102 protein-coding genes, 2 tRNA genes and 1 CRISPR repeat array (2 of these 105 running past the window's edge) are annotated in these 115343 nt (G+C 34.2%); of the genes, 51 read left to right on the forward strand and 53 right to left on the reverse strand.

What is annotated here, in order from left to right:
• Window positions 1–440, forward strand: the 3' portion of a protein-coding gene (gene pruA, locus CDH49_RS00715) for an L-glutamate gamma-semialdehyde dehydrogenase (protein WP_100613404.1). 1189 nt of this gene lie to the left of the window's left edge; only the last 440 of its 1629 coding nucleotides appear in the window; its start codon lies beyond the left edge, outside the window; it ends in the stop codon at window positions 438–440.
• Window positions 441–511: 71 nt separating this feature from the next.
• Here pruA and CDH49_RS00720 read toward each other — a convergent pair whose 3' ends face one another.
• The 10 genes from CDH49_RS00720 to CDH49_RS00760 all read right to left on the reverse strand — a co-directional run bounded on the left by CDH49_RS00720 (window position 512) and on the right by CDH49_RS00760 (window position 11573).
• Window positions 512–1069 (reverse strand): class I SAM-dependent methyltransferase, encoded by a 558-nt coding sequence (locus CDH49_RS00720; RefSeq protein ID WP_157805254.1) that lies wholly within the window; start codon window positions 1067–1069, stop codon window positions 512–514.
• 32 nt (window positions 1070–1101) lie between these two features.
• Complete coding sequence (locus CDH49_RS00725) at window positions 1102–2352, reverse strand: YaiO family outer membrane beta-barrel protein (protein WP_100613406.1); 1251 nt, start codon at window positions 2350–2352, stop codon at window positions 1102–1104.
• A 10-nt stretch (window positions 2353–2362) separates the two neighbouring features.
• Complete coding sequence (locus CDH49_RS00730) at window positions 2363–4777, reverse strand: LTA synthase family protein (protein ID WP_100613407.1); 2415 nt, start codon at window positions 4775–4777, stop codon at window positions 2363–2365.
• A 12-nt stretch (window positions 4778–4789) separates the two neighbouring features.
• Window positions 4790–6220 carry a glycosyltransferase family 2 protein gene (locus CDH49_RS00735; RefSeq protein ID WP_100613408.1) on the reverse strand — a complete coding sequence of 477 codons (1431 nt, stop codon included), beginning with the start codon at window positions 6218–6220 and terminating at the stop codon, window positions 4790–4792.
• Between the two features lies 1 nt (window position 6221).
• Window positions 6222–7325: a HEAT repeat domain-containing protein gene (locus CDH49_RS00740; protein WP_100613409.1), complete on the reverse strand. Its 1104-nt coding sequence runs from the start codon at window positions 7323–7325 to the stop codon at window positions 6222–6224.
• A 43-nt stretch (window positions 7326–7368) separates the two neighbouring features.
• Window positions 7369–7737 carry a response regulator transcription factor gene (locus tag CDH49_RS00745; RefSeq protein WP_100613410.1) on the reverse strand — a complete coding sequence of 123 codons (369 nt, stop codon included), beginning with the start codon at window positions 7735–7737 and terminating at the stop codon, window positions 7369–7371.
• Complete coding sequence (locus CDH49_RS00750) at window positions 7730–8098, reverse strand: Hpt domain-containing protein (protein WP_100613411.1); 369 nt, start codon at window positions 8096–8098, stop codon at window positions 7730–7732. Before CDH49_RS00750 ends, CDH49_RS00745 begins: the two co-directional genes overlap by 8 nt.
• A 634-nt stretch (window positions 8099–8732) precedes the next feature.
• On the reverse strand, window positions 8733–8876 hold the full coding sequence (locus tag CDH49_RS15605; protein ID WP_157805255.1) for a DUF5679 domain-containing protein: 144 nt from the start codon (window positions 8874–8876) through the stop codon (window positions 8733–8735).
• A 288-nt stretch (window positions 8877–9164) separates the two neighbouring features.
• Window positions 9165–10709 carry an aldehyde dehydrogenase (NADP(+)) gene (locus CDH49_RS00755; protein WP_100613412.1) on the reverse strand — a complete coding sequence of 515 codons (1545 nt, stop codon included), beginning with the start codon at window positions 10707–10709 and terminating at the stop codon, window positions 9165–9167.
• A gap of 417 nt (window positions 10710–11126) precedes the next feature.
• Window positions 11127–11573 (reverse strand): hypothetical protein, encoded by a 447-nt coding sequence (locus tag CDH49_RS00760; protein WP_100613413.1) that lies wholly within the window; start codon window positions 11571–11573, stop codon window positions 11127–11129.
• A gap of 349 nt (window positions 11574–11922) precedes the next feature.
• On the opposite strand from CDH49_RS00760, the gene cas1 reads away from it, so the two are divergent.
• Together cas1 and cas2 are read left to right on the forward strand one after the other, a co-directional pair.
• Window positions 11923–12807 (forward strand): type II CRISPR-associated endonuclease Cas1, encoded by an 885-nt coding sequence (gene cas1, locus CDH49_RS00765; protein ID WP_100613414.1) that lies wholly within the window; start codon window positions 11923–11925, stop codon window positions 12805–12807.
• Complete coding sequence (gene cas2 / locus CDH49_RS00770) at window positions 12798–13127, forward strand: CRISPR-associated endonuclease Cas2 (RefSeq protein WP_100611031.1); 330 nt, start codon at window positions 12798–12800, stop codon at window positions 13125–13127. The genes cas1 and cas2 overlap by 10 nt, the downstream gene beginning before the upstream one ends.
• Before the next feature lie 106 nt (window positions 13128–13233).
• A CRISPR array of direct repeats spans window positions 13234–15839; the repeat unit is 36 nt; unit sequence AATATCGTGTTTTCTAATCTTTAATCAAACCACAAC.
• A 110-nt stretch (window positions 15840–15949) separates the two neighbouring features.
• On the opposite strand, the gene cas9 is transcribed toward cas2, so the two are convergent.
• The 5 genes from cas9 to trxA all read right to left on the reverse strand — a co-directional run bounded on the left by cas9 (window position 15950) and on the right by trxA (window position 22356).
• The gene (cas9, locus tag CDH49_RS00775) at window positions 15950–19339 is read right to left on the reverse strand and encodes a type II CRISPR RNA-guided endonuclease Cas9 (protein ID WP_100613415.1); all 3390 of its coding nucleotides are present in this window, start codon (window positions 19337–19339) and stop codon (window positions 15950–15952) included.
• Between the two features lie 774 nt (window positions 19340–20113).
• Window positions 20114–20187, reverse strand: a tRNA-Asp gene (locus CDH49_RS00785).
• A gap of 217 nt (window positions 20188–20404) precedes the next feature.
• Window positions 20405–21334 carry a DUF58 domain-containing protein gene (locus CDH49_RS00790; protein ID WP_100614430.1) on the reverse strand — a complete coding sequence of 310 codons (930 nt, stop codon included), beginning with the start codon at window positions 21332–21334 and terminating at the stop codon, window positions 20405–20407.
• A gap of 83 nt (window positions 21335–21417) precedes the next feature.
• Window positions 21418–21960, reverse strand: a complete 543-nt coding sequence (locus CDH49_RS00795) for a ClpP family protease (protein WP_394344558.1) — start codon at window positions 21958–21960, stop codon at window positions 21418–21420.
• 78 nt (window positions 21961–22038) lie between these two features.
• Window positions 22039–22356, reverse strand: coding sequence for a thioredoxin (gene trxA, locus CDH49_RS00800; protein WP_100611039.1), 318 nt, complete (start codon window positions 22354–22356; stop codon window positions 22039–22041).
• A gap of 320 nt (window positions 22357–22676) precedes the next feature.
• Here trxA and CDH49_RS00805 point away from each other — a divergent pair, with 320 nt between their 5' ends.
• Both CDH49_RS00805 and CDH49_RS00810 read left to right on the forward strand, forming a co-directional pair.
• Window positions 22677–22910: a thioredoxin family protein gene (locus CDH49_RS00805; RefSeq protein WP_100613418.1), complete on the forward strand. Its 234-nt coding sequence runs from the start codon at window positions 22677–22679 to the stop codon at window positions 22908–22910.
• 68 nt (window positions 22911–22978) lie between these two features.
• Window positions 22979–23587: a MarR family winged helix-turn-helix transcriptional regulator gene (locus CDH49_RS00810; protein ID WP_100613419.1), complete on the forward strand. Its 609-nt coding sequence runs from the start codon at window positions 22979–22981 to the stop codon at window positions 23585–23587.
• Here CDH49_RS00810 and dnaE read toward each other — a convergent pair.
• Entirely contained in the window at window positions 23580–27968 is a 4389-nt protein-coding gene (gene dnaE / locus CDH49_RS00815; protein WP_100613420.1) for a DNA polymerase III subunit alpha, read from the reverse strand. The genes CDH49_RS00810 and dnaE overlap by 8 nt on opposite strands.
• A gap of 170 nt (window positions 27969–28138) precedes the next feature.
• Here dnaE and CDH49_RS00820 point away from each other — a divergent pair, with 170 nt between their 5' ends.
• The 6 genes from CDH49_RS00820 (at window position 28139) to CDH49_RS00845 (ending at window position 33524) form a co-directional block, all read left to right on the forward strand.
• Window positions 28139–29200: a lactonase family protein gene (locus tag CDH49_RS00820; RefSeq protein WP_100613421.1), complete on the forward strand. Its 1062-nt coding sequence runs from the start codon at window positions 28139–28141 to the stop codon at window positions 29198–29200.
• Between the two features lie 95 nt (window positions 29201–29295).
• Window positions 29296–29844 carry a 30S ribosomal protein S16 gene (locus CDH49_RS00825; RefSeq protein WP_100613422.1) on the forward strand — a complete coding sequence of 183 codons (549 nt, stop codon included), beginning with the start codon at window positions 29296–29298 and terminating at the stop codon, window positions 29842–29844.
• Window positions 29845–29996: 152 nt separating this feature from the next.
• The gene (gene rimM, locus CDH49_RS00830) at window positions 29997–30521 is read left to right on the forward strand and encodes a ribosome maturation factor RimM (RefSeq protein ID WP_100613423.1); all 525 of its coding nucleotides are present in this window, start codon (window positions 29997–29999) and stop codon (window positions 30519–30521) included.
• A gap of 53 nt (window positions 30522–30574) precedes the next feature.
• Window positions 30575–31234, forward strand: coding sequence for a tRNA1(Val) (adenine(37)-N6)-methyltransferase (locus CDH49_RS00835; protein WP_100614431.1), 660 nt, complete (start codon window positions 30575–30577; stop codon window positions 31232–31234).
• 107 nt (window positions 31235–31341) lie between these two features.
• Window positions 31342–32520: an acyl-CoA dehydrogenase family protein gene (locus tag CDH49_RS00840; protein WP_100613424.1), complete on the forward strand. Its 1179-nt coding sequence runs from the start codon at window positions 31342–31344 to the stop codon at window positions 32518–32520.
• A gap of 104 nt (window positions 32521–32624) precedes the next feature.
• The gene (locus CDH49_RS00845) at window positions 32625–33524 is read left to right on the forward strand and encodes a metallophosphoesterase family protein (RefSeq protein ID WP_100613425.1); all 900 of its coding nucleotides are present in this window, start codon (window positions 32625–32627) and stop codon (window positions 33522–33524) included.
• Here CDH49_RS00845 and CDH49_RS00850 read toward each other — a convergent pair.
• Complete coding sequence (locus tag CDH49_RS00850; RefSeq protein WP_100613426.1) at window positions 33521–33850, reverse strand: 2Fe-2S iron-sulfur cluster-binding family protein; 330 nt, start codon at window positions 33848–33850, stop codon at window positions 33521–33523. The two genes, CDH49_RS00845 and CDH49_RS00850, sit on opposite strands and share 4 nt — an antisense overlap.
• Window positions 33851–34078: 228 nt before the next feature.
• Here CDH49_RS00850 and CDH49_RS00855 point away from each other — a divergent pair, with 228 nt between their 5' ends.
• The 7 genes from CDH49_RS00855 to CDH49_RS00885 are packed head-to-tail and all read left to right on the forward strand — an operon-like array spanning window position 34079 to window position 39521.
• Window positions 34079–34507, forward strand: coding sequence for a SoxR reducing system RseC family protein (locus CDH49_RS00855; protein WP_100613427.1), 429 nt, complete (start codon window positions 34079–34081; stop codon window positions 34505–34507).
• 5 nt (window positions 34508–34512) lie between these two features.
• The gene (locus CDH49_RS00860; protein WP_100613428.1) at window positions 34513–35403 is read left to right on the forward strand and encodes a Fe-S cluster domain-containing protein; all 891 of its coding nucleotides are present in this window, start codon (window positions 34513–34515) and stop codon (window positions 35401–35403) included.
• Window positions 35396–36724, forward strand: coding sequence for an electron transport complex subunit RsxC (rsxC, locus tag CDH49_RS00865; RefSeq protein WP_100613429.1), 1329 nt, complete (start codon window positions 35396–35398; stop codon window positions 36722–36724). Before CDH49_RS00860 ends, rsxC begins: the two co-directional genes overlap by 8 nt.
• A gap of 2 nt (window positions 36725–36726) precedes the next feature.
• Window positions 36727–37737: an RnfABCDGE type electron transport complex subunit D gene (locus tag CDH49_RS00870; RefSeq protein WP_100613430.1), complete on the forward strand. Its 1011-nt coding sequence runs from the start codon at window positions 36727–36729 to the stop codon at window positions 37735–37737.
• A 2-nt stretch (window positions 37738–37739) separates the two neighbouring features.
• On the forward strand, window positions 37740–38336 hold the full coding sequence (locus CDH49_RS00875; protein WP_100613431.1) for an RnfABCDGE type electron transport complex subunit G: 597 nt from the start codon (window positions 37740–37742) through the stop codon (window positions 38334–38336).
• Window positions 38337–38340: 4 nt separating this feature from the next.
• Window positions 38341–38943, forward strand: coding sequence for an RnfABCDGE type electron transport complex subunit E (locus tag CDH49_RS00880; protein ID WP_204524795.1), 603 nt, complete (start codon window positions 38341–38343; stop codon window positions 38941–38943).
• A gap of 2 nt (window positions 38944–38945) precedes the next feature.
• Window positions 38946–39521, forward strand: coding sequence for an electron transport complex protein RnfA (locus CDH49_RS00885; protein ID WP_100613432.1), 576 nt, complete (start codon window positions 38946–38948; stop codon window positions 39519–39521).
• A gap of 7 nt (window positions 39522–39528) precedes the next feature.
• Here CDH49_RS00885 and CDH49_RS00890 read toward each other — a convergent pair whose 3' ends face one another.
• Both CDH49_RS00890 and CDH49_RS00895 read right to left on the reverse strand, forming a co-directional pair.
• Entirely contained in the window at window positions 39529–40542 is a 1014-nt protein-coding gene (locus tag CDH49_RS00890) for a 2-oxoacid:ferredoxin oxidoreductase subunit beta (RefSeq protein ID WP_100614433.1), read from the reverse strand.
• 2 nt (window positions 40543–40544) lie between these two features.
• Window positions 40545–42401: a 2-oxoacid:acceptor oxidoreductase subunit alpha gene (locus tag CDH49_RS00895; RefSeq protein WP_100613433.1), complete on the reverse strand. Its 1857-nt coding sequence runs from the start codon at window positions 42399–42401 to the stop codon at window positions 40545–40547.
• A gap of 157 nt (window positions 42402–42558) precedes the next feature.
• Between CDH49_RS00895 and CDH49_RS00900 the strand changes: the two genes are divergently transcribed.
• The 3 genes from CDH49_RS00900 (at window position 42559) to CDH49_RS00910 (ending at window position 47161) form a co-directional block, all read left to right on the forward strand.
• Window positions 42559–42909, forward strand: a complete 351-nt coding sequence (locus tag CDH49_RS00900; protein WP_100614434.1) for a 4Fe-4S dicluster domain-containing protein — start codon at window positions 42559–42561, stop codon at window positions 42907–42909.
• A gap of 241 nt (window positions 42910–43150) precedes the next feature.
• Entirely contained in the window at window positions 43151–46684 is a 3534-nt protein-coding gene (gene nifJ / locus CDH49_RS00905) for a pyruvate:ferredoxin (flavodoxin) oxidoreductase (RefSeq protein ID WP_100613434.1), read from the forward strand.
• Window positions 46685–46783: 99 nt separating this feature from the next.
• Window positions 46784–47161 carry a HEPN domain-containing protein gene (locus tag CDH49_RS00910; RefSeq protein WP_100613435.1) on the forward strand — a complete coding sequence of 126 codons (378 nt, stop codon included), beginning with the start codon at window positions 46784–46786 and terminating at the stop codon, window positions 47159–47161.
• Between the two features lie 44 nt (window positions 47162–47205).
• Here CDH49_RS00910 and CDH49_RS00915 read toward each other — a convergent pair whose 3' ends face one another.
• Window positions 47206–47448, reverse strand: a complete 243-nt coding sequence (locus tag CDH49_RS00915; RefSeq protein WP_100613436.1) for a NifU family protein — start codon at window positions 47446–47448, stop codon at window positions 47206–47208.
• 4 nt (window positions 47449–47452) lie between these two features.
• Entirely contained in the window at window positions 47453–48589 is a 1137-nt protein-coding gene (locus CDH49_RS00920) for an Mrp/NBP35 family ATP-binding protein (protein WP_100613437.1), read from the reverse strand.
• Between the two features lie 273 nt (window positions 48590–48862).
• Here CDH49_RS00920 and CDH49_RS00925 point away from each other — a divergent pair, with 273 nt between their 5' ends.
• Entirely contained in the window at window positions 48863–51742 is a 2880-nt protein-coding gene (locus CDH49_RS00925) for a DUF7619 domain-containing protein (protein WP_100613438.1), read from the forward strand.
• A gap of 1 nt (window position 51743) precedes the next feature.
• Here CDH49_RS00925 and CDH49_RS00930 read toward each other — a convergent pair whose 3' ends face one another.
• Genes CDH49_RS00930 through trmB form a run of 3 tightly spaced genes read right to left on the reverse strand, consistent with a single transcriptional unit; the run spans window position 51744 to window position 53383 of the window.
• Complete coding sequence (locus CDH49_RS00930) at window positions 51744–52073, reverse strand: MGMT family protein (RefSeq protein ID WP_100613439.1); 330 nt, start codon at window positions 52071–52073, stop codon at window positions 51744–51746.
• 2 nt (window positions 52074–52075) lie between these two features.
• On the reverse strand, window positions 52076–52705 hold the full coding sequence (locus CDH49_RS00935; protein ID WP_100613440.1) for a cation-translocating P-type ATPase: 630 nt from the start codon (window positions 52703–52705) through the stop codon (window positions 52076–52078).
• A gap of 3 nt (window positions 52706–52708) precedes the next feature.
• A complete protein-coding gene (gene trmB / locus CDH49_RS00940; protein ID WP_100613441.1) occupies window positions 52709–53383 on the reverse strand; it encodes a tRNA (guanosine(46)-N7)-methyltransferase TrmB in 675 nt (224 codons plus the stop codon).
• A gap of 199 nt (window positions 53384–53582) precedes the next feature.
• On the opposite strand from trmB, the gene CDH49_RS00945 reads away from it, so the two are divergent.
• The gene (locus tag CDH49_RS00945) at window positions 53583–54638 is read left to right on the forward strand and encodes a glycosyltransferase (RefSeq protein ID WP_100613442.1); all 1056 of its coding nucleotides are present in this window, start codon (window positions 53583–53585) and stop codon (window positions 54636–54638) included.
• On the opposite strand, the gene CDH49_RS00950 is transcribed toward CDH49_RS00945, so the two are convergent.
• Together CDH49_RS00950 and CDH49_RS00955 are read right to left on the reverse strand one after the other, a co-directional pair.
• Entirely contained in the window at window positions 54612–55655 is a 1044-nt protein-coding gene (locus tag CDH49_RS00950) for a sensor histidine kinase (RefSeq protein WP_100613443.1), read from the reverse strand. The genes CDH49_RS00945 and CDH49_RS00950 overlap by 27 nt on opposite strands.
• 3 nt (window positions 55656–55658) lie before the next feature.
• Window positions 55659–56339: a response regulator transcription factor gene (locus CDH49_RS00955; protein WP_100613444.1), complete on the reverse strand. Its 681-nt coding sequence runs from the start codon at window positions 56337–56339 to the stop codon at window positions 55659–55661.
• Between the two features lie 198 nt (window positions 56340–56537).
• Between CDH49_RS00955 and CDH49_RS00960 the strand changes: the two genes are divergently transcribed.
• The 14 genes from CDH49_RS00960 (at window position 56538) to CDH49_RS01025 (ending at window position 71661) form a co-directional block, all read left to right on the forward strand.
• On the forward strand, window positions 56538–56879 hold the full coding sequence (locus CDH49_RS00960; protein ID WP_100613445.1) for a T9SS type A sorting domain-containing protein: 342 nt from the start codon (window positions 56538–56540) through the stop codon (window positions 56877–56879).
• A gap of 233 nt (window positions 56880–57112) precedes the next feature.
• Window positions 57113–58744 (forward strand): glycoside hydrolase family 9 protein, encoded by a 1632-nt coding sequence (locus tag CDH49_RS00965; protein ID WP_100613446.1) that lies wholly within the window; start codon window positions 57113–57115, stop codon window positions 58742–58744.
• Between the two features lie 82 nt (window positions 58745–58826).
• Window positions 58827–59594: an abortive infection family protein gene (locus CDH49_RS00970; protein ID WP_100613447.1), complete on the forward strand. Its 768-nt coding sequence runs from the start codon at window positions 58827–58829 to the stop codon at window positions 59592–59594.
• Between the two features lie 237 nt (window positions 59595–59831).
• The gene (gene rplM, locus CDH49_RS00975; RefSeq protein ID WP_100611085.1) at window positions 59832–60287 is read left to right on the forward strand and encodes a 50S ribosomal protein L13; all 456 of its coding nucleotides are present in this window, start codon (window positions 59832–59834) and stop codon (window positions 60285–60287) included.
• Complete coding sequence (rpsI, locus tag CDH49_RS00980) at window positions 60287–60673, forward strand: 30S ribosomal protein S9 (protein ID WP_100613448.1); 387 nt, start codon at window positions 60287–60289, stop codon at window positions 60671–60673. The genes rplM and rpsI overlap by 1 nt, the downstream gene beginning before the upstream one ends.
• Before the next feature lie 206 nt (window positions 60674–60879).
• A complete protein-coding gene (rpsB, locus tag CDH49_RS00985; protein WP_100613449.1) occupies window positions 60880–61668 on the forward strand; it encodes a 30S ribosomal protein S2 in 789 nt (262 codons plus the stop codon).
• 85 nt (window positions 61669–61753) lie between these two features.
• On the forward strand, window positions 61754–62728 hold the full coding sequence (gene tsf, locus CDH49_RS00990) for a translation elongation factor Ts (RefSeq protein ID WP_100613450.1): 975 nt from the start codon (window positions 61754–61756) through the stop codon (window positions 62726–62728).
• A gap of 127 nt (window positions 62729–62855) precedes the next feature.
• Window positions 62856–63563, forward strand: a complete 708-nt coding sequence (pyrH, locus tag CDH49_RS00995; RefSeq protein WP_100613451.1) for a UMP kinase — start codon at window positions 62856–62858, stop codon at window positions 63561–63563.
• 48 nt (window positions 63564–63611) lie between these two features.
• On the forward strand, window positions 63612–64169 hold the full coding sequence (frr, locus tag CDH49_RS01000; RefSeq protein ID WP_100613452.1) for a ribosome recycling factor: 558 nt from the start codon (window positions 63612–63614) through the stop codon (window positions 64167–64169).
• Between the two features lie 70 nt (window positions 64170–64239).
• A complete protein-coding gene (locus CDH49_RS01005) occupies window positions 64240–65511 on the forward strand; it encodes a hypothetical protein (RefSeq protein WP_100613453.1) in 1272 nt (423 codons plus the stop codon).
• 57 nt (window positions 65512–65568) lie between these two features.
• Window positions 65569–67974 carry an efflux RND transporter permease subunit gene (locus tag CDH49_RS01010; RefSeq protein ID WP_100613454.1) on the forward strand — a complete coding sequence of 802 codons (2406 nt, stop codon included), beginning with the start codon at window positions 65569–65571 and terminating at the stop codon, window positions 67972–67974.
• A gap of 104 nt (window positions 67975–68078) precedes the next feature.
• Window positions 68079–69512: an asparagine--tRNA ligase gene (gene asnS, locus CDH49_RS01015; protein ID WP_100613455.1), complete on the forward strand. Its 1434-nt coding sequence runs from the start codon at window positions 68079–68081 to the stop codon at window positions 69510–69512.
• A gap of 83 nt (window positions 69513–69595) precedes the next feature.
• Window positions 69596–71056, forward strand: a complete 1461-nt coding sequence (rpoN, locus tag CDH49_RS01020; protein WP_100613456.1) for an RNA polymerase factor sigma-54 — start codon at window positions 69596–69598, stop codon at window positions 71054–71056.
• Between the two features lie 152 nt (window positions 71057–71208).
• Complete coding sequence (locus CDH49_RS01025) at window positions 71209–71661, forward strand: hypothetical protein (protein WP_239970535.1); 453 nt, start codon at window positions 71209–71211, stop codon at window positions 71659–71661.
• Here the strand turns inward: CDH49_RS01025 and CDH49_RS01030 are convergent.
• The 11 genes from CDH49_RS01030 to CDH49_RS01080 form a co-directional block, all read right to left on the reverse strand.
• On the reverse strand, window positions 71656–72348 hold the full coding sequence (locus CDH49_RS01030; protein WP_100613458.1) for a porin family protein: 693 nt from the start codon (window positions 72346–72348) through the stop codon (window positions 71656–71658). The two genes, CDH49_RS01025 and CDH49_RS01030, sit on opposite strands and share 6 nt — an antisense overlap.
• A gap of 134 nt (window positions 72349–72482) precedes the next feature.
• Window positions 72483–73421, reverse strand: coding sequence for a DUF3078 domain-containing protein (locus CDH49_RS01035; RefSeq protein ID WP_100614435.1), 939 nt, complete (start codon window positions 73419–73421; stop codon window positions 72483–72485).
• A gap of 79 nt (window positions 73422–73500) precedes the next feature.
• Entirely contained in the window at window positions 73501–74007 is a 507-nt protein-coding gene (locus CDH49_RS01040) for a DUF2480 family protein (RefSeq protein ID WP_100613459.1), read from the reverse strand.
• Window positions 74008–74073: 66 nt separating this feature from the next.
• On the reverse strand, window positions 74074–74400 hold the full coding sequence (locus CDH49_RS01045; RefSeq protein WP_100613460.1) for an SUF system Fe-S cluster assembly protein: 327 nt from the start codon (window positions 74398–74400) through the stop codon (window positions 74074–74076).
• Window positions 74401–74473: 73 nt separating this feature from the next.
• Complete coding sequence (locus tag CDH49_RS01050; RefSeq protein ID WP_100614436.1) at window positions 74474–74896, reverse strand: SufE family protein; 423 nt, start codon at window positions 74894–74896, stop codon at window positions 74474–74476.
• A gap of 125 nt (window positions 74897–75021) precedes the next feature.
• On the reverse strand, window positions 75022–75798 hold the full coding sequence (locus tag CDH49_RS01055; protein ID WP_100613461.1) for an META domain-containing protein: 777 nt from the start codon (window positions 75796–75798) through the stop codon (window positions 75022–75024).
• 47 nt (window positions 75799–75845) lie between these two features.
• On the reverse strand, window positions 75846–77060 hold the full coding sequence (locus CDH49_RS01060; RefSeq protein WP_100613462.1) for an aminotransferase class V-fold PLP-dependent enzyme: 1215 nt from the start codon (window positions 77058–77060) through the stop codon (window positions 75846–75848).
• Between the two features lie 3 nt (window positions 77061–77063).
• On the reverse strand, window positions 77064–78377 hold the full coding sequence (sufD, locus tag CDH49_RS01065) for a Fe-S cluster assembly protein SufD (protein WP_100613463.1): 1314 nt from the start codon (window positions 78375–78377) through the stop codon (window positions 77064–77066).
• Window positions 78378–78458: 81 nt separating this feature from the next.
• A complete protein-coding gene (gene sufC, locus CDH49_RS01070) occupies window positions 78459–79211 on the reverse strand; it encodes a Fe-S cluster assembly ATPase SufC (RefSeq protein ID WP_100613464.1) in 753 nt (250 codons plus the stop codon).
• A 64-nt stretch (window positions 79212–79275) separates the two neighbouring features.
• A complete protein-coding gene (sufB, locus tag CDH49_RS01075) occupies window positions 79276–80727 on the reverse strand; it encodes a Fe-S cluster assembly protein SufB (protein ID WP_100613465.1) in 1452 nt (483 codons plus the stop codon).
• 51 nt (window positions 80728–80778) lie between these two features.
• Complete coding sequence (locus tag CDH49_RS01080; protein WP_100613466.1) at window positions 80779–81108, reverse strand: HesB/IscA family protein; 330 nt, start codon at window positions 81106–81108, stop codon at window positions 80779–80781.
• A gap of 160 nt (window positions 81109–81268) precedes the next feature.
• Here CDH49_RS01080 and thiL point away from each other — a divergent pair, with 160 nt between their 5' ends.
• Complete coding sequence (gene thiL, locus CDH49_RS01085) at window positions 81269–82315, forward strand: thiamine-phosphate kinase (protein ID WP_100613467.1); 1047 nt, start codon at window positions 81269–81271, stop codon at window positions 82313–82315.
• Here thiL and CDH49_RS01090 read toward each other — a convergent pair.
• From CDH49_RS01090 to CDH49_RS01105, 4 genes are all read right to left on the reverse strand, one after another.
• Entirely contained in the window at window positions 82305–82529 is a 225-nt protein-coding gene (locus CDH49_RS01090; protein ID WP_239970536.1) for a hypothetical protein, read from the reverse strand. The two genes, thiL and CDH49_RS01090, sit on opposite strands and share 11 nt — an antisense overlap.
• Window positions 82530–82618: 89 nt before the next feature.
• Window positions 82619–82885: a hypothetical protein gene (locus CDH49_RS01095; RefSeq protein ID WP_100613469.1), complete on the reverse strand. Its 267-nt coding sequence runs from the start codon at window positions 82883–82885 to the stop codon at window positions 82619–82621.
• 62 nt (window positions 82886–82947) lie between these two features.
• Window positions 82948–83724: an alpha/beta fold hydrolase gene (locus tag CDH49_RS01100; RefSeq protein WP_100613470.1), complete on the reverse strand. Its 777-nt coding sequence runs from the start codon at window positions 83722–83724 to the stop codon at window positions 82948–82950.
• 1 nt (window position 83725) lies between these two features.
• Window positions 83726–84382, reverse strand: a complete 657-nt coding sequence (locus CDH49_RS01105) for a hypothetical protein (protein ID WP_100613471.1) — start codon at window positions 84380–84382, stop codon at window positions 83726–83728.
• A gap of 186 nt (window positions 84383–84568) precedes the next feature.
• Here CDH49_RS01105 and CDH49_RS01110 point away from each other — a divergent pair, with 186 nt between their 5' ends.
• The gene (locus CDH49_RS01110; RefSeq protein WP_100613472.1) at window positions 84569–85891 is read left to right on the forward strand and encodes an aspartate kinase; all 1323 of its coding nucleotides are present in this window, start codon (window positions 84569–84571) and stop codon (window positions 85889–85891) included.
• A 57-nt stretch (window positions 85892–85948) separates the two neighbouring features.
• Here CDH49_RS01110 and CDH49_RS01115 read toward each other — a convergent pair whose 3' ends face one another.
• Window positions 85949–87244, reverse strand: a complete 1296-nt coding sequence (locus tag CDH49_RS01115; protein WP_100613473.1) for an aminopeptidase P family protein — start codon at window positions 87242–87244, stop codon at window positions 85949–85951.
• Between the two features lie 190 nt (window positions 87245–87434).
• On the opposite strand from CDH49_RS01115, the gene CDH49_RS01120 reads away from it, so the two are divergent.
• The 3 genes from CDH49_RS01120 to CDH49_RS01130 are packed head-to-tail and all read left to right on the forward strand — an operon-like array spanning window position 87435 to window position 90886.
• Window positions 87435–88112: a succinate dehydrogenase cytochrome b subunit gene (locus tag CDH49_RS01120; RefSeq protein ID WP_100613474.1), complete on the forward strand. Its 678-nt coding sequence runs from the start codon at window positions 87435–87437 to the stop codon at window positions 88110–88112.
• Window positions 88113–88122: 10 nt separating this feature from the next.
• Window positions 88123–90135 (forward strand): fumarate reductase/succinate dehydrogenase flavoprotein subunit, encoded by a 2013-nt coding sequence (locus CDH49_RS01125; RefSeq protein ID WP_100613475.1) that lies wholly within the window; start codon window positions 88123–88125, stop codon window positions 90133–90135.
• 10 nt (window positions 90136–90145) lie between these two features.
• On the forward strand, window positions 90146–90886 hold the full coding sequence (locus CDH49_RS01130; RefSeq protein WP_100613476.1) for a succinate dehydrogenase/fumarate reductase iron-sulfur subunit: 741 nt from the start codon (window positions 90146–90148) through the stop codon (window positions 90884–90886).
• A gap of 484 nt (window positions 90887–91370) precedes the next feature.
• Here CDH49_RS01130 and CDH49_RS01135 read toward each other — a convergent pair whose 3' ends face one another.
• Window positions 91371–92006 (reverse strand): response regulator, encoded by a 636-nt coding sequence (locus CDH49_RS01135; protein WP_100613477.1) that lies wholly within the window; start codon window positions 92004–92006, stop codon window positions 91371–91373.
• A 66-nt stretch (window positions 92007–92072) separates the two neighbouring features.
• Entirely contained in the window at window positions 92073–92513 is a 441-nt protein-coding gene (locus tag CDH49_RS01140) for a retropepsin-like aspartic protease family protein (RefSeq protein WP_100613478.1), read from the reverse strand.
• A 72-nt stretch (window positions 92514–92585) separates the two neighbouring features.
• Here CDH49_RS01140 and CDH49_RS01145 point away from each other — a divergent pair, with 72 nt between their 5' ends.
• From CDH49_RS01145 to CDH49_RS01175, 7 genes are all read left to right on the forward strand, one after another.
• On the forward strand, window positions 92586–93353 hold the full coding sequence (locus CDH49_RS01145) for a TatD family hydrolase (RefSeq protein WP_100613479.1): 768 nt from the start codon (window positions 92586–92588) through the stop codon (window positions 93351–93353).
• Between the two features lie 3 nt (window positions 93354–93356).
• Entirely contained in the window at window positions 93357–94388 is a 1032-nt protein-coding gene (locus CDH49_RS01150; RefSeq protein WP_100613480.1) for an asparaginase, read from the forward strand.
• Window positions 94389–94462: 74 nt separating this feature from the next.
• Window positions 94463–94550 (forward strand) — tRNA-Ser (locus CDH49_RS01155).
• A gap of 71 nt (window positions 94551–94621) precedes the next feature.
• A complete protein-coding gene (locus CDH49_RS01160; RefSeq protein WP_100613481.1) occupies window positions 94622–95392 on the forward strand; it encodes a MotA/TolQ/ExbB proton channel family protein in 771 nt (256 codons plus the stop codon).
• Between the two features lie 21 nt (window positions 95393–95413).
• Window positions 95414–95842 carry a hypothetical protein gene (locus CDH49_RS01165; protein WP_100613482.1) on the forward strand — a complete coding sequence of 143 codons (429 nt, stop codon included), beginning with the start codon at window positions 95414–95416 and terminating at the stop codon, window positions 95840–95842.
• A gap of 2 nt (window positions 95843–95844) precedes the next feature.
• Window positions 95845–96459, forward strand: a complete 615-nt coding sequence (locus tag CDH49_RS01170; protein WP_100613483.1) for an ExbD/TolR family protein — start codon at window positions 95845–95847, stop codon at window positions 96457–96459.
• A 25-nt stretch (window positions 96460–96484) separates the two neighbouring features.
• Window positions 96485–96967, forward strand: coding sequence for an ExbD/TolR family protein (locus CDH49_RS01175; protein ID WP_100613484.1), 483 nt, complete (start codon window positions 96485–96487; stop codon window positions 96965–96967).
• 52 nt (window positions 96968–97019) lie between these two features.
• On the opposite strand, the gene hflX is transcribed toward CDH49_RS01175, so the two are convergent.
• Window positions 97020–98237 (reverse strand): GTPase HflX, encoded by a 1218-nt coding sequence (gene hflX, locus CDH49_RS01180; RefSeq protein ID WP_100613485.1) that lies wholly within the window; start codon window positions 98235–98237, stop codon window positions 97020–97022.
• Between the two features lie 74 nt (window positions 98238–98311).
• On the opposite strand from hflX, the gene CDH49_RS01185 reads away from it, so the two are divergent.
• The gene (locus CDH49_RS01185; protein WP_100613486.1) at window positions 98312–99280 is read left to right on the forward strand and encodes an endonuclease/exonuclease/phosphatase family protein; all 969 of its coding nucleotides are present in this window, start codon (window positions 98312–98314) and stop codon (window positions 99278–99280) included.
• A 39-nt stretch (window positions 99281–99319) separates the two neighbouring features.
• Here the strand turns inward: CDH49_RS01185 and CDH49_RS01190 are convergent, their stop codons facing one another.
• From CDH49_RS01190 to CDH49_RS01215, 6 genes are all read right to left on the reverse strand, one after another.
• The gene (locus tag CDH49_RS01190) at window positions 99320–99715 is read right to left on the reverse strand and encodes a response regulator (RefSeq protein ID WP_157805256.1); all 396 of its coding nucleotides are present in this window, start codon (window positions 99713–99715) and stop codon (window positions 99320–99322) included.
• The gene (locus tag CDH49_RS01195) at window positions 99708–100730 is read right to left on the reverse strand and encodes a response regulator (RefSeq protein WP_100613488.1); all 1023 of its coding nucleotides are present in this window, start codon (window positions 100728–100730) and stop codon (window positions 99708–99710) included. The genes CDH49_RS01190 and CDH49_RS01195 overlap by 8 nt, the downstream gene beginning before the upstream one ends.
• A gap of 33 nt (window positions 100731–100763) precedes the next feature.
• Entirely contained in the window at window positions 100764–101189 is a 426-nt protein-coding gene (locus CDH49_RS01200) for a response regulator (RefSeq protein ID WP_100613489.1), read from the reverse strand.
• A 1-nt stretch (window position 101190) separates the two neighbouring features.
• Window positions 101191–106779 carry a PAS domain S-box protein gene (locus CDH49_RS01205; protein ID WP_100613490.1) on the reverse strand — a complete coding sequence of 1863 codons (5589 nt, stop codon included), beginning with the start codon at window positions 106777–106779 and terminating at the stop codon, window positions 101191–101193.
• Between the two features lie 305 nt (window positions 106780–107084).
• Window positions 107085–108515, reverse strand: a complete 1431-nt coding sequence (locus CDH49_RS01210; protein WP_100613491.1) for a DUF5689 domain-containing protein — start codon at window positions 108513–108515, stop codon at window positions 107085–107087.
• Between the two features lie 12 nt (window positions 108516–108527).
• Window positions 108528–111341 (reverse strand): TonB-dependent receptor, encoded by a 2814-nt coding sequence (locus CDH49_RS01215; protein WP_100613492.1) that lies wholly within the window; start codon window positions 111339–111341, stop codon window positions 108528–108530.
• A 102-nt stretch (window positions 111342–111443) separates the two neighbouring features.
• Between CDH49_RS01215 and CDH49_RS01220 the strand changes: the two genes are divergently transcribed.
• A complete protein-coding gene (locus tag CDH49_RS01220) occupies window positions 111444–112544 on the forward strand; it encodes an endonuclease/exonuclease/phosphatase family protein (protein WP_162296706.1) in 1101 nt (366 codons plus the stop codon).
• Window positions 112545–112550: 6 nt separating this feature from the next.
• Here the strand turns inward: CDH49_RS01220 and CDH49_RS01225 are convergent, their stop codons facing one another.
• Entirely contained in the window at window positions 112551–112991 is a 441-nt protein-coding gene (locus CDH49_RS01225; RefSeq protein ID WP_100613493.1) for a hypothetical protein, read from the reverse strand.
• 115 nt (window positions 112992–113106) lie between these two features.
• Window positions 113107–115343, reverse strand: the 3' portion of a protein-coding gene (locus CDH49_RS01230; protein WP_239970537.1) for a TonB-dependent receptor. The gene runs 337 nt beyond the window's last position; 2237 of the gene's 2574 nt are visible here — the last part of the coding sequence; the start codon falls outside the window, past its right edge — the gene reads right to left on this strand; it ends in the stop codon at window positions 113107–113109.

Consider the following 115343-nt stretch of genomic DNA (forward strand, 5'->3'; position numbering starts at 1 on the left):
GTAATTACGATAAAAGCAAAGGCTATTTTATTGAACCAACGGTTATTGTAACGACCAATCCGAAATACGAAACCATGCGCACCGAACTTTTTGGGCCTGTGATTACCATCTATATTTATGAAGACGAGGCGTTTTCAGACACTTTAAAACTCGTTGATGAAACCAGTGAATATGCTTTAACCGGCGCTGTTTTAGCTACTGACAGATATGCCATTACCGAAGCAACAACAGCTTTACAGAATAGTGCGGGGAATTTTTATATTAATGATAAACCTACAGGTGCCGTTGTTGGTCAGCAACCATTTGGTGGTGCAAGAGCATCAGGAACGAACGACAAAGCGGGTAGTGCCCAAAACTTACTACGTTGGGTATCTCCACGATTGATTAAAGAGACTTTTATAACACCTACAGATTATAGATATCCGTTTTTGGGAGAATAGCATTTTTATTAAAATTAAAAAGGCATGATTAAATATAAGTTGGTCATGCTTTTTTAATCTAGAAAAACCTATTACAGTTTTTCGTTGGTCTTTTTGCAGTAATAAATATATTCCGTAATTAGGTTTTTATGGGTTGTTAAAGTACAATGATCAAATATTTTTTGGAATTTTTTGAAATTAAACTTGGTATACAATGCTTGGCTATAATAACAACCTTCCTCTAAAAGGTCGTAGGCATTTTGAATAATGGACAATCCCTTTTCTTTACTAAAGAACGTAAATGGGATTGATGAAATAACAGAATCTATAGGTGTTTTAACATGTTTTTTTAGATTTTCGGCGCCATCGTTGATAATTATTAGCCGCTCATCTTGAATGGTTTCCCTAACATGGTCGCAAAAATCCTTGTTCACTTCAAATGAATATAAGGTGGAAGAATCAGACATGGTATTGAGTATCTCTCTGGTAATATTACCGTGCCCTGTACCAAATTCAACAATTATTTTATTGGGTTCTTTAGAAATATGTTTGCATATATTTACCTCTACATATCTACTCGTTTCCGAAATAGCTCCAGTAACCATAAGGTTCTTTGCAAAAGCGAGGGATGTTTTAAATTTCTGATTCATTTAGGGGATGTCTTTACTTGACAAAGTTAAAGCTATTTAAAGTTAAAATCCCAAGATACAGATAAGGAATAAATCCAAAGATACGATCCGGGATCAAAACTTATTTCCTGATGGGATACTCCCGCCTGAAGCCCCCAATAATTCCTGTCGTTCTTAGAGGAAAAAAAGTACCCAAAGTTTAATTTTTGCGATTGCAGGTTCACGATAACATTTTCAACACCTTCAAAATCAAGTCTGTAAATATCGGGTGAAAATCCCATTCCTGCTTCTACACTAAAGTAGTTAAACATATCTTTCCCGTACTTTCGGTATGTTAAACTCCCAGACATACTGGCGCCTGGATCTCCCGGCGTGACATAAGACCTAAATAAAAAGTAGCTATTTCCTGTATACCACCCCAGTGAACCCGAATAAATATTGGTTGTTTCACTATATTTTAATGACCTAAAGCCTAAAGACACTTCAAATCCTTTTAGCAGCGATTTATACAGTTCGGCTCCATAGCGTAATTTTGGATACAAATAAGAATCGGAAACCCCGACATTAAGATATGCATAAAACCCTTGTGAGATAGTTGGGTACATATCTACCTCAACCTGAGAACCCGTGGAGCCAAACCGCTCACTATAATTAAACCTAGCATGAATACTACCATATTTGGTTCTCCTTATATATCTAAGTGAGTAATATTGCATGGGGTCAAATACTTCAGAATATAGGTCTACTGCTGTTATTAAGCCTATAATATTATGTCTTAAATCGTTGAGCAGCGATTGTTTGAATTCAATTGCTTTTTCATTAGTAGGGTTTTTAACTAAAATCTTATCAATAATAATTAGTGCTTGTTCTTTATTATTTGTGGCGCTTTGGGCACTTGCCTGTAAATATAAAAGCGTTTCGTTTTCGGGAAAATACCCCAATGCTTTTTCGACCATTTTTATGGCATTGTAAGGTGCTGTTCTATATAATTCATTATTTATTGCTGCTTCCCAAGTATCCAAACGTTCAGGGCTTTTATCTAAAACATAATCGAATTCTTGAGCTGCCTTTTTATACTCCCCATCCCAAGAATACGTCGTTCCTAAAAAAGATCGTACATCATGGTAATCTGGGTATTTTGTTAAAATGAATCTAAGCGTATCTTGCGCCTCTTGTCTTTTGGAATCGAATGCTAATTTTCTAGCTACCTCAAAAGAAGCATCTGGATCTCCTTTAAATTCGGTTTCTTGCCCAAAGGCATAAGCACTAAGTAATACAACTATGATTAAAACATGTTTTCTCATGAGCAGGATTTTAATTCAAGCTATTTTTAAAAGCCAGAAATTCTGAATTATTTGGATGGACATCAACTATGCTATCCATTATTTTTTTTGCTAGGTTTTCATTTCCTATTCGCTGATATGCCTGAGCCATTTTTAAACTCACCGATGGATTGATTATCTCATTTTTTAACGCTTCAGAATAAATCGCTGCCGAATTACTTTCTTGATTGGACCACCAATATACATCCAGCAATGCCAAATAGGCATCCTCATGATACGGTGAGCGTTTTATGGCATCCAACAATTCTTCCTTTGCTTTATCATAATCTTTTTGCCAACCTAAACTTCTGCCTTTTAATATTTGTGCATCTGTATAGTTGGGGTATTCGTTAAGGATATAATCACAAAGCAATCTGGTTATATCATATTGTTTTTCAATTGCGAGCTCCCTTGCTATTTCTAAAACCTCGTCGAATGTTTTATTTTTTGCAAACTTATTTATGGTGTTTATCTCTTGTTGTGAAAACTCTTTTTTAGGTGTTACATAAAAATTTAATGAATCAGGAAATATTTTATTCCTTTGAGTTACATAGGCATTTAATTTTTTAAATGCCATCAAGGAATCTAAAATCGTTTTATTTATGTCCTCCTCTATAACACTATAAGTACCAAAATCACTATTAATTTTATACAGTTCTCCATCGGAATAGAAATAATCTTTATAAATCACCTCATTCAAACTTCCTTTATAGCGCATTAACGGAATCATTTTTAAATTCCTAAATTGTTTAAAGGTATCTAAACCTGTTCCAATCCAAGATGTTTTCTCTGAAGGTTTGAACTTGAAATTATTTGACAAATAACTCACTAGACTTGGCGTAACATCCCAATGGGAGGATACTGCTTTAAAGCGTTCTGCTTTTTTAAGCATGGGACTGTAAATGAAAAACGGCACATGAAAACGGCACAATTTGTCTTTTTGAGCAATAGGTATTAACCGATGGTCGCCGGTAATCACAAAAATGGTGTTTTTATATTCAGGCCGTTGCGAATAGGCATTCATGAATTCTTTTATGGCATTGTCTGTATATATCAAGCATCCAAAAATATCTTTATGATTTAATATGGTTCTCTTTATGTCGTCTGATTTTATTGAGTTTTCAACATATACTTCAACTTTAGACCTATACAATTCTTTGTTTGGGTACTCAAATGGTTCATGGGTTGAAAGCGTCATTACTATATCCAATCTTGGCTGTATTTCGGCATTCATTGTTGTTAATACTTTTCTAAATATTTCATGGTCTGGATAACCCCAAGAAAAACCACCATCATCCGTTCTTGTTTTTGTATAACCTGGACCATATTTGCTTTCATCGATTAATTGATCAATGCCATTATATTCCAAAAAATTTATTTTTCTATCAAAACCTGAAGGGCACCCAGAATAGTAAGATGTAGTATACCCATTTGCTTTTAACATGCTTATTAGAGATATGTGCGATGGAGTTTGTGTTATTTCTAAAAAGCCTTTTTCTCCGTAGGGCAAAGATCCTAGTAAAGCCGGTAGTATTCCAAATGAACGTCCCGTAGTGCTAACAAAATTTTCCCAATACAAAGATTTATCGATTAAAGAATCTAGGTAAGGTGTAAAGCCACTATAAATATCGTTATCAACAAACTCGCCCCCCAAACCTTCAACCACTAAAAAAACGATGTTGGGCTTATCTTCATTTTTATTCAAGAATGGCGACAAGACATCTGGAATTTCAGAAGATGCCCTTAATAGTGGAAAATTTTCTGAGTCATAGAGGTTTAACATGCTTAAATCTCTTTGCTCTTTTTTGAATTTTATAATGTCGTAGGTCAAAAAAGCTAATTTATTTTTATATCCATCATTCGATAATTTAGGCAAGACTAACTTCAAAACTCCAAAAAGAAGCACTGACGCCATTAAAATAAATAATACTGGTTTTTGCATATACTTTTTTAAAGAAATAAACGAAACAAACAGTATTACTGGAAAAATAATGAATGGCAAAAAATAAAATATGCTAAGCGATTCGGATGTTGAAACGGTACTGGATACATCATCATAAGAATACCCTAATAAATCTGCTCCCAAATTAACCAATGTTGTTAAACTGTATTTTATCAATGAGAACTGACCAAGAACCAAAACCATAAACAACATTATAACAATGTTTAGGGCTAGTTTTTCTTTAAAATTGTTTATTAAAAAAAACAATGGAAAAACAATTATGCCTATGACAATGCCACACCAAAAATCATTAATAAATTTTAAAATTATTGTCAATAAAAACGGCTCATGACTTGTTGGTGTATTAACAACTTCATAAACACTTAAAATCCAGAATGCAACTATTAATGCAAATGTTAGCTTAATGTAATTATTAAAATGCTCTGTTTTTAAATTAACCTTCATGGCGTTACATATCTAGTTATTAACCAATCCTTTTCTAACCATATTACCCCATTTTTTTTTCTTATTAAAGTAATAATCATAGTTCCCACGTATGGCGGCATAAAGAACAAAGGGATGTAACACGAAGGGCTCTATGGCACTTAACAATACTAGCTTAAAGCCTGTACCCTTCTTTTTATATTGGTGAAAAGTAAGCTCTTCTGAATACAGTGCAATGATTGAAAAAACAACTGAAAACAAATAAGCAAGCAAAAAAAATGATATTGCAAAATCCCACCGTACCTCTTGTAGCACTATGAGGATAATAAAATAAATCAAACCAATTGCTTCAAAAATAGGGGCAAGACGTTCAAAAATCAACCAGTAGGGGTAACTTACTAAACCAAACCAGCCATATTTTGGATTAAAACCTATTTTACGATGCTTTCTAAGGGTTTCAATAGTTCCACGTGTCCAACGGTTTCTTTGCGAGATAAACACTTTATAACTATCGGGCGCTTCTGTCCAGCATAAAGGATCTGGTATGTAGGACACTCTATATTTTTCTCCCTTTTCTTCCATGTACCTTCGCATGCGCACAATAATCTCCATGTCCTCACCAACTGTATTTGTATCGTACCCGCCAACAGCAATAGCAATTTCCTTGTCGAAAATTCCAAAAGCTCCAGAGATTACAAGTAGACCGTTTAATCTGCTCCAAGCCATACGCCCTAACAAAAAGGCTCTTAAATATTCTAAAATTTGCGATTGCACCAATACGTTTTTAGGAAGGTTCACATCTATTAACTTACCTCCTCTTATTTCACAAGAATTTGCAATTCGTATGACGCCTCCTGCTGCAATGACTTTAGAATCTGTAACCTCCAAAAAGGGTTTTATCATTTTTTGAAGCGCATCTTCTAATAGTAAACAATCAACATCAATACAAGCCACATACTTACTGGTGCTTATATTAAGTCCCATGTTTAAAGCATCGGCCTTCCCGCCATTCTCTTTATCAACCACCATAAGTTTTTCGAATGCTGGATTTTTAGATTTAAAAATTCCCGCCCTTAATGGTTTTGTTGCTATTTTTTCGTTTACTATATAATGTACTTTTTCTAAATCGTAAGCTTTAATTAGACGTTCCAAACTATCGTCTTTACTGCCATCATTAACAATAACCACATTATAGTTTACATAATGATTAGACAACAAGGACCTTACGTTTTCAACAATATTCAAACTTTCATTATAAGCGGGCGCAATAATCGTTATGGAAGGAGATATTGTAGAAGACAAGATATCTTTGTAATTAACAAAACTTCTCTTTTTTATATATTCTATGGTCTCTTTACTTGATATGAAAGATAGAATTATATAGGAAAGGATAGATGCAAAAGCATATCCAAAAAACAGGTAATGAAGTATCTGTAATATTATTTTAACCGAACTTGTATCCATTTTATAACACCTTTACCGCTTTAACCATGGCTAAGCTTTTATTATCATTTGACGATTTTGTAAGACCAATATATTTATCAAAATTAATTTCTTTCAAAATTTTAAGAGCCAATAGTTGAATTTCAAAATTCTTGTGAAATAGATAAGCCTCAATAAAGGGTTCATCGTCTGGTGCCACTAATTTTTCAAGTAACTTGAAGAAACTTATTTGCTCTTCTAAACTTAGTTCATTAAAGTTTGCTTTAAGCATTTCTTTTGCTTCTATACCATATAAATGGGCCAACACATCGATAGTTTTTATCCTTACTTCTTTGTTATCATGGGATAATAAATCCATTAAAGTTTCCTTAACTTCAAACTGATTATAGATTTGTGCCAATTTAAGTGCAAATAAAACGACTGAATCGTTTTTGGAATTTAACCAAGGGCGTATATCACATATTTCTTGATTATCAAATTTTTGTAATGTTTCAAGCAATTGTATTTGAATCCATTCGGAGAGGGATACTTTTAAATCATCTAAAAAAGAAAGTCCTTCAAAAAGAAATAAGTTAACCATATAAAGATGGGTCTCACTTCTAACTTCACTTTTAGGGTGATTTATAAATGGCGCAATGGCATGACTGGCTTCATCAATTCCAAAACATCTCAATTCACCTATTCCTTTGGCAATGATGTTCCATTTTTTACTTTTTAAACGTTCAAAAGCAAAATGAATAAGTCCCGTTTCATAGTAAAACGTCTTAATGGAATCAGACATTTCTCCTGAAACCTCATTCCTTAAATTGTATAAAACCGAAACTATGAGTTTTCGTTTAAACCCAGTTTTTATACTATCCTTTATTTTACTAACTATTAATTTTTGAGGCTCGGTGAGTTTACCCGATTCATCTCCCGAATACAAATATTCAATTAAAAGTGCTTCATATTCTGTTTTAAATTTTGCAGCCTCATTGCTCTTTCTTCTAAGCGAAGACCTAATAAATTTAAGACAAATAGCCAGTACAACTATACCTGTTGCCAATATAGCGCTAACCCACCATACCCATTGAATTAAATGAGGGGCATTACTGTAATAATCATAGATATACTGATAATCAACCATTGGGGCAAAATTAATTTCAGATAAAAATTAAACTAACTGATGACTACGTTCCAAGTAGTCGCTTTATTCTTATAACTAATTCATTAGGACTAAATGGTTTCCCCATGAAGTCGTTGGCTCCTAAATTAAAAGCCTTAAGTACCATTTCTTCTTGCCCTGCAGAGGAAAAAACAATAATAGGTGTATTTAAATTGAGTTTATTTCTTAAATGGCTTATAACTTCAAGGCCACTTACAAAAGGCATCATAATATCAGATAAAATCAGGTCTGGACTCATACTTTCTATAAGATCGACAGCTTGTTTACCATCTGTGGCAACAAATAATTCATAGCCTTCTTTTTCCAACCTGAACTTTAGGAGCAATGAAAGTGTAGAGTTATCCTCAGCTAAAACTATTTTCTTTTTATTCATTTTCCATTAAATTAAGTTCAATCTGTACTTCTTTTTTTATTTCTTTAAAAGCACATAAGACACCATAGGCTGTTTCCTCGATTGTTTCAAGATTCACTTCATTCCTAAAGCTGTTTTCTAGTTCTACTATGGTAGACTCCATACTATAAATACCAAACATGCTAATATTGGGTTTAATCTTGTGGGTAGCATCGTAAAGCAGGTTCCAGTTTTTATTGGGCAGTTCCTTATCTAAAACGGAGATATAATCATCAACCATATCAATAAATAAATGCATGATTTCCCTTTCTATGGGTACATTACCAAATGTATTTTCCCTTAAAGAATTTAAGTCTATGTACTTATAGGTTGTTTTTACCATGGCGTAGTTTTAAACGTATAATTTGGGGGTTTAAAGTGTGGCAAGATAAAAAAATAAATCGATAAAATGCATTAAAACAAGATAAAATGCAAAATATTATTTATTTTGTATAACATATATTACAATTAATGTTGAATAATGTAAAAAAAATCAAAAAAATAAAGAAAATCTTACTAAAGAAGTTTATTTAAAAGGAATAAAAAATCTTGATTATTTATGTGTTCCATTAATAAAAATATTATTTAACGTTTTAGTAAAATAGAAAGCAAACGTAAGATGTTCTGGAAAACAGAAATTCAAACTATGGTATTTAAAGCACCTTATAGTGAGAAGATAGATGTTGCCATCATGGTAGCAAATCCAAAAAACTACTTACCAAAACGTAATCGATGAATATGAATTGATTATTATTGGTGGTAATTAAAATAAAGAGGATGGTCTATTTAAAAAAAAGACCACAATTGTTTTAGAAGAAGAAAAATTCACCTACAAAATTTTATCAAAACTCAATTTTGTTAGATGAAAAACAGTAGTGTTGATTTAGCGCTCACAATATTTATTTACAAACCCGTGGCTTAAGGGATAGTAAAATTAAAGGGAAGTTAAATAACTTCCCTTTAATTTTACTTTTAATTTAAGACTTTCCTAATATCCTGAACATCCCAGTTCCACAAGTAGGACATTTACCTTTCATTGCTTTTCTCCCATTTTTCATGGTTACTTCGGCAGAATCCTTGATCTCTTTTTTGTCTTTACATTTTACACAATATCCTTCCATAATAAATATTTAGATTTTTGGTTTGATTAAACTATATTTAAATATAGTTTTAATTTACAAGACAACAAATAAAAACAATAAAAATTCACTTTTACTTTACCTTATTTGGCTTTAAATGAATCTTTCTGCAAAATTTACTGAAATAATCTAACGAAACACACTCTAAAATGGAAATGACATTTAATCAAAAAATTGATAAAATTGGGTTCCAAAAAAAGATTTCAACTTTAATGAAACGAAAAAAGCTCTAAAAATTAGAGCCTTTTCAACAATATTTATAATATAAAATTAAATTTTTGAATTTTTAAAATCTCCATCTACCAACCTCCAAATATTTAATGGATTTTCATTTTTCAACTCATTTGGCAAAATGGCATTTGGATAGTTTTGAAAACAAACGGGTCTAACAAAACGTTTTATGGCTCCAGTTCCTACAGATGTGGATTGAGGTGCAGTTGTTGAAGGGTATGGCCCACCATGAACCATAGAGTGGCAAACTTCAACGCCTGTTGGATAACCGTTTACAATAATTCTTCCAACTTTCTTTGGTAGAATATCAAACAACTCTTTATACTCCTCTAAATCTTTATCTGTTCCAAAAACAGTCGCTGTAAGATGACCGCATAAATTTTTGGCTGCTTCAATAATCTCACTTTTTGAATTAGCCTCTACCAAAACACTTGAAGGCCCAAAGTTCTCTTCAGATAAATCCTCATGTTGGTTAAAATTCTCTATAGATGTTTTAAAAACTCTTGGAGTACCTGCGTTTGGAGAATCCCCATTCAATCCAACGGAAAATTCTTCTACATTACCTATTCCTAAGGTTCTTTCAATACCTTTATCATAGGCTTTTTTGATTTCTGGTGTCAACATAACCCCTGCAGGCGACTCACTTATTTTAAGTTTTAATTGGTTATAGAATTTACTAAGGTCATCCGATTTCTGCACAAAGGAAAGTCCTGGGTTTGTACAAAATTGTCCTACTCCCAGTGTAATAGATCCTGCCATGCCCGCAGCAATATCTTCACCTTTTTCTTTTAATGCTTCTGGTAGAATAAATACTGGATTTGTACTGCCCATTTCAGCAAATACAGGAATAGGTTCAGGCCGTGCATTTGCATAATCAAATAAGGCTTTACCACCGCCATACGACCCTGTAAATCCAACCGCTTTCACACCTGGGTGTTTTACTAAAGTTTCTCCTACAGATCTAGCATTCCCAAGAATTAGGGAAAACGTTCCTTTTGGCATACCACAAATATCTATAGCTTTTGCAATAGCATCAGCTACCATTTTAGAAGTTCCAGGATGTGCTTTATGTCCTTTAACAATAACCGGGCAACCCGCAGCTAAAGCAGAAGCTGTATCACCTCCTGCAGTTGAAAACGCCAAAGGGAAATTACTTGCTCCAAAAACAACTACAGGCCCTAATGGTATTAACATATGTCTAATGTCCGCTTTAGGTAAAGGCGCTCTATCAGGAATGGCGGTATCAATTCTTGCGTCAACCCAAGACCCTTCTCTTACCAAGGAAGCAAACAGTTTTAGCTGACTCATGGTTCGGCCTCTCTCACCTTGCAATCTAGCAATAGGAAGACCTGTTTCTAAATGACATCGTTCTATAAGCGCATCTCCTAAGTTTAATATTTCATCTGCTATTTGATCTAAAAAAGCAGCTTTCTTCTTATTATCTACTTTTTTATAAATATCGAAAGCTTCTGTAGCCATATTTACAACCGAATCTATATGCTCTAAGGTTGCATTTTCAAATGGCCCTTCTAACTCCTCGTTAGTAGCCGCGTTTATTGCATAAAATGTACTTTGATTACTCATTTATTTTAGTTTTATATTAGTTTTATGTTTTGCTTATTTATTAAGAACTCAAAATATTAAAATTCCATTTTTTCATTAATTTATCTGAAATTGACATTTTGAAAGAGGTTAAAAATACAAAAAATTATATTTAATAGTAGCCTTAGTGGATAGTTTAAAGTTTAATTAACTTTTAACAAATTTGAATATATCCGTATTTTAATTGGACATTATTTAGATTGAAGATGGATGCTATTATTTAACTGACTTGGATGAATAATATTTATATTTTATCGCACAAAATAATAAAGCATCCCAATCTTCTATAAAGAAGAAAGGAAAGCTTTCTATTTTATAAAATTGAAAACCTCAACTTCACTGCATTTAACAGGCTTTAAAGCGCCGGAAAAAACAACGCAACTAATTTTGGCAGAAAAACTATGTATTAGCTTTTACTTGTTTTTTAGGTTTTTTTACTTGGCTTTTACCTTTTTTCGAACTAGCTCTATTTTTTAACTGGTGAAACTCAGCCGAACCGGGTTTTATGCCAAGCTGTTTTGCTATCACTCCCCAACCTTTTGCTTTATGTTTCCGGTAAACAATTAAAACGTCATCTAATGGAACTCTTGCTATTCTAGAGATTTCTAAAGATAAATACATATCGCCAGGAACCATGCCTAAATTCACACCCATATAATCAAGTTTTTTTTCTGAGACATTATAAGACAAGATAAGATCTTTTCTAAAAGAACTTAAATCTGAACGGGCTTGAGTATTTATAATATTTAGATCAGAATCCAACTGCACATTGCCGCTGTTAAAGGATATCTGAGCTGAAACCAAATAAAAATTGAATGTAAAAACAACTAAAAATAGGTATTTCATAGGGTAAGGATTTGGGTTAATACATCATAAATTTACGATTATTATTTGATTTTGGTTTAGATGCCAAACTTTTTTGTAATCATTATTTCATCAAGAAGTCTTTTGAATTTTTAAATTCCTGAGCATATAATAAGTTCGGGCAAGGGATAATTAGAATGAGTCATTTAAAACTTGTATAAAACAAAAAAGCATCCCAATTTTTCAGCAGATTGAAGAAAAGAGATGCCTTTTATATAGCAAAACAACTGATTATCGAGTAAATAGCTACCTACTCTCTAAATTCATTATATTTAATTTCTCTCTTTAGCACCTGATTAATAGCGGTTATGTTTAAACTAATCAATCAACTATGCTAAAAAAAACATTGCTATTTTCAAACAAATGCTCCATAACTTCAAAATTGGAACAGCTTGTTATAAATTCTGAAAACACCAACAAAACCATTCCCATTGAAGATATTGGCTTTATTGTTATAGACAATCCTGAAATTTATATCAGTATTCCTGCGCTAAATTTGCTTGTTGAAAATAATGCATCTGTTATTATTTGCAATAATTCCCACGTACCAAACGGCATGTTCCTAAATTTAAATAGCCACCACATTCAACAAGAAGTATTTAAAACCCAAATTGAAGCTAGTGCGCCATTAAAAAAACAATTATGGCAACAAACCGTTGTTGAAAAAATTAAAAACCAAGGACTTTTATTAGAAAAGATAACACAAAACAAAAACAAGTTTGAATACTTATCAAGTAAAGTATTGAGTGGCGACACCTCAAATATGGAAGGTGTTGCTGCCAACTTTTATTGGAAATCATTTTTTGACATAGATTTTAAACGTGAACGTTTTGGCGATTATCCTAATAATTTCCTGAATTATGGCTATGCTATTTTACGAGCCGCAACTGCTAGAGCGTTGTCAGGAAGCGGATTGCTCAATACTTTAGGGATTCATCATAAAAGTAAATACAATGCTTTTGCTTTGGCGGATGATATTATGGAACCTTTCAGGCCGATAGTTGATGAAGCTGTACATTATGTTATGCAACATTATGATGAACAGGATTTAACAACTGAAATAAAAGCAGAACTACTACAAATATTAACCCGAACCGTTTATTTTAAAAGCGAAAAAAGTCCGTTAATGGTGGCTTTGCAAAAAACCGCCAGCTCTTTACAACAATGCTATAGTGGCGAACGCAAAAAAATAAAATATCCAAAATTATGGAACTAAATGGTTACAGGCTTATGTGGTTATTTGTATTTTTTGATTTACCAACCGATACGGCAAAAGACCGCAAAAACGCCGCAGGTTTTAGAAAAAACATTATGAAAGACGGATTTACCATGATGCAATATTCTGTTTACATGCGCCATTGTGCCAGTAGCGAAAGTGCCGATGTACACGAAAAACGGCTTAAAAAATTATTACCCCCATTAGGTAAAGTAAGCGTTTTAAGAATAACCGATAAACAATTTGGTAATATTATGAACTTTTGGGGTCGTTCTGAAGTACCCAAAGAACCACAGCCCACACAATTGGAATTGTTTTAAAATAAAAAAAATGCCTCAATCTTGCCTTATCACTGCAAAAAAGAAGCATTTTTTATTACGATATATTACGATATTATATTGATTATTAGAAGGTAACGAGCCAACTAATATCGTGTTTTCTAATCTTTAATCAAACCACAACGAGGCAATGCTGTTGTATAAACCACAGAATAATATCGTGTTTTCTAATCTTTAATCAAACCACAACGGGGTCTGCCTTTAAGGTCATCGTGTAATTAATATCGTGTTTTCTAATCTTTAATCAAACCACAACGGATGAAATATCATTGTTTAATATAGCCTTAATATCGTGTTTTCTAATCTTTAATCAAACCACAACAAATACTGAATAACATCTGTTTGAAGTTCTAATATCGTGTTTTCTAATCTTTAATCAAACCACAACTACAGCTCACCTGTGTCTTTATTGATAACAAATATCGTGTTTTCTAATCTTTAATCAAACCACAACAAACATCGCACCATCCTTCAAGAAAGTATCAATATCGTGTTTTCTAATCTTTAATCAAACCACAACAAGTTTGCACCTTCAATATTTACTTTATTTAATATCGTGTTTTCTAATCTTTAATCAAACCACAACGTACACTACACTGTACCAATAGCACACACAATATCGTGTTTTCTAATCTTTAATCAAACCACAACAAACGCATCACTCATATTTGTAGAAAACAAAATATCGTGTTTTCTAATCTTTAATCAAACCACAACTAAAAGTTGGTTTTACTATTTCAAAAAAAAAATATCGTGTTTTCTAATCTTTAATCAAACCACAACCGTTAGGGTATTTTTCTATTCCAGCATCATAATATCGTGTTTTCTAATCTTTAATCAAACCACAACATGATACACATCATAGCGTAAACCAGGAATAATATCGTGTTTTCTAATCTTTAATCAAACCACAACTCCAGCGTTCATTGGTACGCCATTCCATTCAATATCGTGTTTTCTAATCTTTAATCAAACCACAACGGTTAATGCTTCGTGGTGTGCTTCAAAATGAATATCGTGTTTTCTAATCTTTAATCAAACCACAACTATATAATTCTAAATTTGTTATTCTTGACAAATATCGTGTTTTCTAATCTTTAATCAAACCACAACTAAATAGGTTAAGTTATAAGACCGAAAAAAAATATCGTGTTTTCTAATCTTTAATCAAACCACAACTATTAGCTTTGTTTTGCGTGTGTGTATCTAAATATCGTGTTTTCTAATCTTTAATCAAACCACAACTAGAAATGTACCTGTTTTGGCTCTTATCATAATATCGTGTTTTCTAATCTTTAATCAAACCACAACTAACGGACGAACAAATGTTAGAGGCTTTGAATATCGTGTTTTCTAATCTTTAATCAAACCACAACAGGTGTAATGATTCCTTTGGATGAGTATGTAATATCGTGTTTTCTAATCTTTAATCAAACCACAACTGGTCTAATATCACCGCATATTCGGTGCATAATATCGTGTTTTCTAATCTTTAATCAAACCACAACTTCAAGGACATTGTAAATACAAGGTACAATAATATCGTGTTTTCTAATCTTTAATCAAACCACAACAGCACTAGATATATTATTAACTCCTGCCCTAATATCGTGTTTTCTAATCTTTAATCAAACCACAACTAAGATATGCCATTAATAGATATTTATAAAAATATCGTGTTTTCTAATCTTTAATCAAACCACAACACCTGGAGATATACACATGACTACGACAAAAATATCGTGTTTTCTAATCTTTAATCAAACCACAACGCCCCTGTCAATCGTTGCTGTTCTATGTCAATATCGTGTTTTCTAATCTTTAATCAAACCACAACAGTGGAAGGTTATACCGATGTGATGGCGTTAATATCGTGTTTTCTAATCTTTAATCAAACCACAACAGTTATTGCCTAATAACGAACTACCATATAAATATCGTGTTTTCTAATCTTTAATCAAACCACAACTATTCTATAAAACTATTGTTTTCGCCACGAAATATCGTGTTTTCTAATCTTTAATCAAACCACAACAACAGATGTTAAAAAGTTTTACATAGCAGTAATATCGTGTTTTCTAATCTTTAATCAAACCACAACCAATATCATCTGATAATAAAATTCATTGTAATATCGTGTTTTCTAATCTTTAATCAAACCACAACTATTTTATTCGTTAATATTATCCTCAATAAAATATCGTGTTTTCTAATCTTTAATCAAACCACAACATGTTTATGAAAGCCAATTAGCAACTATAAAATATCGTGTTTTCTAATCTTTAATCAAACCACAACGTTATATACAAGTGGCAACGCAAGGCTATTAATATCGTGTTTTCTAATCTTTAATCAAACCACAACCATTCGTTGAACAGCCCTATCCTATATTCCAATATCGTGTTTTCTAATCTTTAATCAAACCACAACGGTAATAATGTTACTGAATTACAGTTTGATAATATCGTGTTTTCTAATCTTTAATCAAACCACAACCGACTTCCCTCATTTGTGTGAATAAATCTTAATATCGTGTTTTCTAATCTTTAATCAAACCACAACATAATAGTTGTACGGTTTCATAGGTTACTAAATATCGTGTTTTCTAATCTTTAATCAAACCACAACATAGCAGTATTTTAAACGAATTAAAATTAAAATATCGTGTTTTCTAATCTTTAATCAAACCACAACGTAAAATCCGTTGGCAGAAAATCGGGAGATTTTCCGTTGTGGTTTGAGATGTTTAAGATTATGAAAATCTTATGTCAATGAACTTTTTATATAGTCATTAAAATGACAAATTATGCTCTTTTAATTTTTCCTGAAACTGAAACTTTAACTCTCAAAGGGTTAAAAGTGTCCCAACCTGTTTTTCCTTCTCCAAAGCTTTGGATTCTTACATAAAAAGGTTGAAAATTATTCTGAATTGATGCTTCTGTATTTAACCTAAATTCATAAAATTTAGAAGACAACTTTTGTATCCTATACAAATGTTCTTTCAAAACTTCATAATCTGGATTTTCCCAATTAATTTCTTCCTCTTTTAAACCCAACAAAAACATATCATTGATATGTAAAGTGGTTATAATTTCTTTTCCGTCAATTGGTAATTTATATACAGATTCTCCTGTTCGCTTCCGTTCTACAACAGTCCAAAAAGTGACCACTTCTTCTTTTAAGTTTCCTTTTTCATCTTTATAAATTAAAACATGATGATTATTTCTTGGATTCACCCATTGGTTGACATTGTCTTTTAGTTTTTCAGCACCACCAATATTTTCTTTAACCCTTACTTTTAATATAGGTACTGGTTCACCGTTTTTATTAGGCAAGAAAATTTGTGGTTGCTTTATACCATTTTCATCAACAATAAAGAAAGTATTGTTGGGAATAACTCCTTTTACAAAACCGCCTAAAACTTGTATTCGTTTTATAATAAGTAATTTAATGGTTTCGTCTACTACTTTTTCCAATTGTTTTTCGTTAGTCAGACTGTCTATTGGTTTTCTAACATGAAAAGCTTCTTCTCCATTGAACGTTCGCTTTCCAAAAACGGTTTCCTTATGTAACTGCCCACGAGCAGCTATTCCTAGATTTATATGCTTTTTTCCATTCTTTTCTGTTATATGGGTTCTAACCGTAATATCATTTGAAACACGCTTATGTGAGACCAATATGTTTTCAACAGCTTTTTCAGCATCATACCTGAAGGTTTGCCATGGCATTGGAAATTCTTTTAATTCTGGTTTTCTATTATACCTATTCCACTTTGACAATTCTTGAACATACGTCACTTTTGTACAAGCCATAACCAATGCATCAACGGCATGATGCCTGTGGTCTTCACGGGTTTTAGCGTTTTCAACATTTAAAACAGAATTCAATCCCCATTTTTGGCAAAGATTAGAAGTGGCTTGCCCTGGTGAAACGATTACTTTATTACAAATCTTAGAAAGATAATTTTTAGCTTCTTTACTTATATATCTTGTATCGTTTAACTGTCTAGAAGAAAAATCATCATCAAATTTTTGTTGTACAAAACGTTTGAATTTTTGATACGCATTTGGATATTCTTTAGTGTCAGAAAACAATTTTAAAGCTCTTTCTTTTATGGCTGACCAATGGGCTTCGTCATTTCCATAATATTCAAAGGGTGTTTTATTTCCTTTTAAAGTATTTTCTTTAGCGTAACATAAAGTTTTATTTGAAAAACTATCATTTAAAGAACGACTCCAAGGATGGATATGTTCGATTTGAACTTCTCCAGAAAACAATTGATGTACAGAAATTGTTTTTCCTGTGTAAGGACAAACATGCTTACATTCTTCCCATAGTTTGTAAAGTAAGATATTATCATGTGTAATTCTTTGACCTTCTTCTAATAGTCTTGCTTTTATCCTATCATTTTCACGTTCTAATCTATTTTGCTCTTTTCTGATTTTATTTCGCTGTGACTTTGAAATTTTCAAATCACGAGCCATTTCAACATTTATTTCATCAATTTTCCCATGCTCCTCAATTAGTTCATTGACCAATTTTCGTAATTCAAATAAAGCTGTTATTACAATTGGATTTCTTATCGCTTGAATCTCTTTGTCCGCTTCCTTTCCTAGCGGCAATTTTTCTAACAATTCAGTTACATCAATGGTTGCTGAATGATGGTATAATTTGCGTAATTGATTATCTGAAACATTATAATCATTACGAAGAATGTCTTTTATAATATCAATAAATCCGCCTTTAGTTTTGGAACGAATAATTCCTTCCACATTATCAATTATTTCTAATTGTTTTTGATTATTTGTGTCGGAATCATTTTGCCACTTAGAACCAAAAACATTTTTGATTCCACCCATAACCACGGCAACATCATAAGTATATCCTTGCTTAAGAAAAGGCAAAATATTAAATATTGCTTTACGGCTCAAACTGGAATAACCATCTTTAACATTGAATTTTGAAATATCATTTGCCTGTTCTTCAGTAAAATCCCAATTCTTAATGGCATATTCTTTTAAATTAGATTTGCTATCAAAAAAATACAATACATGCCAAATATCTTCTTGTTCCTTTTCTGAAAATTCAAACCATCGTTTACCAAAGAATTTTTTGTTATATAAATTTGAAATAGTATGCGTTCCTACAATTTTATCATCATCTTTATAATTGAATTTGAATTCAGCACTTTCTTTCCCAATAACTTTTCTAATCTTCTTAAATTCAGGCTTTTCATTGGCGTATAGAAATTCTACCATTTTCTCTTTTTCTTCTTGCGAGATTTTCTTTCCGTTATATTCAACTGTATTTACCCATTGCCAAACTCTAAATTGTTCAAATGGAATGGCACTAATTGGACATTTGGTTTTGGTTGGTTCAAAAGAACAATTACCAACTAAATGTTTCTGTGAACGCAATGGTCGTTGATGAAATAAAATACCATCTTCTTTATAACCATCTAATTTTCTGCCACCAAATAATGTTTTTAAATCTTCATTTAAGCTAGAATGGAATTGAGCTTGTTTATTCCAAATCAATTCAAACTCATCAACGTACATTTTACGTGTGGTATACCTATTCCGAATTCTTTCCAAACCATCTTGAAAAGGTTGATTTTCTTTTGGATAAATTTCAAATAAATAAGACCCTAAAGTTTTATCTTGAATGCTTTCTTGTGTTTTAGTAATTCCGATTTTACCTTCTTTTTCGTTTCCTTTAAAAATTGCTCCATCATCATTTCCACCTTTTCTACTATTACTCAAAAATCCACGTCTTTGAATTAAATGATAAAAAATTCTACCAATTTCTTCTAAAGATAATTTTTCATTCAAAGCTTTTTGGCGTAATTCATAAGGATTTAAAGCAAACCAATTTGCTAATTTTTCAGATGGAAATTGCTTGGTTTTTTTCCAATCTTCAAAATCAGTAGTCAGCATTGGGCACATTTTATTTTCGGAAAGTGCCTTCAATAAAATTTTCTTTCTCAATCTTTTTCTGAAAAATTGTCTTCTAACTCCTCTTGCTCCTGTTCTTCCAGCATTTTTAGACATTTCTCGTCCTTCACCTTCCCCTAAATTCTCAACACCCATTGGAAATATTCTGCTTCCTATACCCAAAATCTTGTTTTCAGCATCTTCAATTAATGCCCAACCAATCGAATTAGTCCCCAAATCCAATCCTAAAATCTTTGCCATAATTCTTCGTTTAAAAATTTAAATATAACTAGAATATTTAAATAAAAAAATACCTACAAGTAAGTGTTTTATTTTCTATGAAATTTTGTTATATTTACCACAGATTAAACTTTCTAATCTTTAATCTTATCACAATAAGGCTATATGCCGTAGATGAAAATCTTTAGTCCCGCTTCGGTGGGGCTTTTTTTTGTTCTTTCAATGATACAAATACTTCAACTATTTTTGATATAGGCAATACTTGAAATAAAGAGGTTATATTCTGAGTTATTTTATCTCCTTTTCTACTGGGTATTATCCAGTAAAGAATTATTAAAACAACAATAAAAATCATAACAGCTATTAAATTATAATTCATTATCCTCAATTTTATTTCACAATATTACAAATTAATATGTAATGAGTAGAATATTTTTAAATTAATTTTTTACATTTGTAGAACTTATGACAAGTATATGAATTTATATCATTGTAATGAGTAGTCGTGAGTTGTATTAATATTAAACTTCCCATGATAAGGCTATATGCCGTAGATGAAAATCTTTAGTCCTGCTTCGGTGGGACTTTTTTTTGCATTATATTTTTAGGAAAATAAAAGGAAATGCCATAAAACAAAAAAGCATCCCAATTTTCTAAAAGAAAAAAGGAAAGCTTTCCATCGGCTTGTGCTGAATTTATTTCAGCATCTCAACCACCCCATTTTACTGGGACAACACAACTTCTTTAAAGTGCCAAAAAAAGCCCTAATTTCTCAGAGCTCTTTAGCAATTTTAGCGGTCTGGACGGGACTCGAACCCGCGACCTTCGCCGTGACAGGGCGACATTCTAACCAACTGAACTACCAGACCGTTGCTTTATTGCGGTCCTGCCCGACTAAAATATTGTTCATCTTAATCGTTCAGGCGGGTGCAAATATACATGCCTTTTTTTATATGGCAAATGTTTTTTTGTGTTTTTTAATTTTATTTTAATTAAGCGCTATGTTATAATCTTTTACCATAAAATAAACAACTTTAAAACCAATAGTTTGTTATCCCTCCCCTTTGGAAAGGCTAGGCGGGGCTTCTAAACAAATTTTTGGCGTTCTATCATATACGTCGTCAATATGGTATTGAAATCCTTATTGATATCGGCCTCTACATAATTAATTTTATATTGTGCACATTTTAAACGCAATGCATTAAAATAGGTGCTCACCGCAGTTGTGTAATTTTCCTTAATGGTATCGGCATACAGGTTGATATAGTCGCCGGTCTCCACATCTACAAAGCGTTTTGGGGTATTATCAAAATTAAAAGTGAATTCTTTTTCTTTATCAAATACATGAAATAAAATAACCTCATGCTTATTGTACTTTAAATGCCTAAGCGCCTCAAAAAGCTTGGTTTCCTCTTGAGTGGTTTGGAACATATCGGTAAATAAAAAAATCATGGAGCGCTTGTGGATTTTCTCCGCGATTTCATGAAGGTACTTATACGTGTCCGTTTGCTTATTTATGGGTTTTGAAACTACCACATTGGACAACCTATTAAGCAACATTTGATGATGGCGTTCGCTCCCTCTTTCTGGTGCATAAAAATCGTATTCATCGCTATAGATACTTAAACCAATGGCATCGCGTTGTTTTTTAAACAAGTACATTAATGATGCAGATGCTAGAGCGGAAAACGCAATTTTGTTTAGATGCTGTATCGAAAAATTTGAGAGTTCGGGGTAATGCATGGAACTGCTATTATCGATGATGATGTGGCAACGCAAATTGGTTTCATCATCATAGCGTTTGGTATAAAGCTTATCTGTTTTGGCATATAACTTCCAATCGATATGGCGCGTGCTTTCGCCTTGATTGTACATTTTGTGTTCAGCAAATTCAGCAGAAAACCCATGAAACGGACTTTTATGCATGCCAGAGATAAAACCTTCAACCACTTGTTTTGCAAGTAATTCCAAGTTTTTAAATCCTTCAGCTTTATTAAGTTCGTTTTGTATATTCATAAGCCCCACCCAGCCTCCCCTGAGGGGAGGAGCAACCATTAATTCGTATGTTTAGTCCTTAATTATAACGTTTTAGGCTAGACTTAAATTATTCCATCAACGATACCATATGTTACAGATTCTTGTGCGCCCATCCAATGGTCCCTATTAAAATCCTTCATGATTTTTTCAAAAGATTGTCCGCAATTTTCAGCCAATAGTCTCGCACTTAATTCTTTGGTTAGTATAATTTCTTTTGCTGTAATTTCAATATCACTAGCTTGTCCACGTGCCCCGCCACTTGGTTGGTGAATCATCACTCGGGCATGAGGCTGAATAAACCGTTTGCCTTTTGTTCCGGCAGACAAGAGAATGGAACCCATAGATGCGGCAAATCCTGTACAAATGGTAGAAATATCACTGTTTAATGATTTAATACAATCATATACTGAAAAGCCTGAGGTCACGTAACCACCCGGGCTATTGATGTATAAATGAATATCTTTTGTTTCTAAAGCATCTAAATACATTAATCTATCTATCACATGTTTAGCCGATTTATCATCTACTTGACCCCAAAGGAATATTTTACGTTGTTCTAATAACTTACTGTCTATAGCGTTTTGAACTTTTACTTTATTACTCATAATCTATTAATTTTTAACTAAAATAAAAAAAGGTTTACCATAATGGCAAACCTTTTCAATTTTCTTTTTTCATTTATATTATAAAAGCGAATCAATAGCTTCTGTATAAGCCGCCTTTGGTGCTACACCTACCTGGCGACCAACAACTTCTCCATTTTGAAACACCAAAACGGTTGGTATGTTACGCACCCCGTACTTTGCAGCAAATTCTTGGTTGGCATCTACATCTACTTTTCCAACAACCGCTTTGCCTTCGTATTCTTCACTAATTTGTTCAATGATTGGCCCAACCATTCTACATGGCCCACACCAAGCTGCCCAAAAATCAACCAATACCGGCTTACTACTTTTTAATACTGTTTCCTCAAATGTTGCATCTGTTATTTCTAATGCCATAATATTTATATTTTACGTGTTCGACTTTTAATTTTAAAACACAAATTTAGTCAAAAAAAACTCTAAAGCTTACAAGCTAACAATTTGTTTTACTTATAACCGCATTGTTTAGCGTTATGCTAATTTGGGGATCCCTTTTTTATAAATATATCAGACTGTTAGTTTTATACTTTTCTTTTTTGCAAAGAATGAGTTTTCTGTATTAGGTAAATCAGAAAAGCTTAAATAATGAGATCAAAAAAACAAAAAAAATATTTTTATAGTTAGGATTCCTTACTATATTTGTAATGCAATAATGCAACAAATTAAATTTTATTAAAATGAAAAAATCCATTTTTTATCATGCAGGTTGTCCTGTATGTATTAGTGCAGAACATGACATTGTTGAATTAATAGGTGCCGATAACGTTGAAATTATCCATCTAGGAGAGAACAATTCAAAAATTGCTGAAGCTGAAAAAGTAGGTGTTAAATCGGTTCCCGCTTTGCTTACACCAAAAGGAAATGTGTTACATCTCAATTTTGGGGCTTCTATGGAGGCTGTAAAAGGTTAATTTTTGCTTTTTAAAGTTAGGATTACTAACTTTGCCTGTCAATATTATTAAGTTGGCAGGCATTTTTTATGGAAAATAATGTGTTTGACCCACAGAATCAAGAAACAGACCTTTCAAGCAAAATAGTTGCTGGCTTAGAACGCATTTCTGAAGCTTTCAAGGTATTACTATGGGAAAAAGCGACTGCATTGGGCATAAGCCCTATACAGATACAAATACTTATTTTTATTGCTTACCATAAACCGGCATTGTGCAATGTGAGTCATTTAGCAAAAGAATTTAATGTATCAAAACCTACCATTAGCGATGCCATTAGATCTTTGGATAAAAAAGGATTTATTGAAAAGGACCATTCATCATCAGACAACAGAAGTTATACCATTAAGTTATCCGATTCAGGAGTAAACATAGTTTCCAATACCGAAAACTTTGCATATCCATTAAAAAAACAATTAAGTAGCATTCATCCATCTGATCTGGAAACCCTTTTTAAAGCGTTGAGCACTTTTATTTATCAGCTTAATAGACATGGTATTTTAACCGTACAAAGAACATGTTATGCATGTAAATTCTATAACAACAACTTAAACTCCCACTATTGCAATCTTTTAGAAAAAGAATTATTAAACTCTGAAATTAGAATTGATTGTCATGAATTTGAGGATAAAATTAATTAAGCTTAAAATACACCTCTTGATTCTCCAATTCACTAAGTAATTCTTGTGAGATTTTCACTTTTTGTTTTCTACTGGGCATTTGTAACTTTATTTGTTCTTTATGATCATAGATTACAAAATTAAGCATGTGATTACCCGGATGCATGTGCATTAAATCTTTTAATTGCGCTATTTTATCCGCTTTTAAATCTTCAATATTAAGTTGAATGGATAATTTTTTAGCATAATTTTCCATCACATCGTGCAGCAATTGGAAACTATTAAACTGCAAACGGGGTTCACTCATGTTACCTGTTTCTTTGTTTATCCAACCTTCACGAATCAATGTTTTAACGAACACAAAATTGTTTTTCATTAAAAAGTGTCTGAATTTTAGATATTCTTCTCCGAAAATGCGGAACTCAAAACTATCGGTATAATCTTCAACAGTAAATGATGCCCAACCTTTACCTTGTTTGCTCACTCGGTATTGCACATCGGTAACTACGCCCCCAAAAACCAGTTCTCTATTTACAAATGCATTTAAATCCTTAAACAAAGCCAAACTAGCATTACAGAAGGTATTCATTTCAATTTTAAAATCATCTAGCGGGTGACCAGAAATATAAATACCAACCACTTCTTTTTCCCTAGCCAATTTTTCCATTGTGCCCCATTCTTCGCATGGTGGCACTTGTGGCTCTGCTATTTGCACATCACTGGCATCACCAAACAAACTGACCTGCGCCGAGTTTTCGTTGTCTTGATGCTTGGCGCCATAGCGAATCGCCTTTTCTAAAAAGGTAATGCCATCGCCATCATCATGAAAATATTGGGCGCGATGTGTTATTTTAAATCCATCAAAACCCCCAGCTAAAGCCAAGTTTTCAAAAGCCTTTTTATTAGCAGCCCGTAAATCGATACGCTTAGCAAAGTCGAAAATGGATTTATAGGGCCCTTCTTTTTTTCTATTTTCCACAATGGTTACTACGGCACCGTGACCCACTCCTTTAATTGCACCCATGCCAAAACGCACAGCACCATCTTTATTTACCGAAAACTTGTAATAAGATTCATTGACATCTGGACCAAGCACGGGTAACTTCATACGCTTACATTCTTCCATAAAGAAAGTGACTTGCTTAATATCGTTCATGTTATTGGATAACACCGCTGCCATATACTCCGCAGGATAATGCGCTTTTAAATATGCTGTTTGATAGGCTATCCATGCATAACAGGTGGAATGCGATTTATTAAACGCATAACTCGCAAAGGCTTCCCAATCTTTCCAAACTTTTTCCAAAATTTTGGCATCATGACCATTCGCGCTGGCTTGTTCTACAAATTTTGGCTTCATTTTATCGAGTACCGAAATTTGCTTTTTTCCCATGGCTTTACGTAATACATCCGCTTCACCTTTTGTAAATCCAGCAAGTTTTTGCGACAGAAGCATCACCTGCTCTTGATACACCGTAATACCATAGGTTTCCTTTAGGTATTCTTCCATGGCAGGTAAATCGTATTCAATCACCTCAGCACCATGTTTTCTTCGGACAAAACTGGGAATATACTCCATGGGTCCCGGGCGATAGAGTGCATTCATCGCAATTAAATCTTCAAAAACGGTAGGTTTTAAATCTTTAAGATGTTTTTGCATACCGGGCGACTCGTATTGGAACACACCAACAGTTTCACCTTTTTGGAATAACTCATAGGTTTTATCATCATCCAACGGAAAATTATCAGGGTCTAATGTAATGCCGTGTTTTGCCTTGACTATTTTAACCGTGTCCTTAATTAAGGTCAATGTTTTCAGTCCTAAGAAATCCATTTTTAACAATCCGGCTTCTTCAACGACCGAGTTATCAAATTGGGTAACATATAAATCGGAATCCTTTGCGGTGGCAACTGGGACGAATTTGGTAATATCGTCTGGTGTAATAATAACGCCGCAGGCATGAATACCTGTATTTCTAACAGAACCTTCAAGTATGCGTGCCAGATTTACAGTTTCGGCTTCCAAACCATCGCCTTCAGAAATGTTTAATAATTGATTGATTTTATCTAAGTCTTCAGACCGAAACTTGCTGTTCAATTCCTTTTCGGTTAAACCAAAAATCCGATCTAGTTTGGACATGGTCGGAATTAATTTGGCAATTCTATCGGCATCAAATAATGGTAAATCCAATACACGTGCGGTATCACGAATAGACGATTTAGCAGCCATCGTACCATAAGTAATGATCTGCGCTACCTGATTACTTCCATATTTTTTGATAACGTAATCCATAACCCTGCTTCGACCTTCATCATCAAAATCGATGTCAATATCGGGCATGCTGATACGGTCGGGGTTAAGGAATCTCTCAAAAAGCAAATCGTACTTAAGCGGATCAATATTAGTAATCCATAGGCAATAAGCAACCACCGAACCTGCCGCAGAACCACGCCCTGGCCCCACCGAAACATCCATATTGCGGGCTTCACGAATAAAATCTTCTACAATCAAGAAATACCCGGGATAACCTGTATTTTGAATAACATCGAGTTCAAAATCAATACGTTCCTTAATATCATCAGGAAAGTCTTCACCATACCTTTTTTTGGCTCCTTGATAGGTTAAATGACGTAAATAAGCATTTTCACCACGCTTACCGCCATCAACCAAATCTTCTTTATTTTTAAACGATTCGGGAATGTCAAAGGCCGGCAGTAAGACTTCTCTAGCCAAACTATACGTTTCGATTTTATCAACGACTTCCTGAATATTTGTAATTGCTTCGGGCAAATCCTTGAATAAGGCTTTCATCTCTTCCGAAGACTTAAAATAATAATCTTGGTTTGGCAAACCATATCGGTATCCGCGACCGCGACCAATAGGTGTAGCTTGTTTTTCGCCATCTTTTACACATAGTAAAATATCATGGGCGTTGGCATCTTCTTTTTTGCGATAATAGGTATTGTTTGTCGCAACTAATTTAATAGCATGCTTTTTTGAAAACTCTATGAGCACCGAATTCACTCTATTTTCATCTTCTTGTTTATGGCGCATAAGTTCAATATACAAATCATCGCCAAACTGTTCTTTCCACCAAAGCAAGGCTTCTTCAGCTTGATTTTCGCCAACGTTTAAAACTTTGCTGGGTACTTCGCCATATAAATTTCCTGTTAAAACAATCAGGTCTTCTTTGTATTGCTGAATGAGATTTCTATCGATTCTAGGTAAATAATAAAACCCATCTACAAAAGCATGTGATGACAATTTAGCCAGATTGTGATATCCCTTTTTGCTTTTTGCCAAAAATACGATTTGATACCCATTGTCCTTTCTGGTTTTATCGGTATGGTCTTCACAGACAAAAAACTCACAACCTAAAATGGGCTTGATTTCTTTAGCTGTTGGCGTTTCTGCTTTTTCTATAGCGGCATCATTTTTTGCTTTTACTGCTCTATTATGATTACTGACGGATTTAACAAAGTGAAACGCCCCCATCATATTGGCATGATCGGTTAAGGCTACCGCTGGCATGTTGTGTTCTGCAGCAGCCGCAACCAAATCATCAATACTTATGGTTGACTGCAAAACCGAAAACTGGGAATGGTTGTGAAGATGAACAAAATCAACATCAGCTAAATCAGATATATTTTGTTTTATGTCCTCAGTAGAAATAGTTTCAACCTTAACGTTTTTAAGACGCTCTTTAATTTTAGCACTTTCTTGTTTTAGGTTAATATGCTTTAATCCGATAAGTTGAATCGTTTTCGGATTTGCTTCATTAAAATCCTTAAAATAATTTGGTTGAACATCGAGCTGTTCTTTGGTATATTCCCCTAAACGAACCAACTCCAAAAAGCAACGTGTGGTTGCCTCCACATCGGCTGTGGCATTATGTGCTTCAGCAAAAGGCTCATTAAATAAAAACTCATGTAATTCCGTTAAAGTTGGCAATTTAAACTTTCCATAGCGTCCGCCTGGAATTTGGCATAAACTCGCGGTATGTTCGGTACAAGTATCTAAAACAGGGAGTTCTTGTAGTGGGTTTGCAACATTTTCACGTACAAATTCGGCCCCCATAATATTCAAGTCGAATGTCACATTTTGTCCGACCACAAATTTGGTTTTGCTTAAAGCTTCATTAAATTTTTCTAAAACCTCAGCTAGTGGAATACCTTGTTCTTGGGCTAATTCGGTTGAAATACCATGCACTTTTTCGGCATCATAAGGGATATTAAATCCGTCTGGTTGCACCAAATAATCTTGATGTTCAATACAATTACCCATAGCATCATGTAATTGCCATGCTATTTGAATACAGCGCGGCCAATTATCAACATCGGTAATAGGCGCATCCCATCGTTTTGGCAATCCTGTGGTTTCGGTATCGAAAATTAAATACATTTTTTGGTTTAGATGCTTGTTGTTAAGTCGTTTAGAGATTTTAAACGAAGTTTATAAAATTACATAGAATTTATGCTTTTTTGAATTGAAGTTATTAAGAGTTTTGAACAAAGACCAAATACTTTTTTAAATTAAAATACCCTATTTTTGAAACTATCAAACAAAATACCATGAGCATTAAACTTTTAACATTAGGCTTAGCGATGTCGTTTTTAAGCAGTAAAGCACAAAATATTCCACTGTACATTGGCACCTATACCGATGGCACTAGTGAAGGCATTTACAAATTAGAATTTAACCCAGCAACTGGGGAACTTAGTAATTTACAATTAGCAGGAATTACTCAAAGCCCATCATTTATAGCCTATTCACCAAACAAAAAGTATTTGTATGCCGTCAACGAAAGTCTTGAGGGCTTCGTTTCCGCATACAAAATTCAAGAAAATGGTCAGTTGCAATTTTTAAATAAAGTAGATAGTAATGGCAAAGGGCCTTGTCATATTTCTTTAAACAGACAAGGAAACAAAGCCGTAGTATCCAACTATGGTGGAGGTACTGCTTCCATTTATAACATTGCAAGGGACGGAAAACTCAATGAAGCGTCACAGGTTTTTGATTATAATACGGCAGATAGAAAATCGCATGCACATTCGGCACAATTTTTTAAAGACGAATTATTTATTGCCGATTTAGGTATGAATGCCTTGTATCAATACAAATTAAAAAATGACACGTATGAATTAGCCTTACCAGACATTGTTCAGATGGAAGGAAATCCAGGCCCTCGACATTTCGCCATAACAAAAACAGGTCAATTTATCTATATTATAAATGAATATGGAAGTTCAGTAACTTCAGTTAAAAGAACAGATACTGGTTTTGAACAGATTGATTACGATTCAACCCTAGATGAAAACTATAAAGGGAAAAATTCGTGCGCCGATATTCATTTGTCAAAAAATGAACTTTACTTATACGGCTCAAACAGAGGCGAAAATTCCATTGTCGTCTATAAAAGAAATAAAATAGATGGCACTATTGAAAAAATTCAAACCATGCCTGTTCATGGTGATTGGCCAAGAAATTTTACGTTAGACCCAACCGGGAAATTTTTACTGGTAGCCAATCAAAGAAGTCAGAATATCACTGTTTTTAAAGTTGATACCCCAACAGGAAAACTCTCTTTTTTAAATGAGGTAAAAGTGCCCAGTCCTGTTTGTTTATTGTTTTAAGAAAAGTCCAATTATTAATTGTTAATTGTTAATTATTAATTATCTTTGCGCCCTTATTAATAACCGAGGTCGAGAACCTCAAATAATTAATTATTATGCCTGTAAAAATTAGATTACAAAGACATGGTAAAAAAGGGAAACCTTTTTACTGGATCGTAGCAGCCGATGCACGTTCAAAAAGAGATGGTAAATACCTAGAAAAATTAGGAACTTACAACCCAAACACAAACCCAGCTAGTATAGATTTAAATGTTGATGGTGCCGTAACTTGGTTACAAAATGGTGCTCAACCAACAGATACAGCTAAAGCCATTTTATCTTATAAAGGTGCTTTACTTAAAAATCATTTAGTAGGTGGTGTTAGAAAAGGTGCTTTAACAGAAGAACAAGCTGAAGCAAAATTCAATGCTTGGTTAGATGAAAAAGCAGGAAAAGTTGGCGCAAAAACAGATGGTTTAGCAAAAGCGCAAGCGGAGGCTAAAGCAAAAGCTTTAGAAGCAGAAAAAGCTGCTAATGAAGCTCGTATCGCTGCCGCAGTTCCAGTTGCGGAAGAAGTAGCGGAAGAAGAAGTAGAAGCTGTTGTTGAAGAAACAGCAGAGGCTACAACTGAAGAAGCAGCTCCTGAAGTTAAAGAAGAAGAATAAAAAACAGTATTTTTTTTATACTTTTAAACTCCGATATAACTATCGGAGTTTTTTATGGAACGCCATTTTATAAAACTGAATTAATTTCAGTTTCTTAATTAATTTTATAAAGACCCTGAAATTAATTCAGGGTGATAAATCAAAGATTTATCATGAAAAAAGAAGATTGTTTTTACTTAGGTAAAATTGTTAGAAAATATAGTTTTAATGGCGAATTGCTAATAAAATTGGATACCGATGAACCCGAACTCTATGAAAACTTAGATGCCATGTTTGTTGATGTTCGAGGAACATTCATCCCGTTTTTTATAGAACATTCCCAACTTCATAAATCCGATTTACTACGTGTGCAATTTGAGGATGTTACCAATGAAGCGGATGCCGATGCGCTCATAAAAAGTGAGGTATATTTACCTTTGGAGTTTTTGCCTAAACTAGAAGGCAATAAATTTTATTTCCATGAAGTGATTGGTTTTACCATGGAAGACAAAAACTACGGTAAAGTTGGTATTATTAAATCCATTAACGACACCACAGCTCAAGCACTTTTTGAAGTCGAAAATGATGGTAAGGAAATCTTAATCCCCATGAATGATCAATTTATTGTAAAAGTGGATAGGAAAACAAAAACCATTATTGTGGATACGCCTGAGGGGTTAATTGATTTGTATCTTTAATTTTGAAACCTTTCCAGTTCAAACAATTCGAAGTCCAACAAGATAAGTGCGCCATGAAAATTGGCACAGATGCCGTACTCCTTGGAGCTTGGACTTCTATAAAAAATAATCCGTTTTCCATTTTAGATATTGGTGCAGGCACAGGTATTTTAAGTTTAATGTTAGCGCAACGTTCTTCTGCTGAAACAATTGATGCCATTGAAATTGATGCTGATGCCTACGAACAATGTGTCAATAATTTTGAGGAATCGCCTTGGGGAGACCGTTTGTTTTGCTACCATGCGTCATTAGAAGAATTTATTGAAGAAATGGAAGAGCAATACGATTTAATTATCTGTAATCCTCCATTCTATAGTGAAGATTATAAAACAGAAAAATCATCTCGTGATTTGGCGCGTTTTCAAGATGCTATGCCCTTTGAACATTTAATTGAAAGCGTCTCAAAATTACTTTCTGAAGAAGGCGTGTTTTCAGTAATAATTCCTTTTAAAGAAGAAGGGACATTTATTGCTTTGGCTTCAAAATATAATCTTTTCCCTAATCGGATATTGCACGTTAAAGGCAATCCTTCTTCCGAAATAAAACGAAGCCTTATGGAGTTTTCTTTCCTTGAAAGCGACACAGAAATAAGTGAATTAATTATTGAGACTGAAAGGCATCAATATACCGAAGACTACATTAATCTGACGAAAGATTTCTATTTAAAAATGTAATCAAATCGGGGTAGATTAAGTAAATTTGAGAGATTACAATGATGATTTTTCAAAAAAATCAATGATTTGTTAATTATTTTCTTTTGAAAATCTTTAATCCTCATCTTATGAAGCCAGATTTATTTGAATCTCCAGACTATTACCATCTTGATGATTTACTCACCGATGAACATAAATTAGTTAGAAGTGCCACGCGTGCATGGGTAAAACGCGACGTATCTCCCATTATTGAAGAATATGCCCAAAAAGCCGAATTCCCAATGCAAATTATTAGTGGACTGGCAGACATTGGTGCTTTTGGATCTTATATTCCAGTAGAATATGGCGGTGCGGGTTTAGACCAAATCTCCTATGGATTAATTATGCAGGAAATTGAACGCGGTGATTCTGGAATTCGCTCAACGGCTTCTGTGCAATCATCTTTAGTGATGTATCCCATTTGGAAATATGGCAACGAAACACAACGTCAAAAATATTTACCAAAACTGGCAAGTGGCGAATGGATGGGCTGTTTTGGTTTAACGGAGCCAGACCATGGTAGCAATCCATCAGATATGGTAACTAATTTTAAAGACAAAGGCGACCATTATTTATTAAATGGCGCAAAAATGTGGATTAGCAATGCTCCTTTCGCACAAGTAGCCGTGGTTTGGGCTAAAGATGAAAATAACAGGATACATGGCTTGATTGTGGAGCGAGGCATGGAAGGATTTAGCACTCCTGAAACGCATAATAAATGGTCACTTCGCGCCAGTGCTACAGGCGAACTTATTTTTGATAATGTTAAAGTGCCCAAAGAAAATATATTGCCCAACAAATCTGGCTTAGGCGCACCTTTGGGGTGTTTAGACTCTGCCCGTTATGGTATTGCTTGGGGCGTTATTGGTGCTGCTATGGATTGTTATGATACTGCACTTCGTTACAGTAAAGAACGTATGCAATTTGGGAAACCCATTGGCCAATTTCAACTGCAGCAAAAAAAACTGGCTGAAATGATTACCGAAATCACTAAAGCACAACTTTTAACGTGGCGATTAGGGGTTTTGCGTAATGAGGGCAAAGCAACTTCGGCACAAATATCGATGGCAAAACGTAATAATGTGAATATGGCGATTAACATTGCCCGCGAAGCGAGACAAATACTCGGTGGCATGGGAATTACAGGCGAATACTCCATCATGCGCCATTCCATGAATCTTGAAAGTGTCATTACATATGAAGGCACTCATGATATCCATCTATTAATTACCGGTTTGGATATTACTGGGTTGAATGCTTTTAAATGATAACCATAGGCTGTTTAATGGTTCACTAGAATGGGTAAATCGAAAAATAATTCCTCTATCTTTTAGATAAACCTTTTTATTGAAATTTGTTTACTTTTACTCGCATGCTTACATCCAAAAAAAGACTAGATAACGCTTATAAAAATGCGAAGATCATCGAATTTGATGATACAAGTAAACTTATTTTATTTAGTGATTGCCACCGTGGCGATAACAGTTTTGCGGATGATTTTGCCAATAACCGCAACATTTATTTCCATGCGCTAAAGCATTATTATGCAGCAGGGTTTCAATACTGTGAAATCGGCGATGGCGATGAACTTTGGGAAAATATTTTTTTTAAATCCATTTTTGAAGCCCATAAATACGTGTATATGTTGATGAAGGAATTTCATCAACAAAATCGTTTACACATGATTTGGGGAAACCACGACATGGTTTATAAAGATCCAGATTTTGTAAAAAAACATTTGTCAACGTATTTCGATCCCAAAACAGGAGAAGATGCTCCCTTGTTTACTAACATTCAATACCATGAAGGGATTGTTTTAAAGCATAGCAAAACCAATCAACAACTATTTTTAACCCATGGGCATCAAACAGATTGGTGGAACTATTTATTTTGGAAATGGAGCCGTTTTATGGTTCGAGTTCTCTGGAAACCATTAAATGTTATGGGTATTGCAGACCCTACGAGTCCTGCAAAAAACTACAAAGAACTTATAAGGGTTGAAAGAAGGACCAAAAAATGGATTATCGAAAATAATAATTTATTAACCATAACGGGACATACACACAGACCGCGTTTTCCGGAGCCTGGAGGCATCGCCTATTTCAATGCTGGAAGCTGTGTGCATCCCAGAAGCATCACCGGACTTGAAATTGAAAATGGGGAAATAGCGCTTGTAAAATGGGAAATAGACACCAATGATGATGGTGTGCTTCAAATTTTCAGATACGTTTTGGAAGGTCCAAGAAGATTATTGGATTATAAAACCGATTAACTTTCAGGAGCTAATTCAACAACCAAACCTTCCATATCTGGTGTCATTTGTATTTGGCAACCCAACCTGCTATTGCCTTTCACATTAAATGCTTCCGATAACATTGCTTCTTCATCATCACTCATTTCTGGCAAATCAATTGTGCTCAATATATAACATTGGCAAGATGCACACATGGCCATACCTCCGCAAACCCCAATAGTGCCTTCAGGAGCTAGTTCATAAGATCTTACCACTTCCATAAGGTTCATCGCCATATCAGTTGGAGCCAATACAGTATGTTCTATTCCTTCTCTATCAGTTATTCTTATTGTAATATCAGACATGCAATTCTTTTTTTGGCAAAAATAATAAAAAAACCGTAACCCCTACTAATTTAATAGACTAAATATCAAACTTAACTATTTTACTGTTCAAATTCCTTTTTCATATAAGAATTTTAATTCTAGAAAGGACAAAATAAGTTAATTCTAAACCTAACATAAATCATATTATTCCCTATATGAATATACTACCTTCACATTGTAATTTATGATGATAACGGGAATAATTGTATGTCTTCGGAAATAACTAATAAAAACACGTTCGTTCACTATGGAATTATTTCTAATATAGTGGGCGATTCCATTACCGTTAATTTAGAACAAAATACACATTGTGAATCGTGCCATGCTAAAGGAACCTGTGGTATTTCAGACTCTAAAACAAAAGAAATTGAAATAACAAACCCCAACAATACTTTTAAAACCAACGAACGTGTTTGTGTCGTTTTAAAAAAAACATTGGGGTTAAAAGCCATCTTATGGGCCTATCTAATTCCTTTTACATTAATGTTCGCTACTTTAATAATAAGCTCTAGCATTTTAAAAGAATGGATCGCAGGGTTACTATCTCTTTTGATATTACTTCCTTATTATATACTCCTGTATTTTTTTAAAAATACCTTTAAAAGCATATTCAAAATCTCCATATTAAAAACATAATTGAAATGTCTGATTCCGTTTTATATAGTGTTCTTTTATTAGCTTCTTTAGGGGTGGTAGCAGCCATTATGTTGTATGTGGTTTCCAAAAAATTCTATGTATTTGAAAATCCTTTAATTGCTGAAGTAGAGGAATTATTGCCCTCGGCAAATTGTGGTGGCTGTGGTTCACCTGGTTGCAAAGCGTTTGCTGAAAAACTTGTTAATACGGAAGATATTTCAGATTTATTTTGCCCTGTAGGAGGAAATGAGGTCATGAAACAAGTAGCCGCTGTTTTAGGTAAAGAAGTTGCCGAAAAAGATCCTACCCTTGCTGTTTTACGCTGTCAAGGCGGCTGTGATGTGAGACCAAAAACCACCGAATACCAAGGCCCAAGAACCTGTGCCATTTCTGCCATGATTTATAGTGGCGAAACCGATTGCCAATATGGTTGTTTGGGCGATGGCGATTGTGTTAACGTTTGCAAGTTTGATGCCATGTATATGGACGAGTCCACTGGTTTACCTGTAATTATAACAGATAAATGTACCTCATGTGGCGCTTGTGTTGAGGCTTGCCCTAGAGACATCATTGAAATGCGTCCAAAACATAAAAGAGATTTAAAAATTTTTGTTGGTTGCTTAAATGAAGATAAGGCTGGTATCGCTAAAAAAGCATGCGACGTGGCCTGTATTGGATGCTCTAAATGCCAAGATATATGCCCTAAAGACGCCGTTTTAATGGTGAATAATTTGGCCTATATAGACCCTGTAATATGCACCCTTTGCAGAAAATGTGTAGAAGTTTGTCCAACAAATTCTATTATAGAAACAAACTTTCCTCCAAAAAAAGTGAAAAAGGTTGAGTCAGAATCTGAAGCGAATGTGGAATCCATAAACTTAAAAACCGATGCTTAAAACATTTCCAAAAGGCGGCATTCATCCTCCAGAAAATAAAATCACGTCATCCAAAGGCATCAAAAAAATGACTTTACCCAAAGTTGTTTATGTCCCCATATCACAACACATTGGGATTCCCGCAGAAATAACAGTGGATGTAAAAGATAAAGTTGAAATCGGCCAAGTAATTGCTAAATCAGGTGGATTTATGTCTTCAAATATACATTCGCCAGTGGCTGGAACAGTTACCAAATTAGACAAAATTATAGACACCAGTGGTTACAAAAAACAATGTATTGTAATAAGAACCGATCTTAAAGATGAATCTAATTTTACAGATACAGCATACCCTTTAAAAACAACCATCACATTAGAACCTAAAGCGATTTTACAAAAAATAAATGATTCAGGTATTGTTGGTTTAGGAGGTGCCACCTTTCCGTCACATGTTAAATTAAGCATTAAAGAAGGCACAAAATTAGACCACCTCATCATTAATGGTGTAGAATGTGAACCTTATTTAACCGCAGACCATCGATTAATGCTTGAAAAAGCAGAAGAAATTATAGTTGGCATCAAAATTTTAATGTTCGCTTTACATATTGACAAAGCTATCATTGGCATTGAAAACAATAAATCTGATGCCATTGAAACATTTAAAAAAATAATAACTAAGGACGACCATATTAAAATTGCTGCTTTAAAAGTGAAGTACCCACAAGGAGGCGAAAAGCAATTGGTAAGAGCTTTATTAAACAGGGAAGTTCCCAAAAACGGATTGCCTTTAGATGTTGGTGTCATTGTTCATAATGTAGGGACCATTTTTGCCATTTACCAAGCCATTCAACATAACATCCCCTTAATAGAACGTGTTGTTACCGTAACCGGTAAAAAATTAGAAAACCCATCAAATTATTGGGTCAAAATAGGAACACCGATTACAGATTTGGTGAATGAAGTTGGGGGTTTGCCCGAAGACACCCGTAAAATTGTGAATGGTGGCCCCATGATGGGAAAGGCCATAAAAAATATGGACGTTCCAGTGACTAAAGGGACTTCTGGAATTCTAGTTATTTCTGAAGACGAAGCCAGCAGAGGGGAACCAAAAAACTGTATCAGATGTGGTGAATGTGTCGATGTTTGCCCTATGGGATTAGAACCACATCTCTTAATGAATTTATCAGAAAAAGGCATGTATGAAAAAGCAAGTGCCGAAGACATTATGACCTGTATTGAATGTGGTTCCTGTAGTTATGTTTGTCCGTCACATCGCCCTTTATTAGATTATATACGCTTTGGAAAAAATAGTGTCAAAAAAATGAATACCTCAAAAAATTAAACATGAGCGCTCAGCCAATCATTGTATCTGCCTCTCCACATGTTCATTCAGACAGAACATCAAAAAAACTCATGTACGATGTGGTCATCGCATTAATACCCGCTTTTTTAGTTTCTGTCTATGTCTTTGGAATTAGTGCTTTAATAGTAACCTCGGTCGCCATAATATCTTGTATTGTATTTGAATATGTAATTCAGAAATACCTCTTAAAAGCAGATGTGACCATAACCGATGGTTCCGCATTAATTACCGGTATTTTACTGGCATTTAACCTGCCTTCCAACTTACCTATTTGGATGATTATTACAGGTAGTTTGGTTGCTATAGGCGTTGCTAAATTATCATTTGGAGGTTTAGGGTTTAATATTTTCAACCCAGCGTTGGTGGGTCGTGTGTTTTTATTGATATCATTTCCCGTGCAAATGACGAGTTGGCCAACTGCTTTTGTAAACAACACGAGCGTTGTTGATGCTGTTACTGGCGCTACTTCTTTAGGTATTATAAAAGAGGGATTGAACATGGGCGAAACCATGACCGAAATCAGCGCTAAAATTCCTTCTTCCATAGACATGTTGTTTGGTTTTACAAGTGGTTCATTAGGCGAAATGTCGGCTTTGGCATTAATAGTTGGAGGACTTTATTTAATAATTCGGAAGGTTATTTCATGGCATATTCCTATAACACTATTGGCAACTATTTTTATTATGACTGCCATTTTTTGGGTGGCAAACCCAGAACACTATGCCAACCCTTTAATCCACTTGTTAACTGGAGGTGCTATTCTGGGTGCTTTTTTTATGGCAACAGATTTAGTAACCAGCCCAATGACCAAAAAAGGGATGGTAATTTTTGCTATTGGTATTGGTATCATCACAGTTGTTATACGGCTTTTTGGTGCTTATCCTGAAGGCATTTCGTTTGCTATTTTAATCATGAATGCCTTTGTGCCTTTAATCAATAAGTTCTTTAAACCCAGAAGATTTGGCGCTAAAATAAAATCTAAAATTGTGTGATGATGAGTAAAAAAGAATCAACATTTATAAGCATGGCGCTGTCTCTTTTAGTGATAACACTCATTTCTGGTTTCGCTTTGGGGTTTGTAAACGATTTAACCATAGAACCAAAAGCCAAAGCCAAACTTGAACGAAAAATTAATGCCATAAAATTAGTGTTGCCAGAATTTGACAATAACCCCGTGGAAGCCCGAAAATTAGTTAAGTCTGAATTGGCAAAAGACAGCATCGAAATTTACCCGGCTTACAAAAACAATGTATTTGTTGGAGTCGCAGTTATTGGCTCTTCTGAAAAAGGATTTAGTGGCTTGATTAAAATCATGGTTGGTTTTAAACCAGACGGCACCATTCAAAACATCGCGGTTTTAGAACAAAAGGAAACCCCAGGTCTTGGAACAAAAATTAAGGACGAATCATTTTTACAACAATTCAGGGATAAAAATCCGTCAACGTTCAATTTAAAAGTTAAAAAAGATGGCGGGGAAGTTGATGCCTTAACCGGAGCAACCATTAGTTCTAGAGCTTTTACCGAATCGGCTCAATTAGCGTTCGATGAATTATTGATAAACCTTGATGCTATCAGTACATCTAAACAATAAGATTATGGCAGAAATGAATCAAAAACAAAATTTCCTAAAAGGCATTATTAAAGAAAACCCCATTTTCGTCATGCTTTTGGGTATGTGCCCAACTTTAGGGGTTACCTCATCTGCATTTAATGGGTTAGGTATGGGCGTCGCTACGTTATTTGTTTTATTAATGTCTAATATAGTGGTGTCGTTGGTTAAAAATTTAATCCCAGCTAAAGTCAGAATCCCCGCTTTTATCATCATTATTGCCTCATTTGTTACTATTGTTGAGATGATCTTAGAAGCATTTGTTCCTCTTTTATATGAACAACTAGGCATTTTTATACCATTGATAGTCGTCAACTGCATCATCTTGGGAAGAGCCGAAGCATTCGCTTCAAAAAACAATGTACTGTCATCCATTTTTGATGCCTTAGGCATGGGAATTGGTTTTGTGTTAGCGCTAACCATTTTAGGGTCTGTTCGTGAAATATTAGGTAGTGGAAGTTTGTTTGGACTAATATTCCTTCCTGAAACTGCCAACACCTTTATATTATTTATTTTACCCCCTGGAGCTTTTATTGCCCTCGCCTATTTAACGGTTATGTTTAATAGATTAACCAGTAAAACAACGTAGTCATGGATTATATAATCATACTTATAGCTGCCGTTTTTGTCAATAACATTGTCTTATCACAATTTTTAGGCATTTGTCCTTTTTTAGGTGTTTCCAACAAAGTATCTACATCTGTGGGCATGTCTGGAGCAGTTTTGTTCGTAATGACCATAGCAACAACCGTTACTTATTTATTAAACCAATACGTTTTAATTCCTGTCGGATTGGATTATTTAAGAACCATTACCTTTATTTTGGTTATTGCTGCACTAGTGCAAATGGTAGAGATTATTCTAAAAAAAGTGAGTCCGCCATTATACCAAGCATTAGGTGTTTTTCTGCCTTTAATAACTACTAACTGTGCCGTTTTGGGGGTTGCCATATTAGCTTTAGGTTTAGAAAATGGCAGTTTGGTGAAAGCGGTGTTTTTCGCCATATCAAACTCTTTGGGATTTAGTTTAGCTTTGATTGTTTTTGCTAGCATTAGGGAGCATTTGGAACTTGCCAACATCCCTGAAGGTATGAAGGGGGTACCGATAAATTTATTGGTTGCCGGACTTTTATCTTTAGCTTTTTTAGGTTTTACGGCATTAGTATAAAAAAATCTTAGTCTACTTTATACGTTTCTCCAGAGAAGAATAAATCATCTGCTTTTGTAAATTTCGAATTTGCTTTCACTTGTTTCGTTACTTCAGCTTCACGCTCTTCCAGCGTTAAATCATTATAACTTCTAATAATGCCTGTTGACAAGGGATATTCCAATCTTACCAACATTTGATGCATTGTAGGATCCTTTTCTTTGGCGTCATGAATCAGTATATCGGCTTCCGTAATACCATTTTCACCAATAGTTACCACTTCCAATTTCAAATTATTTAAAACCAACCCTTTATCTCTATCCTTGCCAAAAATCATGGGTTTACCGTGTTCTAGATATATAAGTTTATCTTCTTTCACGTCTTTGCTGGTGACATTAGAATAGCATCCATCATTAAAAATGACACAATTTTGCAAGACTTCAATTAACGCCGTTCCTTTAAAATGATGTGCTTCAATTAACATTTGACCTATATCTTTGGGCGAATTACCGCTTATTCTCCCATAGAATCGTGCGCCTGCACCTAGCGCTAATTCACCGGGATTAAAAGGTGGTTGCGTATTTCCGTAAGGTGAAGATTTTGTTTTTTGTCCTACCGTGGACGTAGGTGAAAACTGCCCTTTTGTTAATCCGTAAATCTCATTATTAAATAAAATAATATTTAAATCAATGTTCCTTCTCAATACATGAATGAAATGATTTCCACCAATTGCCATGGCATCACCATCGCCTGTTGCCACCCAAACACTTAAACTTGGGTTGGCTAATTTAACGCCAGAAGCAATTGCAGGTGCTCTCCCATGAATGGTATGCATACCATAGGTATCTATATAATATGGAAAACGGGATGAACAGCCAATACCCGACACAAACACAACGTCCTCTTTTTTTACGCCCATTTCTGGAAGTGCTTTCTGCATGGAACGCAAAATAACATAATCATCACAACCAGGGCACCATCTTACTTCCTGATCGCTCTCAAAATCCTTATAGGTATATTTATTTTCTACAGCTGTTTCCATAATCATTTTATCAGTTTTTTAAATGCTTCCATTAATTCTGAGTTTCCAAAAGGCAAGCCTTGAATCTTATTGTATTGTAAAAATTCAATACCTGTAAAGTGCATTCTGAGTATATTCACAAACTGACCGTTATTCAATTCGCAAACAACAATTTTTTTGAATTTGGTTAATAAATCACCTATGTTTTTAGGAAGTGGATTGATGTAATTAAAATGAGCTAATCCAATATTTTTATAGCCTTCATGATTCATTTGCTTAACAGCGGAATGTAGCGACCCATAAGTGCCGCCCCAACCAACCACCAATAAATCGCCAGTAGTTGCGAATTCAGTTTTAATTTCTGGTATAACGTCTTGAACACGTTTTACTTTTTCAGCCCTTACTTTGGTCATTATTTCATGATTCTCGGGCGCATGACTCACATTACCTGTGATGCTATCTTTTTCCAATCCGCCGATTCTATGTTCCAATCCAGTAGTTCCTGGAATAGCCCAATTTCTAGCTAAAGTCTGTTCATTTCTTATATAAGGAGACCAATTATCATCTCCTTCTTTTACAAGGTTGTTTTTTATTTCTGGTAAATCCTCTATGCTTTGTATTTTCCAGGGAGCCGATCCATTGGCAATGTAGCCATCTGTTAACAGTATAACAGGAGTCATATGTTCCAGAGCGAGTTTGGCTGCTTGGAAGGCAAAATCGAAACAATTAGCAGGCGTACTTGCTGCAATAACAATAGCTGGGCTTTCACCATTTCTACCATACATGGCTTGAAATAAATCGGATTGTTCTGTTTTTGTAGGTAGACCAGTTGATGGTCCTCCGCGTTGTACATTCACAACCACGATTGGCAATTCCATCATAATAGCCAACCCTAACGCTTCACCTTTCAATGCCAATCCAGGGCCAGAGGTTGTTGTAATCGCTAAATCGCCAGCAAAAGCAGCCCCAATAGCTGATGAAATACCTGCTATCTCATCTTCCGCCTGAAAAGCTTTTACGCCAAAATGTTTGTGTTTTACCAATTCATGTAGGATATCTGTAGCTGGCGTAATGGGATATGATCCTAAAAACAATTCCAATCCCGATTTTTCTGCAGCCGCTAAAAAGCCCCAAGCTGTCGCTGTGTTACCCATAATAACCCGATAGGTACCAGAAGGCATTTTGGCAGGAGACACAGAATAGGCGTTAGGGATGAATTCTAAAGTTTCAGCAAAATGATATCCCGCTTTTAAAACCTTTGTATTAACATCAATTAAATGCGGTTCTTTTCTGAACTTTTTCTTGAAAAAATCAATGGTATGCTCGGTCGTTCTTCCATACATCCAATAAACCATACCTAAAGCAAACATATTTTTACTTCTAGTGATGGTTTTATTGTCTAATCCTTCAATATCCTTTAAAGCCTCTTTAGTTAATGAGGTCATATCTACTTTAACAACTCTGTAATTATTTAAAGTATCGTCTTCAAGGGGATTGGTTTTGTATTGTGCTTTCTCCAGATTTTTTCTGTTGAAGGCATCCGTGTCAACAATAATGGTATGCCCCGGTTTTAATGCATATAAGTTTGTTTTTAAACTCGCAGGATTCATTGCCACTAATAAATCTAAATTATCTCCAGGCGTGCTTACTTCAACGCTTCCAATATGAACTTGAAAACCCGAAACCCCAAACAAACTACCTTGTGGGGCCCTGATTTCGGATGGATAATTAGGAAATGTGGCAATATCATTACCAAACATAGCCGATGTATCAGTAAACTGGGTTCCTGTTAACTGCATGCCATCTCCAGAATCGCCAACAAAACGAATAACTACAGTTTCTAATGCTTCTGATTGAAGGTTTGATTTTTCTACTATCATAATAAATACCCGTTAATTAATTTAAATACAACTAGGTGCTATATGCCTACAATACAATCAAATATAGTTTCTCTTTTCAAGATTAAATATGACTTTTATCATTTACTAGAAGCTTAATTAGGATTAATATTGTATGTACTTTAAACATTTAGAAATTATGGCTATAATAATAACAGAGGAATGTATAAACTGTGATGCTTGTATAGCTGAATGTCCAAACAACGCAATCTATGAGCCTGATCAAAATTGGTCTTATTCTGATGAAACTGCACTAAAAGGATTAGTCACCACTCCGTATGGAAAGGAAGTTGATGCAGATGCAGAAAACGATCCAATTTCTAACGAGTTCTATTTTATTGTTCCAGATAAGTGTACAGAATGTAAAGGATTCCACGACGAACCGCAATGCGCTTCTGTATGCCCGGTAGATTGTTGCGTTTTAGACGAAAGCCATGTAGAAACCGAAGATGTTCTATTAGCTAAAAAAGCTTGGTTACATGGCGAATAAAACTATATTTTTAATTTGTAAATAACCTAACAACAGCATCATTAATCTACTTTGTGGTTTATTAACAAAAAGGGTATAAAATCATAATGATTTTATACCCTTTTTCATGCCATAAAGCCAGCAATCTTTTATATCGTTTATTAAAAATAGTTTTTTGTTTACCTGACATAAGTCATAGAATTAATCATATAATGTTCCTAATTTCACTAGACTTTTTTATCAGAAACAAATTAAAAATATTATGGAAAAAGCATTTGAAAAGCTCATATGTGATGCAAATGAAGCCGTAGCAAGAGTAGCCCATAAAACCAATGAAGTATGTGCTATTTACCCAATAACACCTGCATCACCCATGGGTGAACACGTAGATGTTTACAGTTCAAAGGGACAAAAAAATATTTGGAACAATATTCCTAGAATTGTTGAAATGCAGAGTGAAGGCGGTGCTGCTGGAGCCGTTCATGGTGCATTACAAACAGGTGCACTAACCACCACATTCACAGCTTCACAAGGGTTACTCCTTATGATTCCCAATATGTATAAAATAGCTGGAGAACTCTTACCAAATGTTATTCATGTGGCAGCAAGAACCATTGCTACACATGCTTTATCCATTTTCGGTGACCATTCGGATGTGATGGCGACACGGCAAACAGGTTTTGCCATGTTGTTTGGAAGCTCTGTCCAAGAAGCCCAAGATTTTGCCTTAATATCACAAGTGGCAACATTAAAATCCAGAGTGCCCTTTCTTAATATATTTGATGGGTTTAGAACATCGCATGAAATTTCAAAAATAGACGCCATCCCTGACAGCATTATTAAAGCGATGATGCCAGAAGATAAAATTATGGAGCACAAAAAACGCTCTTTAGATCCTGACCATCCAGTAATTAGGGGTACATCGCAAAACCCTGATGTGTTTTTTCAAGCACGAGAAGCTGCAAATGTATATTATGAAAGAGTACCAGATATTGTTCAACAAACAATGGATGAATTTTATAATCATACCGGACGACGCTATAATTTATTTGATTATATAGGCCATCTTGAAGCAGAACGTGTCATTATCATTATGGGTTCCGGCGAAGGCGCTGTTAAAGAAACCGTTCATGAATTGATTGAAAGAGGCGAAAAAGTAGGTGCTCTTTTAGTAAGATTGTACAGACCGTTCACAATTGATAAATTTATAGAAGTCCTTCCTAAAACAATTAAAAAAATAGCTGTTTTAGATAGAACCAAAGAACCAGGAAGCATTGGCGAACCATTGTATTTAGATGTTATTTCAGCATTAACTGAAAGTGGCATTGACATGCCAAAAGTTATTGGTGGTCGCTATGGATTATCCTCAAAAGAATTCACCCCAAGAATGGTTAAAGGTATTTATGACGAATTATTAAAAGCAAAACCTAAAAACCATTTCACTGTTGGCATTAATGATGATGTGACTTATACCAATTTAGAAATTGATGAAGATTTCACTATAAAACGCACTACTATTAATTGTATGTTTTATGGTTTAGGTTCTGATGGAACGGTAGGCGCCAACAAAAACTCCATTAAAATTATTGGTGAAACTACCGATAATTATGTGCAAGGCTACTTTGTGTACGACTCTAAAAAAGCAGGTGCCCAAACCATTTCACATTTGCGTTTTGGCCCAGACCCCATTCATTCTACCTATTTAATTGATAAAGCCGATTTTATTGCAAGCCATCAATTTAATTTTATAGAAAAATACAATATGCTTTCCGACCTTAAACAAGGCGGTACCTTTTTATTGAATTCCCCATTTTCAAAAGAGGAGATTTGGGATGTATTGCCGGAAAAGGTTCAAAAAGAAATCATTAAAAAAGAAGCAGAATTTTACATCGTTGACGCTAGTAGAGTTGCTCAAGAAGCTAATTTAGGCAAACGAGCCAATACCGTTTTACAAACATGTTTCTTTGCCATATCAGGAATTTTACCTAGAGAAGAAGCCATTCAAAAAATTAAGGATGCTATTGTAAAATCATATTCACACAAAGGAGAAAAAGTAATAAAAATGAACTTTAATGCGGTAGATAAAGCCATTGAAAATTTACAAAAAGTAGACTATCCTAAATCATCAACTAGTGAAAAACCATTATTGTCTGCTATGACTGATGCCCCTGATGGTTTTGTAAAAGAAGTTTTAGAAAAAATATTAGCAGGTGCCGGTGATGAACTTCCAGTAAGTGCATTCCCCGTAGATGGTACATTCCCCACAGGAACTACACAATATGAAAAACGTGGTATTGCAGATTTTATTCCCATATGGGAGGATGCCAGCTTGTGTACCCAATGCAACAAGTGTGTTGTTATTTGTCCGCATGCTGCCATCCGTTCAAAAGTGGTTTCAAATGATTTATTAGCTCATGCACCACAATCATTAAAACATGTTCCTGCCAAAGGAAGACCGTTTGATGCTGCAACAGAATCTTATGTATTACAAGTGTCTCCAGAAGATTGTACCGGTTGCGACCTTTGTGTGGCTGTTTGTCCTGCCGTAAGTAAAGAGATAGATGATTTTAAATCTATCAATATGAGAAAAAAACTGGATGTAATAACCGAAGAAGTTGCTAACTGGGATTATTTTATGAATCTTCCTTATTACGATAGAAACGAGCTTCAAATAACCAATATTAAAGGTTCACAATTTTTAGAACCCTTATTTGAGTTTTCCGGTGCTTGTTCAGGATGTGGAGAAACACCTTATATCAAATTATTAACTCAGTTATATGGCGATAGTATCTTGATTGCAAATGCCACAGGATGTTCTTCTATTTACGGTGGAAATTTACCAACAACACCCTATAAAACCAATGCTTTTGGCAGAGGCCCAGCTTGGGCAAATTCCTTGTTTGAAGATAATGCCGAATTTGGTTTAGGTATGCGATTGGCTCTTACCAAAAAACAAGAAATTGCGGTTGATTTACTAAAATCGTTAGAACCTATAGTAGGCAGTGACATTGTGGAATCAATAGTAACAAATCCAGAAGTAACTGAAACTGAAAAATCAAAAAAATTAGCGGACATTCAAGAACTTAAAACCATATTAACTAAGCTTGATAAAAATGAAGAGGCTATTAAATTAAACAACCTTAGCGAATACCTTCGTAAAAAAGCGGTTTGGATCATAGGTGGAGATGGTTGGGCTTATGACATAGGTTATGGTGGTGTTGATCATGTATTGGCCTCCGGTGAAGATATAAATATTTTAATACTGGATACGGAAGTTTACTCCAATACTGGGGGACAAACTTCAAAAGCAACCCCATTAGGAGCCAGTGCTAAGTTCTCAGTTTCTGGAAAACGAACCAGTAAAAAAAGCTTGGGATTACAGGCGATATCATACCAAAATGTCTATGTTGCCCAAGTTGCGATAGGCGCCAAAGATTTACAAACACTTAAAGCGTTAGAAGAAGCCGCTGCTTATCCGGGACCTTCCGTAATTATTGCTTATTCGCATTGCGGTGAACATGGATATGATTTAAAACATGGTCCTGAACAACAAGAAAAAGCTGTAGACTCTGGATATTGGCCACTGTTTAGATTTGACCCTTTACAACCAAAAGGGAAAAAATTTAGGTTAGATTCTAAAAAACCAACGATTCCTTTAAGTGATTTTATGTATAACGAAACCCGATTCACCAGAGTTGTAAAAGATGATGCGGCACTAGGGAAAGCATTGCTTAATCAAGCACAAGAGGAAGTGGATTCTAAATGGGAACGTTTAGAACTTTATAGAGACATGTAAACACGCTTTAGGCAATGTTTACATTTAAAAATCATTCTCCATACTATTAAAAAGTATGGAGAATGAATATTATTAATTATAACTATTAATTAATCTATTATGGAAACTGAAGCTATCAAATACTTTGTAAATGCTGCTCAAAAATTGGATCAAGCAAACAAAGAGTTGTTCAAACCAGAAGAAGACATTGTAACGTATTTAGTTTGCAAAAATTCTCAGTATGCGATTGAAAATTACTTAAGAGGCTATCTTTTAAGGAAAGAGGTTGAACCTAGTGAATACAAAACTATAGCTAGTCTTTATGAGCAATGTAAAAAAATAAATAAAGATTTTGAAAAAGTAGATTTATCAGAATTTAATTGTAAATCGTCTCTTGATTTAGATTCAAAATATTGCAACAATGTTTCAAAAGTTAACAAATGTTTTGATGCCGCAGATAGTTTAGATACGTTTCTTAGACAACAAAAAATCATTTAATTAACAGAACATATCATCAAAACCGTTTTTTGAAGTCGAAAATACTAAACTTGAATATTAATAACCTGCTCAATTTGTGGAGCATATTTTTTTATGGTCATTTCCACTCCAGACCTTAAAGTCATTTGATTAACACTACAGCCTACACAAGCCCCCTGTAATTGTACTTTTACAAGCTTATCATCTTCAATAGCTAGCAATGAAATATCGCCGCCATCACTTTGTAAAAACGGACGAATTTCATCCAAGGCTTTTTCCACATTAATTCTAAGCTCTTCTGTTGTCATAATATTATTTTTTAACTGCTGCACATCCAGCCATAGTTGTAATTTTTATAGCCTCGGTTGGTGGTAAATCGTCGTTACGCCTTACCACTTCCTGCACCACATTTTGAGTTATTTTTTCAAAAGCCTGCTCTAATGGTGTTGCTGTTTGTAAGGCTGCTGGACGACCCACATCGCCTGCTTCACGAATACTTTGCACCAAAGGGATTTCTCCTAAAAATGGTACTTGTAAATCTTCTGCTAAATTTTTAGCGCCTTCCTTTCCAAATATATAATATTTATTATCAGGAAGCTCTTCAGGAGTAAAATACGCCATATTTTCAATAATCCCTAATACAGGTACATTGATACTTTCTTGTTGAAACATGGCAACCCCTTTTTTAGCATCGGCTAACGCTACGTTTTGCGGCGTACTAACAACAACAGCACCCGTTATAGGAAGCGATTGCATAATACTTAAGTGAATATCGCCTGTACCAGGAGGCAAATCTATCAACATAAAATCAAGTTCTCCCCAATGGGCATCAAAAATCATTTGGTTTAAGGCTTTGGCGGCCATGGGCCCTCGCCAAACAACCGCTTGGTTTGGTTGTGTAAAAAACCCAATAGACAAAACTTTAACACCATAATTTTCAACGGGTTTCATTTTAGATTTTCCGTTAATATTTACGGCTAAAGGCCTTTCGCTTTCAACATCGAACATAATGGGGATGGATGGCCCGTAAATATCGGCATCCAAGACTCCGACTTTAAATCCCATTTTAGCTAAAGTCACCGCTAAATTGGCCGTTACCGTAGATTTACCAACACCACCTTTACCAGAAGCAACAGCAACTATATTTTGAATTCCGGGAATAGGATTTCCTTTTATAACATTTACTTTAGGCTTTTCTGGCGCATCTACTTTTACGTTGACCGTGATTTTAGCTTTTTCATAAACTAAATCATGAATGGTTTTAAGTATATCTACCTCAACGCGTTTTTTAGCTTGCAAGCTTGGATTTTTAATAGTAATATCTACAATAACCTCGTCTCCAAAAGTCACTACATTTGTTACTGCGCCACTTTCCACCATGTTCTGTCCTTCGCCCGGAACAGTAATGGATTCAAGTGCTTTAAGTATGTCTTGTTTATTAAGTTTCATGCTCTATTTAGATTAATTCTAATATGCAAATATACAGTGAATTGTTTAGAATTTAAAGTCATTTTATTGAAATGATTTATGGAAACATTTGGTTTTGTTATGGATAATGAAATGTGTGATTATTTGTAAATTTTTGAAAAATTAGGAAATAGTTATAATTCTTTAGCAGAGCTCTAAAACACTTCATCAAGTTTATATTTCACTTAATCTAAATTAACATACAAAAAATACCAAATCATATTCATTGTCATATATTTACCACAAAAAACATGTATGAAACATTACTACCTTATTATAACAACTTTATTAGTTTCTCAATTATTTTATTCACAAAATATATATATACCTGACGCTAATTTTAAAGATGCCTTAGTTAATTCAATTTGTATTGACACTGATGGTGATGGAACATTAGATGACGATGTAGATACAAATAATGACGGAGAAATTCAAATAAGTGAGGCTGAAGTAATAACAGAACTATATGTTTCAAACAAAAACATAAGAAATTTAGAGGGCATTCAATATTTTGTAAGTCTATATAAATTATTTTGTGATGATAATCAACTAGAGACAATAAATTTGAATAATAATCCAATTACAATATTATTTTGCCAAGATAATATAAACCTTACTTCAATTTTCCTTAAGAATGGTGAAACTACATTTATTTCTTCATCGGGACCACCACCACCTGGAGGAACATCTGGATTTTACAATTGCCCAAATTTAACTTTAATATGTACGGATGGAGGCGAGGATTTGTCTAATATTCAGGAATATGTTAATGCTGTTGGACTCATAAACTGCGAGGTTATTAGTACTTGCGATAACTATAGCAACAGTACTCAAATCATAAATATTCCTGACACTAATTTTAAGAACATTCTTTTGAATAATGGCACAGATTTAAATGCAGATGGAGAGATTCAAGTTTTTGAAGCTGAAAATAGAACTTCACTTGCCATTACCAATCAAGGTATAGAATCGTTAGAAGGAATTCAATATTTTGTTAACCTTACTACATTAGCAGCTCAAGATAATTTAATTGCCTCATTGGATATAACCTCATTAACAAATCTTAAATCTTTAGATCTTAATGGAAATTCTTTAACCTCGCTAGACACATCATTATTGACCAATCTTGAATATTTATATCTAAATAACAATTCCTTCACCTCTTTAAATGTTGATACATTAAATAATCTTAAGCAATTAGATTGCAGCTATAATCCCTTGACGAGTTTGGATGTGAGCAAACTAATTAATCTGGTAAATCTTAATTGTGGTGTTTGTGATTTATCATCTTTGAATATAGGCTCCTTAAACAGTCTTAATATTTTAATACTCAACCATAATAAATTAACTGATTTAGATATTACTAACATTCCTAATTTAGTTAGATTAGCATGCAATTCTAACCAATTAACAAATTTAGATTTGAGCAATCTGCCTAATCTAGAAAATTTTAATTGTCAAGAAAATCAATTCACAGAATTAGATTTTAGTGCTTTACCCAACATAAAGTACTTAACCTGTGGGTATAGTAGTCTTTCAACCATTGATGTTAGTAACTTAACTAAACTAGAACAGCTAGTTTGTGGCAATACCCCTAATTTAACAACTTTAATAATTAAAAATGGTAGCCTAGAAACAAAACTATATCTCCCTTTAAGCCCAAATCTAAGCTATATATGTTGTGATGAATTTGAAATTGATACTGTTCAAGATTTAATAAATGGCTATGGCTATACCAACTGCGAAATTAACACCTATTGCACATTTCAACCTGGTGGAGATTCTTCAACAATTGAAGGTCTATTCATATTTAATGAAAACGGTGGCGATTGCAATGATGCCACTCCTTTTTATGACCATGTAAAATACAAGGTTAACAATGCTGTTTCAAACGGCTTATTTATTTCTGACAATTCTGGCTTATATAAAACCTCAGTAAAAGATGGAGATTATACCATAACACCACTTTTGGAAAATTCAGAGTACTTCACAATATCCCCAAGTTCTTTTATAGCTAGTTTCCCAACAGATGGAAATATATTTAATCAAGATTTCTGTATCACCCCTAATGGCGTACATAATGATTTGGATATATCAATAATACCTTTGGATCCTGCTAGGCCGGGCTTTGATACTGATTACAAAATAATATACAAAAATAAAGGGAATCAATCTTTATCAGGTTCAATTGAAATTAATTTTCAACATGATTTAATGGATTTAATTACTTCAAATCCAACAGTTGATATACAATCAACAAATTTATTAATTTGGAATTATAATAATTTACAGCCTTTTGAATCTAAAGAAATTTTAGTAACATTCAACATCAATACGCCTTTGGAAACGCCCTCAGTTAATGATGGGGATATTTTAAACTTTTCAGCTAATATCTATCCAATTATGGGAGATGAAACAGAAGTTGACAATATATTCAGTTTAAATCAAACAGTCGTTAACTCTTATGACCCTAATGATAAAACTTGCTTAGAAGGAAATACTATTACCCCAGATTTAATTGGAGAATATGTACATTATTTAATACGCTGTGAAAATACGGGCACCGCAGAGGCTGTCAATGTAGTAATTAAAGATGTTATTGATACTACAAAATTTGATATTAGCTCTTTGATTATTACTGATTCTAGTCACAATATGGAGACTAGGATTAATAGTAATATAGTTGAATTTGTTTTTGAAAATATTAATTTACCTTTTGATGATGCAAATAATGATGGTTACGTTGCCTTTAAAATAAAAACATTACCAACCTTGGAAGTTGGTGATGTTTTTGAAAATGAAGCTGAAATATATTTTGATTACAATTTTCCAATAATAACAAACAAGTTTCAAACTCAAATAGAAAAAACGCTAAGATTAAACAAATTAGATGGCTTTAATAATATATTAAAAATTTATCCTAACCCAGCAGAGAACCATATTCTTATTGAAAGCAAAGAAACTATTGAGTCATTATCCATATATGATATTTCAGGAAGATTAATTGCAAGAAATTCATATTCGAAAAACAAATTAAGTATTGATGTCCATATTAACAATTTATTGTCTGGAACTTATTTTATAAAAGTAAAAACGGAAAAAAATGAGTATGTAAATCAAATTATAAAAAAATAATTTACAGCTCCTTCCCAGGATCCCAAAACACTTTTCCAAAATCCTGAACTTGGTTATCAATAACTTTAATACCCTCACTTTCTAAAAGCTGTTGCATTAAATTGGTACCATCAAAATGCTGCTTACCGGTTAATAACCCATTTCTGTTTACAACTCTATGGGCTGGCACATCTTTACCAACAGAACCATTCATGGCATAACCTACCATACGTGCACTTCTAACGGCACCAAGATACTTGGCTATGGCACCATAACTTGTTACCTTCCCGTAAGGAATTAGTCTTGCAACATCATAAACTTTATCGAAGAAATTTAGGGTTTCTTGATGCATGCTTAGAGTTCTTTGATAATATTTATTAAGGTTATAATAGAAATAACCCCTGTAACAGCGCCTATAACATAATTCATGTTTTTTTGCGACGTAAATGATTTGCTTCGGATTTTGTCAAAAAAGAAAATATACATGTAAAGCATCACGAATGTTCCCATAACAGCTCCAGAAACATAACTTATAATGCTAATTTTATCAAACTCCAACCAGCCAAAAGACGCCAGTGTAATAGTCATATACGCTTGATAAGGAATGGGAAGCACATTAATAGCCGATAACAACATACCCTGAAAAAACCGACTGTGTTTACTGCGTATTTTTATTTCTAAAGCATGTTTTGGTTTTTTCTTGACTATAAATAAAAAATAAATGGTGATTAAAATAAAAATGACGAACGCTACACGTTGAAGAACTTCTATGATCTCTAAATGGTTACTTATGTATCTAGCAAAAATAGCAGCTATATAGGTTTGTATAAATACAATCACACAAGCGCCTATTGAGAACATAATACCTCTAACATGCCCTTCCCTTAAACTAATATTTGCGGCTGTCATATTAAGCAACCCTGGAGGCACAACACCTATGAATGCTACAAATAATCCTAAAAAAAAGACAATCGATGTATCCACTAACTATTTAATTTTAAACCGAATATACGTAATTGGTTTGTTTATTTCTAGATATTGGGATTCATAAAAGGTTTGGATGCTTGTAACTTCATCTGGACTTCCTTCTTGTTTATAGATGTTATGATTTGAATAAATAACCTCATGCCCTTCACCATGTAACAAACCAAGCGTGTAACCATGCATGAATTCACTATCTGTTTTTAAATTAACGACGCCTTCCGGTTTAAGGATTTGCTTATATCGCTTTAAGAACTCCGAATTGGTCATCCTGTGTTTGGTGCGTTTATACTTTATTTGTGGGTCGGGGAAGGTAATCCAAATTTCGTCCACTTCATTTTGGGCAAAAGCAAAGTCTATCAATTCTATTTGTGTCCGCAAAAAAGCAACATTGGAGATGTGTTCTTCAACGGCTGTTTTGGCACCACGCCAAAAACGAGCCCCTTTTATATCGATACCAATAAAGTTTTTGTGCGGATATCTTTTTGCCAAAGCTATGGAATACTCGCCTTTTCCACACCCCAACTCTAGAACCAAAGGGTTTTCATTTTTAAAAAAGGTTTTATTCCAATTTCCTTTCAATTCAAATTTTTCATTAACAAGTGCTTCTCTATTTGGTTGAAATACATTGGAAAATGTTTCGTTTTCCCTAAATCTTCTAAGTTTATTTTTGCTTCCCAATCTGTTTAATTCTTATTTTTTGGTAAAATTAAGGAAATATGTGAGAGTAGTAATATTACTATCTTTGAATTTAGCAGGATTTTGTGTGAGGGATTGAGGCATTTGTTGAAGCTCTTAAATTATTTGCTTAAAAAATAATTTAAAGCGACTGCCGAAAGCTCGACTTTTGTTTTCAAAAGGCACACCCTAAAAACACATAATGAAAAAAAGAATTTTAGTTGCTCCTTTAAATTGGGGACTTGGGCATGCTACTAGATGCATCCCCATTATAAATGCGCTTATAAATTTTGGTTTCGAACCCATCATTGCCAGTGATGGTGATGCATTGGCATTGTTACAAAAAGAATTTCCTGATTTATTTTCTATTGAATTGCCTTCTTATAAAATCAGTTACTCTAAACGCAAGGCGTATTTTAAATTGAAACTGTTTAAGGATACACCCCGGATTTTAAAAGCCATAAAAGCCGAAAAAATAGTAACAAAACATATTGTTGAAATACATGGCATTATTGGTATCATATCTGATAACCGGTTGGGGGTTTACAGTAAAAAAATACCCAGCGTGATTATAACACATCAATTAAATGTTTTAAGTGGCAACACCACATGGTTAAGCACTCTACTACATAAAGAATTTATAAAGCATTTTGATGCATGCTGGGTTCCAGATGTTGAAGGTGATGACAATTTAAGCGGCAAACTTGGACATGGGAGTGTAACTGAAATCCCAATTAAATATATCGGCCCTTTAAGTAGATTTTTAAAAAAAGACAATAAAACCGTCAATAAACTTTTAGTGATTCTTTCAGGACCTGAACCACAGCGCACTTTGTTAGGTGAAAAACTTTTGGACGAACTAAAAAAACACAAAGAAAAAGTCATTTTTGTTAATGGTAATATTGAAGATGAACAAACCGTTCAGGTAGTTGGGAACATAACGTTATATAATTTTATGACCACAAACCAACTTGAAAAAACCATAAATGAAAGTGAATTAATAATTTCCAGATCGGGTTATACAACCATCATGGATTTAGCCAAACTTGGAAAAAAAGCATTTTTCATACCAACTCCAGGGCAGTACGAGCAAGAATATTTAGCAAAGCGATTGTGTGAATTGAATATCGTTCCTTATTGTAATCAAAATGATTTTACATTGGACAAACTTGAACAAATGGGATACTTTAAAGGTTTAGAGGGCTTTAATTTCGAAACGGATTATAAAGATTTATTTAGCCTTTTCAAGGGTGAATGAAAATTCACTGCCTACACCATACTCACTTTCGACATAAATTTTTTCGTCGTGTGCTTCGATAATATGTTTTACTATAGACAAACCCAATCCAGAGCCTCCCTCTTTCCGGGAGCCACTTTTATCTACCCTATAAAATCGTTCGAACAAACGGGATAAATGCTTTTTCTCTATACCTTCACCATTATCGGTAACACGTACGATCACTTTGTTTTTAATAAGGTTTTCTATACTAATCTCTGTAGTTCCTTTTTCCCTTCCATATTTTATGGAATTAATAATAAGATTCGCCAATACTTGCTGGATGCGTTCTTTATCGGCAGTTACCATAATGGGGTTATGATAATCAATATCAAACGTAAGGGTTATTTTCTTTTTGGCAGCCCTCATCTCCATCATCCCAAATACATTTTTGGCTAGGTCAACGATATCAAACGATTCAATATTCAATCTTAAATCACCTACTTCCAATTTGGTAATCATATCCAAATCGCTAACAATATAACTAAGTCTTTCTACCGCTTCACTGGCACGTTGCAAGTATTTTTCCCTAATGTTTTTATCGTTCATGGCACCGTCCAGCAATGTTAAAATGTAGCCTTGAATGGTGAACAAAGGTGTTTTTAGTTCGTGCGATACATTGCCTAAAAATTCTTTTCGGTATTGCTCCCTAACTTTTAGGGTTTCTATTTCTAGTTTTTTATCGCGGGCAAACTTATCTATTTCTTGGGTAAGGGTGGCCATATCTGTATTTATAGGCCCTCTAGACAAGTTTGTTGATTCTAGAAGTGTTAAATCGTCATATATTTTTTTAACGCGTTTATATATAAATCTTTCAACCCTATATTGTATGACGATAAATGAAAAAATATAGCAACAAATTGTGAAACCTAAAATAAGTTGCCATTTAGGTTCAAAAAAATAATATAAAAAAACACTCATTAAGAGCGTTATAAATATAGTTATGTAAAGCGACGTTCGTATCGCAAACTTGTATGTTTTTTTAAGTTTTACCTGCATTAATTAATCTACAAACTTATAGCCAACTCCTTTAATGGTTTTAAAACAATCATCTCCAATTTTTTCGCGTAATTTTCGAATGTGCACATCAATAGTCCTACCTCCTACAACCACTTCATTTCCCCAAACTTTGTCGAGAATTTCATCGCGTTTAAATACTTTCCCTGGTTTAGAGGCTAGTAAAGATAATAATTCAAATTCTTTTCTTGGTAAAATTATTTCTTTTCCTTTTAAAACTATTTTATACTCATCCCTGTTTATGACTAAATTTCCAATTTTTACGGTGTCTTTAACATCTTCTTCCTTGAAACGTCTTAACAACGCCTTTACTTTACTTATTAATACTTTTGGTTTTATGGGTTTTGTAATATAATCGTCGGCTCCAGCATCAAACCCAGCTAATTGAGAATAATCTTCACCTCTAGCAGTTAAAAATGTAATAACAACATCTTTTAGATTTGGATCTTTTCTAATCAATTCACAGGCTTCAATACCATCCATTTCTGGCATCATGACGTCAAGAATAACTAATTGAGGAAGTTCTTTTTTTGCTTTCTTTACGGCCTCTATGCCATTTTCGGCAGTAATGACTTGGTAACCTTCGCTCGTAAGATTATAACTTACTATTTCTAGGATATCTGGCTCATCATCTACTAAAAGTATCTTTATATCTCTTTTGTTCATTATTAAAAATAAGTTTAAGCCTTATTGCAAGGTAAAGATAAAACTAATAACATAAATTTATTAAAATTCTTAAACAAATAACAATAAGGTAACGTACAACTTACGTAACAGTAACTTTCGGTAAATTGTTCAAATCTTTAACATTTATTTGGTATATGTTTTGTGGTAATTTATTACTTTTACATTTCACAGGTAAATATGAAGAAAAACTACATTATAATTACATTATTGTTTTTTGCTTTTATGATAAACCAACAAGGGTTTTCTCAAAGCAACTTTGGCAATGCTTCTACTCAACAGAACATAGAAGGGCTATCTATTTATCCAAACCCAGTGACTGAAGGCAGGCAGATTATCTATATTACTTCCAAGAAAAACTTTGCAAAAAATATTGAAATCTATAATGTTTTAGGAAAACAAATACTATCCACCGTTTTGAATGGCAAGGAATTAAACATTTCTTCCCTTAGTACAGGTGTTTATATTTTAAAGATTACGGAAAATAAAATAAGCGAGACCAGAAAACTGGTTATTAAATAATAACAAGATTGTGTTGGTCTAAATAACTAGGTTGACCGATTTTAAAAATATCCCATTAACCGTTGAATTTAGCCTCAACGGTTTTTTTATTTTAAAAAGTTCACGACCTTAGTCAACAACTTATTTGAAATTAATCCATTAATTATCTCAATATAATATTATGGAGTATATTACTAGATTTTGAAAAAAAAAAATGGAACCCATAGAATAAACCGTATAAATACAAACCAACCATGAAAAAACAAATTATAGGCAACCTCATACTCATCCTTTCATTTTTTTGTGTGACAGCACAGTCTAACCATATTCATTTCAATTCCATTGGATTTTTACCCAATCATACTAAATCAGCAACCATTTCTAAAGAATGTGATGTCTTTAATATTTTAGATTTGAAAGGCAAGGTCGTGTTTTCAGGAAAAACAACGGGCCCGTATGCTCAAGAAGATGTTAATCAAACCGTTTGGAAAGCTGATTTCTCTGAATTCAAAAAAACGGGAGATTATATTATTGACATACCAAATATTGGCAAATCTGGGACATTCACAATATCAAATGATGCTTTTAATTTTGCAGCCAAAACAAGTATGCGTGGTTTTTATTTATGGCGTTGTGGCATGGAAGTCAATGGCGATTTTAATGGCACACATTACCATCAAGATACCTGCCATTTAAAGGATGGTTTTGACGATTATATTGGCAACCCAAACTCACAACGCGACGGCACAGGCGGATGGCACGATGCTGGCGATTACGGAAAATATACCGTGAATGCGGGCATTACAGTCGGCATGCTTTTTATGGCTTGGGATCATTTTAAACCACAAATTGAAAAATTGCAGTTGAACCTTCCAGATACAGATTCAAAATTACCTGATTTTCTTAAGGAATTGAAATGGGAAACCGATTGGGTTCTAAAAATGCAATATCCTGATGGCTCCGGAAGGGTGTCGCACAAATTAACCAGGGTCAATTTTGCTCCTTTTATTATGGCAGACAAAGATGAGGAAAAACGCTATTTCACGGATTGGAGTTCTGCAGCAACAGCCGATTTTGTAGCCATGATGGCTATGGCTGCGCGCTATTTTGAACCTTATGATGCGGCTTATGCTAAAAAATGTTTGGATGCGGCTTGGGTGAGTTATCGATTTTTACAGCAAAATCCAGAGGAAAAACGTTTTGTGCAAGGCGACTTTAAAACTGGAGGCTACCAAACCAGAGATAACGACGACAAGTTATGGGCAGCAGCAGAACTTTGGGAAACCACAGGAGACAAAACGGTCTTGATTGATTTCGAAAAAAGAGCGGCTCAAATGGATTATAAAATTGAAGAAAATTGGGATTGGGGCAATGTCTCAAACCTCGGAATGTTTACCTATGCGCTTTCAAAAAGAAAAGATAAAAGTCCAGACATTGATAAATTGATAAAGAACAACATCATCCAAAATGCAGATGCCTTGGTTGAAAAAGGCAAAACCGATGTGTATGACCGTGCGCTTGCTGGCACCTATTTTTGGGGTTGCAATGGCACGGTAGCACGCCAAACCATGAATCTACAAATTGCTAATAAGCTGCAACCAAAAAAAGAATACATTGAAACATCCATTGGTATTATTGACCATCTTTTTGGAAAAAATGTTTACAACCGTTCGTTTGTAACGGGCTTGGGGATAAACCCACCGATGCATCCGCACGATCGCCGTTCTGGAGCTGATGGTATTGAAGCGCCATGGCCCGGCTATTTAGTGGGCGGTGGACACAAAGCAACCGATTGGATAGATGAGGAAGAATCTTATAGCCATAATGAAATAGCTATTAACTGGCAAGGTGCTTTGGTGTATGCTTTGATGGGGTTTGTGGATTGATTGGATATGGGAAGGCTGTAGTATAGAAGTTGCTTATATTCTGAAAAACGATAAAAATAGAAAAATTGAAGATTTATTTTAAATGAACGATCTAATTTCAAGAAAATACCAAATGAAACTTGTGAAATCAGTTCATGATGCTATTTGGGAAGAATATAAATCATATAAAGAAGTAAGCATATACATTGATAAATGGCACGAGTCTGACCAATGGAATAATAATTGGGAGAATTTTCAGATATACCTAAAAGACAGCGGAGATATTGACCTATTACGGACGCTACACTCTATGTCTGGAAATGATTTATTGAAAGTAGCTATTGAAATGGGTGTTGATACACCAGATTTTATTCCTATGATTCCGACATTCAAAAATGAATTAAAATCTGATTTTAAAACAGCTTATGACACTTTCACAAAAGCTTTCAAACAAATAGAGACTGACCCAAGTCTTGCGGTTGGTTTGGCAAATTCAGCATTGGAAAGTATAATAAAAGAAATATTAAAAGATGAACGAATCAATAGTAAGGTAAAAGGAAATGAAACTCTATATAAGCTGACTTCAATAATTTTAAAAGAATTTAATATTTTAGATAACGATCATCCAATAGAAATAAAAACTATTGGAAGTTCTCTTTTATCAATTAGCCAATCAATAGAAAAATTAAGAAGTGAGAAAACCGATTTTCATGGAAAAACTAAGGATGATTACTTAATAAATGATACCGTTTTTACATATTTTGTTGTTAATTCAGTTACAACCGTTGGCCTTTTTTTAAATTCATATTTTAAAACAAAGTTTCCTAAACCTACAAAAATAGATGACGAACATGATGATTTACCTTTTTAACTTAAACTATGAAGAAAAACAAACAATTATAAGCTGTTCTTTCTAAAGCGATAAAGCCATTATAACTTCATCTATAAAATTCTCATCCTATTTTCAGCATCTATAAAAAACCCTTTGAAAATCAACCAATAAATTAACTATAAATAATATTCGTCTGTATTTGGTAATCAAATATATAATTGTAAATTTGCAAACTCTTTTTGAGAGAGGAATGTTTAATAAGAAAAAATTAATAACGTGGACACATTAAGCTACAAAACGATTTCAGCCAATAAAGCTACTGCAGATAAGCAGTGGGTTTTAGTTGATGCTGATGGTCAATCTTTGGGTCGCTTAGCTTCAAAAGTTGCAAAACTATTAAGAGGTAAGCACAAACCTAGCTTCACACCACACGTTGATTGTGGTGATAACGTAATTGTTATCAACTCAGAAAAAGTCAACTTAACGGGAAACAAGTGGAATGATAAAACATACATTCGTCACACAGGGTATCCAGGTGGTCAAAGAAGTTTAACAGCTACAGAATTGTTTGGAAAAGATCCAGCAAGGGTTGTAGAAAAATCGGTAAAAGGGATGTTACCTAAAAACAAATTAGGAGCAGATTTATTCCGTAATTTAAATGTTGTTGTTGGTTCTGCACATACCCATGCTGCACAAAAACCAAAAACAATTAACTTAAACGAATTCAAGTAATGGAAGTAATTCACAAAATTGGCCGTAGAAAAACGGCGGTTGCTCGTGTATATGTTGCCCCAGGAAGTGGTAACATCACAGTTAACAAAAAGGAATTAAACGCTTACTTTACAACATCTACTTTACAGTACAAAGTTAACCAACCATTAGCAATGACTAATAACGAAGGTAACTTTGATATTAAAGTGAGTGTATTAGGTGGCGGTATTACTGGTCAAGCAGAAGCTGTTCGTTTAGCGATCTCTCGTGCTATGTGCGAAGTAGATGCAGAAAACAGATTGACTCTTAAACCAGAAGGTTTATTAACTAGAGACCCAAGAATGGTTGAGCGTAAAAAATTCGGACAGAAAAAAGCGCGTAAAAAATTCCAGTTCTCTAAACGTTAAAATCCTGAACCTGTTTCAGGATCTGTTTCATCAGATACTGAATCTTGTTCAATTAAAAAGTTGCTGAAACGAGTTCAGCATTTAAAAAACCAGTTATTGTTGTCCATGACCTTAAAAGTCAGGATTTAGTTAAGCATCTAAATGAAGCCAACAGCCAAAAGCTAAATGGAACATTGCTAATCAACAGAACGTAAACTATCACAAACATGGCAGTAGAAGTAAAAGAATTACTTGAAGCAGGTGTACACTTCGGTCACCTTACACGTAAGTGGGATCCAAACATGGCTCCTTACGTATATATGGAACGCAACGGTATCCATATCATTAACCTTTATAAAACAGCGGTAAAAATTGAAGAAGCAAGCGACGCGTTAAGCAAAATTGCTAATTCTGGCCGTAAAATTTTATTCGTTGCAACAAAAAAACAAGCAAAAGATATTGTTGCTGAAAAAGCAGGCGCTATCAACATGCCTTACATTACAGAAAGATGGCCTGGTGGTATGCTAACTAACTTTGTTACTATTAGAAAAGCTGTTAAAAAAATGGCTTCCATCGATAGAATGAAGAAAGACGGTACTTTCATGACATTATCTAAAAAAGAACGTTTGCAAGTTGATCGTTTAAGAGCTAAGTTAGAGAAAAACTTAGGTTCTATAGCAGATATGACTCGTTTACCAGGTGCTTTATTTGTTGTGGACATAAAACGTGAACACATCGCGATAAAAGAAGCTCAAAAATTAAACATTCCAATATTTGCAATGGTTGATACCAACTCCGATCCACGTCAAGTTGATTATGTAATACCTGCAAATGATGACGCTTCTAAATCTATTGATAAAGTTCTATCATACGTAACTTCTGCTATCGCTAATGGTTTAGCAGATCGTAAAGCTGAAAAAGATGGTTTTGAGGATTCTGAGGATTCTGAAGAAATCGTAACAAAAACAACATCTAAAGCAACCTCTATTAAAGTTGCAGCAGACGAAGAAGAATAAATAACATTAATACAACATAAATAAGTCGTTTAGTTATTTTCTTTGTTGGAAATTTATTGAACGACTTTTTAAATTTTAAAAGAACATGGAAGCTAAAGTACAAATAACAGCAGCAGAAGTAAACAGATTAAGACAAACTACCGGTGCCGGTATGATGGATTGCAAAAAAGCCTTAGTGGAAGCTGAAGGTGATTTTGACAAAGCGATTGACGTTTTACGTAAAAAAGGACAAAAAGTTGCTGCAAATAGAGCCGATCGTGAGTCGTCTGAAGGTGCTGCCATCGCAAAAGTGAATGCAGACAATACTGTAGGCGTAGCTATTGTTTTAGGTTGCGAAACCGACTTTGTTGGTAAAAATGAAAACTTTGTGGCATTGGCAAATCAATTAGCAGATTTGGCTTTTAACTACAATACCAAAGAAGAATTTTTGGCTGCTGATTTTGGAGGCATGACCGTTGCAGAGAAATTAGTTGAACAAACTGGCGTTATTGGTGAAAAATTAGAAATCAATGCTTTTGAAAAATTAGAAGCGCCTTATGTTGGTAGCTATGTTCACATTAACAAAATTGCGGCTTTAGTAGGTTTATCTGCTAATGTTAAAAATGCAGAAACCTTGGCTAAAGATGTTGCTATGCAAATAGCATCTATGGGCGCTACGACGTTATCTTATAAAGATTTTGATCCTGCTTTTATCGCTTCAGAACTGGAGGCTAGAATCGCCGTTATCGAAAAAGAAAATGAAGAATCAGCACGTTTAGGCAAAACATTAAAAAATGTACCTCAATACATTTCTATGGCTCAATTAACACCTGAAGTGTTAGCTAAAGCTGAAGAAGCTGCCAAAGCAGAATTGAAAGCAGAAGGTAAACCAGAACAAATTTGGGATAGAATTTTACCAGGTAAAATTGATCGTTTTATTTCGGATAATACGACTTTAGACCAAGAACAATGTTTATTAGATCAAAACTTTATTAAAGACGATAAAATAAATGTTGCTAAATATGTAGCATCTTACGGAGATGTTGCTATTACAGGTTTTAAACGTGTGTCTTTAGGATAAAATAGAGTACAAATAATATTAAAAAGCCTTTCTAGAAATAGAGAGGCTTTTTTTATGCAATTCAGTTTTTATATAAATTTATAAAATAAAATTTTTATGTAGCTTTGCTAAACTTTCAAAAGCAACAATGAAATACAAAAGAATCCTTCTTAAGTTATCTGGTGAAGCCCTTATGGGAAATCGCCAATACGGTATAGATCCCGAGCGTTTAGCAGAATACGCTGAAGATATTAAAACCATCACAGACAAAGGTGTTGAAGTCGCCATAGTCATCGGTGGTGGAAACATATTTAGAGGTGTTTCTGGAGCGAGCAAAGGTATGGATCGTGTTCAAGGTGATCATATGGGTATGTTGGCAACCGTTATAAATGGATTGGCTTTACAAAGTGCTTTAGAAAATGCTGGCATGCAAACAAGGTTGCAATCTGCCATAAAAATAAATGAAGTGGCAGAGCCGTTTATCCGAAGAAGAGCGATTCGCCACTTAGAAAAAGGGCGTGTGGTTATTTTTGGTGGAGGTACAGGAAATCCTTATTTCACTACAGATTCCGCTGCTGTTTTAAGAGCTATAGAAATTGAAGCTGACGTTATTTTAAAGGGTACCAGAGTTGATGGTATTTACAATGCAGATCCTGAGAAAGATAGCACCGCTATCAAATTTAATTTTATATCTTTTGATGAAGTTTTGAAAAAAGGATTGAAAGTTATGGATACCACAGCATTTACACTTAGTCAAGAAAATAATTTACCTATTATCGTATTCGATATGAATAAAAAAGGAAACCTTTTAAAAGTTGTTTCTGGAGAAAAAGTAGGTACCGAAGTAAACATATAGAATTTGACATAATTTTTTGAACAATAACTTACCATTAAAGTTTAAACAATGAACGAGGAAATAGAATTTATACTAGATACTGCAAAAGAATCCATGGATAATGCTATTAGGCATTTAGAAAAGCAATTGGTAAATATTAGAGCAGGAAAAGCTAGCCCTGCCATGTTGGGAAGTGTGCTTGTAAATTATTATGGTAATCAAACACCCATAAATCAAGTCGCCAACGTTAATACTCCGGATGGTAGAACCATTACTGTTCAACCTTGGGAAAGAAACATGCTTCAAGAAATTGAAAGAGGCATCATGTATGCCAATCTTGGTTTTAACCCTATGAATAATGGCGAAACCATTATTATTAATGTACCTCCTTTAACAGAAGAACGCCGTCGTGATTTAGCCAAACAAGCCAAGGCAGAGGCTGAAGATGCTAAAATTGGCGTTAGAAGTGCTCGTAAAGATGCTAACACTGATATTAAAAAATCTGAAAACATATCCGAAGACCTTAAAAAGAACGCAGAGATAGACATACAACAAATGACGGATAAATACGTTAAGAAAATTGACGATATGTTCGAGCTCAAAGAAAAAGAAATTATGACCGTATAATTTTGGAAGCGATCCCGATAGCTATCGGGATCGCTTCTTTTATATATATTTGCCTTACACACCAACTTTAATGTCAAAATTCTGTACTCTCGCTTTTTTGTTGCTTTTTTCTTGGTTGGCGCGAGCCCAATCTACAACTGAAACGAGTACGGAGCCAACCCAAGATTCCATTAGAGAAAGACAATTTTTAAAACAACTGGGAGATGGTTATCTACCAACCAAATACTTCAATTTTGATTTAAGATATTTGGTTAAATACAATCAATATGAAGCTTTAAGAACAGGCTTGGGCGGCATAACAAACGATGTTTTTTCAGAAAAATTTAGAATAAACACGTATGTTGTTTATGGCTTCAAAGATCATAGGTTTAAATATAGCATAGGCGCAGGTTTCAGAATAGCTGAAAAAACCAATACTTGGCTGGATATTTCATATACTGATGATTTACAAGAAACCGGTAGCTATCCTTTTTTAACCGACAAACGCTTCTTTCAACTCTTTGAGCCTAGGCTGTTAAACATTAGTTTGTTCCATAAAATTATCTCAAGATCTGTTTCTTTAGAATATCAACTGAGTCCGAATATCTTAACGGAAACTCAATTATCCATAAATGATATAAATCCAACTTACGCTTATGAGTTTGCTTTAGATGGCGATAATTATAGTTCATTCGATTTGAGTATGGCAAAAATAGCCGTACAATGGAGTCCATTTAGCAGGTTTGAACTTGCTGAAAAAGGTATTAAAGAAGGGGAAGACGGCTATCCTAAATTCACATTTCAGTACACCAAAAGTTTTAAGGATGTTTTTAAAGGTGATTTTAATTTTTCTAATTTCGAATTCAAGACCATTCACCAAATACAGCACAAAAACAAGAGCCTTTCTGAAATCACCATAGTTTCTGGCATGGCCAATGGCAATACGCCATTAACACATTTATATCACGCTTATCCTAACAATATCAACAAAGAAAAGATTTTAAGACGATTTTCAGTTGCAGGAACAAGTAGTTTTGAAACCATGTTTTTTAATGAGTTCTTTTCTGATAAATTTACAACCATTCAAGTAAAACACGCTTTAAAACCTTTCAATATTTCTGAAAAATATAAACCTCAATTGGTATTAATAAGCAGGTTTGCTATTGGAGATATGGACAACATGGATAGACATCAAAACATCACTTTTGGAACTTTAGAAAAGGGATACACAGAATCTGGTTTCGAAATTAATAAACTACTTTTCGGCTTTGGGTTGAGTTTTGCTTACCGATATGGCGCTTACCATTTACCAAATATTGATGATAATGTTGCTATTAAATTTACATTTAACTTAACATTATAAATCAATTAATCGCATAATACATTGTTTTTTTTACCTTTGCCACCTTTAAACTAAAAGATGTTTAAGCTTTTTACAACAAATTTTTGGTCAGTTACGGCGAGACTTATTTTACGTAATAAAATTGCGATTCTTGTTGGCATTTTAATCATCACTGTTTTATTCAGTACCCAATGGAAACACATGCGCTTCACCTACACAGAAGCCAATCTTTTACCAGATGACCACCCTGTTAATCTTACTTATGATGATTTCTTAAAAACCTTTGGGGAAGAAGGTAACCTTATTGTAATTGGGGTTAAAGATTCCACGTTGTTTTCTGTTGAGAAATTAAATGCTTGGAATACATTATCAGATAGTTTTAAGACGGATGACGCTGTAGAATCTGTTATTTCCATTAAAGATTTACAAAAACTTGTCAAAGATACCCTCAATGAAAAATTTACTTTAAGTCCATTTATAAAAGATGCCATTTCCTCATCTAAAGAAATTGAAACACTAAAAGACGAGCTGTTTAATAAATATCCTTTCTATGACAATTTCTTGTTCAACAACAAAACTAAAACGGTTCGCACTGCCATCTATTTAAAAAAGGATATCGTTAATACATCTGCCAGAAAAGATTTTATCACGAATGTATTATTGCCAAAAACAGAAATCTTTGAAAATACTACAAATCTAGATGTGAGGATTTCTGGAATGCCTTATATAAGAACCTTAAACGCACAAAACATTGTTGATGAAATTGGCCTGTTTATTGTTGCTGCATTATTGGTAACATCACTAATATTCTTTTTCTTTTTTCGGTCATTGAGGGCTACATTCATATCTCTTATTGTTGTATGTATTGGTGTTATGTGGACATTGGGAATAATAGGATTATTGGACTATGAGATTAGTGTTTTAACCGCGCTAATTCCGCCGTTAATCATAGTCATAGGCATTCCCAATTGTATTTTTTTAATCAATAAATACCAGCATGAAGTTAAATTACATGGCAATAAAGTAAAATCATTACAGCGTGTCATTACAAAAATTGGGAATGCCACATTAATGACCAATTTAACGACTGCTTCGGGGTTTGCAACCTTCATACTAACCGAAAGTAAATTGTTAAAAGAATTTGGTGTTGTGGCGTCGTTAAGCATTGTTGGTATTTTTCTATTGTGCATACTTACCATTCCTATTATCTATTCTTTTTTACCCTACCCAAAGGATCGCCATTTAGAACATTTAAATAAGCGATGGATTGGTGGTTTTGTCGATTGGATTGAACAAATAGTAAAGCACAGGCGCATCGCTATATATGGAACCTCCGTAATTTTACTTATAGTCAGCATTATTGGGATTTATAAAATAAAAATTTCTGGAAGCCTTATTGAGGACATGCCTAAAAATGCTGATTTTTTTGAAGACATTCGGTTTTTTGAGCGTGAGTTTAATGGTATTATGCCTTTGGAAATTATGGTAGACACCAAACAAAAAAATGGTGTTATGAAACTGCCAACCTTGAAGCGGATGAATGAGTTGGAGGAATTAATTATTGAAATACCTGAATTATCGAAACCAATATCGGTTGTTGGGTTGGTTAAATATTCCAAACAGGCTTATTACAACGGAAATCCGCTATATTATCAACTGCCAACATCACAGGAAAATAGTTTTATTTTATCGTACGCAAAAAACTCAACATCCAACATCAACCTGATTAATAATTTTGTTGATAGCACGGGTCAATACGCTCGTATTACAACCTTTATGAAGGATGTTGGCACCGATAAAATGGAGCGTATTGAAGAGGACCTTCAGACCAAAATAGATAAAGTATTTCCAAAAGAAAGATACAATGTTACCATGACAGGAAAAGCTTTGGTTTTTCAAAAAGGAACTAAATACTTGGTCGATAATTTAATCATTTCTTTATCCCTTGCCATTTTGTTAATATCCTTATTTATGGCATTTATGTTCAGGTCTTTTAGAATGATTATTGTATCGCTCATACCTAATTTATTGCCTTTATTAATTACAGCTGGTTTAATGGGTTATTTAGGCGTTCCAATAAAGCCGTCAACCATTTTGGTGTTTAGTATTGCGTTTGGTATTTCGGTTGATGATACCATTCACTTTTTGGCAAAATACAGACAAGAATTGCAAGCAAACAACTGGAAAATAAAAATATCGGTTTATGGTGCCTTGCGCGAAACTGGTGTTAGTATGTTTTACACCTCCATCGTTTTATTCTTTGGGTTTTCCGTATTTACTATTTCAAGTTTTGGTGGCACCGTAGCTTTAGGTGCTTTGGTTTCGGCTACCTTATTGTTCGCCATGTTATCAAACTTAGTGCTGCTACCATCCTTACTATTATCTTTAGAAAGAAGCATAGCCAACAAAGAAGTATTAAGAGAACCTGCTATTAACATCATTCCAGAAGAAGATGATGATGAAGATGACAACTCAAACTTTTAATTAGAAATTCCTTCATTAATAATGTTTTATTGGTACTCGTTTTTCAGTCATTCTGATTAGAAAGCCAAAAGTCTTTTTTATATTTACGTTTAAATTTTATACACATGCAAAAACGTACTGTCTCAGAATTGTTATCACAAAAAATAACACATGCAGAAGTAGATATTAAAGGTTGGGTAAGAACCTTTAGGGCAAATAGATTTATTGCTTTAAACGATGGTTCTACCATAAACACTATTCAATGTGTTGTTGACTTTGAAAATACGGATGAAACTATTTTAAAACGTATTACTACAGGCGCTGCGGTTCATATAAAAGGCGAATTGGTTGAAAGTCTTGGCAAGGGGCAAAATGTGGAAATTAATGTAAAAAGTATTGAAATTTTAGGAGATTCAGATCCTGAAACCTATCCCATACAACCCAAAAAACATTCGTTTGAATTTTTAAGAGAAAACGCCCATTTGCGCACCAGAACGAATACATTTAGTGCCATCATGCGTTTGCGTTCTGCACTTTCCTTTGCCATTCACAAGTACTTTAATGAGAATGGATTTTATTATGTACACACACCAATAATCACGGGAAGTGATGCAGAAGGTGCTGGAGAAATGTTTCGCGTAAGTAGTTTAGATGCTAAAAATCCACCACTTACAAAAGAGGGGCAGATTGACTATTCTCAAGATTTTTTCGGAAAAGAAACCAATTTGACGGTTTCTGGCCAGTTGGAAGCCGAAACCTACGCTATGTCTTTAGGAAAAGTATATACTTTTGGACCCACATTTAGAGCCGAAAACTCTAATACATCTAGACATCTAGCAGAATTCTGGATGATAGAACCCGAAGTCGCTTTTATGGATTTGGCAGGTAATATGGACTTAGCGGAAAGTTTTTTAAAATACGTTATTAAATATGTTTTAGAAAACAATCGTGAAGATTTAGACTTTTTAAATCAGCGGCTTTTAGACGAGGAAAAAGCCAAGCCACAAGCCGAAAGAAACGACATGGGTTTAATTGAAAAATTAAATTTTGTAACAGAAAACAATTTTACACGTTTAAGTTACACGGAAGCCATTACTATTTTACGGGAAAGCACCCCCAACAAGAAAAAGAAATTCAAATATATTATTGATGAATGGGGTGCCGATTTGCAGAGTGAACACGAGCGTTTTTTAGTTGAAAAACACTTTAAATGCCCCGTTATTTTATATGATTATCCAGCCAATATTAAAGCGTTTTATATGCGTTTGAATGAAGACGAAAAAACGGTTAGGGCTATGGACATTCTATTTCCAGGCATTGGTGAAATTGTAGGAGGTGCCCAACGGGAAGAACGTTTGGATGTACTCAAGAAAAAAATGGCAGCACTTCATATTCCTGAAGAAGATTTATGGTGGTATTTAGATTTGCGTAAATATGGTACTGCTGTACACTCTGGTTTCGGATTGGGATTTGAACGTTTAGTCATGTTTGCAACAGGCATGGGCAATATTAGAGATGTTATACCATTCCCGAGAACCCCTCAAAATGCTGATTTTTAATATTAATTTAAGATAAAAGATTCTTAGCAAATCCCCTTTGTTGGTATAATTTTTATACTTTTAGCTTAAACCAAATCACACAAATGCTTAAACAACATTTACAATTTAAATTATCACAAAAACTATCTCCGCAGCAAATTCAATTAATGAAATTGATTCAGTTGCCAACACAAGAATTTGAACAACGCCTAAAACAAGAATTGGAAGAAAACCCAGCATTAGAAGGTGGGACAGAAGAAGTTGAAAATGATTATGATTCTGATTTAGATAATTCTTCAGACGAGTATAATGATAGTGAAACTATTGGTAATGATGATATTAATGTAGATGAGTATTTAAGTGATGATGAAATACCAGATTACAGAACCCAAGTAAATAATTATAGTAGTGATGATGAAGAAAAAACCATGCCCTATGCTGCAGGAACATCATTTACACAACACTTAATCAGCCAGTTAAACACCTATAGGCTTACTGACGATGAATATAATATTGCAGAATTTTTAGTTGGTAATGTGGACGAAAGCGGATACATCCGTAGATCTGTAACAGATATTATGGATGATTTAGCATTCACACAAAACATTTACACCACTGAAGAGAATATTGAACATGTATTAAAAATTATTCATCAATTGGATCCTGCTGGTGTGGGGGCTCGAAACCTTCAAGAGTGCTTGAGTATTCAATTACATAGAAAAGAGAAAAATCCAGATGTTGAATTAGCCATTGAAATAATAGATAATGCTTTCGATCAGTTCACTAAAAAGCATTACGATAAGCTCATTCAAAAATTTGATATTACCGAACTTCAACTAAAAGATGCCATTAGGGAAATTGAACATTTAAATCCGAAACCCGGTGGTTCCTACTCTGGCAATAATAGAATTGTAGAACATGTAGTTCCAGATTTTGCTATAAAAATTGTAGATGGCGAATTGGAATTAACGCTTAATGGCAGAAATGCGCCTGAGCTTCATGTGTCTCGGGAATATAATGATATGCTGAAGGGCTATAAAGATTCTAAGGATAAATCGAAGTCTCAAAAAGATGCCGTGATATTCATCAAACAAAAATTGGATGCCGCCAAATGGTTTATCGAAGCTATAAAACAACGCCAACAAACGTTATTTATAACCATGAGTGCCATTATGCATTACCAAACGGAATATTTTTTATCGGGTGACGAGCGCAACCTAAGACCTATGATTCTTAAAGATATAGCAGATGAAATTTCCATGGACGTTTCTACAGTTTCAAGAGTTGCCAACAGTAAATATGTAGATACGCCTTATGGCACTAAACTTATAAAGGATTTCTTTTCAGAATCCATGAAAAACGATCAAGGAGAAGATGTGTCCACAAGGGAAATAAAAAAAATTCTTGAAACAGTTCTTGAAGAAGAAGATAAAAGAAAACCATTAACGGATGATACATTAGCTGTCATCTTAAAAGATAAGGGCTACCCTATTGCCCGACGCACCGTTGCCAAATACCGAGAGCAACTAGATATTCCTGTAGCACGATTACGAAAAAAGATATGATAAACTATGTCTTAAAAAGTATCTCGTATATATTTCATCCTTTAATAATGCCCTTGTTGGGGGTTCTTTTTTATTTTAAAGTTACCCCGAAATTTTTTCCACAAGAAATTATATATGCTAAGATAATCTCACTTTTTATCTTAACAATTGTCTTGCCAATTCTACTGTATTTTTTATTGAAAACCTTAGATAGGGTAAACTCAATAGAACTTGAAACTACCAAAGAACGCATTATTCCTTTGGCTATCAATTGCCTTATTGTTCTATTAGTTCTTCAAAGGGTTATAAGTGTCCATGAAATTGTGGAGCTTTACTATTTCTTTTTAGGGATATTAATATCTACCCTGACCTGTTTAATACTGGTAATTATCAAATTTAAAGCCAGTATACACATGATTGCCATTTCGGGGTTGTTTATGTTCTTTATAGCTTTAAGCATCCATTTTAGCATCAACATTAATGGCATATTAGCTTTAATGAGCATTATCATAGGAGCCATAGCGACTTCTAGATTACATCTTAAAGCACATACTTATAAAGAGCTTATTTTCGGCTTTTTTGTTGGTATAGTTCCTCAATTATTACTTATTAATAATTGGTTATAGAACATAGAACATCAATCCTATTTTTATGGCATTCATATCAATAGTCTCGCCGTTTAATTTAGCATCATTAGAAAAAATGGGGTTTAAAGCATAATACATATATAAGTTCCATGTGTTATAGCCCATACTTACCGTTAATCCGTATTGGAGGTTATTAAAGTCTTCGATGTTATTATGCTTAAATTCTCCTAAACTCCCTCTAAACTTTGTTGTATTAGTAAATACATACCCTATTTTAAATCCTGTGTAAATGCGCCAGAAATTATAATCTGTTGGAGTTGATGTCCGCCATCTAAATTCTATTGGAAGTTCTATTAAATGTTGAGAAAATTTGTTTCTAGAGAATGTTACAATGCTTTCGTCAATAATACTGTAATTAATATTGCCTATATCATCTTTTACAATTAGTAAATTTTGATTGAAAGAATTGGCAGAATACCCTAAACCAATACCTATAGCTATATTCCTTTCTTTGTTTATAGGCATGTCTTTTATAAACCCTGCATGAAACCCTAAAGAAAACCCGTTTTGGGAAAGATCATTAGGTTTCTTCCCAATAAGGTTATAGGTAACCCCAGCATAAAACTGATCTTCTTTATATAGAGAATCTACAATCTTAGTATTGTTTTCTTGTGCTGTAAGGTAACCGCAAACAATAAGCCCTATTAAAACTAAATATCCTTTCATGTATTAATTATTACCTGACAACTACCTATAAATAATTATAGAAAACAAATATACAATTTTACCGTATCAAATGATTAAGCATAAAAAAAGGCGCCCTTAAAAGAACACCTTATTTATATCTGTATGGATACTTATTAAAATTTATAATTCAAACCAATCATCCAATACATTTGTAGTTTGTTGTTAATATTATCAAATGTTGGGAAAGGATCTGCACTAGCAACATCAAAATTATCAATGTTATATTTTAAGGCTTCTTGTTTGTTATTTCTTAAACCAAAATCAAAACCAACTCCAATCATTTCCCATAAGGTATAACCAAAAGAGTTGTTCCATGTCCAATTAGATAAATTATTGCTCTTGTAACTATGGAACATTGATAAATTGGTTTTAAAGCTAATCTCATTAATTTGTCTGGTGTAATCAATTAATATTTTTGTCCCATAAGACGATTGGAAAATAGCATCATTTCTGCTAAATACCATATTGTAGTTTAACGGATGTACCACCATAACCAAGTCTTTAATAGGTGTATAAGTTGCACCTACACCTACATCTAAATAACCTGGGTTATTAAAGTTGTTTAAAATGGTAGTTCTATATTCACCTAAACCTGAGAAAGCAAACGTTTCACTTAATTTCATACCATATAATGAAGATACATTAAAAACATCATTAGCCTCACGCCATTGGGTATTATCGTTGGGATTGTCTTTATCATTAAATTTAACCCAAGATAAATTTAGATTTCCAGAATTTCTCCAGAAATAAAGATCTGTATTCAAATTTGCAAATGCGTTTACGGTAAAGCCAATATTTCCCGATCTATTGTTAGGCGATTTTTGTGCATACCAATTACTGAAATTTGAAATGCTTCCTCCAATAGTACCAAAAGCGCCTTTTTTCCACCCTGGAAACGCATCAATTTTTCCTTGGGTAGCATCCACACGACCTTGAGCGGATTTAAGAGAATCCTTTTGAACGGATAAGGTTTCTTTAAGTTCTTCTAAAGTTTGAGCGTTAACATGAATGATTCCGATAAAAAGAGTGAATAATAATAGTGTTTTTTTCATTTTTATCATTTTATAAAATTTGATCAAATATAACTGCAAGAATTATTTTTTATTGTGACTACCAAAAATTTTGTTGAACTTATTTCCTTTTATAAAGTGGTACAGAAGAACACGCTTCACCGTACATGATAGACTTTGCAACAGGTTTTAATTTATTTGAAAGCATGATATACGCATTTTGTGGAACTGGTTTTTTGGAGCATCCTTTAATGATTAAAGGTTTATCTTGAAACGCTGAAACATCTAAATTATTGATGATATCTTGATAAATGGACGTTTCTAAGGATTCCAAATCGCCAATAATGGTCTTTTTTGCAAAAGGCTGTAAATGAATGGAAATGAGCATGAACGCCCAAGCGGGAATAATGGCATCAGTAGAACAGGTTAAAGCGACGTAAGTACCCTGATATTGCGACCAATCATGTTGGGAAACCTGTTCCCTAAAATCTTTTTCACGCAATACCAAACCTTCAAGCAACCAATCTTTAATATCAAAAAGAATACGACTGCCTTTAGGGTAATAATCCTCTAAGTCAACGGTTACTAGTTGGCTATTGGCTACGCGATTTATGATGTCTTCTTCCAAAAAATGTATGGTATTAAGTTGTTTGACGTTAAGCCGAAATACTGTTAACTGTTACTTAAAACTGATTTAAAGCATCCCCAATTCCAACTTAGCTTCTTCGCTCATTAAATCTTGTGTCCATGGTGGGTCGAACGTTATTTCTACTTCGGCACTATGAACTTCATCAAGGGATTTAATTTTTTCTTCAACTTCCATAGGCAAGGTTTCGGCTACTGGGCAGTTTGGCGTTGTTAAGGTCATTAATATTTTCACATCCGAATCTTCGTTAACGAACACATCGTAAATCAATCCGAGTTCGTAAATATCTACCGGAATTTCTGGATCGTAAATCGTTTTTAAAACCCTAACTATTTTATCGCCTAAACTATTATCTTCTATATTTTGTTCGCTCATTTTTTTAATGTTTAACTGTTAATTTGTTTAATCGTTTAAATGCTTTAAACAATCAAACGAAAAACGATTCAACTCATTTCATTTGTGTTTGATACGCAATCGCATACAATTTAAGTTGTTTCACCATACTCACTAAACCATTGGCTCGTGTGGGTGATAAATGTTCTTTTAGTCCTATTTTATCAATAAAATCGGTTTCAGCATTAATAATATCTTTTGGATGCTGATTTGAAAATACCCGTATTAAAATAGCGATAATACCTTTGGTGATGATGGCATCACTATCGGCAGTAAAAACCAATTTGTCGTTCTTCATTTCTGCATGAACCCAGACTTTACTTTGGCAACCTTTAATAATGTTGCTATCGGTTTTGTATTGGTCTTCAATTAATGGTAAATCCTTACCTAAATCTATCATGTATTGATAACGTTCTTCCCAATCTTCAAACATGGAAAACTCATCAATCAGTTCTTTTTGTATGTCTTCAATACTCACAATCATAATTTTAAACAAAAATACAATAAGAAATGCCCATTAACAAATTTATAAACTCAACCTAAGTGTCTAAAAGGGCATTGCATCTGACCTCTAAAAAAATAAGATAGACAGATGAAATGTATCTATTCAACGTTTTCTGATAATGATAGTATTTCTTTAACAAGCGCTTCTATTTCTAAAGGTGGTGTTCCATGATCGAAGTTGGAAGATTCATAAACAATTCCGTTTTTAGAGATTTTTAATGTCCCTATGGAAGCGCCGTCGTAAAAACGTGCTTCGGTGGGAGATTTTAAATTAGAAATACTATCTAAGGCTATGGCTTCTAAAAGTGTATTAAGCTTCTTCCAACTTTCTTTGTTGATGGCTTTTGAAATAGGTTTTGCTTCTCTGTCTTTTGAGATGGAAACAAGGGAATCATTGACATTAATATCTAAAAAACGTCCTCTAGACATTGCCGAATAATTAAATGAAACCAATTTATTATCTTGTTCTTTACTAGCCATTAAAATGATTTTTTTGTCACTTAATAGTTTCAAGATCCCATCTTCTTCTATCAATATTTCATTTGCTTTAGATAATACCTGTTGCATTTCAGATTCTATTTGATGTGTGTCTTGGCAAAACATTTTGGTTGAAGCTAAAGGACCCACTTTTAATAAACCATTTTCTAAAGAATACGTTCCAGAAAATCTGTTACAACCTGAAAAACCAGAAATAATGTTCTCTTCTTTATTGAAATTTATGGTAATATTATTTACAGAAACTTCTTTGTTGTCTAATGTTTTTACCTGATAAGTGCCATTTAAAGTCATTAAGTTAGTTTCTTTAATAGCCATATTTTTTGAATTACAGCAAGTATTTAAAGAGATTAAAACCGATAAAATGATTATAATTTTCATGGATTGTTTTTAGTGTTAAATGACTATACCAAAAAAGAAGCCAAATATTACGCCAACATCATTTTTGCTTTTTTCACACCTTCAACCAAGGCATCAATTTCAGCTTTTGTATTGTAAAATGCGAATGAAGCTCGAACAGTTCCCGGAATTTTAAAATAATCCATGATAGGTTGTGCACAATGATGGCCAGTACGAACGGCAATGCCCAATTTATCTAAAATAGTACCAACATCATACGGGTGAATACCTTCTAAATTAAATGAAATCACAGAGGTTTTGTTTTTTGAAGTGCCGTAGATTTTCAAGCCTTCAATGTCCAATAATTTATTGGTGGCGTATTCTAGAAGTTCGTGTTCATATTTAGCAATGGCATCAAAACCAATGGCATTCATATAATCGATGGCTGCACCAAAAGCAATACCGCCACAAATATTGGGGGTTCCTGCTTCAAATTTATGGGGAAGTTCAGCATACGTTGTTTTTTCAAAAGTGACTTCGGCAATCATTTCACCGCCACCTTGGTATGGGGGTAATTTCTTCAACCAACTTTCTTTTCCGTACAACATACCTTCGCCCGTTGGACCGCACATTTTATGAGCAGAAGCGACGTAAAAATCGACATTCAAAGCTTGAACGTCTGGTTTTAAATGTGGACACGCTTGTGCACCATCAACCAACACAGCAGCACCAACTTCATGTGCTTTTTCAATAATATATTCAATAGGATTAATGGTTCCTAAGGCGTTTGAAATATGATTTACAAAAACAAGTTTGGTATTTTTTGATAGAAGTTTATCATATTCGCTCATTACCAATTCCCCATCCAAATTCATTGGAATCACTTTCAATATCGCGCCAGTCCGCTCACAAAGCATTTGCCAGGGCACAATATTACTGTGATGTTCTAAAGCAGAAACGATGATTTCATCATCTTTTTTTAATAATGTTGAAAATCCGTTTGCTACTAAATTAATACCATGTGTTGTACCCGAAGTAAATATAATTTCGTGTGCAAATTTGGCATTAAAATGTGTTTGGATTTTTTTGCGTGCCTGCTCATATTTGTCGGTAGCTTCTTGACTTAATGTATGTACACCACGATGGATATTGGCATTGTAGTTTGAATAATAGTCTACAATAGCATCAATGACTTGTTGTGGGGTTTGCGATGTCGCCGCATTATCAAAATACACCAAAGGTTTGCCATTTACTTTTCTGGAAAGTATGGGGAAATCTTTTCGTATGTTTTCTACGTTGAACATGGTCTATAAGTCGAACCCCATATTAACGCCCAACTTGTTGGCGATAATTTTAGTAATGCGTTGTTTTATTTCTGGAATTTTAACCGAACTCATCACATTGTTGCTAAACGCATACATTAAAAGGGCTTTGGCCTCTTTTTCTGGAATACCTCGCGAACGCATATAAAACATAGCGCTTTCATCTAACTGACCAATGGTACAACCATGCGAACATTTCACATCATCAGCAAAAATTTCTAGTTGAGGTTTGGTGTTTATGGTTGCTTTATCGCTTACTAAAATGTTGTTATTCGCTTGAAACGCATTGGTTTTCTGAGCTTCTTTATTAACAATAATTTTACCATTAAAAACACCGGTTGAGTTCTCCCCAAAAATGCCTTTGTAATCTTGATGGCTCTCACAATTTGGCTCAATATGGTGCACCAAGGTATTATGATCTACATGTTGTTTTTCTCCAATAATGGTAATGCCTTTTAAAGTGGAATCTATACGCTCACCATTTTGATAAAAGTTCAAGTTGTTGCGAACCAATTTTCCTCCAAAAGAAAAAGTGTGAACGGAGGCAACGCTTTCACGTTTTTGGTTTATAAACGTATTATCAATTAATGAAGCGTTTAAATTATCGTTTTGAATTTTATAATAATCAACTATGGCGCGTTTGTTAGCAAATATCTCGGTAACACTGTTTGTTAACACCGCATTATCGGTTAAACTTTGGTGACGTTCAATAATCTGTACATGAGAATTCTCATCAACCACAATTAAGTTACGTGGTTGTAACATAACCGCAGATTCATTTCCTGTGGAAAAATGCAAGATTTGAATAGGTTTTGCTACCATTTTATTCTTTGGAATATGAATGTAAGCACCTTCGCTTGAAAAAGCGGTGTTAAGTGATGGCAGACTATCTTTGGTAGCTACTTTGTTAAAATAATTTTCAATATGTAAACGGTATTTTGGTTTGGACATGGCGGCAGACATCAAACAAATATCCATACCATCATGGGTTGTTTGCGATAAATGCGACGAATACTTACCGTCAATAAACACTATTTTAAAAGAGTCTATATCGTGAATAAAATACTTTTTTACATCGCTGAATTCAATAGCGTTCTCTTGCTTAGGAAAGATGCTATAATCTTCTTTTAAAATGCTGTTTAAAGAGGTGTATTTCCAAGCTTCTTCCTTTTTGCTAGGAAAGCCTTTTTCTTCAAATGCTTTTATGGCATCGTTTCTAACGTCGTTCATATAAGCGTCATCTTCGAGCTGATTTTCAAACACTAAAAAAGATGATAATAATTTTTCTTTTAAATCCATTGTTGTTCAGTTTTCAGTCCCAGTTTTCAGTCCCAGTTTTCAGTCCTTCTGATTACTGCAACTGCGACTGTTTACTTAATTTTAAGCGTTCACTTCCTCTTTAATCCAATCATAACCTTTTTCTTCAAGCTCATGTGCCAATTCTTTACCACCTGATTTTACAATACGCCCATCGTACAAAACGTGCACAAAATCTGGAACGATGTAATCTAACAAACGTTGGTAATGCGTAATGACAAGCACGGCATTGTCCTTGCTTTTTAGTTTGTTAACGCCATTTGCCACGATACGAAGCGCATCAATATCCAGACCAGAATCGGTTTCGTCAAGAATGGCTAACTTGGGTTCAAGCATGGCCATTTGGAAGATTTCATTACGTTTCTTTTCTCCTCCTGAAAATCCTTCGTTTAAGGAACGTGATAAAAATTTTCTATCAATTTCCAATAATTCAGATTTTTCACGAATCAATTTAAGCATGTCTTTCGCAGGCATTTCATCCAAACCTTTAGCTTTACGAGTTTCGTTGATAGCTGTTTTCATAAAGTTGGTTACAGAAACACCTGGGATTTCAACAGGGTATTGAAACGATAAGAAAATGCCTTTGTGAGCACGTTCTTCGGCTGCTAAATCCTCAATATCTTCATCATTAAATAGGATAGTTCCTTTTGTAACCTCGTATTCTTCCTTTCCAGCAACAACAGAAGCCAAGGTGCTTTTTCCAGAACCGTTTGGCCCCATGATGGCATGAACTTCTCCAGCTTTAATTTCTAAGTTAATGCCTTTTAAAATACTTTTATCATCAATACTGGCGTGTAAATTTTCAATTTTTAACATACTTTCTATTCAAAGTTTAAAATTCAAGATTCAACTTAATAAATCTATCTTTTCTATTTTTATTTTATCCTACAGATCCTTCTAAACTAATTTCCAATAATTTTTTAGCTTCTACAGCAAACTCCATGGGAAGTTTATTTAATACGTCTTTACTAAAACCATTCACAATAAGGGCAATGGCCTTCTCTGTATTAATTCCTCGCTGATTGCAATAAAAAATTTGGTCTTCGCCAATTTTACTGGTGGTAGCTTCGTGTTCTATTTTTGCTGTTTTATTTTTAGCTTCTATATACGGAAAGGTATGGGCTCCACAGTCGTTACCCATTAATAAACTATCACATTGCGAAAAGTTGCGGGCATTATCGGCATTCGGACTAATTTTGACCAATCCTCGGTAACTATTCTGAGACTTTCCTGCTGAAATTCCTTTTGAAATGATGGTCGATTTAGTGTTTTTGCCTAAATGAATCATTTTGGTCCCTGTATCTGCCTGTTGATAATTATTGGTGACGGCAATTGAATAAAATTCACCAACCGAATTATCTCCTTTTAAAATACAACTTGGATATTTCCATGTGATAGCAGAACCCGTTTCTACTTGAGTCCAGGAGATTTTCGCGTTCTTTTCGCATATACCACGTTTGGTAACAAAATTATAAACGCCACCTTTGCCTTCTGCATTGCCCGGATACCAGTTTTGAACGGTACTGTATTTTATTTCCGCATTATCAAGAGCAATGAGTTCCACAACGGCTGCATGCAATTGGTTTTCGTCACGACTCGGTGCTGTACAACCTTCCAAATAACTTACATAACTGCCTTCGTCAGCAATGACCAATGTTCTTTCAAATTGTCCTGTTCCAGCTTGATTAATTCTAAAATAAGTTGATAATTCCATGGGACATCTCACCCCTTTTGGAATATAGCAGAAACTACCATCACTAAAAACAGCACTGTTTAAGGCTGCATAAAAATTGTCTTTTTGCGGAACTACGCTACCAATATATTTTTTCACCAATTCGGGATGTTCTTTAATAGCTTCACTTATGGAGCAGAAAATAATCCCTTTTTCTCCAAGTGTTCTTTTAAATGTGGTTGCAACAGAAACAGAGTCCACCACGACATCCATGGCTACACCAGACAATTTTTTTTGTTCATCCAATGAAATGCCCAACTTAGCAAATGTTGCCAATAATTCTGGATCGACTTCATCAAGGCTGTCATATTTGGGTTTACTATTTGGAGCGGAATAGTATGAAATAGCTTGAAAATCCGGTTTCACATAGCTTACGTTAGCCCATTCTGGTTCTATCATTTCTTTCCAAGATTTAAAGGCTTCAAGCCTCCAATCTGTCATCCATTGGGGCTCGCCCTTTTTAAGGGAAATAGCTTTTACTATATCTTCATTTAAACCAACAGGAAAGGTATCGGATTCAATATCCGTGTAAAAACCATATTCATATTCTTTGGTTTTAAGCTCTTCTCTTAAATCGTCTTCTGTATATTTATTACTCATAATTCTTTACTAGTTGAAAAACCCCTTTTCTTTAAGAAGGTAGGGATGGGATTAGAGTGAAAATGATTCACCACAACCGCAAGTTCGGTTTGCGTTAGGATTGTTAAAAACAAAACCAGTTCCGTTTAATCCTCCAGAATATTCTAAAGTGGTGCCTATCAAGTAAAGGAAACTCTTTTTGTCTACTATAATTTTAACACCATTGTCTTCAAACACTTTATCGCCTTCTGCTTGTTGCTTATCAAATTTTAAATCGTAAGACAAACCAGAGCAGCCACCACTTTTAACACCCACGCGAACATAGTCTGTTGCTGGGTTATAGCCGTCATCTTGCATAAGTTCTACAACTTTCTTTTTGGCTATTTCTGAAACTTTAATCATAATTGTTATATAGATTTTGTCTAAATAGAGTACAAATATACAATATATGTCACGGATTTTTACATAACCTAACATTATATTAGCATATGGTTTTATAGGATTTCCTTATAGATTCGCATAGAAAGATTGATATATAAACAATGCTTCTTATTTTTGCAGCATGATAGAAGATAAAAACCAAGAAAGAACCCCATTAAGTCACTTGGGGGAATTTGCACTTATTGAGCATTTAACGAAAAATTTTAAAATAAATCACGCCTCAACCATAAAGGGAATTGGCGATGATGCTGCTATTTTAAACTTTAAAGATAAAAAAGTAGTGGTTTCAACAGATTTGCTTGTTGAAAGCGTGCATTTCGATTTAAGCTACATGCCCTTAAAACATTTAGGATATAAAGCGGTTGTGGTTAACTTATCCGATGTGTATGCTATGAATGCCACACCTACGCAAATGACGGTTTCTATTGCTGTATCAAATCGATTTCCATTAGAAGCTCTTGAAGATTTATATGCGGGTATTGAAACGGCGGCCAAAATTTACAATGTCGATTTAATTGGTGGTGATACCACCTCGTCTAATACAGGACTGTTAATTTCTATCACGGCCATTGGTGAAGTTGAAGACAAAAAAATAGTTTATAGGAATGGCGCAAAACCAAATGATTTATTAGTAGTTACTGGAGATTTAGGAGCCGCTTATATGGGTTTGCAAGTACTTGAACGTGAGAAAGAAGTTTATAAAATAAATCCTAATTCCCAACCAGATTTAGAACCTTACACCTATATAGTAGAACGGCAATTAAAACCAGAAGCACGTAAAGATATTATAAAATTAATGGACGAGTTAAATGTTATACCAACATCAATGATTGATATTAGTGACGGCTTATCTTCTGAAATTATTCACTTATGCAAGCAAAGTAAAGTTGGCTGCGATTTATATGAAGAAAAAATCCCTTTAGACCCAGTTGTTATTTCAGTTTGTGAAGAATTTAAGATTGATAGCACAACGGTTGCTTTAAATGGAGGTGAAGATTATGAGCTATTATTCACCATATCTCAAGAAGATTATCCCAAAATTAAAGCCAATCCAAATTTTACCGTCATTGGCTTTATGAAAGAAGCCGAAGCAGGAATGCATTTAGTCACAAGATCGGAATCGCAAATCCCTTTAAAGGCACAGGGTTGGAAAAATTTTAATGCTTAAATACCAATAAGTTACTATGTATTTGGGATCTTGATTTTTTATGACGTTTATAGTGAATACGCTCTAAAACATCATTTATTTCTTTAAACTTTGGTGTAAGTTCAATTAAATTTCCACTACTATTGGTTGTTAATTGCTTTTGGCAGTGTCTACAAGCATATTCTTTTACATGATATGTAACATCTCGAGTTACATAAAAATCATGTCCAAACATCTTGCAATGAATTTGTTTCATATATTAATAATTAGTTAGCTTAGAGCCTATTAAATTATTAATATGATTAGGTTATTTTTAATAATTTGTTAATAAATCGATGAAATGACCATTTTTTCCTTTGAACGCATATTTCTTTTTTCATGAATGCGCTCTAAAATAGCATTAATCTCTTTAAACTTGGGTGTAAGCTCAATTAAATATCCGTTACTATTGGTAGTTAATTGTTTTTGACAATGTCTACAAGTGTATTCTTTTACGTAGTAGGTAACTTTTTTACTCACTTCATAATCATGACCAAAAAGGTTACAGTACATTTTCGGGATGAAGTTTGGTTTTTGAGTTGGCTTTTCCATCAGTAGATTATTTTTGGTGCTTAAATATAAAGCAAAAAATTCGACAAAACGACAAAAGGCAATTAATTTTCGATGAAATACATTATTTCATGAAGTAATTTACTTTCGTTTTCAATATGACTCATGTGTCCATCGGGAAACTCAACCATTTTTACATCTGTATTTTTAATTTGTTCAATTAAAGACAAATAGCTTAGAGCTGGATCTTTTTTACCAATAACCATCAATTTTTTAAAAGTACGCGTATGCAATAAAAATTCTCGGTTCTTTCTAATTTTCATACCTTCTAAAGCGGCAACAACACCTTGTAATGGTGTTTGAAGTGCCTCATTTATGACTTCGCTTATTTTATCAGAAAAAATAATTCTATTCTTTGGTCTGAATAAATTGGCAACAGCCATTCTTATAAATGTCCTGTGGTTTTGTTTTACGGCAATAACAGCTCTATCTCTGTTAATCTTTTTTTCTTGACTATCAGCAATAGCCGTTGAATTCATTAAGCATAATCCGCTAATTGCTTTCGGGTTTTTTTCAGCAAAAGCTAGGGCCACATAGCCACCCATAGAATGACCAATTAAGATTGATTTTTTGATTTCTAAATGATTAAGAACAGCCTCAACAACTTCTGCCATAAGCTCCATGGTATGTATGTAACCTAAACAACCGGTTTTACCATGACCCAATAAATCGATACAAATGACTCTATTGTTTTCTGACAGCCTTGGAATAAAATGATTCCACATATTAGAGTTTTCTAAAAAGCCGTGAAGCAAAATAACTGCATTCCCTTTACCGGAATCGGTGTAAAAAACAGGAATGCTTTTGTATTCTAAAATCATTTTAGTTCTTCAATTTTTTAATAGCAGCGAACGCTTTATCAACAAACTCATCTTCCACTAAAATAGTAAACTCATTGGTGGTAGAAATCACTTCATATAAAACAATGCCTTCCCATGCCAATCGTTTAAAAAAATGATAGTACAGTCCCGAAATCTTAGAATTATCTTGCGGTAAATTAATGCTAATGGCCGATAAACCATCTTGGGACGCTATAAACGTTTCATTTTTTAAATTTTCTTGAATAAACTCTTTTAAACTACTGGAAATAATGAAGTTGCTTTCATGAATTCCTCTGGTAAACGTGTAGAATAATTTAGATTCCTGATTGATGCGGTCTAAAATTTTTGCATGATTGTCAATAATGGTTTCTGAGTTTTTAATTGTAAAGTCCGTTAAATTAGATCTAACCGTTATATCGCCTAAATTCTGCATATACTTTTTCATTTTTACAGAATTGGTTAACGCTGTTGGTGGATTATAACGTCTCAAAGCCATCATAATGGCACCAGGCTTAACGTCTTTTTTTAACATGTTACTTATGGGTTCTGTAAGCTCTATAGCTAACGCGCTAAAGTTTATAATGTTTCTAGAAAGCGCCTCTTCAAGATATGGTTGTGTTATTAAAATGTCCTCAACACAGTTAGATACAGTTTTCATTTGCTATATTTTATTGCTTTTTAAAACGGTGACTGCAACATTGAATATCTTTTTCTTATAATAAAGTATAAAATCAATGTTTCATGTTAATTATTTAACAATATGTGCTAAAATAAACAATTTTTCACAAAAATATCGATAATCTGAAATGGAAGTTTAATTTCGCATGGTATTTTATGATTATATATGAAGGTATTAAAGTTTGGAGGGACTTCTGTTGGTTCCATTGAAAATATAAAAAACGTAAAAAGCATCATTAATGATGGTGAACAAAAACTCGTTGTACTATCGGCTATGTCTGGTACTACTAATACTTTGGTTACCATTGCGAAGGATATTGAAAACAAAGAACCAAATAAAGCCATTGAAACCATTAATAAATTGCATGAGCATTATTTCAATGTAGTTGACGGACTTCTTTGGAATCAATCCCTAAATAAAGACACCAAAGATTATATAACAAGTGTTTTTAATTTTTTGGTTGACTGTACCTATAAAGATTATTCAAAAATTCTTGAAAATGCTATTCTAGCCCAAGGCGAATTGCTTTCAACCTATATGTTTAATTGTTACCTACAACAAGAAGGTGTAAGTTCTGCCTTATTACCGGCTTTAGATTTTATGCGTATAGATAAATTTAAAGATCCTGACTTAGCATATATTAAAAAGGAAATAGGCACAGTTATAAAGAATGTATCAGAATCGGAAATTTACATCACGCAAGGATTTATTTGCTTAGATGAAAATGGCGATATATCAAATTTGCAAAGAGGAGGGAGTGATTATTCGGCAACCATTATTGGAGCGGTTTTAAAAGCTGAAGAGGTACAAATTTGGACAGATATTGATGGAATGCATAACAACGATCCTAGATATGTAGAAAATACACGACCAATTTCAAATCTGTCATTTGATGAAGCTGCGGAATTAGCCTATTTTGGAGCAAAAATATTGCATCCACAAACGGTAACTCCAGTTAGAGAAGACCATATTCCTGTTCGATTAAAAAACACCATGAACCCAAGTGCTTACGGGACATTAATTTCTAACGATACTAGTGAAAATGGCATCAAAGCTATTGCTGCTAAAGATAATATTACTGCCATAAAAATTAAGTCTGGTAGAATGCTACAAGCACATGGTTTCTTGAAAAAAGTATTTGAAATTTTTGAAGTTTATGAAACATCCATTGATATGATTACAACTTCGGAAGTTGCTGTATCATTAACAATTGATGATGATAAAAATCTAAATAAAATCATTGCAGAATTAGAAAAATTTGCTTCCATTGAAGTAGATAAAGACCAAAGTATTATATGTTTAGTAGGACATTCGGTTGTAAATCATGAAGACACCTATAAAATGTTCCAAATACTTCAAGACGTAAAAATTAGAATGATTTCCTATGGAGGTAGTAATAATAATATATCTCTATTAGTTCATTCAAAAGATAAAATCAACACGCTAAGAAAACTAAACGATTATTTATTTGAATTAGTCACTCTTTAAATTACACTTCAATTTAGTAAATTAGCTCTAGGCCGTTTTTATTTAAAACGGCCTTTTTTATTTAGAGTTCATTAAAGATTCAATCTCTTCGGCTTCAATCGGGATGTTGTTCATTAAATTAAATGGATCTCCTGTTTGTTGAATCACCACATTGTCTTCTAATCGAATTCCAAATCCTTCAGCAGGAATATAAATAGCGGGTTCTACAGTAAATACCATATTGGCTTGCATGGGTTCTGTTAAAATGCCATAATCATGGGTATCCAAACCCAAGTGATGTGAGGTGCCGTGCATAAAATATTTTTTATAGGCAGGCCATTCTGGATTTTCATTTTGCACATCAGCTTTATCTAGTAAACCTAAACTTAATAATTCAGAAGTCATAAGTTTGCCCACTTCAACATGATAATCTGCCCATAGCATTCCTGGGGTCAACATTTTTGTTGCGTTATTTTTTACTCGGTTTACGGCATTATAAACCTCTTTTTGCCGAGCTGTAAATTTCCCCGAAACGGGAATGGTTCGGGTCATATCACTGGAATAGTTGGCATATTCTGCTGCAACATCCAACAGTAATAAATCGCCCGCTTTACATTGCTTATTGTTTTCAATATAGTGCAATACATTGGCATTATTTCCAGAGGCAATAATAGGCGTGTAAGCAAATTTTTTGGAACGATTTTTTATAAACTCGTGAATAAATTCAGCTTCAATCTCATATTCCCAAACATTTGGCTTTACAAAATTCAAAATACGGCGGAATCCTTTTTCTGTAATATTGCATGCCTGTTGGATTAAATCTATTTCAATTTGATCTTTTACTGAACGCAACCTTTGTAATATGGGATTGCTCTTGGCAACTGAATGTGCAGGATATTTATTTTTAAGCCATTTGGTGAAACGGTCTTCTCTGGTTTCTGTTTCTATGGAAGATCTATAATGCTCATTGGTATTAATGTATACTGTTTCACATTGGGTCATAAGTTCATGCATAATTTTTTCCATGTCCTTAAGCCAATAAACCGTTTTAATTCCAGAGACGTTAAAAGCAGCTTCTTTAGTCAGTTTTTCACCTTCCCAAATGGCAATATGCTCATTCGTTTCTTTTAGAAATAAAATGTCGCGATGTTTTTCTTTGGGACAATCGGGAAATAAAACCAGCATACTTTCTTCTTGGTCAATACCACTTAAATAAAAAATATCCCTGTGTTGCTCAAAAGGTAAAGTGCTATCAGCACTAATGGGATAAATATCATTAGAGTTGAATACAGCCAAACTATTTGGCTCCATTTTAGCTGAGAAATTTTTGCGGTTTTTTATGAATAACGAATTGCTTATGGGATGGTATTTCATGTTATTTGTTTAATACCATAAAATTATAAAAAACAAATAGACTTGATGGGTTTAACTTGGATAATGTTTAAATAGGAAATGCATAATAAGCATTTAAAATGATTCTAAATAATGAAAACAAATACTTAGTTTCTTGTCTAAAATAGCTTCCTAACTTACATTTGTGTTCTTATAAAATAACTACAAAAAAATGAGTGGATTTTTTAAATCTTCGATTGGAAGAAAAGTAGCCATGGCACTTTCGGCTTTTTTTCTTATGTTTTTCTTGCTTCAGCATTTCGCTATAAATATTTTGTCTGTTTTTAGTGAAACTACCTTTAATGAGGTTTCCCATTTCATGGGAACAAACTTTTTGGTACAATTTGTTTTGCAACCCGTTTTAATTTTTGGTGTTGTATTTCACTTCGTTATGGGTTTTGTGCTTGAAATTAAGAATAAAAACGCAAGGCAAATCGCTTACGTAAAAAATAATGGTGCTGCCAATTCTACTTGGATGAGTAGAAACATGATTTATAGTGGTTTAGCAATTTTGGCGTTTATTGTTTTACACTTTATTGATTTTTGGTTTCCTGAAATCAACACCAAATACATTCAAGGTGATTGGACTGGAATGCATGATGGAATTGAAGGCTATCGATACTTTCACGAGTTACAGGAAAAATTTGTTAACCCAATTAGGGTTGTTGCTTATGTTGTAGCATTTATATTTTTATCACTGCATTTAATGCACGGTTTTGCATCGGCTTTCCAATCCGTTGGAGGTTCAACAATAAGAAAGAAAAGGTTGCAAAGCATAGGTAAAGCATATTCTATCCTCATTCCATTAGGATTTATATTTATTGCTTTGTATCATCACTTTAACCATTAATCTTAGAAATATGGCTTTAAATTCAAAAATACCTGAAGGTCCAATTAAAGATAAATGGACAGATTATAAAAATCATATCAATTTAGTAAACCCAGCTAATAAGCGTCACATCGACATCATCGTTGTTGGAACTGGTTTAGCAGGTGGTTCTGCCGCTGCTACTTTAGCAGAATTAGGTTATAACGTAAAAGCATTTGCTTATCAGGATTCTCCACGTCGTGCGCATTCAATTGCTGCCCAAGGAGGCATCAATGCTGCTAAAAACTACATGGGTGATGGTGATTCTACATACAGATTGTTTTATGATACCGTAAAAGGAGGCGATTACCGTTCTCGTGAAGCTAATGTATATCGCTTAGCTGAGGTATCTGCTAATATAATTGATCAATGTGTGGCTCAAGGGGTTCCTTTTGCACGTGATTATGGCGGATTATTAGATAACCGCTCTTTTGGTGGCGTACTGGTTTCCAGAACATTTTATGCCAAAGGACAAACAGGGCAACAATTATTGCTAGGAGCATATTCAGCAATGAACAGGCAGATTGCACGAGGTAAAATAGAAATGTTTAACCGTCATGAAATGCTTGATGTTGTAAAAGTTAATGGAAAAGCGAGAGGAATAATTGCTCGTAATTTGGTTACTGGAGAAATTGAACGTCACTCTGCTCATGCGGTTGTTATTGCCACAGGAGGTTACGGAAATGTATATTACCTATCTACCAATGCTATGGGAAGTAATGTTACAGCAGCCTGGAAAATTCATAAAAAAGGCGCATATTTTGCCAATCCATGTTTTACACAAATACATCCTACTTGTATTCCACGTTCAGGAGATTATCAGTCTAAATTAACATTGATGTCTGAATCTTTAAGGAACGACGGACGTATTTGGGTGCCCAAAAATATAGAAGATGCCAAAGCACTTCAGCAAAGAAAAATGAAACCCACGGATATTTCCGAAGAAAACAGGGATTATTTCTTAGAACGACGCTATCCAGCTTTCGGTAATCTAGTGCCTCGTGATGTGGCTTCTAGAGCTGCTAAAGAACGTTGTGATGCCGGTTTTGGCGTCAATGCAACCGGAGAAGCAGTGTATTTGGATTTTGCTGCAGCTATCGAACGCTACGGAAAAACACAAGCTAAAGTTCAAAACTTAGAGAATCCTTCCAAGGAAAAAATATACGATTTAGGGAAAGCTATTGTTGAGGAGAAATATGGGAACTTATTCCAAATGTATGAGAAAATTGTAGATGAGGATCCATATAAAACACCTATGATGATTTATCCTGCGACGCACTATACGATGGGTGGTATTTGGGTAGATTATAATTTAATGACCACGGTTGATGGTTTATACTGTATTGGAGAAGCTAACTTCTCCGAACATGGTGCCAACAGATTAGGAGCTTCAGCATTAATGCAAGGATTAGCTGATGGGTATTTTGTATTGCCTTATACCATTGGCGATTATCTAGCTAATGAAATTAGAACAGGAAAAATTCCAACGAACACTCCAGAATTTGATGAAGCTGAAAACGAAGTTAAGGAGCGATTGAATTTCTTCATTAATAATAAAGGTGAACATTCTGTAGATTACTACCACAAAAAATTAGGTAAAATCATGTGGGATAAGGTAGGCATGTCGAGAAATGAAAAAGGACTTACTGAAGCTATGGCTGAAATTAAAGAACTTCGTGAAGATTTCTGGAAAAATGTAAAAGTTCCTGGCAAATTAGATGAGATGAACCCAGAATTAGAAAAGGCGGGTCGTGTAGCAGATTTTCTTGAGTTAGGTGAATTATTTGCTAAAGATGCTTTAATGCGGAATGAATCTTGTGGCGGGCATTTTAGGGAAGAATCCGTGGAACTTGATGGAGAACAAAAAGGAGAAGCAAAACGTAACGATGCAGAGTACGCTTTTGTAGCGGCTTGGGAGTATAAAGGAGAACCATCTGCTGCCATCTTACACAAAGAAAAATTAGAATTTAAAGATATTGAACTAAAACAACGTTCATATAAATAATTAAGGCACTATGAATTTAACACTTAAAATTTGGAGACAAGAAGACTCAAAGGCAAAGGGTCGAATGGTGGATTATAAAGTTACTGAGATTTCAGAACATATGTCTTTTTTAGAAATGATGGATGTTTTGAATGAACAACTTGTAAATAAAGGTGAAGATCCTGTGGCTTTTGATCATGATTGCCGTGAAGGCATTTGTGGTATGTGCTCCATGTATATTAACGGTGAAGCACATGGTCCAGATAGAGGCGTAACCACTTGCCAACTACACATGCGAATGTTTAAAGATGGCGATACAATAACTATCGAACCATTTAGGGCAACTGCTTTCCCAGTGATAAAGGATTTGGTTGTTGATAGGAGTTCATTTGAGCGCATTCAACAAGCGGGCGGTTATATTTCGGTTAATACATCAGGTAATACTCAAGATGCCAATTCCATTCCAATTTCTAAACATGCTGCCGATGAAGCGATGGATGCAGCCATGTGCATTGGTTGTGGTGCTTGTGTGGCATCATGTAAAAACTCTAGCGCTATGCTATTTGTGGGCGCTAAAGTATCTCAGTATGCTTTATTGCCACAAGGACAGGTTGAAGCTGCTGACCGCGTTAGAAACATGGTAGCCCAAATGGATTTAGAAGGTTTTGGAAATTGCACAAATACTGGTGCTTGTGAAATCGAATGTCCGAAAGGAATTTCTTTAGAAAATATAGCAAGAATGAATAGAGAGTTAATGAAAGCTTCTGTTTAGGAATCTAATAAAAACAAATTAAACAAAAAGAAAGTGCGACCCAAGTAGTGTCGCACTTTCTTTTTGTTTATCACATATTAAAATTAGAAAAAACTAACTACAATATTCATTGTAATAATAGCAAATACCAAAACAATCAAAGAAATCACAAAGATTGTATTCAAGAATTTGTCTTTTTTTTCCATTCGTATATTTAATAAATAAGGTTATTAAAAACTCTGCACCATAACAGCACAGAGTTTTTTTTTAAATCCTCTCTCAAAGAATTTATTAATAGCGATGTAAAATTAAATTTTAAAAGCTTGAAATAAAATACGCACTTGTGAGTATTTTATTGTGTCATTAAAAAGATTTAAGATTTAAAAAAAGAAAGCTCCAGATTATCTAATCTAGAGCCTTCAATAATTATCCCTAAGAACTAATTAATAGCACTGTAAAAATACATTATTGAGATGTTATAAAAAATACGCAGTTCTGCGTATTTTTAAAAATGGTCCTTATTTAAAGACGCCCAAATAGAAAGCGAAGTTGGTTTATTGTCAAGTTTGAGCTTTGCTACAATATGACTTCTATGCTTATGTACTGTTTTTATTGAAATGGAAAGTTCGTCAGCTATGTCTTGGCTTGTTCTGTTTTCAGAAATAAGTTTAACTATTTTTAATTCAGACTTCGTTAGCGAATCCAAACACTCTGGTTTATTGGAAATAATATTCGTCGTATTTAAATGGGCCATTAACTCTTTACTAAAGTAAGGTTTGTTTTGTAAGGCGTGATTAATACAATTTTCTATTTCCTCTACAGCAAACTCTTTTAAAATATAGCCATATATATCTAGCTCTTTTGCTCTATCGAAAAGCTCTTCTTCTTTATCAAAAGTTATTAAAATAATTTTTGTTTTAAGATTGTTTTTCTTGCAAGCCTCCGCGATTTCTAAACCTGTTTTGTGCGGCATTCTAATATCTAGAATGGCAATATCTGGTTTATGCTTCACTATTAAGTTATAGGCGGCGTTTCCATCTTGAGCACTTCCTTTAATTTGGAAGTTTTTGGAAGTTAAGAAGTCTGTTAAACCTCTAAGCATAAGAGGGTGGTCGTCTGCTATTACTATAGAGATGCTCATCAGTTTGTTGGTAGGGATAAATTGCTATTAGAATATAAAAATAAGGTTTTTTTATGAAGGTAGACCCTATAGTTTTAAATAAAGATGCTTTTTATCATAATCAATGATAGCTTTTCCTTTTTTTAAAATATCAGCACCAATAATACCATCAACTGGTTTAGAATTATGATTAGTAAGCGCTTCGTTAACATGTGTGAGATTAAATAATATTAAAGCGGTTTTATTGCTACGCCATTTTCCAATTTTCACTTTGTTCTTTATAGACATTTTTGTATCCATATTTGCTGCTCCAGCTCCAGCAGCTTTAATCTCAGAATCTTCAACATTCAATTTAAAAGTCTCAATTGCTTCAAATCCCAAACAGGAGCTAGAAGCTCCAGTATCTAAAATAAACAATCCCTTATGACCATTAATGGTTGCTTTAATCTCGAAATGATTCGTTTTGCTTAAATGGAGCTTAACTTTAATATAGTTTTTTTTAATAAGAAATTGTTCAAGTGATTGCATCTATTATCAATTTTAAACAAAGATAATGATGTAAAACAATTATTTTTACATCATTAGTTTATTAGGTACAAAATGATTATTACAGATACACATACCCATTTATATAGCGAAGCTTTTAATGATGACAGAGATGACATGGTGAAACGGGCTTTAGAACATAATATAACCCGATTCTTTATTCCAGCAATCGACTCTACTTATACAGAAGCCATGCTTCAACTTGAAAACGATTACCCAAATCATGTTTTTTTAATGATGGGTTTACATCCAACGCACGTGAAAGACAATTATAAAGATGAGCTTAAGCATGTTGAGGACATGCTTTCTAAACGAAAATTTTATGCTGTTGGTGAAATTGGTATTGATTTGTATTGGGACAAATCAACGCTAAAAATTCAGCAAGAAGCGTTTAAATATCAGATTCAATTAGCAAAAAAATACAAGTTGCCAATAGCCATCCATTGTCGTGAAGCCTTTGATGAAATCTTTGATGTTTTAGAAACAGAAAAAAGTGATGATTTATTTGGGATTTTCCATTGTTTTACGGGAACTCTAGAGCAAGCACATCAAGCCATTTCTTATAACATGAAATTGGGAATTGGAGGGGTAATCACTTTTAAGAATGGTAAAATTGATACGTTTATAAATAAAATAGATTTGAAGCATATTGTTTTAGAAACCGACTCGCCATATCTAGCGCCAGTTCCGTTTAGAGGTAAAAGAAACGAAAGTGCTTATGTTGTTGAGGTGTTGGAAAAATTATCGGAATTATACAATATGTCTACAAAGGAGATAGCAGATATCACAACTCAAAATTCTAAAGACATTTTTAAAGTTTAAGATATGTACAAAATCAAACCAAACATATTACTTATATATACTGGAGGCACCATAGGCATGGTACGAGACCCTGAAACAGGATCGTTGCGTGTTTTTGATTTTAAAAATCTTTTGGATAAAATTCCGGAACTACAACAATTGGAATGTCACGTAAAAACATTTTCATTCAAAGAGCCTATAGATTCTAGTAACATGAACCCAAATTATTGGGTACAAATTGCAGACATCATAGAATCTCATTATAGTACATTTGATGGCTTTGTAGTATTACATGGAAGCGATACCATGAGTTATACATCTTCAGCATTAAGTTTTATGCTAGAGAATTTAGCCAAGCCAGTTATTTTCACGGGCTCCCAATTGCCTATTGGAGATTTACGAACCGATGCTAAAGAAAATTTGATAACGGCAGTAGAACTAGCATCTTTACATACGGATGGAAAGCCAGTAATTACAGAAGTATGTTTGTATTTTGAATATAAATTATACCGAGCCAATAGAACCACTAAAATTAATGCTGAAAACTTTGAAGCTTTTGCATCTTCCAATTATCCGGAGTTAGCAGAATCTGGAGTTCATTTAAAAATTAATTATCAATATTTATTGAAGGCGCCTGTAAACCTACCTCTTAAAGTTCATAAAACCTTAGATACAAATATTGCCTTAATTAAACTGTTTCCCGGCATAACAGAAACGTTCTTAAAAACCATATTAAACACGCCGCATATAAAAGGTGTTATTTTAGAAACATTTGGTGCCGGCAATTGTATGACGGAAAGATGGTTTATAGATTTGTTAAAGGAAGCAATATTAAAAGGAATATATATTATTAACATAACCCAATGTATTGCGGGAAGCGTTAATATGGGTCAATACGAAACCAGCAGCCAACTTAAAGAGATAGGGGTTATTTCAGGAAGAGACATGACTACAGAATCTGCTATTTGTAAACTTATGCACATATTATCGGAGGGTATTTCTTATAAAGAGTTCAAAACAAAGTATGAAATGTCATTACATGGAGAATTGTCATAAAATTAACTTTTAAAGTTTTAGCATTTAACAATTTTTTTGTTATTTGCCTGCCTAAAATAAAATTCTCAGAATAAAGAGAGGTGGCCGAGTGGTCGAAGGCGCACGCCTGGAAAGTGTGTATACGCCACAAGCGTATCGAGGGTTCGAATCCCTTCCTCTCTGCTGATATTTTTATTTTTTTAACGTATTTTTTTATATCTTTAACACTTTAACTAATAAATTAAGATTTGAACATGAAAAGATTATTTTCTATCCTTGCCATATCAGGAATGATGGCTTTTGGAACTGTTAATGCAACTACAAATGCAACCACTAGTGCAGCCCTAACCACTGTATCTAGTACAACACAAGAAGAGGCTCCTGCTGCTGAAGAGCTAGGGTTTCATCAAGAATTAAAAAAGAGGTTTATTGAGGGAGGCCCAGGATTCATGGGGATTGTATTATTATGTTTAATTCTTGGCTTGGCTATAGCTATTGAGAGAATTATCTTTTTAAACCTTTCTACAACAAACACAAAAAAATTAACACAAGATGTAGAAGATGCTTTAGCTTCTGGTGGTGTTGAAGCTGCAAAAGAAGTTTGTAGAAATACAAAAGGTCCTATCGCTTCTATTTACTATCAAGGTCTAGACAGAACTGACGAAGGTTTAGAAGCTGCTGAAAAAGCGGTTGTAGCTTATGGTGGTGTACAAATGGGACAGTTAGAGAAAAACGTGTCTTGGATTTCATTATTTATCGCATTAGCACCGATGCTTGGATTCATGGGTACAGTAATCGGGATGATTGATGCATTCGATAAAATTGAAGCAGCAGGAGATATGAACCCAGCTTTAGTAGCAGGTGGTATTAAAATCGCCCTTTTAACTACGGTATTTGGTCTTATTGTTGCTATTATACTTCAAATATTTTACAATTACATCATTGCTAAAATTGATAGCATTGTTAACGATATGGAAGATGCTTCTATCACGTTAATGGATTTGCTAATCAGACAAAAGAAGTAATCATTATTAAAAAACAAATTTATGGATTTACATAAAATATTAAAGATTGTAGCCATCATTCTTAGTGTCATTGGTGCAGGACTTGCGCTAGTGATTATATCAGGAGATGAAGCTACTGCGAAAAATATGAGTGGAAATATGCTAATGGTTGCTTATGTAATTTTAGCAATTGTACTTATATTAGTTTTAATTTATGTGATAAAAGGATTGTTCTCTGGAAACATCAAAAAGACATTAATGTCTGTTGGAGCTTTTGTAGCTGTCATCCTTATATCATATATCTTATCATCTGGCACAGATTTAGACTTAACACCATTTAACAGCAAAGGATTGGGTATTACCGAAGCCGTATCTAAAAATGTAGGAGCAGGTTTAATTGCTTTTTATATTTTAGGGTTTCTAGCAATAGCATCTATGGTCTTTTCTGGATTTAAAAAAATATCTAAATAATTATGGCAAAAAGAGCAGCACCCGAAGTTAATGCAGGCTCAATGGCCGACATTGCTTTCTTATTATTAATATTTTTCTTGGTAACTACTACCATTCCTAAAGATTCAGGGATTAGTAGAAAACTACCTCCTATTGATGATACTGAAACAGAGCCACCTATTATCAGACAAAAGAACATTTTTACTGTTCTAATTAATAATAGAGACCAATTGATGGTAGAAGAAAATCTAATGGAAATCAAGGATTTAAGAGCAGCAGCTGTTGAGTTTTTGGATAATAACGGTGATGGCACTTGCAGTTTCTGTCAAGGTAAAAGGGACCCATCGTCTTCAGACAACCCAACAGATAAAGCAGTAATCTCTTTGGCAAATGAAAGAGAAACATCTTATGCGGCATATATCTCAGTTCAAAATGAATTGGTAGCAGCTTACAATGAGTTAAGAAATAGAAGAGCCCTTGAAATAGGATCGCAAAAAGGATTTCCTAATATGAACTTTCTTGAAATGCAAGCTAAACTTGAAGATGTAAGATGGGGTGGTAATAAAACTAAGTTAAAAGAAGTTATTGAGCAGATACAAGTAGAGATTCCTCAAAAATTATCGGAAGTAGCAAAATAACTTTCATTTAGAAAAAACAACAATTATGGCAAAATTTAATAAAAAAAAGGATGGAGATTTACCTCCAGTAAATACAGCAGCATTGCCTGATATTGTATTCATGTTGTTATTCTTCTTCATGGTGGCTACGGTAATGAGAGAGAACACTCTTAAAATAGCTAATATTTTACCTTTAGCAAATCAAGTAGAAAAACTAGATAAGAAGAATCCAATAAGTTATATATATATTGGAAAACCTAGTGACAATTACACTTCTAAATTTGGTACGGAAGCCAGAATACAGTTAAATGATGACTTTGCTGATGTAAGCGAAATAATCCCTTTTATAAACCAAGAAAGAGCCGCTTTAAGAGAAGAACTTATCCCTTTTTTAACAGTATCTTTAAAGGTTGATAAAAAATCTAATATGGGTATAGTTGGTGATGTTAAGCAAGAGCTAAGAAAAGCTAACGCTTTAAAAATAAACTATACTACTGGAACAGGAGATGTGTCAGCAAACACTGAATAACAACTTCTGTAAAATTGAATAAAAAAAGCGCTTCTTTTCAGAAGCGCTTTTTTTATTCTTGGTTTGGATCATAATCCGGATACAAAAACTTGTTGTACGGAAAACGAGTGACATGAATTTCTCGAACTTCATCGTAGATCCTCTTTTTAAAATCTTCTAAATTTTGTTTGTTTAATGCTGAAATAAATAAAGCATTGTTTTTGCCTACTCTACCCATCCAAGTGCGTTTCCATTCGTCTAAACTATAATTCGCTTTGGTTCTTACAGCAATTAAATCATCCTTATCAAAAGGTTCGGCTTCATACGCATCAATCTTATTGAATACCATAATGGTGGGCTTATCATTACTTTTAATTTCACCTAAAATCTTATTTACAGATTCTATATGTTCTTCAAAATTAGGATGCGAAATATCTACTACATGAAGCAACAAATCAGCTTCCCTAACTTCATCAAGTGTGCTTTTAAAACTTTCTACCAACTGAGTTGGTAATTTTCTAATAAAACCAACTGTATCGCTTAACAAAAAGGGAAGATTTTGAATCACCACTTTTCTAACAGTAGTATCTAATGTGGCAAACAATTTATTTTCGGCAAACACTTCGCTTTTACTAATCACGTTCATTAAGGTCGATTTACCAACATTAGTATAACCAACCAAAGCAACTCTTACCATAGCGCCACGATTACCGCGTTGCACAGACATTTGTTTGTCTATGGTTTTAATACGTTCTTTTAAAAGCGCGATTTTATCACGTACAATACGTCTATCTGTTTCAATTTCAGTCTCACCGGGACCACGCATACCAATACCTCCCTTTTGTCGCTCAAGATGCGTCCACATCCCTCTTAATCGAGGTAATAAATATTCGCATTGTGCCAATTCCACCTGTGTTCGGGCATAACTAGTTTGGGCACGTTGCGCAAAAATATCGAGTATTAAATTGGTTCTATCCAATACTTTGCAATTAAGTATTTTACTAATATTGCGTTCTTGGGCAGACGAAAGCTCATCGTCAAAAATGGCGGTTCCTATATTGTTCTCGTCGATATATTGTTTTATCTCTTCAATTTTACCCGTTCCCATAAAGGTTTTAGGGTTGGGCATGTCCATCTTTTGTGTAAAGCGCTTTACGGCATAACCTCCCGCCGTAAACGTTAAAAATTCCAACTCATCTAAGTATTCCTTAGATTTATCTTCATCTTGATCTTTAGTTACAATGCCTATTAAAACAGCTCTTTCTAAAGTAATATCTTTCTTTTCTAACATAAAAAAAATTAATGTACAAAGTTACATAATTGTAGCCATTGAAATTTTTATATTTTTAGCGTTTCTTTGCATTTATGACAGATTCTTCAGAAGACATTTTGGTGAGACATGATATGCAAACCATGGCATTTTATAATTGTGAAAACTTGTTTGATGTGTATGATGACATAAGAACCAACGATAACGATTACACGCTTACTTCTGTAAAAAAATGGACTTACCAACGGTATGAAAACAAGCTGAGAAAACTAAGTTTTGCCATCTCTAATATTGGAAGGAAAGAGACCGGAAAACACCCAGCATTGGTGGGATTGGCAGAAATTGAAAACGCCAAAGTTGTTAAAGACCTTATTGCCCAACCAAACCTTGAACGTTGTCATTATAGTTACATACACTACAATTCTTTGGATGAACGTGGTATCGATGTGGCATTGATTTATGACAGAACCATTTTTAAAGTAATCCATTCTGAAACGTTTTCAATTGACCTAGTTAATGACCATGGTCATTTAGACTTTACTAGAGACATATTATTGGTAAGTGGGTTGTTGGATGGGGAAAAGATTCATGTTATTATAAACCATTGGTCATCCAGGCGTGAAGGCGAAAAAGAAACCGAGCATAAACGAATGGCTTTTAGCAATAAAGTAAGCGAGATTATAGGCCTTAAAAGAACAGAGGATGCTAATGCTAAAATTGTTATCATGGGTGATTTTAATGATGAACCCTTTAATACCAGTATAAAAAATTTGGTTGACGCCAACCAATTATACAACCCGATGGGGACGCTTCGTTCTTTTAGTAGAGGCTCAACCATACACAATAGAAAATGGAATTTATTTGACCAAATTATTCTTTCCATCAACTTTTTCAAGAACTCAGACAACCAGTTTGAGTTTTTTAAAGCCGATATTTTTGATGACGACTTTTTAAAGACTTTTAGAGGTCATTATAAAGGCTCCCCTTTCAGAACTTATATAGGTAAAAAATATGCTGGGGGTTATAGCGACCATTTTCCGGTGTATGCTATTCTTAAAAGGTAATATTAAACTTCCTTAAATAATCTCCCTTGTAATAAAATTTTACTCATTAACCAAAGGCTGCAAAACACTATTTAAAGAATTAACAGATAAAGGTTTTGAAAGCGTGTCTTTAACAAAACCATAAGCTTTTGCACGTTTTATATCATCTAGATCTGTTGAGGACGTCACTACAAAAATGGTTATATTATTATTACGTATAATACCTTTTTTTTTAATAGCATCTAAAAACTGCCAACCATTATATACAGGCATATTAATATCCAATAAAACAATATATTGGTTTTCAATACTATAATTTCTATTTAAAAACTCCAATGCCAATTTTCCATGTAAAGATGAGCTCACACTCAACCCTGGATAGACCTTATTAATCATCCTGGTAAAAATGACATGAAAAATAGGATCGTCGTCTATTAATAACACGTGTTTATTCACTCTCCAACCCATTTAAATTCAACAATTTGGCTTCACTTACAATGTTTCGTACTATAACGTCCATTTCGTTCCCAGACAACTTCAGTTGGTTGATTAAATACGGCAAATCCTCTGAATTAAAGGATTCGAGTTCGATAAGATTAATGATTCCTAAAATTCGCGATAAAGGAGCACGAACTACGTGGGATTGTGTCCAAGCAATGTCCTTTAATTTAACGTTCTGCTCTTCAATCTTTTTTGTATATTCTAATTTGTCCGTTACATCATTTGCTAGTACCAACCTTACCCATTTATCATTGTATTCAATATCACTACTATAAATTTCAACATAAATATTTTTTCCAGACCTAAGTCTGTGTACAAAAACCCCTGCAAAGCCATTAACTCCTTTTAATCCATGTTCGTTTACACTATCTTCTAAATATCTAATTTGATTTTTGGGTCTAATATCCTTTAGTGTCATGCTTCTAAATTCCTCTAAAGTATAACCATATTTAACTATGGCCGCTTGATTTACATCCAAAAAAAACAAAGAGGAAGTATCGTATAGCCACATGGGTTGAGGACTCAAATTAAATAAATCTTGATATGTTTTTTTAGTTTTATTAAGACCTCTTATATAGCTTTTTCGTTCGAGGGAATAAATGATGGTCTTATATAGAATTTCTGGGTTAATTTCATCTTTAATCAAAAAATCTGAAACTCCCAGAGACAGTATCTTTCTCGCTAAATCAATATCGGTATATCCGGTTAAAATAATTATTGGGATGTCGGACGTATTCTGTTGGATTTTTTCCGCCAATACTTCTCCATGAAGATCAGGTAGTACCAAATCCAAAAGGATGATGTCTATTTTTTTATCAGACTTTATTGTGACGAGTGCCGATTCGAATGATTCCTCGTGAAAAATTCGTATAGCTTCAAATTTTTCAAGGAGATGATCTTCTAGCAACACAAAATCTCCAAGATTATCCTCAATTATTAAAATTGAGAGTGACAGGCTATCCTTGATCATTATACCTCGTTTTAAATTTCGACAAAGATAAGCTTAGTTTGCCAGTTTTGAAAGTTGTAACCAAAACTCCTCAATTTTTAAAATGACTTTTAAAAAATCTTCCATGTCAATGGGTTTGGTTACATAACTATTACTATGATTTTCATAGGCCTTATTAACATCTTTTTGACTGGAAGACGTAGTAAGAATTATTACTGGTATTTTCTTTAGTGAAGCATCCTCTTTAATTTTTTTTAGTACATCATGGCCATTGTAAACAGGAATGTTAATATCCAGAAGAATTAAATCAGGACGCCTTTCTTCTACAAATTCTCCTCTTTTAAAAAGAAAATCAAGTGCATCCGCACCATTTCTTACCACGCTAATATTTGTTCTTATTTTACTTTCTTCAAAAGCATCAAGGGTAAGAACAATATCGCCTTCATTATCTTCAACCAATAATATATGGACTTCTTTCATACTATATTTCAATATTTTTATCAATTGTAAAATAGAACGTACTTCCTTTATCCAATTCCGATTCAACCCAAATCTTTCCTCCCCAGTATTCTATATGCTTTTTAGCAATGGATAATCCAATACCAGTACCTTCATATTTATCTCTATTGTGCAACCTCTGAAAGATAATAAAAATTTTATCAAAAAATTCTGGATCGATGCCTATACCGTTATCTTCGATACTTACCTGCCAATTGGTCTCTGTTTCCAAGGTTGAAATTTTGATCACTGGAGGCACTTTTTCCCTAGAATAATTAAGAGCATTGTCAAGTAAGCAATGTAACGTTTGTACAAGAGGTGCCCTAAAACATTTCACGTTTGGAAGATTATTAACTATTATTGTAGCTCTTTTTTCTTGAATGAGCCTTCTTCTTAAAATACCATACTCTTCAATAAGTTTATTCAGGTTAATAAGCTCTAGATTGTCGGCAAGTTTTCCTGCTTTAGAATAATCGAGCAAATCCAATATGATTTGTTTCATACGTTTAGCCCCATCGGTAGCAAAATTAATATACTGATGTGCTTTGTCATCTAATTGGTCTCCATATTTTCGCTGAATTTGATTTAAAAAACTGGAAATCATTCGCAAAGGTTCTTGTAAATCGTGGGAGGCTATAAAAGCAAATTGCTCCAATTCTTCATTGGATATTTCAAGTTCCTTGATTTTCTTCTTAAGAACTTTATTTAATTCTAATATTTCTTTTTCATACACAACACGATGGGTAATATCGGTAATCGCACCAACCATTCTAATGGCTTTTCCTTTCTCATTTCTAATAACTACCCCTTTGTCTATAACTGTTTTTTCTTCTCCACTCTTATGAACAATTCGGTATTCATGTCGCCAATATTCTGCTTCGGAATCCTGTAAACATTCATATAAACTAGTTTGTATTCCGGGTAGATCTTTAGGATGGAAACTATCTTTCCAAAAGGCATCTCCTTTCAGCGTTTTATTTACATCATAACCAAATAATTTTTCAAAACCTTCACCACGATAAAATATATCGTTTTCAATATCCCAGTCCCAAATAGCATCGGTGGTGGCCTTGGTTACTTTTTCAAAACGCTCATTAGCTTGAAGTATTCGTATATCTGTTTCTTTACGAAGTGTCACGTCCTTAAAATAAACAGATAAGCCCTTTGGGCTAGGATAAGCAGTAACTTCAAACCACTTATTCAATGCTGGATAAAATTCCTCAAATGACACTGTTTTACCTGTTGCCGCGGCTTGGTGGTATTGTCTATAAAAATCGGAATCTATGGCATCAGCATACTCCTCCCATAGGTTCTTGCCCAATATAACATCCCTTTTTCTTCCCAATACGGTTTCTGCCTCTTTATTCCAATAAGTAACAATCCAATCTTTATCTAATGCAAAAAATGCATCACCAATGCTTTCCAGGATTTGATTTTTTTCATCATAGGCTTTTAATAAGCGATCGTCTGCTTCTTTCCTATGCGTAATATCTCTAAAAAATACGCTAATTCCCTCAGCCGAAGGATAAGCATTAACTTCTAACCATACACCATAATAATCTTCAAACATGATAGGCTCTCCGGTCTCCATGACTTTATGATAATTGGCATACGAAGGTAAGTTTACAGCCTCAGGGAAAGCTTCCCATAAATTTTTACCTACCAATGTTTCTCTTTTAACCCCAAGAAGTTTCTCGGCTGTTTTATTCCAGTAAGTCACAGTAAAGTCTCTATTTATAGTAAAAAAAGCATCGCCTATACTTTCTATAATTTTGATCTTTTCTTGGTAAGCATTTTGCAATGCTTCAGCGGTATTTCTTCGTTCATCAATATTTTTGAAATAAACGGAGATACCCCCAACGGAAGGGTACATATTAATTTCGACCCAGGTTCCAGACTTGGGTGATAGGAATTCAAAAGTTTCGGGCTTTCTTGATTTGGCAACCCTATGATATACCCTTTCCAACTCGGTACCTTTTATATATGGTAATTCTTCCCAAAGGTTTTTACCAAGTACCTCACTACTTTTTCGGTTAATTAAGTTTTCAGCTTCTTTATTAAAATAGGTGAAATTCCAGTGTTCATCTAAAGCCAAAAACGCATCCGAAATACTTCCTAAAATTTCCTTAAGTTGAACTTCGGTGGTTTTCATGGCGTGAATGTCTTGAATACTGCCAAATATTTTTGTACAAACTCCATTTATGTGCTCACTCTTAGCGATAATCCTTATCCATTTTTCTTTTCCTCTTTTGGTCACAATCTGCAATTCTTCATCAAATTGAGTTCCTTCTTTAATAAGTACTTCACCTACTTTTTCAATGAGGTCTTTGCTTTCAGGTTTGTAAAACTCTCGCCCTCCTGTAAGTGATGGATTGTAATTATCATCTACTTCCATGATTTTTTTTACCATGGGCGACCAATACAATGTTTTACTTTCATCTTTAGAGAGCAAATCGAACTCCCAACTTCCAATTTTAGCCAATTCTGTAGCCTCCTCATAGAGTTGGGCTACATTTACTTTATCGGTAATATCAAAAATCATTGAATTAAAAAGAATGGTACCATCAGGAAGGCTATAGGGCGTTCCATAACCTTCATGCCAGCGTAGTTCTCCATTGGGAAGAACATTTCTCCATTTACTATGCCATTGTGAAAGGGTAGCAATAGAATGTTGGATATCATTTACAAGTGCTTCATAGTCACCTCCATTTTTTATCTGATCCCAAACAATGTCATTATCTTTTTCACATGCTTCTGGAGACAAGCCCCAAATTTTATAGGATGCTTTGCTAACGGATACTAATTTATTGGTGTTGTCTGGATAAATATAATATTGAAACGTTACTCCCGGCAAATCATCTGTGATGGTTTGGAGTCTATGTTCGGTTTCTTTAATTTGGGTAATGTCCTGAAAACTTCCAAAAACCCTGACACATGTTCCATTTACAATTTCTGCCTTACCCACTGCTCTTACCCATTTCTCGTTACCTTTCGAGGTGACAAGCGCAGCTTGAAAATCAAAATATTCACCTGTATCTATGGCTTTTTGAACAATATTGACTACATATTCTTGATAATCTTCTCTGTAAAAATTAATGGAAGAACTAACCTCAGGAATATAAGTGTTTGGATCAGTTTCGTATATTTGATGCACAACTTCAGACCAGGTTAATTTATTGTTGATTAAATCAATTTCCCAACCCCCAATGGTTGCCATCTCTGATGCGTTTGAGGCTACTTCACGAAGTTTTTTCTCGTTAGTGATATTTTTGGCTGTAGCATATATAACCCCTTCTTCTTTAATAAAGTTACAATGCCAGCTAAGCCAAATGGTATCATTTTTTTTTGTTATATAACGGTTTTCAAAATTGAGAATCGTTTCTCCTTTTTTTAGTTTTTTTATTTCATTTATAAAAACAGTTTTGTCTAAAGGATGTGTGAATTTTTCAAATGAATGCCCTACAATCTGATGTTCTTCAAAACCGAGGAGTTCACATCCCGCCCTATTTATTTTCAAAAAATGACCATTTAAATCTGCAATACAGATAATGTCTGGTAAAGTATCAAACAAATGGTGTAAATCACTTTCTAAGCGTTTCCTATTAATTTTTGAACCTATAAACGACTCCATTTCAGTTAACATAGACCGGAATCGTTCCATATTACCAACATCTTCTTTTGTTCCCACAACCATTACTCCCACTATTTTTTCTTGGTGAGTAAGGGGAATGCCAAGTACAGATTTCAAACCTGCGCTTTTGGCAGCATTATTTCTTATAAAAAACTCCTCGATATCAGCATCTCCCCATACAACGAAATCTTTACTTTTCCACACCTTACCTGGAAGCCCTTTATCAAAACCTATTTCCTCTGTATCTTCTACATGGGTATAGAATTTTTTTGCCGTGGCATCCATTTCAACTCGGGATAAAAGCTTTAAGGCTTTTTGATGAATGGTAGGCAACCAAATTTCACACAAACTAAAATCTCCATAGTTAGCAATGAGTTCACACAGGCGCTCAAGAGAAATATTGAGATCTATACCATCATTAAAAACAGCACTTATATTGGCTAAAAAATCTTTTTGAAACTGTTCGTTCTTAGCAGCGGTAACATCGCGTTCAATCGCTATCCAATGGGTGTACCATCCTTTTTCATCGGCTACCGGCGACACGGTGAAGTTAATCCAGAACTCCTCTCCATTTTTTTTATAATTAAGAGTGGTTACCTCGCAAGGCTGCCAATTTCTAAGGGCTTTACCCAGTCGTGCCAGTTCTTTTTTATCAGTTTTTGGGCCTTGCAACATGCGTGGTGATTGACCAATCACTTCATCAGCCGTATAACCTGTCATTCTTGTAAACGCTTCATTCACATATACTATCCTTGGCCCAGGTTCATTCTGTGGCTCGGCTTCTGTAATTAAAATGGCATCATTGGTATTTGTCACAACACTCTGTAAAAGTTTTAAATGTTGCTCCTCCTTTTTTTTGTCTGTAATATCTCTGGAATTGGCAACAATACCTTGTATTGATGGATGCTCAAGCATATTTGTTAAAACTGTTTCTATCCAGTGCCATTCACCGTCTTTATTTTTGAACCGAAAGGGTTCTACTGTTACCTTGTTGTCTGTAGCGATTTTCCCCAAGCTTTGCATAGCCTTCTCTGCATCTTCAGGGTGAATAAATTCAAAAGGGCTTTTACCTAAAAATTCTTCAGGTGTAAAACCCAGAACAGCAAGGGACGTAGGACTTACGTATTTATAATTTCCTTCTGCATCCAATATTGCTATCAAATCTGAACCTTCCTGTATAAGAACCCTAAACCGCTTTTCGCTTTCTGCTAATATTTCGTCTGCTTTTCTTTTTTCATTGCCATCACGAGCAATGGCATACATTATTTGAGTTGTTGGATCCCAACGGGCCGACCAAATATTATAAGCGACTTCACCATTTTTTTTCAAGTAACGGTTTTCAAAAGTTGTTACTGCCTTACCCGACATAATGTCTATGGCTGTTTGCCTAGTTAATTCCAAATCTTCTTCATGTACGAGATCTAAATAGGCCTTTCCCACTAATTCTTGCGGTTGATAACCCCAGACATCCACAGCTGCCTGACTCACGCTTATGAAATTACCATTTTCATCAATGGAACAAATAACGTCCATGGAAGCATTCATAACATACATGGCTTCCTGACTTTGTCTAAATAGCTTTTCTTTAACGGTAACGTCTTGGCAGACTACCATAAAGCAGTTTTTTCCTTGAAATTCTACTCTATGGCCATTAGTTTCTACACGAAAGATTGTTCCATCCTTTTTTTTATGGGTAAACGTACCATAGTGTTTATTTCCCTTATGCTTATCAATGCCTTCATGAACGGCAATTACCTTAGGAATTTCTTCTTTGGGCCTTAACTCCTTAATGGTTAATGTTAAAAATTCCTCTTTACTATATCCATAGAGGTCAATCGCAGCTTGATTAACATCAAGAATTTCAAACGTATCTATATCATAGACCCAATTAGGAAACGGATTTAAATAAAATAGCGTGCTATAGTCGTATGTATTGCTCATGCAGTTGGTTATTATTTGCTATACCTTTTGTTAATGTAGCAAAAAAAAGGGGTTATTTATGTTTTTTTATTATAAATAATATGCTGAGGCATGCTGCGAAATATATTTGTAATAAAAAACATTCGATAAATTATTTAAATTAAAAAGCACCCTAACAACTTTTGCCAAGGGTTAAATTGTTTTTTAATAATTATTTAATTGAGAGAGTTAACTACTTACCATTTTTACTGATATAGCAAAAAAACTTGCAGTTTTTATTTAGACTAGAATAATAGCTTTACAAAGAAAGGAAAATTATTAACATATTAAGGCACATAATCAATACTGACCTCGTCCAACTCATACGTACCATCAAAGGTTGGGTTGCCACTACCTATATATTTAAAAGCAATATGTATAGTACCTGTTAAACACGATAAATCCACATTGCCAGAGTTAAACCACGACCCAAAATAATCGGTGTCCTTAATAATGTAAGCATCAGATAATATGCTCCAGTTAGCATTGGTAACGTTGGCTTCGCTACCATCCCAATCCGCAGAATATAACACTTGCATATCACTGCTATCAGCAAAACTACTGGAGGTTTTAAAACGCAGGGTTTCCCCATTTTGGACATCTAAATTAATGGCAGGCGTTATTAACCAAGCTATATTGCTTACATCCCCAGAACTGGCAGACTGCATCCTAGCCGATCTGTCTAAAGAGGCATTGGTTCCTGTGGCTACATAGGCTTCCCAACCTTCGCTTCCTGCTTCAATATAATTGGTCCAACCATTGCCTGTCACCAACCGGTTATTTACTTGTGATTGGAAATTTTCGTAAAACAAATTTCCAGCGCCTACTACATTCGCCAAACCACAACTAAATTGTAAAGGGTCGCATCGATTTTCATCGGTAAATTGAACATCGGTAACGCTGTTAATGACCAATACATTAAAGTCGTCTCCAAAATCCCTTGTAAAAACACCCTTTATAGAACCCTTATTTTGTGGCACTTGTAACGATTTAAAATCGGAAAACGTACTGGTTTGCAATAAGATTGAAAGATTGGTATCGCAACTTTCCAAAGTGCGGAATCCATCAAATTCATCGATGCCTTCACCTGCATAGGTTAATGGCAATTCGCTATTTCTTATTTGCATATTACCCAATTGGATTAACGTGTTTTCATCAGCATCGGTCAATTCTATTAATGATGCTACTTTGGGGGTGATAGTAGCCACCTCCGGTGTTCTAATAACAATCTTTCTATATTCAAACTCTTGTATTTGTTCTAAACTTTGGTCTTCTCCTTTTGCTATGGTTAACACACCGTTGGATTCGCCAATGGTCAATCCGCTTAATTTTACATACACTTTTCTGCCAAATTCGTAGGTATCAGACAAACTTCCCACATTAATATCCAACCGAATTCCCAATCTTGGGTCTTCATCTGGATTACTATCATCTACTTTATTTTGAATAATGAGTTCTTCAAAAAAATTACCCGCTTGGTCGCTAGAGACAACATAGCCTTCAATGTATAAATCTTCATCTTCATTAATAATCGCTATCAATTTATCATTGGCGACTGCTTGTGCATACCGCCCATACAAGGCTTTGAATGTGATTAGTTTATTTTCTGGAATGACAAAATTTTGCCCATCTTCTGGTATCGGAATACCGTAATCACCCTCATCTACACACGATGACACAACAACCAGCAACAACAAGGCTATAACTTTAGTCTTCATAAATTTTTATTATTAAAATCGAACATATATGTTTAAAAAATAATTGGTTCCTCTACCGTACCAATATTTAGAGCCAAAAACTGGTTTATCTAAAGCTTGGTCGTCCCGTAATTGCCTGTAATTGGCATTGCGCCCTTGTTCAAATCCGCCTGTTTTGTATACTTCATCCAAGAGATTATTGACGCTTGCAAAAAAACTTATGTAATACTGGTTCACTTTCCAAGATTTTCCACCCACCACATTCACCACCATATAATCATCAAAACGTTCTTGTTTTAATAAAGTTCTTGCCAAATCTTCATCGTAATCAATAAAAGGTTGTCCGTCAACATCGGTATAAAAATTATTGGCTCTTGTTAACGGACTTACATCTACATAGGTGTTTTTAAAGAAATTTGCCGTTGCACCAAACCACCAATAATCGGGGTCGCGATATTCAAAACCGACAGAATAGGCTTGTTGCGGACCAACGGCTAACTTGTAATTTTTTAAATAGGATTTACCCAAATAGACATTCTCAAACCTATCGGAAGACAGATATAAATCGGGGTTATTGGCATAGGTATATTGTCCAATGGAGCCAGCTCCTTTTAATTTGATGGTTGGTGTTACTTGAGCTTCGATACCAAACTCACCTCCTAAATGGTTTTTGTTGATACCCTGTAAAATTTCCTGAATAAATTCAGTATCATCCCTTCCAGATTGTTGGGTGCCAGAATCGGCAATAATATTTCCAATACCATCAGCAAAGAAAAATGAGATTTCATTGGCATTTTTAAGTTGGGTATAAAACCCGGTAAGTTTTGCTTTTACATAAGATGCCCTGAAAATATAACTGGCATCAAAACTGCTTATTTTTTCCTCTGAAACATTGGGAACGGTATTATGATTTGATCTCGTGTTTGTATAACTATTACTTATGGATGGTGCTTTTGTTATGTAACCTAAATTGACATCAAACAGATGTTTTCCTGTTATTTTATAGGTGAATCCTGCCTTAGCACCCATGCCCGTGAATGCTAATTTATCGCCTTTTCCAAAAGAATTATCGGCAAATGTTTCCACTTGAAACAAGCCTTCTCGCTGATATTGCGTGTTGGTTACACTTGCAGATGCATAAAAATCGACTTTATTATATTTAAATTGAGCCTGTACAAACCCTGAAAGTACGTTGGCAAACATAATATAATTGTAACTAAACCTGTCGCCAACTGTGGCTATCGTGTTTGGGTTTCTTAAATCTAACTGAACGCCATCAAAACTATCCACATTTAAAAACCCTGTACCGCCCAAAAGGTCTAAAACCTCAGCAAAATTTTCAGATTGCAATGCTTTATAACTTACAGATGCATCATACAGAATATGGTCGTTCAACTTACCATTTAAAATGCTGTTGAACGATACTTGATTATCATCAACCCGATCTTCATAAAGCATATAAGTAGCATTTTTCCCTTGAGCCGCATTTGCGATGTTCGCATCATACATAGGTTGCCAATGAATCTGACCATCATTCAAAAAAGATTGTTGCGCTCCGTATGCAAATTCTAAATCGGCAGGAAAATTGCGTTCAAAATAACTTGGCAATTTTTGGTAATACGCCGGACTTGGGTTTCGTCCACCACCTTCAAAACTTTCCTGACCGTCGGTTGTTAGCACTCTTGTTGAACCTCCAAAAGCCAAACGGCTATTTCCCGTTTTCCCAAACTGATAACCTATGTTGGTATTTAATGATAGTTTACTGTTTATGGTCCAGTAATGGTTTAACATGAAGATAGGCTCATCCACGTCCCTAATTCGGGAATTGCGTTTATTTCCATCTTGCCAGCCCCAATATTCATTATATTTTATACCTTTTAAGTCGTAAACTTCTTGCGTATTTGGGGACGATTTTCCTCTTCTGTTTGGTGTATAAATTCCCGTAAAGTTTAAACTATGGGTATCATTAATCACTTTCTCTGCGGAAACAAAAACGGAATTCGCATCATATAAGGTGGCATCTTGATAGCCCTCGTTTCCCCAACGCCTTCCCATGGACAATGCATAAGCCCAGCCGCCTTGCAACAAACCCGATGTATATGTTGCCATAAACCTATTGGCATAACTTCGGTTGCTAGAGGAATAGGTAATTCGTCCACCATACGACATTTGAGACGCTCTCACATTTATATTACTGGTTCCTAAAATACCTCCAAATTGATAACCTGATGGTTTTAATCCTGGAGCTAATTCTTGATTACGCATCACATCATTCAATCCTCCCCAGTTGCTCCATTGTGGCCTACCATTATAAATTTTGTTCATTTCAATACCATTAATTAACATGGTGCTATTATCAGAATCTAATCCCCTAACTCTAAAAAAAGAAGAGCTAAACTCGAATGCAGCAGTGCGTTGAAACACATCTAGGGACGCATGTAATAAACCGGATATATTTCCAAACCCACTTTCATCATTATCGAGTTCGTCTTCGGTCAAGCTAATGGTAAATAAATCTTGAGAAGCCATCGTATCAAGCTCAAGAATCATATCTGTAATATTTACCGTTTGAAATTCATCTACAGTTATTGGATACTTCGCTGTAATATATCCCATCTTAGAAATGAGTAATACATGTTCTCCTAACGGTACATCTAAAGAAAATTCAAATTCGCCCGATACATTGGTTTTGGTGTTTTGAGACGTTGCCTCAATAGTAACGGTTACTTCTGAAATAGGCTGAAAAGATGTTGCATCTTTAACATTTCCTTTGATACGTGTTTCCTGTGCAACTACTGAAATTGACACTAATATATAAAACAAAAAAACAAGTCTAAATTTTTTCAATTCCTAAATTATATGACATCTTGAATGCTAAAATAATTTATTTGAAAGAAATAACTACTTTTGTAATCAGTTTTTTATCATAATATGTAATATGTTTCAATCATGATTGAATTTTTAAAATTCTATTTATTGTTTTTTATTTTGATGGCAACTTCAATTGTTGGGGCTCAAGAACAAAAAACTTATAAAATACATACCATTGCCTTTTATAATTTGGAAAACTTATTCGACACCATAAACGACCCTACTAAATTTGATGAATCTAGCCCCATAATGGAATTGAAGGCAAATCGTTCTGAAGCCTATAAAAAGAAAGTGTCGAATATGGCTCGTGTGCTTGCAGATATTGGAAAAGATGTTTCAAATAACGCTCCTGCAATTATTGGGGTCTCTGAAGTTGAAAACCAAGAAGTGCTTGAAGACGTTGTAAATGACACTGTATTAAGACATAAAAATTATGGCATTGTTCACTATCATTCTCCAGATGCTAGAGGCATTGATGTGGCATTATTGTACCAGAAACAACTTTTTTCACCCGTTACGACAAGCAGTCACGAACTAAAGATTTATGACAATAATACTAGAAAACGCGTTTATACAAGAGACCAATTACTAGTAAGTGGCTATTTGGATGGTGAACTGATGCATATTATAGTCAATCATTGGCCATCTAGAAGCGGGGGAGAAGCAAAAAGCCAATATAACCGTATAGCAGCAGCTAAATTATCTAAGTATTTAGTGGATTCCCTTCAAGTTATAGACCCGTATGCCAAGGTTTTCATCATGGGTGATTTAAATGATAATCCGAATAATACTAGTGTTAAAAAGGTTTTAAAAACCCAAAAAAATAAAGATAAAGTCGATTTTAAAGGTATTTATAATCCTTATGAAAACTTCTTTAGAGACGGTTTAGGAACTACCGCTTACCGAGATGCTTGGAGTTTGTTTGACCAAATACTGCTTACAAAACCCTTATTGGAAAAAGACTATACCTCTTTTCAATTTTATAAGGCAGGTATACTTAATAAAGATTATTTAATTACGAGCAAAGGAACTTATAAAGGGTATCCGTTTAGAAGCTGGTCTGATGGCGGATTTTCGGGTGGATTTAGCGACCACTTTCCTGTGTATATTTATGTTATTAAGGAACAGTCGAATACCACACCCAACAATTCCCATAAGGGAGGTAATATAGCTGATTAAATTATTTTAGCTTATCCAAGTACTCCAAGGAATTCTTGATAAAAACAATAGCAAAGCAATGGTATAAAAAATGGCTATTGGTTTTAATTTTGCTTGAGAGGTTAACTTCTTTTTGTGTTTTGAATAACCTATGGTTATGAGAGCAACGGCTACTATATTCACAAAAGGATGCTCAACAAGATATAATCTATTAATGGAATCTTTCATGACACCGCCCATTCCTAATTCACTAAAAGCTTGTAGTCTTGGAGACACAAAATACAAAATCAATCCAATTAATAATTGAATGTGAGATACGATTAAGGCAAATAATGATATTCTAAAATCCTTGGCGCCATATTCTTTATCTGCAGCCATTTTATACAAAGCATTGAACGTAGCCAATATTAATACCAAAAGTACAAGATAGGCCCAATAGGAATGAAGTGTTAAAACGGTATTGTACATAATTATAAATTTAGAATTTTAGAATAAAACAAATGTAATAATTTATAAAATAAAAAAACCGCTTCTTTTCGATAAGTATCGGAAGAAGCGGTTTTTTAAAACTATTCTTAATGATTTAGAAATTGTAACGCATGCTCACATTCCATGTTCTACCGTAACCCAATCTAACTCCATTATCTACATTTACACCTTTCCATGCTACATCACCAGCATCTACATGAATGTTATCTCTTGAGTTTTCAATGTACACTTCATCAAAAATATTATTGATATTAACTCGAAATTGTAATGATTTATCCTCGTTTTTTCCTAATAACATTCTATAAGATACTCCTCCATCAACCGTGTCATAAGATGGTAATTTAATAGACCCTCTGTTATTTTGAGTTTCAAACTCTGCTCCACCAAAATCGGCAGTACCATATAAATTATCATATTGGTTCCAGTTGGCGCCAACTTTTAAATTAGGTAAAAATTCATAGTCAACGCTCACACCCGCAGTAAACTGAGCAGCTTGTCCTACTTTAACACCATCTATATAACTTGTGTCGCCATTTGAAATTAAATTCCCTTGATCATCTGTAATTCTGGTTGTTACATTACCATCAAATTTCCAATCGCCAACCGATATAAATCCATTAATATTTAATCCATCCGCTAAACGGGTGAATATTTCTAACTCAGCACCCATGTGGACTTGCTTTAATGGGCTTGTTGTAGCAAATTCATCATTAATATTATCATTGTCTGTATCTATAGAACTATACCCAATTCTGTTATCCCATGTGGTGTGATAAACATTCACATTAGCAGAAACCTTATCTCCTAAAAATTTATAACCTGCTTCTAATCCAGTAATTTTTTGATTCCCTTCAACCAAAGGATTTAACTGATTTGAATTCCTATCATCAACATATAAATCACTATGGTAAGGCTGACGGGAGTAATAACCAGCGTTAGCAAAAACAACGTTCTCTTCATTCAAATTATATGATACCCCAGCTTTTACGTTGAAACCTGTATTGTTTATTTTTTCTGACTCTTCTGATTGCCCTTGATTAGCTGCATTTAGATATTCTGTTCTCACATGGGATTGTGTAGAAGCTGAACCTTGGAAAAAAGCAGAAAATTGATCATTGGCGTATTCTAATTGTCCAAAAACTCCTGTGTAATTTATGTCTTCTTCATAATCATATCCGAAGCGTTGCGCATGGTCATCATTAGGATTGAAAGTAAGATCCCATGGATTAATACCTCCAAAAACTTCTGTTATTTGATAGGCTCCTCCGTTATAGTTACTAGAAGCGCTTACAGAATTCACAGATAAGAATTCATTAACACTTCTAAAATGGATGCCATTGTATAAACGGACATCGGCACCAACATTTAAACTTAAATTTTCTGTCAATTCATTATTGTAATTGGTTACTAAACCGTACCAATTATGATTATTGTTCGATCCTCTTGCATACGTAGGAACTCTAGGTGTGCCACCAGTTAATGTAGAAGCAAAAGCCCCACGTCCAATGGATCCGTATAATACTGTTGACAGAGCAGATTTATCATTAATTGTTAAGTCCCAACTTAAATTCGCAATTGGTTTGTGATAGATATTCCTTCCTGTTGGGTAATTGCCGCTTTGCAATGTATTTGGACTATTTACACCAGCATAAGCTGTATTGTATTTTCTACCATTTTCCAATAAAGTTTCTAAATTAAAGAATCCTGCAGTTGCATGCCATTGTGGTGCACCAGTTAGAATAAAATTAAATAAGTTGTTTTCATTTGCTTTATATCCTAAAGACAAAAAATAGGTCTGGCCTTGTCCATCAGTATCTTCAACATAACCCTCACCTTGCCAATGACCCAACAATGCAGAAAATGCCCAGCCACTTTCCATTAAACCAGTGGAATATGATGCCGTTGTTTTGGTGTAATTATCATTAGCTATCATTTGTTGTAAAAATCCGCCCTCTTTTCTGTCGATGGTTTTAGTCACAATGTTAACCGTTCCACCTACAGATGATATAGCCAATTTAGAAGACCCTAAACCACGTTGTACTTGAACCGCTTGAGCAACATCTAAAACTCCCGACCAATTAGACCAAAACATCCTTCCATCTTCCACTCCATTAATAGGCTGGCCATTTAGCATGAATGCCGTATTTGTTTGGTCAAAGCCTCTTAAAAACATCTGGCCTTCTCCAAAACCTCCACCTTGAATGGATTGTACAGAAGGTGTGGATTTTAATACTTCAGGTAAATCGGAAGTTCCTGTTTTTTCTTGAATTTGATTTGCCTTAATTGTAGTAACCGCAATTGGTGTTTTTCTACCTTCGGCTAAATCGATAA

It is taken from the genome of Confluentibacter citreus (assembly GCF_002807055.1).
Classification (GTDB): Bacteria; Bacteroidota; Bacteroidia; order Flavobacteriales; family Flavobacteriaceae; genus Confluentibacter; species Confluentibacter citreus.

Coding starts and splice junctions, on each gene's coding strand:
- CDH49_RS01115 (WP_100613473.1), bottom strand. CDS start 87,244: ATGAAATACCATCCCATAAGCAATTCGTTATTCATAAAAAACCGCAAA.
- CDH49_RS01135 (WP_100613477.1), bottom strand. CDS start 92,006: ATGAGCATCTCTATAGTAATAGCAGACGACCACCCTCTTATGCTTAGA.
- CDH49_RS01125 (WP_100613475.1), top strand. CDS start 88,123: ATGGCTTTAAATTCAAAAATACCTGAAGGTCCAATTAAAGATAAATGG.
- CDH49_RS01195 (WP_100613488.1), bottom strand. CDS start 100,730: ATGATCAAGGATAGCCTGTCACTCTCAATTTTAATAATTGAGGATAAT.
- CDH49_RS00750 (WP_100613411.1), bottom strand. CDS start 8,098: ATGGTAAAAACAACCTATAAGTACATAGACTTAAATTCTTTAAGGGAA.
- CDH49_RS00835 (WP_100614431.1), top strand. CDS start 30,575: ATGAAAATTGGCACAGATGCCGTACTCCTTGGAGCTTGGACTTCTATA.
- CDH49_RS00910 (WP_100613435.1), top strand. CDS start 46,784: ATGGAAACTGAAGCTATCAAATACTTTGTAAATGCTGCTCAAAAATTG.
- cas1 (WP_100613414.1), top strand. CDS start 11,923: ATGCTAAAAAAAACATTGCTATTTTCAAACAAATGCTCCATAACTTCA.
- CDH49_RS01225 (WP_100613493.1), bottom strand. CDS start 112,991: ATGTACAATACCGTTTTAACACTTCATTCCTATTGGGCCTATCTTGTA.
- CDH49_RS00945 (WP_100613442.1), top strand. CDS start 53,583: ATGAAAAAAAGAATTTTAGTTGCTCCTTTAAATTGGGGACTTGGGCAT.
- CDH49_RS01150 (WP_100613480.1), top strand. CDS start 93,357: ATGTACAAAATCAAACCAAACATATTACTTATATATACTGGAGGCACC.
- CDH49_RS00860 (WP_100613428.1), top strand. CDS start 34,513: ATGTCTGATTCCGTTTTATATAGTGTTCTTTTATTAGCTTCTTTAGGG.
- CDH49_RS01060 (WP_100613462.1), bottom strand. CDS start 77,060: ATGTTCAACGTAGAAAACATACGAAAAGATTTCCCCATACTTTCCAGA.
- CDH49_RS00890 (WP_100614433.1), bottom strand. CDS start 40,542: ATGGAAACAGCTGTAGAAAATAAATATACCTATAAGGATTTTGAGAGC.
- CDH49_RS00850 (WP_100613426.1), bottom strand. CDS start 33,850: ATGTCTGATATTACAATAAGAATAACTGATAGAGAAGGAATAGAACAT.
- CDH49_RS00720 (WP_157805254.1), bottom strand. CDS start 1,069: ATGAATCAGAAATTTAAAACATCCCTCGCTTTTGCAAAGAACCTTATG.
- CDH49_RS01090 (WP_239970536.1), bottom strand. CDS start 82,529: ATGTTTGGACATGATTTTTATGTAACTCGAGATGTTACATATCATGTA.
- CDH49_RS00950 (WP_100613443.1), bottom strand. CDS start 55,655: ATGCAGGTAAAACTTAAAAAAACATACAAGTTTGCGATACGAACGTCG.
- sufB (WP_100613465.1), bottom strand. CDS start 80,727: ATGAGTAATAAATATACAGAAGACGATTTAAGAGAAGAGCTTAAAACC.
- CDH49_RS01080 (WP_100613466.1), bottom strand. CDS start 81,108: ATGATTAAAGTTTCAGAAATAGCCAAAAAGAAAGTTGTAGAACTTATG.
- CDH49_RS01055 (WP_100613461.1), bottom strand. CDS start 75,798: ATGAAAATTATAATCATTTTATCGGTTTTAATCTCTTTAAATACTTGC.
- CDH49_RS01095 (WP_100613469.1), bottom strand. CDS start 82,885: ATGGAAAAGCCAACTCAAAAACCAAACTTCATCCCGAAAATGTACTGT.
- CDH49_RS00740 (WP_100613409.1), bottom strand. CDS start 7,325: ATGGTTGATTATCAGTATATCTATGATTATTACAGTAATGCCCCTCAT.
- frr (WP_100613452.1), top strand. CDS start 63,612: ATGAACGAGGAAATAGAATTTATACTAGATACTGCAAAAGAATCCATG.
- CDH49_RS00900 (WP_100614434.1), top strand. CDS start 42,559: ATGGCTATAATAATAACAGAGGAATGTATAAACTGTGATGCTTGTATA.
- CDH49_RS01110 (WP_100613472.1), top strand. CDS start 84,569: ATGAAGGTATTAAAGTTTGGAGGGACTTCTGTTGGTTCCATTGAAAAT.
- CDH49_RS00790 (WP_100614430.1), bottom strand. CDS start 21,334: ATGAATATACAAAACGAACTTAATAAAGCTGAAGGATTTAAAAACTTG.
- CDH49_RS01185 (WP_100613486.1), top strand. CDS start 98,312: ATGACAGATTCTTCAGAAGACATTTTGGTGAGACATGATATGCAAACC.
- CDH49_RS01100 (WP_100613470.1), bottom strand. CDS start 83,724: ATGATTTTAGAATACAAAAGCATTCCTGTTTTTTACACCGATTCCGGT.
- CDH49_RS01220 (WP_162296706.1), top strand. CDS start 111,444: ATGATTGAATTTTTAAAATTCTATTTATTGTTTTTTATTTTGATGGCA.
- CDH49_RS00760 (WP_100613413.1), bottom strand. CDS start 11,573: ATGAAATACCTATTTTTAGTTGTTTTTACATTCAATTTTTATTTGGTT.
- CDH49_RS01205 (WP_100613490.1), bottom strand. CDS start 106,779: ATGAGCAATACATACGACTATAGCACGCTATTTTATTTAAATCCGTTT.
- CDH49_RS01145 (WP_100613479.1), top strand. CDS start 92,586: ATGATTATTACAGATACACATACCCATTTATATAGCGAAGCTTTTAAT.
- rpoN (WP_100613456.1), top strand. CDS start 69,596: ATGCTTAAACAACATTTACAATTTAAATTATCACAAAAACTATCTCCG.
- CDH49_RS00795 (WP_394344558.1), bottom strand. CDS start 21,960: ATGAGTAATAAAGTAAAAGTTCAAAACGCTATAGACAGTAAGTTATTA.
- trxA (WP_100611039.1), bottom strand. CDS start 22,356: ATGGCATTAGAAATAACAGATGCAACATTTGAGGAAACAGTATTAAAA.
- dnaE (WP_100613420.1), bottom strand. CDS start 27,968: ATGTATTTAATTTTCGATACCGAAACCACAGGATTGCCAAAACGATGG.
- nifJ (WP_100613434.1), top strand. CDS start 43,151: ATGGAAAAAGCATTTGAAAAGCTCATATGTGATGCAAATGAAGCCGTA.
- hflX (WP_100613485.1), bottom strand. CDS start 98,237: ATGTTAGAAAAGAAAGATATTACTTTAGAAAGAGCTGTTTTAATAGGC.
- CDH49_RS00925 (WP_100613438.1), top strand. CDS start 48,863: ATGAAACATTACTACCTTATTATAACAACTTTATTAGTTTCTCAATTA.
- CDH49_RS01035 (WP_100614435.1), bottom strand. CDS start 73,421: ATGAAAAAAACACTATTATTATTCACTCTTTTTATCGGAATCATTCAT.
- CDH49_RS01130 (WP_100613476.1), top strand. CDS start 90,146: ATGAATTTAACACTTAAAATTTGGAGACAAGAAGACTCAAAGGCAAAG.
- CDH49_RS01140 (WP_100613478.1), bottom strand. CDS start 92,513: ATGCAATCACTTGAACAATTTCTTATTAAAAAAAACTATATTAAAGTT.
- CDH49_RS00930 (WP_100613439.1), bottom strand. CDS start 52,073: ATGCATCAAGAAACCCTAAATTTCTTCGATAAAGTTTATGATGTTGCA.
- CDH49_RS00810 (WP_100613419.1), top strand. CDS start 22,979: ATGGAAAATAATGTGTTTGACCCACAGAATCAAGAAACAGACCTTTCA.
- thiL (WP_100613467.1), top strand. CDS start 81,269: ATGATAGAAGATAAAAACCAAGAAAGAACCCCATTAAGTCACTTGGGG.
- cas9 (WP_100613415.1), bottom strand. CDS start 19,339: ATGGCAAAGATTTTAGGATTGGATTTGGGGACTAATTCGATTGGTTGG.
- CDH49_RS00725 (WP_100613406.1), bottom strand. CDS start 2,352: ATGAGAAAACATGTTTTAATCATAGTTGTATTACTTAGTGCTTATGCC.
- CDH49_RS01010 (WP_100613454.1), top strand. CDS start 65,569: ATGTTTAAGCTTTTTACAACAAATTTTTGGTCAGTTACGGCGAGACTT.
- CDH49_RS00895 (WP_100613433.1), bottom strand. CDS start 42,401: ATGATAGTAGAAAAATCAAACCTTCAATCAGAAGCATTAGAAACTGTA.
- CDH49_RS00915 (WP_100613436.1), bottom strand. CDS start 47,448: ATGACAACAGAAGAGCTTAGAATTAATGTGGAAAAAGCCTTGGATGAA.
- CDH49_RS00755 (WP_100613412.1), bottom strand. CDS start 10,709: ATGAGTAATCAAAGTACATTTTATGCAATAAACGCGGCTACTAACGAG.
- cas2 (WP_100611031.1), top strand. CDS start 12,798: ATGGAACTAAATGGTTACAGGCTTATGTGGTTATTTGTATTTTTTGAT.
- CDH49_RS00840 (WP_100613424.1), top strand. CDS start 31,342: ATGAAGCCAGATTTATTTGAATCTCCAGACTATTACCATCTTGATGAT.
- CDH49_RS01200 (WP_100613489.1), bottom strand. CDS start 101,189: ATGAAAGAAGTCCATATATTATTGGTTGAAGATAATGAAGGCGATATT.
- CDH49_RS01005 (WP_100613453.1), top strand. CDS start 64,240: ATGTCAAAATTCTGTACTCTCGCTTTTTTGTTGCTTTTTTCTTGGTTG.
- CDH49_RS00880 (WP_204524795.1), top strand. CDS start 38,341: ATGGCAGAAATGAATCAAAAACAAAATTTCCTAAAAGGCATTATTAAA.
- CDH49_RS00855 (WP_100613427.1), top strand. CDS start 34,079: ATGTCTTCGGAAATAACTAATAAAAACACGTTCGTTCACTATGGAATT.
- CDH49_RS00970 (WP_100613447.1), top strand. CDS start 58,827: ATGAACGATCTAATTTCAAGAAAATACCAAATGAAACTTGTGAAATCA.
- CDH49_RS00885 (WP_100613432.1), top strand. CDS start 38,946: ATGGATTATATAATCATACTTATAGCTGCCGTTTTTGTCAATAACATT.
- CDH49_RS15605 (WP_157805255.1), bottom strand. CDS start 8,876: ATGGAAGGATATTGTGTAAAATGTAAAGACAAAAAAGAGATCAAGGAT.
- CDH49_RS01160 (WP_100613481.1), top strand. CDS start 94,622: ATGAAAAGATTATTTTCTATCCTTGCCATATCAGGAATGATGGCTTTT.
- CDH49_RS00845 (WP_100613425.1), top strand. CDS start 32,625: ATGCTTACATCCAAAAAAAGACTAGATAACGCTTATAAAAATGCGAAG.
- CDH49_RS00960 (WP_100613445.1), top strand. CDS start 56,538: ATGAAGAAAAACTACATTATAATTACATTATTGTTTTTTGCTTTTATG.
- pyrH (WP_100613451.1), top strand. CDS start 62,856: ATGAAATACAAAAGAATCCTTCTTAAGTTATCTGGTGAAGCCCTTATG.
- asnS (WP_100613455.1), top strand. CDS start 68,079: ATGCAAAAACGTACTGTCTCAGAATTGTTATCACAAAAAATAACACAT.
- CDH49_RS01045 (WP_100613460.1), bottom strand. CDS start 74,400: ATGAGCGAACAAAATATAGAAGATAATAGTTTAGGCGATAAAATAGTT.
- sufD (WP_100613463.1), bottom strand. CDS start 78,377: ATGGATTTAAAAGAAAAATTATTATCATCTTTTTTAGTGTTTGAAAAT.
- CDH49_RS00735 (WP_100613408.1), bottom strand. CDS start 6,220: ATGGATACAAGTTCGGTTAAAATAATATTACAGATACTTCATTACCTG.
- rimM (WP_100613423.1), top strand. CDS start 29,997: ATGAAAAAAGAAGATTGTTTTTACTTAGGTAAAATTGTTAGAAAATAT.
- rsxC (WP_100613429.1), top strand. CDS start 35,396: ATGCTTAAAACATTTCCAAAAGGCGGCATTCATCCTCCAGAAAATAAA.
- tsf (WP_100613450.1), top strand. CDS start 61,754: ATGGAAGCTAAAGTACAAATAACAGCAGCAGAAGTAAACAGATTAAGA.
- CDH49_RS00965 (WP_100613446.1), top strand. CDS start 57,113: ATGAAAAAACAAATTATAGGCAACCTCATACTCATCCTTTCATTTTTT.
- CDH49_RS00875 (WP_100613431.1), top strand. CDS start 37,740: ATGAGTAAAAAAGAATCAACATTTATAAGCATGGCGCTGTCTCTTTTA.
- CDH49_RS01170 (WP_100613483.1), top strand. CDS start 95,845: ATGGCAAAAAGAGCAGCACCCGAAGTTAATGCAGGCTCAATGGCCGAC.
- CDH49_RS01120 (WP_100613474.1), top strand. CDS start 87,435: ATGAGTGGATTTTTTAAATCTTCGATTGGAAGAAAAGTAGCCATGGCA.
- CDH49_RS00825 (WP_100613422.1), top strand. CDS start 29,296: ATGCCTGTAAAAATTAGATTACAAAGACATGGTAAAAAAGGGAAACCT.
- CDH49_RS01105 (WP_100613471.1), bottom strand. CDS start 84,382: ATGAAAACTGTATCTAACTGTGTTGAGGACATTTTAATAACACAACCA.
- CDH49_RS00820 (WP_100613421.1), top strand. CDS start 28,139: ATGAGCATTAAACTTTTAACATTAGGCTTAGCGATGTCGTTTTTAAGC.
- rpsI (WP_100613448.1), top strand. CDS start 60,287: ATGGAAGTAATTCACAAAATTGGCCGTAGAAAAACGGCGGTTGCTCGT.
- CDH49_RS01175 (WP_100613484.1), top strand. CDS start 96,485: ATGGCAAAATTTAATAAAAAAAAGGATGGAGATTTACCTCCAGTAAAT.
- CDH49_RS01030 (WP_100613458.1), bottom strand. CDS start 72,348: ATGAAAGGATATTTAGTTTTAATAGGGCTTATTGTTTGCGGTTACCTT.
- CDH49_RS00730 (WP_100613407.1), bottom strand. CDS start 4,777: ATGAAGGTTAATTTAAAAACAGAGCATTTTAATAATTACATTAAGCTA.
- CDH49_RS01165 (WP_100613482.1), top strand. CDS start 95,414: ATGGATTTACATAAAATATTAAAGATTGTAGCCATCATTCTTAGTGTC.
- CDH49_RS00870 (WP_100613430.1), top strand. CDS start 36,727: ATGAGCGCTCAGCCAATCATTGTATCTGCCTCTCCACATGTTCATTCA.
- sufC (WP_100613464.1), bottom strand. CDS start 79,211: ATGTTAAAAATTGAAAATTTACACGCCAGTATTGATGATAAAAGTATT.
- CDH49_RS00745 (WP_100613410.1), bottom strand. CDS start 7,737: ATGAATAAAAAGAAAATAGTTTTAGCTGAGGATAACTCTACACTTTCA.
- CDH49_RS00805 (WP_100613418.1), top strand. CDS start 22,677: ATGAAAAAATCCATTTTTTATCATGCAGGTTGTCCTGTATGTATTAGT.
- CDH49_RS00955 (WP_100613444.1), bottom strand. CDS start 56,339: ATGAACAAAAGAGATATAAAGATACTTTTAGTAGATGATGAGCCAGAT.
- rpsB (WP_100613449.1), top strand. CDS start 60,880: ATGGCAGTAGAAGTAAAAGAATTACTTGAAGCAGGTGTACACTTCGGT.
- CDH49_RS00920 (WP_100613437.1), bottom strand. CDS start 48,589: ATGAAACTTAATAAACAAGACATACTTAAAGCACTTGAATCCATTACT.
- CDH49_RS01210 (WP_100613491.1), bottom strand. CDS start 108,515: ATGAAGACTAAAGTTATAGCCTTGTTGTTGCTGGTTGTTGTGTCATCG.